The 115,343-nt window shown below is 62.8% G+C and carries 88 protein-coding genes, 5 pseudogenes and 2 riboswitches (1 of these 95 running past the window's edge); of the genes and pseudogenes, 45 read left to right on the top strand and 48 right to left on the bottom strand.

Annotation, left to right across the window (positions count from 1 at the left end; genetic code table 11):
* From AWB78_RS16130 to AWB78_RS16105, 6 genes and pseudogenes are all read right to left on the bottom strand, one after another.
* A pseudogene (locus AWB78_RS16130) lies at positions 1–30 on the bottom strand (AMP-binding enzyme); its annotated part reaches 363 nt to the left of the window's first position; the annotation flags it as partial.
* Positions 3–827, bottom strand: coding sequence for a TauD/TfdA dioxygenase family protein (locus AWB78_RS16125; protein WP_062605906.1), 825 nt, complete (start codon positions 825–827; stop codon positions 3–5). The pseudogene AWB78_RS16130 and the gene AWB78_RS16125, both read right to left, overlap by 28 nt.
* A 10-nt stretch (positions 828–837) precedes the next feature.
* Complete coding sequence (locus tag AWB78_RS16120; protein ID WP_062605905.1) at positions 838–1,818, bottom strand: quinone oxidoreductase family protein; 981 nt, start codon at positions 1,816–1,818, stop codon at positions 838–840.
* Positions 1,819–1,904: 86 nt separating this feature from the next.
* On the bottom strand, positions 1,905–3,899 hold the full coding sequence (locus AWB78_RS16115; protein WP_062605903.1) for an acetoacetate--CoA ligase: 1,995 nt from the start codon (positions 3,897–3,899) through the stop codon (positions 1,905–1,907).
* A gap of 65 nt (positions 3,900–3,964) precedes the next feature.
* Complete coding sequence (locus tag AWB78_RS16110) at positions 3,965–5,305, bottom strand: spinster family MFS transporter (RefSeq protein ID WP_062605901.1); 1,341 nt, start codon at positions 5,303–5,305, stop codon at positions 3,965–3,967.
* Between the two features lie 140 nt (positions 5,306–5,445).
* Positions 5,446–6,501 (bottom strand): beta-keto acid cleavage family enzyme, encoded by a 1,056-nt coding sequence (locus AWB78_RS16105; RefSeq protein WP_062605898.1) that lies wholly within the window; start codon positions 6,499–6,501, stop codon positions 5,446–5,448.
* 172 nt (positions 6,502–6,673) lie between these two features.
* Between AWB78_RS16105 and AWB78_RS16100 the strand changes: the two genes are divergently transcribed.
* Positions 6,674–7,702 (top strand): AraC family transcriptional regulator, encoded by a 1,029-nt coding sequence (locus tag AWB78_RS16100; RefSeq protein ID WP_062605897.1) that lies wholly within the window; start codon positions 6,674–6,676, stop codon positions 7,700–7,702.
* 553 nt (positions 7,703–8,255) lie between these two features.
* A complete protein-coding gene (gene murJ, locus AWB78_RS16095; RefSeq protein WP_062605895.1) occupies positions 8,256–9,656 on the top strand; it encodes a murein biosynthesis integral membrane protein MurJ in 1,401 nt (466 codons plus the stop codon).
* Positions 9,657–9,881: 225 nt separating this feature from the next.
* Here murJ and AWB78_RS16090 read toward each other — a convergent pair whose 3' ends face one another.
* Entirely contained in the window at positions 9,882–10,562 is a 681-nt protein-coding gene (locus tag AWB78_RS16090) for a TetR/AcrR family transcriptional regulator (protein WP_232477721.1), read from the bottom strand.
* A gap of 213 nt (positions 10,563–10,775) precedes the next feature.
* Here AWB78_RS16090 and AWB78_RS16085 point away from each other — a divergent pair, with 213 nt between their 5' ends.
* The 5 genes and pseudogenes from AWB78_RS16085 to AWB78_RS16065 all read left to right on the top strand — a co-directional run.
* Positions 10,776–11,624, top strand: coding sequence for a fumarylacetoacetate hydrolase family protein (locus AWB78_RS16085; RefSeq protein WP_062605892.1), 849 nt, complete (start codon positions 10,776–10,778; stop codon positions 11,622–11,624).
* A 58-nt stretch (positions 11,625–11,682) separates the two neighbouring features.
* Positions 11,683–12,621, top strand: coding sequence for a VOC family protein (locus AWB78_RS16080; RefSeq protein ID WP_062605987.1), 939 nt, complete (start codon positions 11,683–11,685; stop codon positions 12,619–12,621).
* An 89-nt stretch (positions 12,622–12,710) separates the two neighbouring features.
* A complete protein-coding gene (gene mhpA, locus AWB78_RS16075) occupies positions 12,711–14,327 on the top strand; it encodes a bifunctional 3-(3-hydroxy-phenyl)propionate/3-hydroxycinnamic acid hydroxylase MhpA (RefSeq protein ID WP_062605890.1) in 1,617 nt (538 codons plus the stop codon).
* A 31-nt stretch (positions 14,328–14,358) separates the two neighbouring features.
* Positions 14,359–15,459 carry a porin gene (locus tag AWB78_RS16070; RefSeq protein WP_062605888.1) on the top strand — a complete coding sequence of 367 codons (1,101 nt, stop codon included), beginning with the start codon at positions 14,359–14,361 and terminating at the stop codon, positions 15,457–15,459.
* 84 nt (positions 15,460–15,543) lie between these two features.
* Positions 15,544–16,425: pseudogene (locus AWB78_RS16065) on the top strand (MFS transporter); the annotation flags it as partial.
* Between the two features lie 237 nt (positions 16,426–16,662).
* On the opposite strand, the pseudogene AWB78_RS49715 reads toward AWB78_RS16065, so the two are convergent.
* The 13 genes and pseudogenes from AWB78_RS49715 to AWB78_RS16015 all read right to left on the bottom strand — a co-directional run.
* Positions 16,663–16,896: pseudogene (locus AWB78_RS49715) on the bottom strand (IS3 family transposase); the annotation flags it as partial.
* Positions 16,897–17,070: 174 nt separating this feature from the next.
* Entirely contained in the window at positions 17,071–18,126 is a 1,056-nt protein-coding gene (locus AWB78_RS16060) for an N-acetylneuraminate synthase family protein (RefSeq protein WP_062605886.1), read from the bottom strand.
* On the bottom strand, positions 18,113–19,828 hold the full coding sequence (locus AWB78_RS16055; RefSeq protein WP_082883321.1) for a cytidylyltransferase domain-containing protein: 1,716 nt from the start codon (positions 19,826–19,828) through the stop codon (positions 18,113–18,115). The genes AWB78_RS16060 and AWB78_RS16055 overlap by 14 nt, the downstream gene beginning before the upstream one ends.
* An 86-nt stretch (positions 19,829–19,914) precedes the next feature.
* Positions 19,915–20,292: a right-handed parallel beta-helix repeat-containing protein gene (locus AWB78_RS49710; RefSeq protein WP_374729473.1), complete on the bottom strand. Its 378-nt coding sequence runs from the start codon at positions 20,290–20,292 to the stop codon at positions 19,915–19,917.
* An 858-nt stretch (positions 20,293–21,150) separates the two neighbouring features.
* Positions 21,151–21,882, bottom strand: a complete 732-nt coding sequence (locus AWB78_RS16050; RefSeq protein ID WP_269768937.1) for a WecB/TagA/CpsF family glycosyltransferase — start codon at positions 21,880–21,882, stop codon at positions 21,151–21,153.
* Between the two features lie 7 nt (positions 21,883–21,889).
* A complete protein-coding gene (locus tag AWB78_RS16045; RefSeq protein ID WP_198399280.1) occupies positions 21,890–23,023 on the bottom strand; it encodes a hypothetical protein in 1,134 nt (377 codons plus the stop codon).
* Positions 23,024–23,042: 19 nt separating this feature from the next.
* Positions 23,043–24,032, bottom strand: coding sequence for a glycosyltransferase family 52 (locus AWB78_RS16040; RefSeq protein WP_062605878.1), 990 nt, complete (start codon positions 24,030–24,032; stop codon positions 23,043–23,045).
* Positions 24,033–24,128: 96 nt separating this feature from the next.
* Positions 24,129–25,349 (bottom strand): lipopolysaccharide biosynthesis protein, encoded by a 1,221-nt coding sequence (locus AWB78_RS16035; RefSeq protein WP_269768936.1) that lies wholly within the window; start codon positions 25,347–25,349, stop codon positions 24,129–24,131.
* Between the two features lie 32 nt (positions 25,350–25,381).
* Positions 25,382–27,646 carry a polysaccharide biosynthesis tyrosine autokinase gene (locus AWB78_RS16030; protein ID WP_232477719.1) on the bottom strand — a complete coding sequence of 755 codons (2,265 nt, stop codon included), beginning with the start codon at positions 27,644–27,646 and terminating at the stop codon, positions 25,382–25,384.
* 56 nt (positions 27,647–27,702) lie between these two features.
* Positions 27,703–28,140, bottom strand: coding sequence for a low molecular weight protein-tyrosine-phosphatase (locus tag AWB78_RS16025; protein WP_074173453.1), 438 nt, complete (start codon positions 28,138–28,140; stop codon positions 27,703–27,705).
* A complete protein-coding gene (locus tag AWB78_RS46525) occupies positions 28,137–28,430 on the bottom strand; it encodes a polysaccharide biosynthesis/export family protein (RefSeq protein WP_157697524.1) in 294 nt (97 codons plus the stop codon). The genes AWB78_RS16025 and AWB78_RS46525 overlap by 4 nt, the downstream gene beginning before the upstream one ends.
* Positions 28,427–29,479: a polysaccharide biosynthesis/export family protein gene (locus AWB78_RS16020; protein WP_232477717.1), complete on the bottom strand. Its 1,053-nt coding sequence runs from the start codon at positions 29,477–29,479 to the stop codon at positions 28,427–28,429. Before AWB78_RS16020 ends, AWB78_RS46525 begins: the two co-directional genes overlap by 4 nt.
* A 267-nt stretch (positions 29,480–29,746) precedes the next feature.
* On the bottom strand, positions 29,747–30,748 hold the full coding sequence (locus tag AWB78_RS16015) for a GlxA family transcriptional regulator (protein WP_062605874.1): 1,002 nt from the start codon (positions 30,746–30,748) through the stop codon (positions 29,747–29,749).
* Positions 30,749–31,178: 430 nt separating this feature from the next.
* Between AWB78_RS16015 and AWB78_RS16010 the strand changes: the two genes are divergently transcribed.
* Positions 31,179–32,594: an undecaprenyl-phosphate glucose phosphotransferase gene (locus AWB78_RS16010; RefSeq protein WP_062605871.1), complete on the top strand. Its 1,416-nt coding sequence runs from the start codon at positions 31,179–31,181 to the stop codon at positions 32,592–32,594.
* 243 nt (positions 32,595–32,837) lie between these two features.
* A complete protein-coding gene (locus AWB78_RS16005; RefSeq protein WP_062605869.1) occupies positions 32,838–33,023 on the top strand; it encodes a hypothetical protein in 186 nt (61 codons plus the stop codon).
* 36 nt (positions 33,024–33,059) lie between these two features.
* On the opposite strand, the gene AWB78_RS16000 is transcribed toward AWB78_RS16005, so the two are convergent.
* Positions 33,060–33,410, bottom strand: coding sequence for a hypothetical protein (locus AWB78_RS16000; RefSeq protein ID WP_062605867.1), 351 nt, complete (start codon positions 33,408–33,410; stop codon positions 33,060–33,062).
* 391 nt (positions 33,411–33,801) lie between these two features.
* Between AWB78_RS16000 and AWB78_RS46520 the strand changes: the two genes are divergently transcribed.
* From AWB78_RS46520 to AWB78_RS15950, 12 genes are all read left to right on the top strand, one after another.
* Positions 33,802–34,122 carry a hypothetical protein gene (locus AWB78_RS46520; protein WP_157697520.1) on the top strand — a complete coding sequence of 107 codons (321 nt, stop codon included), beginning with the start codon at positions 33,802–33,804 and terminating at the stop codon, positions 34,120–34,122.
* 2 nt (positions 34,123–34,124) lie between these two features.
* On the top strand, positions 34,125–34,295 hold the full coding sequence (locus AWB78_RS46515; RefSeq protein ID WP_157697518.1) for a hypothetical protein: 171 nt from the start codon (positions 34,125–34,127) through the stop codon (positions 34,293–34,295).
* A gap of 141 nt (positions 34,296–34,436) precedes the next feature.
* Entirely contained in the window at positions 34,437–36,698 is a 2,262-nt protein-coding gene (gene bcsB, locus AWB78_RS15995) for a cellulose biosynthesis cyclic di-GMP-binding regulatory protein BcsB (RefSeq protein ID WP_062605865.1), read from the top strand.
* Positions 36,699–36,757: 59 nt separating this feature from the next.
* The gene (bcsZ, locus tag AWB78_RS15990) at positions 36,758–37,957 is read left to right on the top strand and encodes a cellulose synthase complex periplasmic endoglucanase BcsZ (RefSeq protein WP_062605980.1); all 1,200 of its coding nucleotides are present in this window, start codon (positions 36,758–36,760) and stop codon (positions 37,955–37,957) included.
* Positions 37,957–42,006, top strand: a complete 4,050-nt coding sequence (locus AWB78_RS15985) for a cellulose synthase subunit BcsC-related outer membrane protein (RefSeq protein ID WP_074173460.1) — start codon at positions 37,957–37,959, stop codon at positions 42,004–42,006. Before bcsZ ends, AWB78_RS15985 begins: the two co-directional genes overlap by 1 nt.
* A gap of 73 nt (positions 42,007–42,079) precedes the next feature.
* Positions 42,080–43,969, top strand: coding sequence for a cellulose biosynthesis protein BcsE (gene bcsE, locus AWB78_RS15980; RefSeq protein WP_062605861.1), 1,890 nt, complete (start codon positions 42,080–42,082; stop codon positions 43,967–43,969).
* 3 nt (positions 43,970–43,972) lie between these two features.
* Positions 43,973–44,212 (top strand): hypothetical protein, encoded by a 240-nt coding sequence (locus AWB78_RS15975; RefSeq protein ID WP_062605859.1) that lies wholly within the window; start codon positions 43,973–43,975, stop codon positions 44,210–44,212.
* Complete coding sequence (gene bcsQ, locus AWB78_RS15970; protein ID WP_062605857.1) at positions 44,209–44,976, top strand: cellulose biosynthesis protein BcsQ; 768 nt, start codon at positions 44,209–44,211, stop codon at positions 44,974–44,976. The genes AWB78_RS15975 and bcsQ overlap by 4 nt, the downstream gene beginning before the upstream one ends.
* Complete coding sequence (bcsA, locus tag AWB78_RS15965; RefSeq protein ID WP_082883318.1) at positions 44,973–47,528, top strand: UDP-forming cellulose synthase catalytic subunit; 2,556 nt, start codon at positions 44,973–44,975, stop codon at positions 47,526–47,528. The genes bcsQ and bcsA overlap by 4 nt, the downstream gene beginning before the upstream one ends.
* 56 nt (positions 47,529–47,584) lie before the next feature.
* Positions 47,585–49,141, top strand: coding sequence for a cellulose biosynthesis protein BcsG (gene bcsG, locus AWB78_RS15960; RefSeq protein ID WP_062605855.1), 1,557 nt, complete (start codon positions 47,585–47,587; stop codon positions 49,139–49,141).
* Entirely contained in the window at positions 49,138–49,395 is a 258-nt protein-coding gene (locus AWB78_RS15955; RefSeq protein ID WP_063958976.1) for a hypothetical protein, read from the top strand. Before bcsG ends, AWB78_RS15955 begins: the two co-directional genes overlap by 4 nt.
* A 120-nt stretch (positions 49,396–49,515) precedes the next feature.
* Entirely contained in the window at positions 49,516–49,779 is a 264-nt protein-coding gene (locus AWB78_RS15950; protein ID WP_062605853.1) for a hypothetical protein, read from the top strand.
* Between the two features lie 41 nt (positions 49,780–49,820).
* Here AWB78_RS15950 and gcvA read toward each other — a convergent pair whose 3' ends face one another.
* Positions 49,821–50,708: a transcriptional regulator GcvA gene (gene gcvA / locus AWB78_RS15945; RefSeq protein WP_062605850.1), complete on the bottom strand. Its 888-nt coding sequence runs from the start codon at positions 50,706–50,708 to the stop codon at positions 49,821–49,823.
* A 143-nt stretch (positions 50,709–50,851) separates the two neighbouring features.
* On the opposite strand from gcvA, the gene AWB78_RS15940 reads away from it, so the two are divergent.
* From AWB78_RS15940 to AWB78_RS15910, 7 genes are read left to right on the top strand one after another with little or no spacing between them, the layout of a single operon-like run.
* Entirely contained in the window at positions 50,852–51,700 is an 849-nt protein-coding gene (locus AWB78_RS15940) for a transketolase (RefSeq protein WP_062605848.1), read from the top strand.
* Positions 51,697–52,680: a transketolase family protein gene (locus AWB78_RS15935; protein ID WP_062605845.1), complete on the top strand. Its 984-nt coding sequence runs from the start codon at positions 51,697–51,699 to the stop codon at positions 52,678–52,680. The genes AWB78_RS15940 and AWB78_RS15935 overlap by 4 nt, the downstream gene beginning before the upstream one ends.
* A gap of 36 nt (positions 52,681–52,716) precedes the next feature.
* Entirely contained in the window at positions 52,717–53,481 is a 765-nt protein-coding gene (locus AWB78_RS15930; protein WP_062605843.1) for an SDR family NAD(P)-dependent oxidoreductase, read from the top strand.
* A gap of 60 nt (positions 53,482–53,541) precedes the next feature.
* Positions 53,542–54,582, top strand: a complete 1,041-nt coding sequence (locus AWB78_RS15925) for a TRAP transporter substrate-binding protein (protein WP_062605841.1) — start codon at positions 53,542–53,544, stop codon at positions 54,580–54,582.
* Positions 54,583–54,587: 5 nt separating this feature from the next.
* Complete coding sequence (locus AWB78_RS15920) at positions 54,588–56,450, top strand: TRAP transporter large permease (protein ID WP_062605977.1); 1,863 nt, start codon at positions 54,588–54,590, stop codon at positions 56,448–56,450.
* A 54-nt stretch (positions 56,451–56,504) separates the two neighbouring features.
* Positions 56,505–58,484, top strand: coding sequence for a transketolase (gene tkt / locus AWB78_RS15915; RefSeq protein ID WP_062605840.1), 1,980 nt, complete (start codon positions 56,505–56,507; stop codon positions 58,482–58,484).
* Positions 58,485–58,504: 20 nt separating this feature from the next.
* A complete protein-coding gene (locus tag AWB78_RS15910) occupies positions 58,505–59,461 on the top strand; it encodes a D-2-hydroxyacid dehydrogenase (protein WP_062605838.1) in 957 nt (318 codons plus the stop codon).
* Here the strand turns inward: AWB78_RS15910 and AWB78_RS15905 are convergent.
* Positions 59,456–60,346 (bottom strand): LysR substrate-binding domain-containing protein, encoded by an 891-nt coding sequence (locus tag AWB78_RS15905; protein WP_062605836.1) that lies wholly within the window; start codon positions 60,344–60,346, stop codon positions 59,456–59,458. The genes AWB78_RS15910 and AWB78_RS15905 overlap by 6 nt on opposite strands.
* Before the next feature lie 180 nt (positions 60,347–60,526).
* On the opposite strand from AWB78_RS15905, the gene AWB78_RS15900 reads away from it, so the two are divergent.
* The 4 genes from AWB78_RS15900 (at position 60,527) to AWB78_RS15885 (ending at position 64,679) form a co-directional block, all read left to right on the top strand.
* Positions 60,527–61,411: a transketolase gene (locus AWB78_RS15900; protein WP_062605834.1), complete on the top strand. Its 885-nt coding sequence runs from the start codon at positions 60,527–60,529 to the stop codon at positions 61,409–61,411.
* On the top strand, positions 61,408–62,409 hold the full coding sequence (locus tag AWB78_RS15895) for a transketolase family protein (RefSeq protein WP_062605832.1): 1,002 nt from the start codon (positions 61,408–61,410) through the stop codon (positions 62,407–62,409). Before AWB78_RS15900 ends, AWB78_RS15895 begins: the two co-directional genes overlap by 4 nt.
* A 2-nt stretch (positions 62,410–62,411) precedes the next feature.
* Positions 62,412–63,263: an NAD(P)-dependent oxidoreductase gene (locus AWB78_RS15890; RefSeq protein WP_062605830.1), complete on the top strand. Its 852-nt coding sequence runs from the start codon at positions 62,412–62,414 to the stop codon at positions 63,261–63,263.
* A gap of 108 nt (positions 63,264–63,371) precedes the next feature.
* Entirely contained in the window at positions 63,372–64,679 is a 1,308-nt protein-coding gene (locus AWB78_RS15885) for an MFS transporter (protein ID WP_062605828.1), read from the top strand.
* Between the two features lie 62 nt (positions 64,680–64,741).
* On the opposite strand, the gene AWB78_RS15880 is transcribed toward AWB78_RS15885, so the two are convergent.
* The gene (locus AWB78_RS15880) at positions 64,742–65,497 is read right to left on the bottom strand and encodes a Fic family protein (RefSeq protein ID WP_062605826.1); all 756 of its coding nucleotides are present in this window, start codon (positions 65,495–65,497) and stop codon (positions 64,742–64,744) included.
* A 480-nt stretch (positions 65,498–65,977) separates the two neighbouring features.
* Here AWB78_RS15880 and AWB78_RS15875 point away from each other — a divergent pair, with 480 nt between their 5' ends.
* The 3 genes from AWB78_RS15875 to AWB78_RS15865 are packed head-to-tail and all read left to right on the top strand — an operon-like array spanning position 65,978 to position 73,669.
* Positions 65,978–68,773, top strand: a complete 2,796-nt coding sequence (locus tag AWB78_RS15875) for a PAS domain-containing protein (RefSeq protein WP_062605824.1) — start codon at positions 65,978–65,980, stop codon at positions 68,771–68,773.
* On the top strand, positions 68,770–70,437 hold the full coding sequence (locus tag AWB78_RS15870; RefSeq protein ID WP_062605822.1) for a CHAT domain-containing protein: 1,668 nt from the start codon (positions 68,770–68,772) through the stop codon (positions 70,435–70,437). The genes AWB78_RS15875 and AWB78_RS15870 overlap by 4 nt, the downstream gene beginning before the upstream one ends.
* Positions 70,438–70,468: 31 nt before the next feature.
* The gene (locus AWB78_RS15865) at positions 70,469–73,669 is read left to right on the top strand and encodes a CHAT domain-containing protein (RefSeq protein WP_062605820.1); all 3,201 of its coding nucleotides are present in this window, start codon (positions 70,469–70,471) and stop codon (positions 73,667–73,669) included.
* 51 nt (positions 73,670–73,720) lie between these two features.
* Here the strand turns inward: AWB78_RS15865 and AWB78_RS15860 are convergent, their stop codons facing one another.
* The 3 genes from AWB78_RS15860 to AWB78_RS15850 form a co-directional block, all read right to left on the bottom strand.
* Positions 73,721–75,223 (bottom strand): outer membrane protein assembly factor BamB family protein, encoded by a 1,503-nt coding sequence (locus AWB78_RS15860; RefSeq protein ID WP_374729472.1) that lies wholly within the window; start codon positions 75,221–75,223, stop codon positions 73,721–73,723.
* A 398-nt stretch (positions 75,224–75,621) separates the two neighbouring features.
* Positions 75,622–77,085 carry a DUF1214 domain-containing protein gene (locus AWB78_RS15855; RefSeq protein ID WP_198399279.1) on the bottom strand — a complete coding sequence of 488 codons (1,464 nt, stop codon included), beginning with the start codon at positions 77,083–77,085 and terminating at the stop codon, positions 75,622–75,624.
* Between the two features lie 596 nt (positions 77,086–77,681).
* Positions 77,682–78,170 carry an aminoacyl-tRNA deacylase gene (locus AWB78_RS15850; RefSeq protein ID WP_062605814.1) on the bottom strand — a complete coding sequence of 163 codons (489 nt, stop codon included), beginning with the start codon at positions 78,168–78,170 and terminating at the stop codon, positions 77,682–77,684.
* A 194-nt stretch (positions 78,171–78,364) separates the two neighbouring features.
* Between AWB78_RS15850 and fusA the strand changes: the two genes are divergently transcribed.
* Positions 78,365–80,416: an elongation factor G gene (gene fusA, locus AWB78_RS15845; protein WP_062605812.1), complete on the top strand. Its 2,052-nt coding sequence runs from the start codon at positions 78,365–78,367 to the stop codon at positions 80,414–80,416.
* A 52-nt stretch (positions 80,417–80,468) separates the two neighbouring features.
* Here fusA and AWB78_RS15840 read toward each other — a convergent pair whose 3' ends face one another.
* Positions 80,469–81,077: a dioxygenase family protein gene (locus AWB78_RS15840; RefSeq protein WP_062605810.1), complete on the bottom strand. Its 609-nt coding sequence runs from the start codon at positions 81,075–81,077 to the stop codon at positions 80,469–80,471.
* Positions 81,078–81,259: 182 nt separating this feature from the next.
* On the bottom strand, positions 81,260–81,550 hold the full coding sequence (locus AWB78_RS15835) for a porin (protein WP_332460104.1): 291 nt from the start codon (positions 81,548–81,550) through the stop codon (positions 81,260–81,262).
* On the opposite strand from AWB78_RS15835, the gene AWB78_RS48305 reads away from it, so the two are divergent.
* Positions 81,506–81,799, top strand: a complete 294-nt coding sequence (locus AWB78_RS48305; RefSeq protein ID WP_232477730.1) for a hypothetical protein — start codon at positions 81,506–81,508, stop codon at positions 81,797–81,799. The two genes, AWB78_RS15835 and AWB78_RS48305, sit on opposite strands and share 45 nt — an antisense overlap.
* A 363-nt stretch (positions 81,800–82,162) precedes the next feature.
* On the top strand, positions 82,163–84,895 hold the full coding sequence (locus AWB78_RS15830) for a winged helix-turn-helix domain-containing protein (RefSeq protein ID WP_198399278.1): 2,733 nt from the start codon (positions 82,163–82,165) through the stop codon (positions 84,893–84,895).
* A gap of 30 nt (positions 84,896–84,925) precedes the next feature.
* Here AWB78_RS15830 and phaZ read toward each other — a convergent pair whose 3' ends face one another.
* The 7 genes from phaZ to AWB78_RS15795 form a co-directional block, all read right to left on the bottom strand.
* Positions 84,926–85,729: a poly(3-hydroxyalkanoate) depolymerase gene (gene phaZ / locus AWB78_RS15825; protein ID WP_374729471.1), complete on the bottom strand. Its 804-nt coding sequence runs from the start codon at positions 85,727–85,729 to the stop codon at positions 84,926–84,928.
* Between the two features lie 58 nt (positions 85,730–85,787).
* Positions 85,788–86,189 carry a phasin family protein gene (locus tag AWB78_RS15820; RefSeq protein WP_062605802.1) on the bottom strand — a complete coding sequence of 134 codons (402 nt, stop codon included), beginning with the start codon at positions 86,187–86,189 and terminating at the stop codon, positions 85,788–85,790.
* 70 nt (positions 86,190–86,259) lie between these two features.
* Positions 86,260–87,966 carry an alpha/beta fold hydrolase gene (locus tag AWB78_RS15815; RefSeq protein WP_062605800.1) on the bottom strand — a complete coding sequence of 569 codons (1,707 nt, stop codon included), beginning with the start codon at positions 87,964–87,966 and terminating at the stop codon, positions 86,260–86,262.
* A 21-nt stretch (positions 87,967–87,987) separates the two neighbouring features.
* Positions 87,988–88,452 carry a MaoC family dehydratase gene (locus AWB78_RS15810; RefSeq protein WP_062605798.1) on the bottom strand — a complete coding sequence of 155 codons (465 nt, stop codon included), beginning with the start codon at positions 88,450–88,452 and terminating at the stop codon, positions 87,988–87,990.
* 21 nt (positions 88,453–88,473) lie between these two features.
* A complete protein-coding gene (locus AWB78_RS15805; protein WP_062605796.1) occupies positions 88,474–90,117 on the bottom strand; it encodes a fatty acid--CoA ligase in 1,644 nt (547 codons plus the stop codon).
* Positions 90,118–90,513: 396 nt separating this feature from the next.
* Positions 90,514–91,767 carry a D-amino acid dehydrogenase gene (locus AWB78_RS15800; RefSeq protein WP_062605794.1) on the bottom strand — a complete coding sequence of 418 codons (1,254 nt, stop codon included), beginning with the start codon at positions 91,765–91,767 and terminating at the stop codon, positions 90,514–90,516.
* 70 nt (positions 91,768–91,837) lie between these two features.
* A riboswitch (glycine riboswitch) is annotated at positions 91,838–91,939 on the bottom strand.
* 3 nt (positions 91,940–91,942) lie between these two features.
* Positions 91,943–92,036: riboswitch (glycine riboswitch) on the bottom strand.
* Between the two features lie 44 nt (positions 92,037–92,080).
* A complete protein-coding gene (locus AWB78_RS15795) occupies positions 92,081–93,028 on the bottom strand; it encodes a LysR family transcriptional regulator (protein ID WP_062605792.1) in 948 nt (315 codons plus the stop codon).
* A 151-nt stretch (positions 93,029–93,179) separates the two neighbouring features.
* Here AWB78_RS15795 and speB point away from each other — a divergent pair, with 151 nt between their 5' ends.
* From speB to betA, 4 genes are all read left to right on the top strand, one after another.
* Positions 93,180–94,154, top strand: coding sequence for an agmatinase (gene speB / locus AWB78_RS15790; RefSeq protein ID WP_062605975.1), 975 nt, complete (start codon positions 93,180–93,182; stop codon positions 94,152–94,154).
* An 82-nt stretch (positions 94,155–94,236) separates the two neighbouring features.
* Positions 94,237–95,745: an aldehyde dehydrogenase family protein gene (locus tag AWB78_RS15785; RefSeq protein ID WP_062605790.1), complete on the top strand. Its 1,509-nt coding sequence runs from the start codon at positions 94,237–94,239 to the stop codon at positions 95,743–95,745.
* 45 nt (positions 95,746–95,790) lie between these two features.
* Positions 95,791–97,320: a purine-cytosine permease family protein gene (locus AWB78_RS15780; RefSeq protein WP_062605783.1), complete on the top strand. Its 1,530-nt coding sequence runs from the start codon at positions 95,791–95,793 to the stop codon at positions 97,318–97,320.
* Positions 97,321–97,370: 50 nt separating this feature from the next.
* On the top strand, positions 97,371–99,062 hold the full coding sequence (gene betA, locus AWB78_RS15775) for a choline dehydrogenase (protein WP_062605781.1): 1,692 nt from the start codon (positions 97,371–97,373) through the stop codon (positions 99,060–99,062).
* 42 nt (positions 99,063–99,104) lie between these two features.
* Here betA and AWB78_RS15770 read toward each other — a convergent pair whose 3' ends face one another.
* The 5 genes and pseudogenes from AWB78_RS15770 to AWB78_RS15750 form a co-directional block, all read right to left on the bottom strand.
* Entirely contained in the window at positions 99,105–100,373 is a 1,269-nt protein-coding gene (locus tag AWB78_RS15770) for an NAD(P)/FAD-dependent oxidoreductase (RefSeq protein WP_062605779.1), read from the bottom strand.
* A 32-nt stretch (positions 100,374–100,405) separates the two neighbouring features.
* Positions 100,406–101,704: an NAD(P)/FAD-dependent oxidoreductase gene (locus AWB78_RS15765; RefSeq protein ID WP_062605777.1), complete on the bottom strand. Its 1,299-nt coding sequence runs from the start codon at positions 101,702–101,704 to the stop codon at positions 100,406–100,408.
* Positions 101,701–102,448 (bottom strand): annotated as a pseudogene (locus tag AWB78_RS15760) (amino acid ABC transporter ATP-binding protein). Before AWB78_RS15760 ends, AWB78_RS15765 begins: the two are co-directional and overlap by 4 nt.
* Positions 102,445–103,104: an amino acid ABC transporter permease gene (locus AWB78_RS15755; RefSeq protein WP_062605775.1), complete on the bottom strand. Its 660-nt coding sequence runs from the start codon at positions 103,102–103,104 to the stop codon at positions 102,445–102,447. The pseudogene AWB78_RS15760 and the gene AWB78_RS15755 overlap by 4 nt, the downstream one beginning before the upstream one ends.
* Positions 103,105–103,140: 36 nt before the next feature.
* Complete coding sequence (locus AWB78_RS15750) at positions 103,141–103,899, bottom strand: substrate-binding periplasmic protein (RefSeq protein ID WP_062605773.1); 759 nt, start codon at positions 103,897–103,899, stop codon at positions 103,141–103,143.
* A gap of 265 nt (positions 103,900–104,164) precedes the next feature.
* Here AWB78_RS15750 and AWB78_RS15745 point away from each other — a divergent pair, with 265 nt between their 5' ends.
* Positions 104,165–105,019 carry an IclR family transcriptional regulator gene (locus tag AWB78_RS15745; RefSeq protein ID WP_062605771.1) on the top strand — a complete coding sequence of 285 codons (855 nt, stop codon included), beginning with the start codon at positions 104,165–104,167 and terminating at the stop codon, positions 105,017–105,019.
* Between the two features lie 11 nt (positions 105,020–105,030).
* On the opposite strand, the gene AWB78_RS15740 is transcribed toward AWB78_RS15745, so the two are convergent.
* The 7 genes from AWB78_RS15740 to AWB78_RS15710 form a co-directional block, all read right to left on the bottom strand.
* A complete protein-coding gene (locus AWB78_RS15740; RefSeq protein WP_062605769.1) occupies positions 105,031–106,170 on the bottom strand; it encodes a patatin-like phospholipase family protein in 1,140 nt (379 codons plus the stop codon).
* Between the two features lie 105 nt (positions 106,171–106,275).
* On the bottom strand, positions 106,276–106,863 hold the full coding sequence (locus AWB78_RS15735; RefSeq protein ID WP_062605767.1) for a BPSL1445 family SYLF domain-containing lipoprotein: 588 nt from the start codon (positions 106,861–106,863) through the stop codon (positions 106,276–106,278).
* A 173-nt stretch (positions 106,864–107,036) separates the two neighbouring features.
* Positions 107,037–108,416: an MFS transporter gene (locus AWB78_RS15730; protein WP_062605765.1), complete on the bottom strand. Its 1,380-nt coding sequence runs from the start codon at positions 108,414–108,416 to the stop codon at positions 107,037–107,039.
* Positions 108,417–108,447: 31 nt separating this feature from the next.
* The gene (gene leuD, locus AWB78_RS15725; RefSeq protein ID WP_062605763.1) at positions 108,448–109,080 is read right to left on the bottom strand and encodes a 3-isopropylmalate dehydratase small subunit; all 633 of its coding nucleotides are present in this window, start codon (positions 109,078–109,080) and stop codon (positions 108,448–108,450) included.
* Positions 109,080–110,507, bottom strand: a complete 1,428-nt coding sequence (gene leuC / locus AWB78_RS15720) for a 3-isopropylmalate dehydratase large subunit (protein WP_062605761.1) — start codon at positions 110,505–110,507, stop codon at positions 109,080–109,082. Before leuC ends, leuD begins: the two co-directional genes overlap by 1 nt.
* A 100-nt stretch (positions 110,508–110,607) precedes the next feature.
* Entirely contained in the window at positions 110,608–111,996 is a 1,389-nt protein-coding gene (locus AWB78_RS15715; protein ID WP_062605759.1) for an MFS transporter, read from the bottom strand.
* A 241-nt stretch (positions 111,997–112,237) separates the two neighbouring features.
* Positions 112,238–113,329, bottom strand: coding sequence for a porin (locus AWB78_RS15710; protein WP_062605757.1), 1,092 nt, complete (start codon positions 113,327–113,329; stop codon positions 112,238–112,240).
* A gap of 297 nt (positions 113,330–113,626) precedes the next feature.
* Here AWB78_RS15710 and AWB78_RS15705 point away from each other — a divergent pair, with 297 nt between their 5' ends.
* Both AWB78_RS15705 and AWB78_RS15700 read left to right on the top strand, forming a co-directional pair.
* Positions 113,627–114,205 carry a UbiX family flavin prenyltransferase gene (locus AWB78_RS15705; RefSeq protein ID WP_062605755.1) on the top strand — a complete coding sequence of 193 codons (579 nt, stop codon included), beginning with the start codon at positions 113,627–113,629 and terminating at the stop codon, positions 114,203–114,205.
* A gap of 194 nt (positions 114,206–114,399) precedes the next feature.
* A pseudogene (locus AWB78_RS15700) lies at positions 114,400–115,185 on the top strand (FAD-dependent monooxygenase); the annotation flags it as partial.
* Positions 115,186–115,343 lie beyond the last annotated feature (158 nt).

The raw sequence follows: 115,343 nt of genomic DNA, 5'->3' as shown, positions 1-115,343 counted from the left end.
CGTCATGACCGCGATATCCTGCGATGGCAGGGCGGATAATCCATGACGGCGTAGTGCTGCGTCGCGCTGTTGTCCCAGATTGCGACGCTGTTGGGCTTCCAGCGCCAGCGCACCTGGTATTCCGGAATGGACGCCTGACTGATCAGGTAGCGCAGCAAGTCCGCGGCCCCCGGGTTCGCATCGGCGCCGTAGCGCACCCGCGCCGGGGTGTGGAAGTTGGTGAAGTGGGTCGTGAAGACGTTGACGTAGAGAACCTTTTCGCCGGTTTCGGGGTGCGCGCGAACGACCGGGTGTTCTGCGTCCGGGTATTGCGCCTTGAGTGCCAGCCGCCTGTCGATCGGCATGATCGCGCCGAACACCGCCTCGATGTTGTGACGCGCACGCAACTCGGCGATCTCCGCCTTGACATGTTCGGGCAGTTTTTCGTAGGCCAGCACCATGTTGGCCCACATGGTGTCTCCACCGACGGGCGGGCACTCGACGCAGCGCAGTACTGCGCCGAACGGCGGCGCCTCGCGCCAGGTCGCATCCGAATGCCAGGCGTTTTCATACCGGTCATTCGGCTGCTCGGGCGTGCGGTAGATCCGCACGAGACCGGGATGCTCGGGGTCGCTTCCTGCTACCGGATGGCCCTCGAGATCGCCGAAGCGCCGGGCGAACGCTACGTGCTCTGCGCGGCTGAATTCCTGGTCGCGCAGAAACAGAACGCGATGCTTCAGCAGCGCCGCGCGGATCTCGGCGAAAAGGCCTTCGTCGTGAAGGGCGTCTGCCAGCTTGACGCCGGTCAGTTCGGCGCCAAGGGCGTAAGTCAGTTGTTCTATACGCATCGTTTCTTCCTCAGATCACGAAGACCGACGAGCCGGTCGTCTTGCGCGACTCCAGATCACGATGAGCGTTCGCGGCCTCCTCCAGGGCGTAGCGCTGGTTGATCTCGATGCGGATGCGGCCCGATGCCACGTGGCCAAACAGCTCGCCGGCAAGGTCCGCCTTCTCGGCAGGATCGGCGATATAGTCAGCCAGCGCCGGACGGGTCAGGTACGGCGAGCCCTTGAAGGCAAGGATCTGCGGATTGAACGGCGGGATCGGGCCCGACGCGGTGCCGACGCAGACGACCAGGCCCCGGCGTTTGACCGAGTCGAGCGAGGCCTCGAAAGTGTCCTTGCCGACGCTGTCGATCACGACGTTGACGCCCACGCCATCGGTCAACTCACGCACCCGCGCGGCGACCTTCTCATGGCTGTAATTGATGATGTGGTCGCACCCATGGGCGCGGGCAACCTCGGCCTTGGCTTCACTGGAAACCGTGCCGATGACCGTCAGCCCGAGCAGCTTCGCCCACTGCGACACGATCAGCCCCACACCGCCGGCCGCCGCGTGCAGCAGGATGGTGTCGCCTTCCTTGAAGGCGTAAATGCGGCGCATCAGGTAAGCCGAGGTGAGGCCGCGCATCGTCATGGCTGCGGCCGTATCACAGGCAATGCCCTCGGGCAGCCGGATGAGCGGAGCCGCAGGAATGAGCCGCTCCGAGCAATACGCGCCGAGCGTGTTTGCCGCGCCGGTATAGGTCACGCGATCGCCGACCACCACATTGGTCACTCCCGGCCCCACCGCTTCCACCACGCCGGCGGCCTCCGTCCCGATGCCCGAGGGCAGCGGCGCCGGATACAGGCCCGTGCGAAAGTAGATGTCCGCAAAGTTGAGGCCGACCGCCTCTTGGCGCAACTTGATCTGACCCGGTCCGGGTTCGCCGACCGTCACGTCCTCATAGCGCAGGACCTCAGGACCACCGGTTTCATAAAAACGAACAGCTTTTGCCATGATTTGTCTCCTTGATTCATCGTCTGAGTAGGGGCGCCTCAGCTGTGTGCCGGATCGGCACCTCGTCGCGGGCGCGCAAATATTGATTACCGTGCCATCGCGGTGCGATCGGCGGCAAACTGGGCGAACCAATCCAGGCTTTCCGGATTCGCCATGGTGTCCGGACTGGCCACTTTCACCAGCGGCTGCCCGAGCAGCAGCTTCTTGATGGGCAGTTCCATCTTCTTGCCGGACAGGGTGCGCGGAATCGCCGACACCTGGAACACGTCGTTCGGCACGTGCCGAGCCGAGAGCGCGACCTTGATACGCTGGCGAATGCTCCCGGTGAGCGCGGGCGTCAGTTCGGCACCCGGACGCAACACCACGAACAGGGGCATGTAAGACTCTCGGCCGAGGTACTCGAGATCCACGACCATGCTGTCCAGCACCTCGGGCAACTCTTCCACGGCCCGGTACAACTCGCTGGTCCCCATGCGGATGCCGTGGCGATTGATCGTGGCGTCCGAACGGCCATAGATGATGGCGCCACCTCTCGAGGTGATGCGGACCCAGTCTCCATGGCGCCAGACTCCGGGATACATGTCGAAGTAGCTGTCGCGGTAGCGTGCGTTGCCCTTGTCGTTCCAGAAACAAAGCGGCATCGACGGCATGGGTGCCGTGCAGACCAGCTCACCGACCTCGTCGACCACTGCGTTGCCTGCGTCGTCGAAGGCCTCCACCCGCGCGCCCAGGCAGCGCGACTGCATTTCGCCAAGGAAGACGGGCAGCGTGGGCACGCCTGCGACAAAGCAACCGGCAAAGTCAGTGCCGCCGGAGAGTGCGTTGATCCAGATCGGGCCGACGCGATCGAGGATCCACCGGTAACCTTCCGGCGACAGCGGAGAACCGGTCGAGCCGATGGCGCGCAGTTGGGACAGATTGGCCACGTTGCGCGGCTCGATGGCGGACTTTTCACAAGCCTGGAAGTACGCCGCGCCCGCACCGAAGACATTCACCTCCGCCTCACCGATGAATCGCCACAGCGCATTCATGTCGGGATAGCCCGGATTGCCGTCGAACAGGCACACAGTCGCGCCTGCGAGCAATCCGCCGACCTGCAGGTTCCACATGATCCAGCCGGTACTGGCCTGCCAGAAAAAGCGGTCGCCGGCATGCAGATCCAGATGGAGCGTGGTGAGCTTGACGTGCTCGAGCACGATGCCGCCCTGCGAGTGAACGATGGGCTTCGGCAGGCCGGTCGTCCCTGAGGAGTAGACAATCCACAACGGATGGTCGAATGGCACGTGCTCGACGTTAAGCGGCAGCGCGTGCTTGGAAATCGCTTCGGCCCACGTCACCACGTTGGAAAGTCCGTGGTGATCGTCCTGGCCACGCAGCGTCGGAACGACGACGACATGCTCGACGCTCGTCAACTGCTCAAGCAGCGTGCGCAGTACCGGTCGACGATCGAATTCCCTGCCGCCATACCGATAGCCGTCGACGGCGATCAAGACCTTGGGCTCGATCTGGCGGAAGCGATCCAGCACCGCCAAGTCCCCCATATCGGGCGCACAAGCCGACCAGATGGCACCGATGCTGGCCACGGCGAGAAACGCAACGATCGCGTGCGGGGTATTGGACAGGTACGCGGCAACCCTGTCGCCCCGAACTACACCCATGCCGCGCAAGGAGGAAGCCAGGCCCGCAACCTGCCGTTCCAGTTCGGCCCAGCTGATTTCTCCCGCCTCTCCCGCCTCGTCGCGGTAGACAATTGCGGGCCGGCCCGCTGCGGCGTGTCGAAACACCTGTTCGACGTAATTCATCTGCACGCCCGGGAACCACGCAGCGCCCGGCATGGTGGCGTCAGCCAGTGCGACGCTTGGCTTCCGGATCGACGGGATGCCCGCCCAATCCCACAGCGCCAGCCAGAAGGCGTCGATCTCGTCGACGGACCACTGCCACAAGGCGTCGTAGTTTGCGAATGACAGGCCGCGCTCTGCTTCGAGCCACCGCATGAATTGCGTGACGCGGGCGTGGTCGATGACGTCTGCAGACGGCGACCAGGCAGGCGTCAGTGCATCAACGTTCAGGGTCGGACTCATGGAAATGCTCATTGCTTGGCTACCGATAAGGGTTTCTTTACAGTCAAGGAACATGGTTGCGCGGCTCAGGCCGATACCGTCATCGGGGACGTCGATGAGGTCGCGACATCCAGGCGGATATGCTCCACCTTCGCCAGTTCCGATTCGTAGGTACGCGTGGCCAGCAGGAAACACAGGGCAGCGAACAAACCGAAAGCGGGCATGACGGCGAGCGCCACCTGCAGGCCAAAGGCATCGGACAGCAGGCCACCTACAAAGGGACCGACAGCCAAGCCGAAGAGATTCTGGAACAGCGCCAGAATGGCGGCGCCAGTGGACCGGACACCCGGATGAATCACGTTGAGCACCACGGTGGCGGTGGGCGCCACCGTGCACATCATCAGGAAACCACCCAGGGCGATCAGCAGGAACTGCAGGTTCGCGGACATCGTGCAGCCAAAGGCCGTCACGAAGACCAGCAACGTGGCCGTGCACAGGATGGCCATCATCACCAGTTTGTTGCGCGGCCGGCGAACGGCGAGTCGGTCCGCTATCACGCCCCAGATGACCGAGCCCACCGCGCCGCACAGCACAATCACCGCGGCCAGCATGCCGGCGTGATCCGAGGCAGCGCCGTGATAACGGTGGAAATAGCTCGGAAGCCACGACCAGATCATCGACACGACGACGAGTTGAAGCGCGGCGCCTAAGCAGGTCCACCACACCGTGGGCGAACCGGCCAGTGTCGAGACGATTTGCCTCGCAAAGCTCCGCACGGAGTGCCGTGCGTGGCCAACGCGCGGGGCGAGTTCCACAGTCTTATAGTCCGGCACAAGCAGGTACAGGAAAGCCAGGAGCAGGCCCGGAACGCCGACGACACCGAATGCCGCCTTCCATCCCCAATGGGCCGCGACAACGCCACCCAGCATTACGCCAAGCACGGAACCGAGCGAGGCCGCCGCAAAAAAGGCGCCAAGCAGTGTGGTACGCAGTCGCTTCGGAAACAGGCTGGCAATCAGGGCGCCGCCCACCGAGCCATAGCCGGTCTCGCCAAGCCCGACGATGGCGCGCGCTGCGAAGAGCTGTCCGAAGTTGCGCGCGAACATGCAGGAGATCGTCGCCAGGCTCCAGACCGTCGCCATCACAAAGATGCTCTTGACCCGGCTGACGCGGTCAGCCATCAGCGCGACAGGAAGGCCGCCAGCCGCCACGACGATCGAGATGATCGACACAAGGCTGCCAAGCTGCATGTCCGACAGACCCCAGGCGGCCTTCAGGTGCGGAAACAAGGACACGATGACCTGACGGTCGATGTAATCGAACAACATAAGTGCGAAGGTCATCGCGAAGGCGAACCAGGCCTGACGCCGACTGACAAGATAGCCGTCGCGGTCGTCCGAGCGCGGCGCGGCGGAGTGTAAGTTCATGATTGATGTCTCCGAGGCGAGGCTCTTTCATGGAGAACCTCTTTCTGTCTGGCAGTCTCACAACGAAACCGGAAAAGTCGTTACTTCATAAGGATGGCGAAGCAACCAGGGCACTGGAGTCTCGACGTGCGATCGTTCTCTCAGGCAGCGCGCAGCGGAACGCCTCGGATGCCTGGCTGGCGGTTGGGCGCCATGCCGTTCGCGGTCAGCGTCTCGTCGATACTGTCGTACCAGGTACCGATGCGGTAGATTTCGCGGGCTTCCTTGCCGGTGGCGATGTCGCGGCCGAGCTCATGGGCAACGCGCACGCACTGCTTGATTTGCTGCACGGACGTCATGCGATTGCCGCGCTGATCGGTCAGCGTGTCCTCCGTCCCGACGCGAGGATGGAATCCCATTGCCATCGACATCATGTTAAGCGGCAGCACGTTATGCAGAAGAGACTCCGAAGTGACGCAGACGCCGTCGGCTGCACGCTGCAGGAGGTACATGAAATTGTAGGGATTGGGGCCGTCGGCGCCGCCGGCGATGCCGATCCAGGTCAGGTTGACCGGGCCTTTGTAGATGCCGCGGCGGATCATGCGTTCGATCGTGTCGTAGGAGTGAACGCCCGCGAGCTGGAAGTGCGGCTGGATACCGGCAGCCTGCAGGCGCCGCAAGTGCTCTTCAACCCAACCCGGGCCTGCCGGAACAGTCATCTCGCGATAGGCTTGCTGCAATGCCGGCTCGGCGAGCGAGGTTCCTGCCACGGCATCCGGCGTCATCAACTCCATGATGTTCATCTGCGTGGTATTGATCGCGATCGTCACCTGGTCCGGTTTCGGGTCCAGTTCCGCGAGCATGTGGCGGGTGTCGTCGGACAGCCACTTCGCGGCCTGGCCTTCGTCTTCCGGTGCGAAAGAAATCGAGCCGCCGACCTGGATGATCATGTCGGGCACTGCCTTGCGCACGCCGGCGATCAATTCGTTGAACTTGGACAGGCGCTTCGAGCCTTTGCCATCGAGTTCGCGCACGTGCAGGTGCAGCACCCTCGCCCCGGCTTCATAGCAGTCGACGGCCTTTTGAATCTGCTCGTCCATGGTGACTGCAATGTCTTCCGGGAAATCGGCAGGCATCCACTCCGGGGCGTAAGGGGCGACCGTGATGACAACCTTCTGCTGGTTTGCGGGGTGAAGCGAATCGTCGAGGAATTGCATGGAATGGGCTCCTTGGGTGTTGGGCACCGATGTCGGCTTGCCGTTGGGTGCATGGCTACACTGTAGGCCGCCCTTGCGATAGACTTTTTCGTTACGGCGCCAGTTATTTTCGTTTTGGCGCCAGTAGGGAAAATACCAACCACGCGCTCGAGTGCTTTAAAGTGCACGGCTGATGTGCCGAGGAGATCGCAAAGTGGCAGAGCCGATGGTCCGTGCCAGAGCGTTGAACGGCTACTTGCAGGTGGCCCGGCGACACGGTCTCGCGCCCCAGGAACTGCTGAAGCAGGTGGGGCTCGATGCCGCTGTCCTGCCCAATCTCGAGCATCGCATTCCAATCACAGCCGTTTGCCAGCTGCTGGAAAGTGCCGCGTCGAATGCGCAGTGCCCCACGTTCGGTTTGGAGATGGCCGACACCCGCCAGCCATTGGATTTCGGCATGCTCGAACTCATGCTCTCGCACAAACGCACCCTGCGGGAAGTACTGCTGGCGGCGGTTCAATATCGCCACCTGCTCAACGAAGCGCTGGCCATTTACGTGGAAGCGGGCGCAAGCACGGTCGTGATCCGCGAAGAGATCATCGCCGACCAAGGGATTCCGACGCGTCAGGCTACGGAACTTGCCATTGGGGTTCTGGCCCGCACCTGTGTCGCCCTCCTGGGAGAACACTGGCAACCACGAGGCGTCTACTTCGCCCATCCCGGGCCGGCCAGCGTGAATTATCACCGGCGTTTCTTCGGATGCCCCGTGGCGTTCGACAGCGACTTCAATGGCATTGCGTGCGCCGCCGAGGATCTCGACCGGCCAAATCCGAATGCCGACCCGGAACTCGTGAGGTATGCGGAAAGCCTGGCCAGCCCGCTGAACTTGTCAGAGGCGCATTCGATCGTCCTGGATGTCCGCAAGACCATCTACCTGCTGTTGCCCATTGAGCAAGCTGCCGTGGACCAGGTTGCAAGCCACCTTCATCTGAGCGTACGCACAATGCAACGCCAACTCGGAATGGCCGGTACCAACTTCTCGAATCTGGTCGACGAGGTTCGCCGCGAGCTCGCAGTTCGCTACCTGACCAATCGGCGTTTTCCAATCGGGCGCGTGGCGATGCTGCTTGGCTATCCCCGACAGTCAACCTTCACGCAATGGTTCACGGCGAGATTTGGCACATCACCTCGCGCATGGCGGAATCAGCAATTCAGGAAGTGACTGGTTTCCTGAACGTGCAGCCGCCTTGGCGCAGCGGAAGGCAACCGGAACGATGAGTTGGCACGATAGCCGGATCCTGTGACAAACACCGAGCGCGCTATCGCGCTCTCCGTGCTCTTCACTCGCGAGGTACAGGCGCGCACCCTGCTTCGATACTGACCTCTCTCCCGGCTCATAGCTCGCCACGCGTGGTTGCCGTGATACGCCAAGCGCGACGACTCGGCTCTGCGATGTTCCGGTCGTATCGGTCCGCTGCAGATGCCCATGGGCTGGCAAACGACCTGCAGAGTTACGCGAAGGTGAAAGCATCTCGAGTTTCGAGCGCGAGCCACGGACCCTGTCGTATCAAATGATGTAAGGGAGCGTAAGAATGCGTTACAACCCGCCGCACGGGCGTGTGATAAAAAGATTGACGCGGCGGTTGTCCTCGCCTTGGGGAAATGAAGCACTGGCAGACCATCCCGCTGGCTTCCGAGTCGTCCAACTATAACTAGACGCGCACGTACCGGCGTCGATTCTTTTCGACGAAAAGCTTCAGTGTCGGAGGCACATAATGCTGACCCCAGCGGTCGAATCGGTAAGACAGCGTTTTCGGGGCATTCATCAGGACCACAAACGGATTGCACGAAGCGCGGTCGTCCTCCTTTTCTTCGTCCTGATGGGAAAATGCATAGGCGCATCGAAGGAAATGGCGATCGCCTATCGATATGGGATCAGCGGAGTCGTCGACGCCTATCAGCTTGCGCTAACGCTCGTCACATGGCTTCCGACGATGATCACGAACCAGTTGAGCGTCCTGCTCGTTCCCGCGCTCGTCGCATTACGCAAGGACAAGTCGGCGCAGAATGGATTTCTAGGCGAACTCGAAGGCATGGGGCTCGTCGTCGGCCTTGCTTCGTGTCTGTTGCTTTTTCTCTTTTGGCCATATATGGCCGAGCTCGTCGCGAAGAATCTTGCGGGGTCGACCCGGGAAACGGTCCGGCAGATGATCATCGGGATGGCGCCTGCCGGCGTTCTGACCTTCACGATCTGCATCTCGTCGTCACGGTTGCAGGCTTCGGGGCGGCACATCAATACCCTGCTCGAATGCGTGCCGGCCATTGGCCTGCTGGTTTTCGTACTGGCTGCGCGCAACGATGAGTCGATCATGCCGCTCGTGCTGGGCACGTCGATCGGCTTCGTGATTCAGGGTTTGTGGCTGAGAGTGCTGGCGCGGCGCGCCGATGCATTGTCCGCCATTCCGCGCGTTTCGACGCGTGCGCATCAATGGCCGAACACTGTGCGGTCGATGGGCACGCTCATGATCGGTTCGGTCGCCGCGGGCTTGTGGCTCCCGGTGGATCAATACTTCATGGCGCAGCAGGGCGATGGCGCCATCGCCACGCTCGGTTACGCGAACCGCTTGCTCTCGTTGCTCCTCAGCATGGGCGCGCTCGCTATCGGCCGCGCGACACTGCCAATACTTTCGGAGATCCTTTTTCAAGGAGACCACGCCCGCGCGCGTAGCACCGCATTGAAATGGTCGGGCGTCATGCTGACGGTCGGAGTCGTCGGCGGCTGCATCGCGTACGCGCTCGCGCCATACGTCATCAAGCTGCTCTTTCAGAAGGGCGCTTTCACGGCGAAGGACACCATCGCCGTCACGAACCTGTTTCGCTTTGGGCTATTGCAGGTGCCGTTCTACTTCGGCATGTGCGTGCTGGTCCAGTTGTTCGCGAGCGAGAGGCGTTACCGGACGATATCCGTCATTTCCGTCCTGGGCTTCGTCGTCAAGATTGCCGGCAACGTTATACTGGCCCGCCTTTACGGTGCACAGGGAGTGCTCCTCGCCACAGGCGTCGGCGCCGCAAGTGTGCTTGCATGTTACGTCTTTGGGACGCGATACATTCCGCCGGTTGAGGATGCAAGCCGGCACCGAGCACGCCCGCGCAATGATGCACACCGCGACGAATAAAGGTTTGGTTGTTTAAAGTTTATCTGCTCGCTGCTGCCAGCTTTCGGCGACCCTCCGGCTTTTCACTCCGGACTTCTGCACTCGACCTTATTGGGACGTTGCAGCCATCGAATCGAACGACCGCCTTCCAGGGGCCTGTGCGGCCGTTCCTTGCGCCGCGACTTCCCACTGGGCTTCTTTTTCTCTTAAAGGACGCGACGCACGCTTTAGAACTCTTCGTGCGCCCTAACTCGTTGGGTCACGATGAAGATCGCCGCCTCCGTCCGCCAATGCATCAACCCGCTCAAAGATGGCGCCGCGAGGCGCCGGAGGATCAGCGATCGGCGCGTAGGCCAATTTTCGCGCTTCCTTCGCTCCGATTCCGAAGGCGCGCATGAGCGCGTACATGGACTGCTCGGCGTAGTCGACAGGCGCGTCGTCAGATAGCAGCGTGTCGATGCCGTACATGATCGAGCCAAGCGCAATATCGCGCGCGACGACCACGTCCGCGACGTCGAATCGACCCGCATCCAGAGCCATCTGCAGATCGCGGATGAGGTACTCGTCGAGCAAGCGGCCTCGCGAACCCCGTTTCGTGCCCACGCGCGTGATGAACGCGCCCCACAGCGGATAGCGTGCGGCCATGCCCATGTAGAGGCGCGAACCCACCACCACGCGCTGCGCCGGATCGTCGATGGCGCGCACCAGCGGGTCGATCACCGCGAGCACTTCGTCACTGCTTTCGCCTGCCACCGCCGACAGCAATTCCGCCGTCGTGCGGAAGTAGTTGTAGAACGTCCCGCGCGCGACGCCCGCCGCAGCGATGAAATCGTCGATCGTCGGCGCGTCCGCACCCTTCTCCGCAAAAACGCCCAGCGCGCTTTCGATCAGACGAATGCGTGTCTTCTCGCGCCGCAATGCGCCCACGCGGGTTCGATGATTCTCGATCGAATCTGTCGCTTCCATTGACTATCCCTTTGATCTGGCTTGATTTTAGCAGCGCATGCGGCCTGCGGGTTTGTCCTATGCCGATTCATATTGACGATATCGTCATTTTGCTTAGAATTGAAAATGACAAATTCGTCAATTCGAGAATCACACAACCCCGGGGCGGCTGCCTCGGGTGAACAGGAGACAAATATGCGGTTCATCAGTTTCGAAAAGAATGGCAAGGCAACCCTCGGCGTTCGCGATGGAGATCATGTGCGCGTGATCGGCGACGAGCCGCTGGAGTCGCTTCTCGCTCGCGGCGTCCGTCTCGATGAGTACGCGAAGACCCACGCGACGGAAGACAAAGTGCCGGCCGCCGGCCTGAAGTTTCTTCCGCCGCTGCAAAAGCCGCCGAAGATCGTGTGCGTGGGTCTGAACTACGCCGATCACACGAAGGAAAGCAAGTACGAACAACCCGATTACCCGACGCTTTTCCTGCGCGTCAACACCAGTCTCGTCGCGCACGAGCAGCCGATGATTCGCCCGGGCGTGACCGATTGCGAAGGGCTCGACTACGAAGGCGAGGTCGCGGTCGTGCTGGGCACGGGCGGCCGTCACATTGCGACGGAAGACGCGCTCTCGCACGTCGCAGGCTATGCGCTCTTCAACGACGGCTCCGTGCGCGAGTATCAGTTCAAGACGCCGCAGTGGACCGTCGGCAAGAACTTCGATGGCACGGGCGCGTTCGGTCCCGACCTCGTGACCGCCGACGAATTGCCCGCGGGCGCGAAAGGTCTGCTGCTGGAAACACGCGTGAACGGCGAAGTGGTTCAGTCGGCGAGCACCAGCGACATGGTCTTCGATGTCGCGACGCTCATCAGCGTGATCAGCGAGGCCATCACGCTCGAACCGGGCGACGTGATCGTATCCGGCACGCCATCGGGCATCGGCTGGGCCCGCACGCCGCGGCTTCTGATGAAAGCAGGCGACGTGTGCGAAGTGTCGGTCGAGAAGATCGGCACCCTGCGCAATGTCATCGCCGACGAAGCAGCGCACTGATTCCTTATCCGCGGAGCCGGTCGCAGAGCCGGCGTTCATCGAACATGGAGACACGGTCATGAGCGACCCTGCCGTAGCATCCGCATGCGCGAGTGTTCACTCGATCGATCACTTCGCGCTCAACGTTCCCTCGCTCGCCGACGCCGAGCGCTTCTTCAGCGCGTTCGGTCTCGATGTGGCGGCGAACACAGCCGAACTCGAATTGCGCGCAGCCGATGGCCATCGCTGGGCGCGCATCCTTCCCGCATCGGGAAAGTCACTCGCATATCTCAGTTTCAACTGCTTCGAAGAGGACTTCGCGGCGATCCGCAATCAGGTGGTGGCGGCAGGTGCGGACCTGGTTGCCTCACCCGATCGAGGCTTCTGGTTCCGCGATCCTGACGGCAATCTGATCCAGGTCAAGATCGGCCCGAAGACGACGCCATTCGACAAGACGCCGTGCGTCGTTGAATCGAGCAACGCGGATGAGCGCGGCGCGCACATGCGCTCGGAAGCGAAGACCGTGCGTCCGCGACGTCTTTCTCACGTGTTGCTGTTCTCGCCCGACGTCCTCGGTGCGCTCGACTTTTACGGCAAGGCGCTCGGCCTGCGTTTGTCGGACAAGTCGCTCGACATCATCGCGTTCACGCATGCGCCGCACGGCAGCGACCATCATTTGGTCGCGTTCGCCAAGAGCAGCGCGCGCGGCTGGCATCACGCGGCGTGGGACGTCGATAACGTGAATCTCGTGGGCCAGGGGGCGTCGCAGATGGCCGCCGCCGGTTTCACTAAGGGCTGGGGCACAGGCAGGCACGTGCTGGGCTCGAACTACTTCCACTACGTGCAAGACCCGTGGGGTTCGTTCTGCGAGTACTCCGCCGACATCGATTTCGTGTCCGCAGGCAAGACGTGGCCCGCCGGCGACTTCGCGCCGGAAGACTCGCTCTATCTGTGGGGCCCGTCGGTCCCCGACGACTTCATCCATAACACCGAAGCCGGCGTCGCTTTCAAAGACTGACCGCTTCATACCCTTTGCATCGATTCGATGACTGCCGGTTCATCCGGCGTCAGGGCACAACTCGCTCTTTTTTAAGCAGGTGAACTGAAATGACAGATCAAAACATTCTCGACGTCGCGATTGTCGGATACGGACCGGTCGGGCAATCTCTTTCGATATTGCTCGGAGAACGCGGCTATGACGTTGCGGTCTTCGATCGCTGGCCTTCGCTGTATCCGCTTCCGCGCGCCGTTTTTCACGACCACGAGATCCGCCGCATCTTTCATGCGATGGATATCGGAGAGGACGTCGAGCGCATCTCGCAGCCGTCGGCGAAATATCAGTGGTTCAACGCGGACTGGAAGACGCTCGTCGAGATCGACTGGTCGGCGGAATCGATCAGCGATGGCCCGGTGGGCTACCTCTTCAATCAGCCGTCGCTCGAAGCGCTGCTCGACAACAAGGCGAAGTCGCTGGCGAATGTCTCGGTACAACAAGGCTGGGAAGCCACCGCACTGCGACAGTTGTCCGACTGCTGCGAACTGACCCTGCGTCGCGGCGTCATGAACGGCGCGAACTGGGAGCCGACCGGCGAGACCCAGACCGTGCGCGCCCGCTACGTCGTCGGGGCCGACGGCGCGAACAGCTTCGTGCGCAAGTCGCAGCACATCGAGTTCGACGATCTCGGTTTCCAGGAAGACTGGCTCGTCATCGATCTGAAGCCCAACGACGGCGTGAAGCTCGACGTGCCCGACATCGGGCAGTGGTGCAACCCTGCCCGCCCGACGACGATGGTGCCGGGCGGCCCGGGCCTGCGTCGCTGGGAGTTCATGCGCCTGCCGCACGAGTCGATCGAAGACCTGCAAAAGCCGGAGAAAGTGTGGGAGCTGCTGTCGCCGTGGGTCACGCCGGAGAACGCGACGCTCGTGCGCCATGCCGTCTACAAGTTTCGTTCGCTGATCGCGAGAAACTGGCATAGCGGGCGCGTGGTGCTCGCGGGCGACGCGGCCCATCAGATGCCGCCGTTCATGGGCCAGGGCATGTGCTCCGGCATCCGGGACGCATGGAATCTCGCCTGGCGTTTCGATCTGATCCTCAAGGGCATTTCATCGGACCGTCTGCTCGAAAGCTATACGCCCGAGCGTCGCCCGCAAGTGCGTGCGGTGATCGACGCATCCATCGCGATGGGACAGGTCGTTTGCATCTCCGATAAGGAAGAGGCGGCTCGACGCGACGAAGCGTATCTCGCCGGCGAAGTGCCTGCGCTTGCGCCGTTCCCCGGCCTGACCGAAGGCATGATCTGCAATGACCCCGCGTTCGCCTGCGAGGGCGTCGCCGGACTGCTGAGCGTACACGGCCAGGTCAGGAACCTCGGCGAAGCATCCCGCTACGACGAGGCGATGCCCAACGGCTTTCACGTGATCGCACTCGATGCGCATCCGAACCAGTATCTCGACGAGCGGGACAAGGCGGCTCTCGCTGCCATCGGCGGGCATTCGATCGGCATCACGACCGACGCGGGCAAAGCCGTCAAGGATCGCGTGCTGCTCGACGTCAGCGGCAAGTATCAGCAGTTCTTCGATGAGCACGACGTCAAAGCCATCGTCGTGCGGCCCGACTTCTACATCTTCGGCGGAGTGACGACGCTTCAGGATCTGCCGTCGTTGCTGAGCGATCTCGTATCGCGGCTTGCGCTTGCCGAATCCATCGATGCGGCCGTTTCCTGAACTCGAACAATAAAAATCGCTGGAGGGAAACATGAGGAAGACACTTTTGGCGCTGGTCGCGGCATGCGCACTCGCCACGCACGCTCGAGCGCAAAGCAGCGTGACGCTGTTCGGCATTCTCGACGTCGGCGTGAGCTATGTGAGCAACGAAAACGGCAGTCACAACTTCAAAGCCGACGACTCGATCTGGACGCCAAGCATCTGGGGCATTCGTGGCGTCGAAGATCTGGGCGGAGGCTACAGGACCTTGTTCGAGCTTGCGTCGCAGTTCTCGGTGAACAGCGGCGCCGGAATCCCGGGACCCAACGCCGACTTCAACCGGCAGGCTTTCGTCGGCTTGTCGAAGGACGATGTCGGGCGCATTACGTTCGGCCAGCAATACAACCTGATGGCCGACTTCCTCTTCTTCCCGCCCGCGAAACTGGATGGCGCCTTCACCTATGGCGGCCTTTACAACATGCGACAGGGGCCGTTCGCCGCGCTCGGCATTCCGCAGAATCCGACCGGCTCGTTCGACTTCGATCAGACCGGCGGTACGTCGCGGGTGTCGAATTCGGTCAAGATCGTGTCGGCCACCCTCGCAGGTTTGAGACTCGGCGCGATGTACGGCTTCGGCAATACGCCAGGCTCGTTTTCCGCGAACAACACGATCGGTTTCGGCATGAACTATGCGATCGGCGGTTTCGGTATCGCGGCCGCTTACAACGAAACGAAGTACGCGGCGCTGAACGACGGTCACGACGGAATCCGCAATTTCGGAGGCGGAGTCAGTCAGACCATCGGCGGCGTGTTTCTCAACGCGCTATACACGAACACGCGCAATACGCTGACGGGCGGCGTCGTGCAGGCGGTTCAGGTCGGAGCGCTGTACACGTTCATGCCGGACATCAGGTTCGGCGCGAACTATCAGTACATGAAGGGCAACGCGCAGCTCAGTCATAACAGGGCGCAGCAGGTCACGGGCGCAGCGCAGTATCTTCTCTCCAAACGCACGACGCTCTACGCCGAAGCGGTCTGCCAGTGGACCGGTGGCGATGTCGAAGGCGGACACAACGCCTGGATCAACGGTACGGCTCAATCGAGCACGACGCATCAGGTCATCGGCCGCCTCGGCCTGCAGACCTCTTTCTGACACGTATTCCCTTCTCGAAGCGTGCGCGAATCCCTCGCGCACATTGGATCGTCGCGTTTAAAAGACGCCGCTTATCGATTGGAGATGGCAAACATGGAACACAACAACGGATTCAGATGGGATACGGCTTATGAGTGGAAAGCCGTGGCCTTGCTGTCCCTCGGCTTTGGACTGGTAGGCATCGATCGGTTCATGATCATGCCGCTCTTTCCCGTCATGATGGCGGAGCTGCACCTCGACTATCAGGACCTCGGGCACATTACCGGGGCGCTCGCCGTCGCATGGGGAATCTCCGCGATATTCATGGGCAACCTCTCCGACCGCATCGGTCACCGCAAGGTGATCATTCCAGCCATCGTCGTGTTCTCGCTGTTAGCGGGATTGAGTGGTCTTGCTACCGGCGTCGGCTCGCTGATCCTGATCCGCGCGGTAATGGGCTTTGCCGAAGGTGCGTACACGCCTGCGAGCATCATCGCGACCCTGGACGCATCCAGGCCGACGCGTCACGGGCGCAACATCGGCATTCAGCAGATGGCGCTGCCGCTTTTTGGCTTGGGCATCGCGCCGATTCTCGTGACGCAATTGCTCAAGGTGTTGCCGTGGCACTGGATTTTCGCGGTCGTGTCGATTCCGGGTTTATTGGTGGCTTATCTGATGTTCAGAGTGCTGCGTAATACTCGACCGACGGCTGCCGCATTGCACACGGCGACGGACGATCTTTACGCCCACAAGTGGACCGATGTCTTTCGCTACCGCAACATTCCGTTGAATATCGTCGGCATGCTGTGCTGGCTGACGTGCCTCGTCGTGCTGAGCGCACTGTTCCCGAGTTACCTGATCGATTATCTGCACCTGAGCATGCAGCAGATGGGCTACGTGCTTTCTGCGATCGGCTTCGGCGGCACAATCGGCACACTCGTGATGCCCGCTCTATCCGACCGACTTGGCAGAAAGCCGGTCATGATCTTCTCGGTGATCGGCGCGGCTGTCTTTCTGTTCCTCCTCATGCGAACCGGTGCGAATCCGACGACGCTCTTCATCTACTGATGATGGGCGCTGGCACTTCGGCCATTGCCGATGTTCGACGAGGCCCGCGTGCGTGTCAGCAATATGGCGCGTTGCCGACGGGTACCAACTCTGATTTGTGCCTGTTGGTAACGGCAGCGGCGTACGCTCGACAGCCGCAATACGCTTGCGTCGCCGCTTGCGCACGCTCAGTCCTGCCTTGCTGTACAGGCGCCAGATGCGCTTGTGGTTGGAGAAGCAACCATCCCGCTGAAACAGTACGTGAATCCGGCGATAGCCATAGCGGTGCTTCTGAGCAGCGGTGACCATCATGCGGCCAGTCAGTGCTTCGTCGTCAACTCGGCGGCGTGATTCGTCGTGGAACAGCGAGCGCGAAATCCCTACCAGCCCGCAGGCCCGGATAACACCCATGGCGCGTTCGGTCATCAATATTTCGACCGCTTCGCGCTTGGCCTGCGGGTTTGCTACTTTCGAGCCAGCAGGTCCTTCAGCGCAGCGTTGTCGAGCATCGATTCGGCCACAACAGGCGCTTGAGCTTGTTGTTCTCCTGCGCCAGTTCCTTCAGGCGTTGCGCTTCGGAGACTGTCACCCCGCCGAACGTTCCAGATTCCTCCACGCCAAGGGCCGATCTTCGGAAACGTCCTGGTTCAGTTTCGCACCGATCACGTCGTCCCAGAATATCGGACTGATGCCATGGGCGGGCCGCTTTACCGTTATGTCAGTCGCGCGAATGACATGGCCCGCCTTGAGGTCCTTATCCGCCACGATGCTCCGTCGGGCATGTTGCCGGGCCGCTCGCTGACTATCTAGCCCCGCTCCGACGGTGCCCTGGAGTGTTCTGAATAGCGACAGCCGATCCGTGAAACTGGCAAGATCCGATTTGTCCATTGCATGATAGTGGTCGTTGCCTTCCAGCGACTTATCGTACGTGAAGTGCTTTTCAAGGATCACCGCCCCTTGCAGCGCCGCAAGCTCCAATGCCGGCATGCTTGTCAATGGAGGCACATGGTCAGAATATCCCACCTCCGTGTCCGGGAATGCTCTCTTCAATGCGGCGATGTTCCAAAGCTGCGCGTCATTCGGCGGTGTTGGGTAATTCAAGACACAGTGCAGCAGAGCAATGTCAACCGCACCGGCCTGACGCAGGGTCGTCACAGCAAACTCAACTTCTGCAATTGTGGACGCTCCTGTGGACATAATGATCGGCTTTCCGGTCTCGGCAACTTTACGAAGCAGTGGTACGTTGGTGATATCCGCTGAAGCGATCTTAAATGCCGGGACAAGGGGGCACAATTCGTCGACGGCTTCGTCGTGAAACGGTGTTGACAGGAAGTGAATTCCCCGCCGTTCACAATAATCTGCAAGTTGCTTGTACTGCTGCGGTCCAAAGGAGTCGAATTTTTTAAAGAGCGCGAATTGGCTCGACGTAGGCTCCTTGCTCGTGTCCCAATATGCCGGGCTATAACGCGACGCAAGTCGTTCCGCCTTGTAGGTCTGAAATTTGGCGGCGTGCGCACCAGCCTCCGCGGCTTCGTCGATCATTCGCTCCGCCAAAGCCATCGAGTTGGCATGGTTCACACCGATCTCAGCGATGATGTACGGATCGAGATATTGGCCAATCTTGAAGTTATCGATTTGCATGCTGCTTCTCCAAAGTTTTTAGCAAAGCAAAAATTCTTGAGACTACCCGGTGCTTACCTTTCGTCAGGTCGACCGTCGTCATCTTGTCGACCATTACGCGGCGGATGTCGGCCGAGCCAATCAAGGATTCGATCGCCGCAGTGATCACGTCGTCCGTAACCTCCGAGTGGAGGCCGAGATTGACCACGCCATTGGCGTCCGAAGCGAACGTGTGCGTCGTCTCGCGTTCATTCTGACAAATCACCATTGTCGGCACGCCCACCGCCGACAACTCGAGGACGGTGCGACCACCGGATGTAAGAGCCAAGTCCGCTGCTAACATAAACTCGGAAATCTTGCGAGTACTGGTGAGCCATCTCACGTGCTTATGAAGCGACTCACGTTCAATCAAGCCGGAAAGGGCTTCTCCATGGCAGTAACCGGGCCCAGCGACAATGTCAACCTGGATATCTCTCTCTCTAACAAACGGAGCGCAAAGAGTCAGGAGCCGCGAGGTCAGGTCATTTTCGTCAACGCCCCCAAATGTTATGAGGATCCTTCTCACTTCATCGGATATTTTTTTCGACGGAAGGTGGATGAACTCATCGCGAAGGCAGAAATATTGCTCACCAATAAGGTGTTTTGGCGAAGCATCCTGATGGGGATACAACGCATTAACAACGACATCCGCGTGCAAAGCCCCTTCACCCAAGTCTTCGAAATTGACAACCGCCGCCCCCGCCTCCTTCAGCGCCTTTATGTACGCGGCTGAAGTATTCAGAATGTCGTTCACGACCAAATCCGGGCTCAGGTCAAGAACGGCTCTTTGCAGACCGCCATCAGCCGCAACGACGACTCTGTAGTTGCGCTCTCTTATGACCTCTGCGGCCAACTCATCTCGATTTTCGCAGACAAATACTATTTCATGGCCGACGAACTCGCTGGCGATCATAACTGCACGATAGGCATGACCAAGCCCGAGTTCTTTGCGTCCGACTATTGGAAAGACCACCGTTTTGCGCGCGAGAATGGCTTCGCAAATAAAGAAATCAAGATCCGAGTCGATATCAATGCTGCGCTCCGGCGGCAGTACCGCAAGTTCGACACGCTTTCCGATCCGGCTTCCAGACTTCAGTACGTTACGTCTGCAGGCGATGACAGCCCCGGTCTCCTTGTAGCTTTCAGGTAACTGCTGACGATTGACTCGTCGTTGATATTTTGGAATAGCGAACCCGGCGTCACGCGTCCAGCACAGATGTCGATCATCGACCACCGAAAGCACGCTATCTACGTCGCCCGACGCGTCAAATTTGCTGAGCGAGTTCCTAATATCGTCGGAATTGACCAACGGCGAGGTGGGCTGTACGGTCATAACGATGTCGAATCGCTTTTCCAGCATCCGTTCGACAACGTCCACAGCATGCTCAATGACGGGATCCAACGTTACAGAATCCTGCCCAAGCCCATGGGGGCGCATGATAACCCGCGCGCCGAATCGTTCAGCGATCAAGCCAATCTCTTCGTCGTCAGTGGTTACGACCACTTCTTCGAACGCTTCCGAATCAATACATGCCCGAATAGCGTAGTAAATCAACGGCATTCCGAAGAGCGGCCTAAGATTCTTACGAGGAACCCCCTTCGAGCCGCCACGCGCCGGAATTACCGCGATCGATGATGCACACTGCCTTACGCCGCGCCCCAGCGTCATTTCACACGTATTCATTCTGTCTATATCCAAAGTAGCCAATTATTATTTTTTTCGTTCCCTTTTTCAGCAGATCATCGTCGACTGACCCGCTCGTAAAAACATCAGTCGGTCCAACTCTGACTTCCTCGTCTGTTGCTCCTACTCACATATCTCTTCACGGAAGCGCCAGGCGATTTGCTGCCGCCGTCAGCTATTCTTATACCGAATCCCCCGTTATCTTCCGCTTCAAAACTCGTCACATCGACGTCCGCAGATTGAATGAGTAGGCCATCGGCGCTATTTGCAATCGAACGACCTGACAGCCGAGAGCGATCGCTTCTGAAAAAGTGTATGCCGGGCCCCTCGTTAGAACTCGCTTCCGAGTCCAAGATGACCGTTTCCGGTGAGGACGAGGCTACGAAGCCCCCGTTGCGATTCTTTCCCAAGCTAAGCCGAGCGAACACGTTACTTCGGTTCGCAAATCCGTCACCACCACTCATTCGGCAGCCAGAACCGATGTTTTCTTCCGCTCGAAGGTCTACGATTACGTTCGACGAGGCTCCATTTCCGAGATAGAGCCCGCCATATCCGTCATGGTGCGTTCCGTTTCCATTACACGTGATTGATCTTAGCGAATTGCACCGACCGCCATCGCCAGTTCGCGAGACAATTCCGTCGATCATAACTCCCGCTTCGTGGTTATCGTTGCACGTCGCCTTTGCGATAAGATTGTCCTGTCCACCATTGATCGTGATGCCAATTCGATTTCCGCAATACTGGCCCCCTTTGATAATCGTGCGAGTGCACGACCGTCCGAAGATGGAGATTCCCGCGCCATCAGGACCAACGGATCCGCTAACGTACCCTATCGAAACAGCGTTTCTCTGTGACGTGTTTTCTCCGGAGCACGAGATTTCGACGCCCTTGTTTCGCGTTGCCGATATAGAAACGCCCTCAATTTCGCAATCGCTGCTATTACGCACCGCAATTCCGGACTGTCGATCATTCATTCCGTCTCCAACGAGCCTCGTGAACCGAACTCGCGTACGAGTTACGCCTTCCAGTAACAAGGCGACGTCACGACAGCGGTTGTAAACGGTACCGAGGAAGATCAGTTCAATTCCGGACGGAAGAGCAAGCGATTCCCACAGGGTGACGTCATTTGAGACCGTTAAAGTCTTTTGACCCCGCGATACGGCGTTATGAAATGCCCGCTGCAGATCTGCAGCTTCTAACGGTCCTCTCGAGTCCAGAACCACATGATCCTGCATGCGAGACGCAGCTTTCGCCGTCTCGCAGAAGCTCAACCCTGTTAGGACCGATATGAACGCTTTATTGAAATTTCGCCGGTTCATGTGTCAAGAATTCTCTGACCTTCGACTAACTCGCAAGCCAGCAGCGTCCTTCATTAATATCAGCATTGCGATTGGATATAAAAGAAAATATCGTTTAAGAAGCCTAGGTTCATCGAAAATTCGAAACAGCCACCGCAAATTCCATCGATTGATCCAGGAGGGGTAGTATTCAAGGCCGCCCTTCGCAATTTGATGAATGAACCCTCCACACGAATATCCCTGCCCGTCCCAACCACGTCCCGCCAATGCCGCAAGAAATCGCTCCTGCTTTATGGCGCCCATACCGCAAATCACGATGTCCGCACGAGTCTTGATAATTGAATCAATAAGTGACTGCTCCTCTTCCTGGTTAAAGTAGCCGTGATGTGTGCCACAAAACTTAAGCTGCGGGAATCTTTCCAAAATGCTTTTTGTAGCCACATCGAGGTGATCTCGAGTCGTGCCCACGAGAAAGACACTTTTGCCCTTCCTTTCGGCGTGACGAAGCACGTCCCTTGCGATGGACGTCATATCGAAGCTCAATCTAGGCGTATTACATACCCCCATCCAGCGCAATATCACGCAAAGTGAGAAACCATCAACTCCGATTACGTCAAACTTCTCCAGAACCGACCCATGAGACCGTAGCAGAAAATAAGAATAGGGATTGAGGAAGGTACACAAACGCGCTGACAGAACGTCGCTTGGTCCCTCGGCAATCTTCCTACTATTTCTTCTAAGCGCGTTCAGGTGCACGGCAGCCTTATTTGGCTTCACATGCCCCCCGGTGTCTCATCGTCGAGCAGTTCAAGTATGCGGCGAAAAGCAGGATCATTCCCGGTACCTGAAACATGTTATGCATCGATAGAAGCGTTGAATTCAAAATAACGAATGGGCCAATAAGTAAGCTGTACCACCGGGTATGCATATCGCTTGGAGCATCGGAGCACCTGTGCGCCTTGTAGATGAGATAGACAAACAGCAGCAGGAAGAATATTGAATAGTCGTACCAGTAGCGAAGCAAGTCAAAATGCGTGATATAGCCGGTCAAACGCTCCGCCGCGCCCGCGCCAAATCCCCCCAAAAAAAAGTTGTTCCGCAATCCGAGGAGAATGGTCAAATACCATCCAGAACGAGTTTCGAGGGAACCGCCATCCGCTCCTTTCTGCGCAAATATCCGCGACGTGCTCGCATCGCCCGATCCGCTAGAATCGTATATATCTGCCGCAACCAGAGCTAACGCCGCTGCACCGAGGGCGAGAATGACGAAATATGCGGTACGGCCTCGCGAAACTGTTTGCCCCGACACCAAGAGCAACATCTCATAGACAGCAAGGGTCGCTAACGGGCTTCGAGTTCCGGATAAAACGATACAGCCGACAGAAAGAGCGCAAAAAAGGGCTGTCCAAAGATCACCAACTCTTGCATTCCGAACAATTAGATATGCAAGAAGCACGCTATTCGCAAAGATGGGTGGCGACGTGGAGAATCCCGGAAATCTTCCGTCGTATCCTTCGAGACCGCCGGCCACTCCTAGCACTGGGAAGACGAGCAAACTGAAAAGCGCCAGATACATGGCGAACGTGGTTCCGTCAATCTTCTGGCCCTTCAAGTCCTGGCGAAAAATCAAAAAAGAGAGCGCAAGTAGTGTTAAATAAATGAAATCCCGAAACATTTTCTGAGGTTCGTTGTCCGCGATTCCGGCCAGCACCATCATCAGAACCAAAGCGAATCCAATTACACCAAGCAGCCAAATCGGCGCACGTGCCCTGAAGGCGAAAATCGTAGCGACGATTGTGAAGACGACCATCGCAACCTGCGGATTAAACTCACCGGCAACCGTGAGTCCGCGAGACAGCGCAAGGAAGCCGTCGACATTGACGATGCTGGTCGTCACCCCAGCCAACAAAATGGCGTTAAGCGTCCGTCTTCTCATAGTCCGATAGAAGCTCTGATTCGGTCACAGTTCTTATTTTTCTTGCCTGCATAGCGATGCTCAAGGAGCTGGCTTGCTCGACGGCGTCGTTGGCGTTCAGATTGATAACGTCCACGCCCGGAACGAATGCGAGGTTGAGCAAGGCGCTGCTTTTGAAGCCGATTACCCGAACATTCGCATACTGCTCCAGCAATCCGAGAACGAATTCTTCCGCGACCAATGGTGTTGTTTCGGCAACGTCGCGTAGCGGAGCATAAAACGACAAGTTCGCGCTCCGCGGGTGAGGTAGAAAATGGTCCACGCCGTACTTACGGAAAACGGCTCGGTCGAGACGTTCGCCTTCCTCGCGACTCTTTAAAGCATCCTCTACCAGGGCGTGTCCTACATACACCGTCACCTTCCCCTCGCCCGGCTCCCTGGAGAATCGTTGATTGATGAGCAGAGGGATCCGCCTGGTTTGCCTCGCGAATTTCGAGTAGACGTTCGGCTCTTCATAGATGGAGAAGTGAACATCAATTTTCCGAATAACGTTGCGATAAAGATAACGTGGCGCCAGGGTCGAAAACAATGTTTTTCCGGCCGCGGATTCGCTCATATCGTAAAAATATCCGGAAGAGGCGATGTTTCCGCTGCCGTCGTCAAACGTCTTGAACTGTTTGATTCCGAATAGGTATGCCGCCCATCGTGAATGCGCATGCTTAATATTTCCGCAGAACAGCGTGCGGGGCTTCAGCGGCATCTGCCTAACGCGCCATCTCGCGATGACGAACGGATCGCGCCAGTCGTGAGGAAGTCGCAACAACTCACCGCCATAGGTGGCACTTTCCGCCAACCTACGGAAATAGAAATCGTGTCGATCGGAGTCATTGAAGCAGATGTATAGAAGATAGAATTCTCCAAGTTCTCCAAGCGCGACGAGCCGCTCCGCAATCAACACGTGCAGAGGCGTATAGCAGATCAAAAGATTCATATGAATACGTATTTTGGGAGACTAGTTCCGACCGTGTCCATGACTCAACACGCTTTCGACAGAGAACGTCGGCGGTTAATGGAGAGAGTTGAGCACCTAGGCTTCGGCTAGCCGAACGGCGCAAAGCCTTCGATACATAACGAACTTCCCAACGCAAACAAACGCAAACGCGCAGATTAATGCGACCGGAACCGCGAGCTCGTGCAACACGCTAGCGAATACGAAAAACGCCGCAAGAAACGTTGCGCCGCCCAGAAAGTTGACTGCGATGATGGCGGCGTCCTCTCTGTGAGCGTAGAGTCCGTAGTGCGGCACCATACTCAGGCAAAACAAGCATGACCCCGCCAGCGTCAAATAGAACATCTGCAAATGGGCCATATAGATCGGCTTTCCGATGAGCGCGAGCACTGGTTCAATCGCGATCGCGCAAAGAGTGGCAAGTCCTACCAGCCATCTGACAGTAGCGTCCCGAAACTGATTGAAAGCACGTGCCGTATCTTCTATGTCGCCTCTGCGCACTACTGCGATCAATCGCGGCGATAAGAAGGAAAACACGGCTGCATCGAGAAATCCCATTAGTGCGCCCGCGACTCCGACGTAGAACGTATATACCCCAAGCAATTCGTCGCCAGCGACGAAGCGCTCGAGATATCGATCAGCGGTGAAAAGTACGCGCAGCGCCAAGGTGGCCACGAGTAGCGGGAGCGCCACCTTCAAACCGCGCCTGATCCATGGCCAGTCCACACCCTTTCCGACGGACGGCCAGTCGAGGCGAGCCAGCGTGAACAACGCAATACCGACTGCCACCGCTGTTCCACAGGTCCACGAGGCAAATAACCAGCCTAGCGTACGCACCTCCGGGACGGCGATCATTGCGATCAGAAATACAATGCACCACGCGCCGCTTCGCACGAAGAGCACAACGCTCGCTAAGAGGGGGCGCGACATGGCGATCAGCAACCGATTGAACTCCTGACTAAGATGCTCCAGAATCAATAGCACGAGAAACCACCCAACGGCTGACCAAGGGATTGCCCCTGTTAACTCGATCACGAGGAGAATAGCCGGGAGCGTCATCGCATAACACACCAACAAGAATGCCGCTTGATCCTTCAACAGCCGTGGCCAACGCCCGCGTTCGCTGGCAATCAGCTCGCGAGTGCTATAGGTATAGAAATCGAGCCCAAGGACGAACATCGCATATCCGATCGTCGCGCATACGAGTCCGTACTCGCCCACGTCTTCGGGCTTCATAAATCGCGCGAGGAAGAACAGTAGAACAAAGCGACTGCTCAACGTTGCTCCCCTCAGCGACATGTTCACCAATCGCCCTAACATCCTTGCTTCCTTTAGTCGCCGTTTCTCGGCCCATATTTATAGGTGGTGTAGCGATACATCCCATATTTGTCGCCATAACCATAACGTCCGGTTCGGGAGCGCATACCATTCAAGATGGATCCTCTTACTTGCACACCGTTTTGAGCGAGCCGCTTTCTGCACTCGACGAGTTCGCCAACCCGTGTTTTCCCGGCGCGAGCGACCAGGAAGGTCGTTCCAACCACAGATGCGACGTTGATGGTGTCGGCCACAGCCAAAATAGGGGCCGAGTCGATCAGCACGATGTCATATTGCTTAGAGAACGTACCTAGCACGGTCTTCAGCCGTTCAGAAAGCAGCAGTTCCGCCGGATTCGGTGGAAACGTTCCTGTTGAAACAAAATCGAAGTCACCCGCCACCTCTTTTCTAATGACCTGCTGTGCTTCGAGCCTACCTGCAATGAGATCAGAGAAACCGGGGGCGCGAGAACCTCCGAAGTATTGATGAAGCCGGCCCGCTCGCAAATCGCAGTCGATCAGCAAGACGCGCTTTCCTCCTGATGCAAGTACCGCGGCGAGATTTGCCGAGATAAATGACTTTCCCACTCCCGGCGCCGAACCGGTCAACAAAACGAGATTATTGTTCGATTCAAGCATCGCGAATTGCAACGCGGTTCTGAAGCTTCGAAGACTCTCAATGGCGGGTTCTTCCGGGTTGGCAACGGCTTGGAGGAGCTTCGTTCCACCACGAGAGGGCTTCGACTGGTCCTCACCGTCCATGAACGGAACGACAGCATAAACAGGCAAGCCTGCGTGAGTTTCGATTTCATGCGCGTCGCTCACGCCGTCATACAACACACGACGAAGGAACGCGAGCGCAACAGCTACAAACAGTCCTGCGAAGATAGACGCCAGGATCACGATCGCCTTTTTGGGCTTAACCGGATCGTCAGGCACAACCGCGCTATCGAGCAGGCGAACGTTCCCCACCTTACCTGCCTTAAGCAACTCGAGTTGCTGTACGTTGCTCAGAAGGGCCGTATACAGATTCGTGTCAACTTGAACGTCTCGCGTCAACCGTACAATCTCTTGCTCTCGGTCCGGCAGCAGAGCGACTTTGTGCTTGAGTTTCGCGCTTTGTTCGTTGAGCGCGCCGATCTGTTCGTTGAGAGCTAGAACCTCGGGGTGTCGCTCCGAAAGGTTCGCGAGGAGTGCGATTCGACGTTGCGTCAGGTCCAGCATCTTGGTTTCGATGTCGGTGGACTGCTGGAGCATGATTCTCCCTTCCGCATCCAGATCGATTGATCCGGACCTGGTCCGCATTTCGTTGTAGCGCCGCTCTGCCGTCTCCAACTGCTTCCTAAATGTGGGAATCTGTCCGTTTAGGAAATCGAGCGACTTCTGAGCCTCGGCGGCCTTGCGCTCTACATTTTGTTTCAGATACAGGCGAGCGATCTCATTCATGGTCAGAGATACGCGTTCGGCGTCTGTGTCCTCCCACGTCGCGGAGATGACGTTGGAATCCTTTCCCTGTTCAACGACCTTCACGGCGTCCTGGAGATCTGAGATGGTCTTTAGACGAGCGTAACGCTTAAGCGAGAAGCGCGTACCCGCTGAGCCGTCGATCTTATCGACAAGGATCCGGACATCTCCACGAGGCATCGCGATCGTGCTTAACTTTCCAACCTCGGCTTCGATCGGTGAAGTCAGATCGCTTCCTTCCAAACGATAGCTGCCGTTCTGAAGCGCCACGACTGTGAATTTGTCGCCCTCGAAGTATTTTGGGACATCAAAGACTGCGACCGAAATCCGCTCCTTCCCCCACGCATATCCGCCACCGGGAAGCACATTCCACGCAGGCAACGCATCGGAATGACGAGCGATCCATCCACCAATTATTGGGAAGTACTGCGGCTTCGCCTCAACATAAAGAGCGAGATTGTCCGCAGCCTGACCGATGATCATGCGGGACTGAAGAATCTGGATTTCACCGACAGAGGTCGACTTAACGTTGAATAGCGAAGATACGTCGCCGAGCAAGCTCTTAGCGGATGAATCAACGTTGTCCTCGACTTGAACCAGAATTGATGCTTGGTACACCGGCGTCGCAAGGAATGCGTAGATGCAGGCAGAAACAAAGAAGGTCGCGACTACGCAGACGATCAATTTCTTACTCGCCATGACCGTGTCCAGGAAAGTCACGAGATCGATATCGTCGTCTTGCTCCTTAGCGGGCCTATTTGAACCATCCTGAACGTCCCTCATGTCGGGACGCTTGACGATGTTGCTGTTGTCCAATTTTTAAATTCTCTTTTCTAGGAAGCTGATTCATCCACCAGCCTCGAACGTTCCGATCAATTCAGTGCTTTTATGCGCGCGGACCATGCCTCGACCCCGCGCTCGATCAACTCAAGGCACGCCTCGAATCGAGTGCGGTCTTGACGATACGGATCAAAGATGTCAAGTCCGTCGAACTCCGCGAGCCGATAGACTTTCCCCCGCGTGAAGGGATAGCGTTGCTCAATTGAAGATTTCTGAGACTTATCCATTGCGAGTATCAGCTCACTATCCGCACAAAGTGCCTCAGTAAGCGGTTGTGCGCGGTGTGCCCAGATGTCGATCCCTCTTTCGGATAGCAAATCTTGAGCGAGACGATCCGCCTGATGCCCGATCAACGCACCGAGGCCAGCCGATTTCACTCTGAGTTGCGGAAGTCTGTCCTTCAAGAGACCGGCAGCCATCGGACTACGACATATGTTTCCAATGCACACGATCAGTACGCTAGTGATCACTTGGCCACCACCGCGCCAGTCAGTGCAGCATTAATCGCCGGAAGCAGAAGAGTCAACACTCGATTCACGCTAACCAGATCGGTCGCATCGACATATACAACGTCATCGGGGTGAAGCTTAAATCGGCCTGCTATCACCATGGCTACAGGAGAACGTGCATCAAGGTAAAGAATTTCGGGTTGTAAGTCCGTTGCGCCACGAACGACATATAACTGACGCGGATTGGATGTGGCTGCATTCAGGCTGCCAGCTTGCGATAGTGCGTCCGCCAGTGTGAGTACTCCAATCACTTCGTCACCACCGCGCCCGTAAGTGCTGCATTGATAGCCGGAAGCAAGAGCGTCAGCACGCGATTCACGCGAACGAGATCCGTCGCATCGACATAAACAACGTCATCGGGTTGCAGCTTGAATCTACCCGCCATCACCATGGCTACAGGCGAACGGGCATCGAGGTGAAAGACTTCCGGTTGCGCGCCCTTCGCGCCGCGAACGACGTACAACTGACGCGGATTGGACGTCGCCGCATTAAGGCTCCCGGCTTGCGAGAGTGCGTCTGCCAGCGTGAGAACTCCGTCCGGCTTGGGTATCGCCGTCGTCGGCTTGACTACCTCACCCATGACGTATGCGCCGCTTTCCTCTCGGGACATGACCCGGAGGACATCGCCGCTCCTGAGCATCAGACTCGCGGGATCTTCTCCATGCGCCAACAGCGCGGGAATGTCGACGGCATACGTCCGGCCGCCTCTTGCGAGCACCAGGCGCGCCTTGTCGGCATTCGGTGTGAAGCCTCCGGCACGCCCGATTGCTTCGATGAGGGTCATCGGCACGTCATTGAGTTGCTGCGTGCCGGGCGCATGAACCTCTCCGTCGACGAACACCCTTCGGGCACGAAACGACGCGATTCTTACCGTGACTTGCGGAGAGCGAAAGTATTCGGCGAGTGCGGCTCTGAGGCGCGTCTGGATCTCACCCGTACTCAGCCCCGAAACCTTTAGTCGCCCGACATAAGGAAACTGAATGTACCCGTCCTCATCCACCACCACGCCTTGTGGAGGATCTGCAGGACGCGGTGCCGCGGTCGGCTGCGATCCCTGCGCCGCAGCGAGTTCCGGATGGTCCCATACGATAACCTGAAGAACATCCGCAGGTCCGATCTTGTATGCGGTAACAGGTCCAGCCAAATCGACGGCTACCCGTTGAATGTCTGCTTCCGTGCGACTCGCTTGCAATGCCACAACTTTTGCATCTATTTCCGTGATAGGAACAGAAGCATCGTTAGCGCGTTGTGCGCTCGACAAGGATTCGCTCTCGTGTTTCATCGCGGACGGTATTTCCATGCCGGGCGCGACAGCGCAACCCGTCTCCAATACAACGATGGAGCACGCCAACGAAAGGGATAACGCACGCCTAAAGCGCGACATGCACACGCTGGAAATCTTTAAAACGTCGAACACAGGTCTTCTCTTTGTAGGCTCAAAGTGAGAACTCTTCCCAAGCGGCACGTTCCCACTCACTTAACTTGCGCGCGACTTGCTGAATAGGATTCCTATCTGCAATCGCCACGATATTTCAATTCAAAACGATAGAAACACGCACCGGTTGATTCAGCTTGTTCCCGACGTACGCCGACTCGCCAGCCGGTACTCCGTAGGGGACATAGCAAACCGCTGCCGAAAGATTTTGGCAAGTCGATCGCCGGCTCCAAAACCTGAACGTCGAGCAACTGTGCCCACCGGCAATTCCCTCCGCGTGAGCAAATGACAGGCTTTCTCGAGGCGCACCGTCGTTAAAAACTCAGACGGCGTCATCTGCATTTCCTCCTTGAAGCGACGGAGAAAATTGCGTTCACTCATCGCTGCGGTTCTAGCCAGTTCGGATACTGTGATGACCTTTTCGCAATCCTGGCGCATGCGTTGAACCGCATGACGAATGGCGTCGCTGACGGGTTCGAGCGCGGTCTCGTTCGACGCGCGCTCGGCAGGCTCCTCGGATCGAGCCATCAAACGATCAGCGACGCGGCGAGCGGTTTGATGGTTCGATGCCTGTACGAACGACAGTGCAACCGACAGAGGTTCGTCGATTGCTCTAAGGCGGGCTTGGACCGAAATGAATGCTGCTGATTCACGATCCTCAACGTCAGGATCAGGTCGGTGGATGTCGTCGGCTGGAATGCCAGCAGCGTTCAAGACCAGACGCCCTTCCCCACACGCATACAGCAGGCGCGTTTCACGCGAGAGATCCCTTACCCAGGACAGAGTGCTCTCATCTTGCGCCGCTACAGTCGCTCCGACGCCGCCGGCAATAAACAGCGCATCGAATCCAGATGCATAACGTGCATCGAAGCTATGCGTAGAGACGCGCACGCCCGATGTCGATGATACGGCGCCGCCATGAGTCGACAAGAGGCTGACGGTGAACATGCTGAAGTCATGTTCCGACGAAGAATGCAACCGGTTCGCCAGATTGAACACCTCTGCTATCCCACTGACATCGAGTAGAGAGAAGTGCTCGTACAGAGCTATCGCCACGCGCTGCTGCGTTTCTGGACGCTTTGCGACCTCACGCTTGAATTCAGATACCCCGCGCCCATCGGTAAAACCTTCCATGTTGGCCCACTGTCTTCGGCAGTTTTTGTTCGTGGCGAATCATAGTCTCAATCAGCCAGCTTGTCCGCCATTCGTCCGAATCCGACACAAGATCGTCGGAATCTACCAAGCCGAATGATCGTTCGTCGTCTTTTCGCAACGCTTATCAAACTGACAAACGTTTGGCAACTTGTGAGGGTCTATTTATTTCGATAAGTTCGTCGCCGAATTACTGACTGTTACAGCTAATCACTACGCGTTCAGACTCGATTCGTCTCGCACAGGCTGGACGCGTAGTTGTGTTTCCGAGCATTGCCATGACTAAAAGTACACAAGGCATGAAAGCAAGAGGGCAGTTCGTCGACACGCAGAAGTACTTAAACGCCAGAGAAGACAGCGACAGCGCCTCAGTGAATGAGCTCGAGGGTCTTTCAGTTGTGTCGCTACGTAAATGAATTCAATCAAGACGGCCGCTCCGCGTCAGGAGCCTTTCAGCCTGGCGGCGCTACTACTGCGCATCATCGACACGGGAATAGTGATCGCAGGCGCTGCACTCGCCTTCCGGATTCGGTTCGAAGAGGCGCAACTGCCTGAATTCGAATTGGCTCTGACTGTGTTTGTCGCAGCGGTTTCGCTTGCCCTCTTCCCTTCATTCGGTTGCTATCAATCGTGGCGAGGCCGGTCCAAACACCGCCTCTTCTCCCGCATTGCGTTAGCGTGGCTGGTCACGCAGATCGCGGGTGTCGTTCTGGTGTTCATGCTGCATCGAACCGGTTCGGTCTCGCGATTGTGGGCGATGTATTGGACGGGCATCACCGGAGGCGGGCTGATCTTCTTCCGGGTTGCAATGTATGCAGTTCTACGCCGGTTGAGGCGCGAGGGAATGAGCCTGCGTCAGGTCGCGATTGTGGGTGACGGTTTGCATTGCCAGCGCGTTCTCGCCACGATTGCAAGCTCGCCTGGGTCCGGATTTCGTACTGCCGCAGTCCTGGCACTAAAGTCAACGTTCAGACCCGGCACCGGCGACATCGAGGTCTTCATGGAATTCCAGGACTTCGTTCGACGAGTTCGAGCGCGCGGGATTCAAGAGCTTTGGCTCGCCTTGCCGCTGTCGGAAGAGAAGACCATCTTGCGATTCGTCAATGAGTTTCGACACGAGCTCGTCAATATTCGCCTGATTCCAGATGTCCAGAGCATGGCACTTTTCGATGGCGGATTGGTTGATCTGATCGGAACGCCGGCGATCAACCTCGCGGCTTCGCCATTGGCCCCGCACGCGCTATTGAAGAAAGAGATATTTGATAAGCTGTTTGCGTTTCTTCTCCTGATCTTCCTGTCACCTTTGCTTGCCTGCATTGCGATTGCAGTCAAGCTCTCGTCGCCGGGTCCCGTGCTTTTCACTCAAACCCGCAAGGGCGCTGACGGTCAGACCTTCAAGATCTATAAGTTCCGATCGATGCGAGTACATGGCAACGGTGCAGGAGGCGTGCGTCAAGCAGTGCGCGGTGATGCCCGTGTCACGCGCGTGGGGGCATTCCTCCGTCGAACGAGCCTGGACGAGTTACCTCAATTCATTAACGTTTTGCGTGGCGAGATGTCGGTGGTGGGTCCGCGTCCGCACGCCATTGAACACGACGATCTATATCGGGAGATCGTGAATAACTATATTCACCGCTATCGGATCAAACCCGGAATCACGGGATGGGCGCAGGTGAATGGGTTTCGAGGCGAGACCGACCGGGTCGAGAAGATGCAACGTCGGGTCGAGCACGATCTCTATTACATAATGAACTGGTCGTTCGCCCTTGATATGCGTATTGTTTTCTATACCGCCCTGCGCACGCTCGGGGATCAGAACGCCTATTAGCGACAATCGTCGGCCAAAACGCTGTGCGACTGGTCATACGCTTATAACGACTGCAGCAGTCGTGCGACATCCGCGCGCAGACCGAATCTTATCGCCGAATAAGATGGCCGAATGTTAGTCAGCAAACCTTTGCGGATGCGCTCTACTCTTTCCGGAGCTACGAGGTTGTCTGGCTGATTCCAGAGCTTACTTCTGGATGGAGATCGGGCGAAGGGCACGCAGGATGCGCCTGAATTCCGCGTCATGTTCAAGCTCCTGTCGCGCAATTCTTACGAGAATATCTTGGCGCTCAATCTGATTGGATCGGACGACGCATCGAAAAAAGGCGCCCTGATAAGCTTCTCCGCCGACTTCTGGTCCATAACGGCGGAATGCTTCGAATCATCGCGCCGCGACGGCGGCACGACAGGTCCAACGCCATGGCGATAGCCAATGCAGCGAACAGCCCGAGACAGGCATCGACGCCTATGAATTCAGGATCTTCAACAGATCTTCCAAGTTCGCGTCGGGACAACGCTTCGCCAGCAGGCTATAGAAAATCCTGTCGTACGCGGCACCATGTTGCGGATCGAACTCGTCATAGTGCCCAAACTGGGTCGTGACGGTCGCCTCAGCGGCAAGCTCCGCCGCGGCAAAGATGGCCCTGACACGATGCTTATCCATCGGCGCCTCGGCCGGGGCCTTGCGTGGGGCGACGACCCACGCACGGTTGCCCTCATTGCGATGGCCACGTCTTATCAAAAGCGAAAGACGGCTTATTGCGTGAAGGGCGATTCTTAGGGTCGCGCCGAGAAATTCGCTGCGGTTGGCTTGCATGCGCAAGGGCCGCGAAGCACCAGGCGAAGATTTGAAAAGTGTGCCGTCGCTCATTACATTGCTAGCATGAAGAACGCGGCCTAAGCGAATAAGACCGCCTAACGAGGGCGAAACGCCTTATAAAAAAACCCCACCGTGCGGTGGGGCGATATAGCGTACCTAGAGCCCTATCAGCAATCGGTCGTGCGCGCTTAGGCACGTCCGTACTGGGTAATCGACTTATTCTTCTTATTTGCCGAAAACCGCTCACACCTTAGCATACTGATCATCGTGATAAAGATGACCAGATTGTGATTCCAGGCGCGTGTAGCGCGACTGCAACGGTAATCGTTTGCGCGGAGTCGTCGCACTTTAGGGCTATAGACAAAGTCGGGCACAGCACCCCACGCGCATGGATCGCCGCGATGCTGAGGACGAGTTCGCCACCACGCGCTCGGGCGCTTCCAAGGCTCGTCGTGTTTCGAATTCATTGCGGGACACGCTTCAAGGCAATTCTGACGAGAATCAACTCAATCTTTCATGCCTCTCGGCCGCTCACTTTTTTAATCCACCAAGCATAAAGATCCGCCATCCCGTGCCGATATACCGTCTGATGCACTGGAAGATCAGGTCGTTTTCCGGGCAATTGCAGGCGGCGCGCACGCCAACCCTCGGCACGACGGTGCTCATCCATACGAGACGCGGACCCGATGCCACGCAAGCGGCCCGCTGACCATGCCCCAGGTGATAGCGCAAATCACGATGGCGATCGTCACTGCCGCGCTGCCTCTGACGTTCCAGCGAGCCGCGATTTCGTCCCGCGAATGGCGCAACGCGAAGAAGCCGCGCATCGGGCCGCTGCGTTTGCCGGTACGTGATTTCGCGGCAGAAAAGGACGGACGCTGAGTGAATGATGATTTGGCCATGTCGAGACGTGGCCTTTTACGAAGGATGCGCGGGGTTGATAGAAATGCTTGCTATTTATACGATGCTTGCGACCGTAGCGAGACACGGTACGCAGTCGCGATACTCAAACAAGACTCGTCGATGAATACGGTCCGCTCGCTCTGTCTCTCCCTGGCGACGGCTATCGGCGCACTGTACGCCGCCGCGTCGCCTGCCGCCGCCGCACCTTCGCAAGTGTCCGCTGCCATCGCCGCCAGCGATGCGCAATCGATCCGCGTGCCCTTCTCGGCGCTCGGCGCCTATGAGCCGCTACGGCTGCGCGGTCTCGAGGACGCGCGCTCGGTCGCGCTTGGGGTGCGGCTCGATCGCGTCGTGACCGGCGCGCGCCTGCGTCTGCGCTACACGTATTCGCCCGCGCTCGCATTCGCGCTCTCGCACATCAAGGTGTCGATCAACAACGAAGTGATCGCGACCGTGCCCTTCGACAAGGAACACGCCGGAACGATGGTCACGCAGGACATCCCCGTCGATCCGCATCTGTTCACCGACTACAACCAGTTCGGCCTGCGCTTCATCGGGCATTACACGCTGGAGCACTGCGAGGACCCCGCCAACAGCGCGCTGTGGGCCGACGTCAGCCCGACGAGCGAATTCATCCTCGACACCGCGCCGATCAGACTGCCGAACGATCTCGCCCTCCTTCCCGCACCCTTCTTCGATGCGCGCGACGTGAGCCGCCTCACGCTGCCGTTCGTGCTGCCCGCATCGCCCGACAGCGCGACCTTGAAGAGCGCGGGCGTGCTCGCCTCGTGGCTCGGCGCGCTCGCCGATTATCGTCAGGCGCGCTTCCCGGCACGCACGACGCTGCCGGCGAACGAACACGCGGCGGTCATCGGCACGCGCGCGCAGTTGCCTGCGGAATTGTCGGCGCGCGGTGCGCTGCCGGACATCGACGGCCCGACGATCTTCGTCACCGACAACCCCGCATCGACAGACCGCAAGCTGCTCGTCGTGACCGGACGCACCGCGGCCGAAGTGGACGACGCGGTGTTCGCGCTGGTGCTCGGCCGCGCGGCAATGTCGGGTGCGTCGGTCAAGGTCGCGCACGTGGACATCGGCAAGCCGCGCGAGCCCTACGACGCGCCGCGATGGCTGCCCACGGATCGCGCCGTCGCCTTCAAGGACCTCATCGGCGACCCGTCGCAACTGCAAGTCGCGGGGGGGACACCCGAGCCGATCCGCCTCAACCTGCGCGTGCCCGCCGACCTGTTCGCCTGGAACAGCGCAGGCGTGCCGCTCAATCTGAAGTACCGCTACACCGCGCCGACGGTGCAGAACAACTCCACGCTCGCCGTCGACATCAACGATCAGCTGGTGAAATCGTTCCGCCTGCCGGTCGCCCGAACCGACGACAGCCAGGGCCGGTTTCAGTTGCCGATCCTCTCCGGCCTGAACAGCGGCTCGGCCAGCGCGCTCGACATTCCGGCGTTCCGTGTGGGCAGCTCGAACCAGCTGCAATTGCGCTTCAATCTGGATTCGCAAAAGACCGGGCTGTGCGCGGGCGTGCAGAACAATCCGGCACGCGCGGCGGTGGACCCGGATTCGACCATCGACTTCTCCGGCTTCGTGCATTACGCGCAGATGCCGAACCTCGCCTTCTTCGCCAACAGCGGCTTCCCGTTCACGCGGGTCGCGGACCTGGCGCAAACGGCCGTCGTGATTCCGGATCGTCCGACCGATGCCGAGCTCGAGACGATGTTGACGATGCTGGGTCACATGGGCCAGTGGACGGGTTTCCCGGCACTGCGGGTGACGATCGCCCGTCCGGCCGACGTCCCCGGCCTCGCACAGAAGGACCTGCTCGTGATCGGCGGCACGTCGTCCTCGCCGGTGTTCGCGCGCTGGCGCGACGCGCTGCCGCTGTCGATCGGGAGCGTCGGCGAGGCGGCCTCGAAGGATGGCATCGCGCGGGCGTCGTTCTCGGTCGGCGAACGCTGGCGCGACGGCAAGCTCGTCACGCACGGCGGCGCATCGCTCGATCAGAGCGGACCGCTCGCCGCGCTCATGGGTTTCGAGGCGCCGGGCACGAAGGGACGCAGCGTCGTCGCGCTGGCGGCGACCGGCGATGGCCGCCTCGCCGATCTGCTCGACGTACTCGAAAGGTCCGACCGCGTTTCGCAGGTGCAAGGCGACGTGTCGCTCGTGCGGCGGGGTGTCGTCGATAGCATGCGCGTCGGCGATACCTATGTCATCGGCTATGTGCCGTGGTACGCGAAGCTGTGGAGCTTCGCGGTGCGGCACCCTGCCCTGCTCGGCGTAGCCGGTGTGCTGGCGGGTCTGCTGCTCGCGATCGCCGCGTTCACGGCGCTTCAGGAACTGGCCGCGCGCCGCAAGGGTATCTGAGCGATGGCGGGTCTTCTTCTCTGCCGCGTGGCGGGCACGGTCGCCGGAGCGTTTGAATGATGGCTCGGGTTTCTCCGCGCGCGCTCTGCGCAGCTTCGATCGGCTTTGTGTTGAGTGTCGCCGGTGCAAAAGCGTTCGCGGCAAGTGTCACGGACGACACGCCGCGCATTGGGTCGACGGCCGATCGTCCGCTCGTCTGCGCATCGTCCTGGATGCGTTGGGAAAACTTCAAGCGCGACTTCATCTCGAAGGACGGCCGCGTGATCGACGTCGGCTCAGCCGATGCGCGCACCGTCTCCGAAGGGCAGTCATACGCGCTCTTCTTCGCGCTGGTGGCGAACGAACGCGCAGTCTTCGACACGATCCTGCACTGGACCGAGGACAAGCTCGCGCAAGGCGATCTCACCTCGCACTTGCCCGCCTGGCTATGGGGCCGCGACGACGCCGGCCAGTTGCGCGTGCTCGATGCCAACCCCGCATCGGACGCGGACCTGTGGATTGCCTACGCGCTTCTCGAAGCAGGCCGCGTGTGGGGCGAGCGCAGCTACACGGCACGCGGCGCGATGCTCGCGACGCGCGTGCTCGACGATGAAGCGGCCACGCTGCCCGGCCTCGGCCTCACGCTGCTGCCGGGACCGACAGGCTTTCATCCTGCCGCCGACACGTGGCGCGTCAATCCGAGCTATGGGCCGCTGCAGGTGATACGCGGCATCGGCACACGCCTGCCTGGCGATGCGCGCTGGCCGCGTCTCGCCGCGACGAGCGTGCGCATGCTGATCGACACCGCGCCGCGCGGCTTCTCGCCCGACTGGGCCATGTATCGCGCGAATCAGGGCTTCGCGGGCGATCAGCAAACGCAGGCCGAGAGCGCCTACAACGCGATACGCGTGTATCTGTGGGCCGGGATGCTCGGCGAAGGCGACGCCGCGCGAACGGAACTGCTCGAACATTTCGCACCGTTCGCGGCCCATATCGAGCGGCACGGCGCGCCGCCCGAGCGCATCGATACGCAAACCGGCAAACCCGGCGAGAACGACGGCAACGCGGGCTTCTCCGCCGCCGCCGTGCCGTTTCTCGCCGCACGCGGCGAGCGCGCGCTCGCGGATGCGCAGGCGGCGCGCGCTGAGCGCGAATCGGCGCCCGGTTACTACACGAGCGTGTTGACGCTTTTCGGGCTCGGATGGCGCGAAGGCCGCTTTCGATTCGCGTCCGATGGCACGCTGAAGGCCGCCGCGCTCGAATGCGGAGCAGGTCGATGATGCGAGCGCCACGACTGAAGCGGAACGCGATCGGCGCGGCGTTCGCATCGACGAGCTTCGTCTGCGCGGCGCAATGGGCCGCGATGTCCGCGCACGCGATGCCGCCCGCCGTGGGCGCGTCGAATTCATCGCCTTCGCAAAAGGCAGGCGAATTTGCGCAGGCGGGCTTCGCTTCACGCCCATCGGCTCAGGCAACGCAAGCGCCCATGCCGCCCATGGCCGCGCGCCTTTACGACACCGCGCGTGTCTGGTCCAACAAGCATCGCGATGACCTCGCGCTTCAAGCCATCGACAAGGCGCTGTTGATCGCACCGGGCGATCCGCGTCTGCTCGCCCAGCTCGCGCTCGCGCAATTGCGCCTCGGCAAGACGCAGGCTGCCCAGGCGGCGCTCGCGCGCATGAAAGCAGGCGGCGCGGATGGCGCGCTCGTCCAGCAGATCGACGACGAATTTCGCGTCGCCGGCAGCGGACGTCAGGAGATGGCGACCATCCGCCTGCTGTCGCGCAGCGGCCAGACGCAAGAGGCCGCGCGCCGGCTCGTCGCGTTGTTGCCGCATGGCGCGCCGTCGGGGGCGCTGGGCGCCGAGTACTACCAGATCATCGCGGCGACGCCGGCGCGCCGCAAGGAAGCGCTCGACGCGCTGCATCGCCGTGTCGCCGCCGACCCGGCGGACGTGCACGCCGCGCTCACGCTCGCGCGCCTGCTCAACGCGGACAGCGCGACGCGCGCCGAAGCGAACCGCATCGCATGGAATCTCGCGACGCGCACGGACACCGACCGCAATGCCGCGCTCGACGCCTGGCGTCACGTGCTGGAGTCTGCGGGCGCGGACACCGCTTATCTGCCGGCGTTGCGCGCGTACCTCGTGCTCGTGCCCGATGACGCCGAATTCCGCGATCGCGCCGATCAGCTCGACGCGCGCATCGAGGCACAGCGCCGGCTCGAACGCGATCCCGACTACATTGCGCGGGAGCGTGGGCTGGCTGCGCTCGCGCGTGGCGATCTCGCCGCGGCGGCGCCGCTGCTCGCACGCGCCGCCGCCACGCGGCCGGACGATGCCGAAGCCGTCGGCGGCCTCGGCCTGCTGCGCATGCGCGAAGGCAGGCGCGATGAAGCACGTCCGCTGTTCGAGCGCGCCGCGGCGCTCGCGGCGGACAATCGCGCGAAGTGGCAGAGCCTCGCGCGCACCGCGCAACTCTGGGGCACGCTCGCCCGCGGCCGCGAGGCGGCCAACGCGGGCAAGCCGCGGGACGCCGAACGCCTCGCGCGCGAGGCGCTCTCGGTCGAGCCGGCCAGCGCCGACGCGAAGCTCCTGCTCGCCGATGCGCTGCTCGCGCAAGGCGACTGGCGCGCCGCCGAGCCGATCCTGCGCGCGCAGCTCGCCGGCCGCGAGCCGAGCATGTCCGCGCTGCGCAGCACGCGCACGCTGCTCGAACACACCGGACGCGCCGATCAGGTCGAAGCGCTCATCGATGCGCTGCAAAGCCGTTTCACCGCCGCCGACGATCGCCAGAGTCTCGCGCAAATGCGCGCCGAACTCGTCGCGAGCGAAGCGCAGCAGCTCGTCGCGCGCGGGCAGAACGGCCCGGCGGCGCAGAAGTACGAAGCGTCGCTGCGCATCGATCCGGACCAGCCGTGGACCCGCTTCGCACTCGCGCGCCTCTATCAGAATCTCGGCCTTCCGCAACTCGGCCGCGCGGTCATGGACGACGGCCTCGCGCGCGCACCGGGCGCGCAAATGGGCTATGCGAGCGCGCTCTACCGCAATTCGCTCGACGATCTCGCGGGCGCGCAAGCCGCGCTTGCTTCCGTGCCCGAGTCCGAGCGCAGCGACGCGATGCGCGCGCTCGCCCGCAACCTGGACGCGCAACAGGCGCTCGCCTCGGCGCGCGCCGCATTGGCAACCGGCGATGCCGCCGCCGCGCGGCAATCGCTCGAAACCGCGCAAAAGCTGGCGAAAGACGATCCCGACATGCTCGCGTCGATCGGCTCGCTGTACATCGATCAGGGAGAGACGCAACGCGGTCTCGCGCTGCTGGCGGACTGGATGGCCGCGCATCCGGAGCAGACCGATACGGATGTGCGGCTGCGCTACGGCGATCTGCTCGGCAGCGCACGACAGGACGACGCGCTCGCGGCCACGCACGCCAAACTTCGCCGCGATGGCGGGCTCACGCCGCGTCAATCGGAGCGTCTCGAGGATCAGGCGCTGCGCCTCGCGCTGCGTCAGGCCGACGAAGCGATCGACGCCGCGCGCTATGACCGCGCCCGCGCCTTGCTCGATACGGTGAGCGACGCCGGCCGCCGCGACAAGCGCTATGCGTTCGAACTGGCCGATCTTGCACGTGCTCAGGGCCGCTATCACGAAGCACGCGCCGTGCTTGCGCCTGTCCTCGCCCGCACGCCCGACGATCCCGAAACGCAGCTCGCGTTCGCACGCGTGCTCGGCGAAGGCGGCGCGCGCGAGGAAGCCCTTGCCATCGTGCATCGCGTAGCCGACGCCACGCCGCCCGACGACGTCGATACGCGCCTGTCCGTCGCGCGGCGGCTGACCGCGCTGCGCCGCCCGCAGGAGGCGAACGGCATCACGCAGGCGCTGCGCGTCGCCTATCCGGCGCGTGCGGACGTCACCGTGCAGGCGGGCCGCGTCGCCGAAGATCTCGGCCAGTACGACGCCGCCGCGTCGCTGTACCGGCTGTCCGTCGAACAGGAGCGCGCGGCGGGTCTCGCTTCGGCAAACGGCCAGAGCTTCAGCACGCCGGCCGGCGCAATCCGTACGACGCCCGGGCGCGCCGCGCTCGACGATCTCGAGCAGCGCCGCGATCCCGAAGTGGAGACGGCGTGGATCCCCGCGTACAAGTCGGGCGATGCGGGCGTGTCCGAATATCACGCCCAGCAGGTGCCGGTGTACGTGCAGATTCCGTATCGCTATGACGGGCATTTCTTCGCACACGTCGATGCGGTGCATCTCGACGCGGGCACACTCGACACGAGCTGGGTGCCCAATCCGGTGGACCCGCTGGTGCCGCCGAGCGTGCCGTACGCGGTGCAAACCTTCGGCACGACGTCAGGCTTTTACGACGGCAAGCCGGATTCCTACACGAAGCTGCTCAAATACCTGGATGGCTCGCCGGTCACCCAGGGCGATCTGCATCAGCACGCGAACGGCCTGGGCGGCGGCGTCGGCTACACATCGGACGCGTGGCGCGTCGATCTCGGCTCGACGCCCATCGGCTTTCCGGTGCATTACCTCGTCGGCGGGCTGCGCTATCGGTTCGACGCGGGACCGGCGAGCCTGTCCGTCTCGGCGTCGCGTCGCGCGGTCACGAGCAGCGAGCTGTCGTATGCGGGTCTCACCGATCCGCTCACGCACACCGTGTGGGGCGGCGTGCGCCGCGATGGCATCGACGTGCACGTAGGCGCGGACATCGGTCAGGTGAGCACCTTCGCGGATCTCGGCGTGGGCGAGCTGACCGGGCGCAACGTCGCGAGCAATCAGGAGTTCATCCTCAGGACCGGCTTCAACGTGCCGATATACAAGCAGGCGACGATGCGCGTGCTGACCGGTCTCGTCGGTAACGCCTGGCACTACACGGACAATCTGCGCTACTACACGTACGGGCAAGGCGGCTACTACAGCCCGCAGCGCTATCTCTCGCTCGGCGTGCCGGTGGAGTGGCTCGGGCGGCGCGGTGGCTTCACGTGGGACGTGACCGCGACGGTCGGCGTATCGAACTCTTACGAGAAGGACTCGCCGTATTTTCCGAACGGCCTGCCGTCGGTGGCGGGTCTTGCGCCGCTCGCGGATCAGTCGGGCAACGTCTTCAGCGGCAGCTCGACGCGCGGCGTCAGCTTCTCGTACGGATTCGCCGCCGTCGTGCAGTACCGCGTGAATCCGTATTTCGTCATGGGCGCGCGCCTGAACATCGACCATTCGCATGACTATGCGCCGAGTTCCGGGATGATCTACGCACGCATCGCGTTCTCCGCGCGCAAGGACGATTACCGCATCAGCCCGACGCCGGTGCGTCTCTATTCGAGTTATTGAACGGACGCCAGGACATGCTTCGGACAACGCCCGCGCGCGAGACGCGTCATCGATTGCAGGAACGGATTTCAGCGTGAGCAACGACTCCAACCGACCCGACGGCGCATCGCGCGCCTCGCCTTCACGATCCGCGCCGGATGTGCTGACCGCGCTATCGAGCTTCGTCCGCGCACGCACGGCGCGTGGCAGGCGCCCGACCGGCCGTCTCGCCGTCGACGCGCTGCCCGTCGATCTGGCGACGCTCATGCCGGGCGCACTCTACGCGGTGCACGTCGCGCCGCGCTCGCCCGAATGCGACGCGCTCATCTGGGCCAGTGCACGCGCGGCAAACACGCGTCATGTGACCGTGGTGCTTGCGCGCGAACGCGCGCAGGCCGCCGCGCGCCTGCGCGAACTGGGCTTCTCCGGCACGACCGCGGCTGGCTGGCCGCGCCGCCTGAACGTGCTCGCGATGACGGACGATGGAGCCGCCGACGACACGCAGCCGCTCGCGCTCGCGCGTCTCTTCGGCGGGCTGCGCGCGCTCAAGCGCTTCGGCTTTCGCTCGAATGCGCTCTATCTCGTCGAAGGCGCCGAGCGCTGGTTCACGTGGGGCGATCCGGCCGCGCTCGCGCGCGAGGGGCGGCTGCTCGCGAACTGGTGCGAAGCGCGCGGCATCACGATGGTGTTGCTGCTCGGCCCGCACGCCGGCGCGAGCGAGACCGGCATCGACGAATCCTTCGGCCTGGACGACGCGGTCGCGTCCGCCGGGCATGGCGAGCTCAATGGCGCGTGTTCCGGCGTCGCGCGCATCAGGCGCACGCACGGCGAACTGCTGTGGCAGGTGGACTTCTGGCGCACGGGCACGGCGCTCATGACCGGCGATGTGCGCCCGCTGCGCTTCACCGACGACGGCCGACTGACCGTCGCGCCGCACGAGCAACCGTCCGACACGCATCATGCGGTGCGTATCGCGTACGACGAGCAGCGCGTGGTCGTGAGCCGCGCGGTAGTCGGCGACGAGCCGTGGGTGCCGCGCGAGTGGGAAGTGCTCGACGATCGCGACGCGGTGGTCGCGGCATGCGAGGTCGCGCGCGGCGCAACCGTCGTGCTGGCGCATCGCGACGGCTCGCAACTGGAGGCGCTGTGCGCCGCCGTGCATCTGTTGAGACGCCGATGCGGCCGGGCGCTCAAGATCGCGGTGGTCGAACGCGGCGAGGTGCTGCGGCATCAGTACGAGCTGCTCATGTTGAGCCTCGGCGCCAACCTCGTGATCGGGCGCGACGTGCCGTTTTCGCGCATCGAATCGCTGCTGCAATCGCTGCAAGGCCAGCTCTATACGCGACCGCTGATGTCCGATTACCGGACCGCGCTCGCCGCATCGCTCGCGGAGGCCGCGACGGGTTATCTGAGCGTCGGCGCGTTCTGCGCCCATGCGAACGGCGCCTTCGCGCGCGGCGCGATGCTGCGCCTGCCGCATGTGCTCGTCAAGCTGACGTTGCCGCCTACGCTCGCGCACGTCGACGCGCTCGCCCAATGCCAGCCGCGCCGCGCGGGCGATGTCTTCACGGCTGATGCAGCGCATCTTTACGTGTTTCTGTTCGCCTGCCGTCTCGCCGATGCCGAGGCCGCGCTCGCACGCATCCTGAACGGCCCGGCGACGCACATTGCGACCGAGGTCGCGTACCTGGCGAACGAGGATATCGCGGCGGAGCTGAAGGCGCTGGAGGCGTCCAACCGGCGCTCGTCCGCAGCCGACTACAGCGATCTTTTCACGACGCGCGCGCCCGCCTCGCCGGAGCGGGCCACTGCGTCAGAAGCCGAGCCCGAACCCGAATCCGTGCGCCGCGCGCGCGGCGAGCTCCACGCGCTGGAGCAGGTTCTGCAGGCAGAGGCATCCAGGACCGCGCAAGGCGATGCCCCCTCGCCCGCCGCGCGCCGCGCCGTGCCCGCGCGCATGCCGCTCGCCGCTTCGAGGAGGTGAACCATGGACATTCTGCTGATTTCCGTTGTGCTCGGCGCGCTGGCCGGCGTGCCCGCGTGGATCGTCTGGCAGCGCGGCGGCGCGCGGCGCGGCATGGCCGCCGCACGCGACTTCGATGTGCGCGACGCAGTGCCGTGCCGCATCGAAGCCGTCGCGCTCAACACGCGGCTCGTGCCGGAAGCGGATGCGCCGCCCACGGCATCGGCCTCGACCGATTCCGCGAAAGCCGAGGGCCGCGCATGAAAACCATCGCAATCGTTTCGACGGCCGGCGGCGCGGGCCGCACGATGCTGGCCGCGTCGCTCGCGGTGCTGCTCGCGCGCCGCGGACGCGAAGTGGTCGCGCTCGACTTCGATCCACAGAACATCCTTGGCAGCTGGCTCGGTCTCGATACGCTCGCGAGCGATGGCATCGCGCAGGCACTGATCGACGTGTCGCACGTCTGGCATGCGCACACCTGGCGCAACGACGAAGGCGTTCTCTTCGTGCCGCATGGACAACTCACGCTTGCCGAGGCTGCCGCGTGCAGCGCGCGCCTCGCCGCGAACCCTCAATGGCTCGCAGGCGCGATCAGCGAGATCGGACTCGCGGACACGGGTGTCGTGCTGATCGACACACCGCGCTATCCGTCGCCGCAGGCCGATCACGCCGCGCGCGCGGCCGATCTCGTGCTGTGCGTGTGCCCGCCCGAGCCCGCCGCGTGTGCGACGTTCGTCGCGCACCTTCCCGCGCTGCGTGAGTCGTGCGCCGATGTGCGGCTCGTCGTCAACCGGCTGAATCCCGCGCGCGAGATGCAACGCGACGTGCTCGCGATGCTGCGCGTCGCGGCCGGCGGCACGCCCGTCGCCCAGCGCATCCATCTGGACGCGGCGATGCCGGAATCCCTGGCGCGCGGCGGCTGGCTGTTCGACGAAGCGCCGCACTCGCAGGCCTCGCACGACCTGCACGGGCTCGCGCAACACGTCGATGCGTGGCTGCCCGCGCACACCGCGAGAGCGCCGTCATGACGCAAGACAACCGCCGTGAGCCGCGCGCGGAACGCCCCCGATTGCGCGAGCGCGCCATCGGCTGGATCGCGCGCGGTTTCGGTCTGCCCGACGAGCGCTCGTCGCTCGACTGGTGCGTGCGGCTCTTTTTCAAGCCGCCGCGCGCGGGCCGGCGCGATATCGCCCGGGACCTGTTGCGCGCCTTCGTGCTGCGCTGGGCGGCCGAATGGGGTGTCATCGACGTGCACAGCCCGCTCGAATGGCTGCTGCGCGCTTTCGTGCAGCCGCCGCGAGCCGATGCGAACGCCAGAAACATCCCGGCGCGCGTGCACGCCGTATTGAACTTCGTCGAGCGCGTTCTTGCGCCGGCGGTCGTCACGATCCGCTGGTGCCGGCGGCGCGTCGCCGCTGCGCTCGACGCATTGCCCTGGACGCGCTGGGGCGACTCACTCGAAGTCGGCGTGCAGCGCATCGGCCGCGCACGTCTGCTGCTGCCGGTGCTCGTCGGCGTGGGCGCGCTGCTCTGGATGTTCGTCGGCACGTCGCCGCTCGCCGCCGGCGGCCAGTTCGTGTTCTTCGCCGTGCTGACGGTCTTCGCGCTCGCGATCCGCCGTCTGCCGGGCCGCATGCCGGTGCTGATGCTCGCCGCGCTCGCGCTGCTCGTGATGGCGCGCTACGTCTGGTGGCGCACGACGCAGACGCTCACCTTCCGCACGCCGGGCGAAGCCATCGTCGGCTATGCGCTGTTCGGCGCGGAGGCCTATACCTGGATGATCCTGCTGTTCGGCTTCGTGCAGACCGCGTGGCCGCTCGAGCGCGCGGTCTCGCGCCTGCCCGACGATCCCGCCGACTGGCCGAGCGTCGATGTCTACATTCCCACTTACAACGAGCCGCTCAGCGTCGTGAGGCCGACGCTCTTCGCCGCGCAGGGCATCGACTGGCCCGCGGACAAGTTGCGCGTCTATCTGCTCGACGACGGACATCGCCCGGAGTTCGAGGCGCTCGCGCGCGAGGCGGGCATCGGCTACATCACGCGCGACGACAACCAGCACGCGAAGGCGGGCAACATCAACCGCGCGCTCGCGAAGACTGAGGGCGAGTACATCGCCATCTTCGACTGCGATCACGTTCCGACGCGCTCCTTCCTGCAAGCGACGATGGGCACGTTCTTCGCCGATCCGAAATGCGCGATGGTGCAGACGCCGCATCACTTCTTCTCGCCCGATCCGTTCGAGCGCAATCTCGGCACGTTCCGCCGTGTGCCGAACGAAGGCAACCTGTTCTACGGGCTCGTGCAGGCCGGCAACGACCTGTGGAACGCGACGTTCTTCTGCGGCTCCTGCGCGGTCATCAAGCGTGCGCCGCTCGAAGAAGTCGGCGGCATTGCCGTGGAGACGGTGACCGAGGATGCCCACACGGCGCTGAAGCTGCACCGGCGCGGCTATACCACCGCCTATCTGCCGACGGTGCAGGCCGCGGGACTCGCCACCGAAAGCCTCGCGAGCCACATCAAGCAGCGCACGCGCTGGGCGCGCGGCATGGCGCAAATTTTCCGCATCGACAATCCGTTTCTCGGACGCGGCCTCGGCTTCTTTCAGCGCCTGTGCTATGGCAACGCGATGCTGCACTTCTTCTATGGCATTCCGCGCCTCGTGTTCCTGACGATGCCGATGTGGTACCTCTTCTTCGGGATGTACTTCATCAACGCCGCCGCGACGACCATCGCGAGCTTCGTGCTGCCGTATATCGTCATCGCCAACGTGGCGAACTCGCGCATGCAGGGCAAGTACCGCCATTCGTTCTGGGCGGAGGTGTACGAGTCGGTGCTCGCCTGGTATATCGCGCTCCCCACGACGATTGCGTTCTTCAGCCCGAAGCACGGCAAGTTCAACGTGACCGACAAGGGCGGACGCATCGAAGAAACCTATATCGACTGGGTGATGAGCAAGCCCTATCTCGTGTTGCTCGGCGTGAATGCGCTCGCGATGGCAGTCGGCCTCTACCGCCTCGCGGCCGACGCGGGCGAAGAAGGGCCGACCATCCTGATGAACGTGTTCTGGACCACCTACAACCTGGTCATGCTCGGCGCGGCGATGAGCGTCGCGCGCGAGGCAAGGCAGGTGCGGGTCACGCACCGCATCGCCATGCGCATGCCGGCGATGCTGGTGCTCCCCGACGGCAGCACGGCCGCATGCACCACCAGCGACTACTCGACGGGAGGCCTCGGCCTGATCGTGGATGCGGGCTTGTCGCTGGAGCCGGGCGACACGCTCGGCGTGGTCGTGAGCCGGGGCGAGCGGCAATTCCACTTTCCCGTGCGCGTGACGCGTCTCGCGGGCTCGCATCTGGGCGTGCGCTTCGATGCCTTGAGTCTCGATGACGAGCGCCGTCTCGTGCAATGCACGTTCGGGCGCGCCGACGCATGGCTCGACTGGGACGAGCGCACCGACGAAGACGCGCCGCTCAAAGGCCTGAAGGAAGTGCTGTCGATGGGCGTCGAAGGCTATGTGCGGCTGTTCGACGGCGTGCGCCGCGCGCTCGTCGCAAAACTCGCGCTGGACCGGACGCCATGAGCGATGTACCGCGTGCCGGACAACCCGATGCATAAAAGCGCTAAAGAGATTCGAAGATGACGTTCTGGAACCTGTATTTCATCATCAAGCTGGCTCTGTTTTCGACGGGTCATCTCACGCCTTTGTGGCTGGCCAACATCGGCTTCGCTGCCGCGCTCGCGGCGAGTTCGCCGCTGCGCTCGCGTGTCTGGCGTGCGATGCGGCTTCTGGCGGGTCTTGCCATCGGCTTGCCGCTCATGTACCGCGAGGCGAACGTGCCGCCGTTCGCGCGCATCGTCGAGGAGTTCGGCAACCTCAGGACCTTCAGCTTCGGTTACTGGCTGGAACTGCTGCCGCGCTTCCTTCCGCCGATGCTGGTCGTCATCGCGCTGGGCGGACTCGTGACGTATCTCATCGTCAACCGCTGGCTGCGCGTTGCGACCCTCGTGATGATCGCGCTCGTCGCGCTGCCCGTATGGCACGGCGCAAGCACCGTCCTCGCGGGCATGCATGCGAACCCGCAGGCCGCATCGACGGCTCCGGCGAGCGGACAAGCCGCGCCCCGCTCCGATTACGACGCCGCCCTCGCCGCGTTCCGTGCGGCCGAGTCGCAACGTCAGGTCGCGTTCGGCCATCTGGCCAGCGATTCGCAGGCCCAATTCGACGTGATCGTGCTGCATATCTGCTCGCTCTCGTGGGATGACCTCGATGTCGCGAAGGCGCGCAATCACCCGATGCTGTCGCACTTCGACTATCTCTTCGCGAACTTCAGCACGGCGGCCAGCTACAGCGGGCCGGCGGCGATCCGCGTGCTGCGCGCATCGTGCGGCCAGCAGGCGCACGCGGACCTGTACAAGGACTCACCCGCGCAGTGTCATCTGATGGCGGATCTCGCCCAGGCGGGCTACACGCCGCAGGTCACGTTCAACCATGACGGCCACTTCGACAACTTCACGCAGATCGTGAAGGACAATCTCGGGGTGCCCAACGTGCCGTTCATCCCGAACACGGCCGCGCCCGTCGCGATGCACGCGTTCGACGGCTCGGCGATCATGGACGACTACGGGACGCTTTCGAACTGGTATGCGCAGCGCGCGAAGGTGCCGGGACCGGTCGCGCTGTACTACAACACCATCAGTCTGCACGACGGCAATCGCCTGCCCGACAACAAGCTGTCGAGCATCGATTCATACCCGATCCGGGTGAACAAGCTGATGAGCGACTTCGACCGCTTCGCGGACCTGATCCGGCAATCGGGCCGGCGCGCGGTGATCGTGTTCGTGCCGGAGCATGGCGCGGCGTTGCGCGGCGATAACAATCAGGTTGCGGGCCTCCGCGAGATTCCGACGCCGAGCGTCATACATGGGCCGGTTGGCGTGCGCCTCGTGGGCTTCAATGGCGATCATGGACCGACGACGATCATCGACCGGCCGACGAGCTTTCTTGCGGTCGCACAACTCGTGTCGAACCTCGTATCGAACAGCCCGTTCAAGCCGGGCGTGACGCTCGCGCAGTATGCGGCCGACTTGCCCGAAACGCCGATGATCGGCGAGAACGAAGGGACGGTCACGATGAAAACGGCGACGGGTTATGTCGTGAAGACGCCGGATGGCGTATGGGTCGATCAGAAATGAGCAAGGAAACCGGCGCACAGGGCCGTTCGAAGCCGGCGCGTGGCCGGCATGACGTCGCCACGCTCGCTCAACGCGTGAGCGGACTGGACGCGGAGCGCTATTTCGATGCTCAGGCGCAGATCGAATATCGCGGCGCGCTTGACCGCTGGCCGGTTCTCGCGCGGTTGATGAACCTGGCGCAAGCGTCGCCGGAACAACACACGCCTGCGGTGGCCGAGACTGAAGACGAACGCGCGGATCGAATGCTTCGTTGATCGGCGCAATGGAACCGAACCCTCTCGCATATACTGTTTGAGTATTTCAGGGACTAAAGCGATCGTTCGTTTTTACGACCGTTTCCGACATGCAGTTCGCTCACCGCGCGAGGAGACCGCATGACAGCCCATGACTTCTCCCAGTTTTCCTGGGACGAACAGGAAGACGTCAAAGCCGTGCTTGCCAATCGGGGACTCGAACTGCGTGACTTCCAGATCACGGACGATGTCGACATTCCCGCGGGCAACAAAACCGGCGCTACGCGGCGAATCTCCGTCACGCGAATCGCCAACGGCAAGAAAGCGATCTACGACACGGATCACTTTGCCCCCTGGCTCACGGATTTCGCTGAAGCGCTCGAAGCAGGCGATTTCGACGACTGAGCGAAAACGCTTCACGCCGCCGTCATCGACGGCGCATTCGATCACTCCAGTTCCTCGAACAGCCAGTCCTGAAAGCTCTTCACCTTCGGCAAATCCACCGATGACTTGAGCAGGTTCAGCGTATAGCCGTTCACGCTCAGACCGTCGAAGCCGAAGGGCGCGATGAGCTTTCCCGCGTCGAGCTCGCGCTGCACAAGCAGCAGACTTTCCAGACACACGCCGACGCCATCGGCGGCCGCGCTGATCGCCATGAACGAGCGATCGAAGCGCGGCCCGCGCGAAATATCGAGCGGCGTCTTTCGATGCATGCGCATCCAGTCGCGCCATCCGACGAGGCAGTTCTCGCTGTGAATCAGCGTGTGATGCTTCAGATCCGCCACCGTGCGAATCGGGTACGCGCCTTCCATGAGTTTCGGCGAACACAGCGGCACGATGGTCTCGGACGGCAGATCGAGCACCAGCGTGCCCGCCGGCTGCAGCTTGCGCGCGCCGTAACGCAAGTCGACATCCACGGATGCGCGCGTCAGATCGACAGGATCGTTCGACGCATTCAGCCGCAAATCGATATCCGGATGCCGCGACGAAAAGCGCGCGAGCCGGGGCATGAGCCATTGCGTGGCGAAGCTCGGCGTCGAATGCACGGTGAGGATGTCGCTCTTCGCGACGCGCCCGATGTCGCGCGTCGCTTTCTCGATGCGCGCGAACGCCGCGCCGATCTCTTCGGCGTAATGCCGGCCGCTGTCCGTGAGGATCACCGCGCGATGCACGCGATGAAAGAGCCGCACGCTCAATTGCTCTTCCAATAGCTTGATCTGATGGCTGACCGCCGAAGGCGTCACGAACAATTCATCTGCTGCAAGTGCGAAAGAAGAGAGCCTTGCCGCAGCCTCGAATGCCTGTATGGACTTGAGCGTGACGCGATTGTGCATTGCAGTGATCGGATGAATTGAATTCAACGATAGGCCACTTTAATTCGTTTGAGCGCGACTGTCCAAATCAATACGCTTATACGTACTCGCTGGTCACTCGATTCAAGGGAATACCCGGAGTCGAACAGGCCGCCAATAAAACGATGGAGACAGCACGCGTGAACAACGACATCGCGCAACTCGCGGAACATGCGTATCGCATTCGCCGCAACGCGCTTCTCATGGGCGAAGTGCAAGGCCAGGGCTATATCGGCCAGGCGCTCGACATCGCCGATGTACTGGCCGTCGCGTATTTCGGCGCGATGAATCATCGTCCGGACGATCCCGCATGGGAAGCGCGCGACCGCTTTCTGCTGTCCAACGGGCATTACGCGATTGCGCTCTATGCCGCGCTGTTCGAAGCGGGCGTGCTGCCCGAAGACGAACTCGACACCTACGGCAGCGACGATAGCCGTCTGCCGATGTCCGGCATGGCGAGCTACACGCCCGGCATGGAAATGTCCGGCGGCTCGCTCGGGCAAGGCCTGACGATCGCCGTCGGACGATGCCTGGGCCTGAAGCGCAAAGGCTCGGCGTCCTTCGTCTATACGCTCTTCTCCGATGGCGAGCTCGATGAAGGCGCGATCTGGGAAGGCCTGATGTCCGCCGCGCACTGGAAGCTCGACAATCTCATCGCCATCGTCGATGTGAACAATCAGCAGGCCGATGGCCCATCGACGCAGATCATGGCGTTCGAGCCGCTCGTCGAGAAGCTCGAAGCATTCGGCTGGTACACGCAGCGCATCGACGGCAACGACATCCGCGCCGTGAAGCAGGCCTTCGACAACGCGCGCAATTTGAAGGACGCGAAGCCGCGCATCATCGTGTGCGACACGAAGATGGGCTGCGGCGTGCCGTTCCTCGAAGAGCGGGAAAAGAATCACTTCATTCGCGTCGATCCGCACGAATGGAAGCTCGCGCTCGACGCACTCGAACAAGGACGCCAGGCATGAGCACGCGACTGAAAACCTCCGCGATGATCGCGTCGATCGCGGGCGAAGGACAAGTCACGCGATCCGCGCCTTTCGGCCACGCACTCGTCGAACTCGCGCGCACGAATGCGAACATCGTCGGCATGACCGCCGACCTCGGCAAATATACGGACCTGCACGTCTTCGCGCAGGAATTTCCCGAGCGCTATTACCAGATGGGCATGGCCGAGCAATTGCTGATGGGCGCGGCGGCCGGCATGGCGCACGAAGGCGCGCAGCCGTTCGTCACGACGTACGCCGTATTCGCTACGCGACGCGCCTACGACTTCATCCATCAGACGATCGCTGAAGACAATCTCGACGTGAAGATCGTCGCCGCGTTGCCGGGACTCACGACAGGCTACGGTCCGAGCCATCAGGCCGCCGAAGACCTCGCGCTGATGCGCGCGATGCCCAACATGACGGTCATCGATCCATGCGATGCGCTCGACATCGAGCAGATGGTGCCGGCCATCGCCGCGCACAAAGGCCCCGTGTACGCGCGCCTCTTGCGCGGCAACGTGCCCGCCGTGCTCGACGAATACGGCTATCGGTTCGAACTCGGCAAGGCCAAGCTTTTGCGCGGCGGCAACGACGTGCTGCTGATCTCGACCGGCATCATGACCATGCGCTCGCTCGAGACGGCGAAGGCCTTGCAGCAGGACAACGTCGACGTCGCCGTGCTCCATGTGCCGACGATCAAGCCGCTCGACACCGCGACCCTCCTGCGCGAAGCGAAGCGCACGGGCCGCATGGTCGTCGTCGCGGAAAACCATACGCTGATCGGCGGACTCGGCGAAGCCGTCGCGCGCACGCTGCTCGGCGCGGGCGTCACCCCCGCCTTCCGCCAGATCGCCCTGCCCGATGCGTTTCTCGACGCGGGCGCATTACCGACGCTGCACGATCGCTACGGCATTTCCACCGAAGCGATGTGCAACACCATCAAAGGCTGGCTCGGCTAAGCCTTCATCCACCACGAACATTTGGAGAATCAAATCATGTCAGAGTCGCGTCTTCTCGAAGGCAAGGTCGCCGTCATCTCGGGAGCGGCATCGCCGCGCGGGATCGGCATGGCGACGGCACGCATGTTCGCGAAGCACGGCGCGAAAGTCGCCATTCTCGATCTCGATGAAGCCGCCGCGCGCGACGCGGCCGGCAGCATCGGCCCGGAGCATCGCGGCTATGTGTGCGACGTGACGGACCGCGCCGCGTGCAACGCCGCCGTGGATCGCATCGTCACGGACTTCGGCGCCATCGACATTCTCATCAACAACGCGGGCATCACGCAGGCTGCGAAGCTGCTCGACATCGATCCGCAAAGCTGGGACCGCATTCTCGACGTGAACCTGCGCGGCGTGCTGTATCTGTCGCAAGCGGTGGTGCCGGTGATGAAGCGCAACGGCGGCGGTTCGATCGGCTGCATGTCGTCGGTATCGGCGCAACGCGGCGGCGGCATTCTCGGCGGCCCGCACTATTCCGCCGCCAAGGCGGGCGTGCTCGGTCTCGCCAAGGCGATGGCGCGCGAGTTCGGCGTCGACGGCATCCGCGTGAATTGCGTGACGCCGGGCCTCATTCAAACCGATATCAACGCGGGCAAGATCAGCGACGAAAAGCGCGTCGAGATTCTCGCGGGCATTCCGCTGAATCGTCTCGGCGTGCCCGATGACGTCGCGGGCGCATTTCTGTTTCTCTCGTCGCCGATTTCCTCGTACATTACCGGCGCCGTCATCGACGTGAACGGAGGCATGCTGATTCACGGCTGAAGCACGCGGTTTCGAATAACAACACTTATATCGACATCATCAGGTTTGGAGGAGCACACCATGACCACTCGCACGAAAGACAGCGGCATCGACCGGCGCACGTTCCTGAAGGCGGGCGCGAGCATCGCCGCGGCTGCGCCGCTCTTTGCCATCACGACGCGCCGCGCATCGGCGGCGGAGTTCTCGTACAAGCTCGCGACGGGTCAGGACCCGACGCATCCCGTGAACATTCGCGGGCAGCAGGCGTGCGACAAGATTCGCGAAGCCACGGGCGGCCGGCTCGACATCAAGCTCTTCCCCGCCAATCAGCTCGGTTCCGATACGGACCTGCTCTCTCAAGTGCGCAGCGGCGGCGTCGAGTTCTTCAACCTGGCATCGTCGATTCTCGCGACACTGACGCCCGCCGCAGGCATCGTCAACACGGGCTTCGCGTTCCCCGACTACGACGCCGTGTGGAAAGCGATGGACGGCGATCTCGGCGGCTATGTCCGCCAGCAGATCGAGAAGTCGGGGATCATCGCCGTGTCGAAGCCGTGGGACAACGGCTTCCGGCAAGTGAGCTCGTCGACGCGCGTGGTGAAGACGCCCGCCGATCTTAAGGGCTTCAAGATTCGCGTACCGCAGGCGCCGATGCTCACGTCGCTGTTCAAGTCGCTCGATGCCGGTCCCGCGCCCATCAACTTCAACGAACTGTATTCCGCGTTGCAGACGGGCGTCGTCGAAGGTCAGGAAAACCCGCTGCCGATCATCGCCACGGCGAAGCTCTACGAAGTGCAGAAGTCCATCAGCCTCACGTCGCACGTGTGGGATGCGTACTGGATTCTCGGCAATCGCCGCGCGTGGGAGAAGCTGCCCGCCGACATGCGCGCGATCGTCACGCGCGAATTCGAAGCAGCCGGCATGAACCAGCGCGCGGACATCGCGAAGCTCAATTCGAGCCTGCGCAACGATCTGAAGGCGAAGGGCATCAACATCGTCGAGGTGGATCGTGAAGCGTTCCGCGGTGCGTTGAAGAAAACGAGCTTCTATAGCGACTGGAAATCGAAGTACGGCGAGCAAGGCTGGGGCGTGCTCGAAAAATACACCGGCAAACTGGTATGACGACCATGCAGACGGTTCCTCTTCCGCATTCGGCGCCGCATCGCGGTATCGCCGCGAAACTCGATTCCGTGCTCGGCCATATCGTCGAGATTCCGGCCGCGTTGCTGGTCGTGGCCGAGATCGTCGTGTTGCTGGCGGGCGTGACGAGCCGCTATGCGCTGCACACGCCGCTGGTCTGGTCCGACGAGCTCGCGTCGATCCTGTTCCTCTGGCTCGCGATGCTCGGCGCGGTCGTCGCGTTGCGCCGCGGCGAGCACATGCGAATGACGGCGCTCGTCGGCATGGCGTCGCCGGGCGTGCGCGCGTTTCTCGATGTCGTCGCGATCGCCGCGCCGCTCGCGTTCCTGGCGATGGTGATCGGCCCCGCTCTCGACTTCGCCCAGGACGAAGCGTTCATCACGACGCCCGCGCTCGACATCCCCAACTCGTGGCGCGCGGCTGCGTTGCCGATCGGCTCGGGCCTGATGCTGCTCGTCGCGTGCCTGCGGCTCGCACGCGTCGGCGACTGGAAGCTCGTGCTCGGCGCGCTGGCCGTGGTCGCGGCCGTCGCAGGCGCGTTCTATGCGGCGAGCCCCCTGCTGAAGGATCTCGGCAATCTGAACCTGCTGATCTTCTTCGTCGGGCTCGTCGCGTTGTGCGTGCTGTCGGGCGTGCCCATCGCGTTTTCGTTCGGCCTCGCGACCTTCGGCTATCTCGCGCTGACGACGAGCACGCCGCTCGTCGTCGTGGTCGGGCGCATGGACGAAGGCATGTCGCATCTGATTCTCCTGTCCGTACCGCTCTTCGTGTTCCTCGGGCAGCTGATCGAGATGACCGGCATGGCCGCCGCGATGATCGCGTTCCTCGCGAGCCTGCTCGGGCACGTGCGCGGCGGCTTGTCGTACGTGCTCGTCGGTGCGATGTATCTCGTCTCCGGGATCTCCGGTTCGAAAGCCGCCGACATGGCCGCCGTCGCGCCCGTGCTGTTTCCCGAGATGAAAGCGCGCGGCGCGAAACCCGGCGATCTCGTCGCGCTGCTCGCGGCGACCGGCGCGCAGACCGAAACCATTCCGCCTAGTCTCGTGCTCATCACGCTCGGCTCGGTGACGGGCGTGTCGATCTCCGCGCTGTTCACGGGCGGCATGCTGCCGGGCATCGTGCTCGCGATCACGTTGTGCGCGGTCGTGTGGTGGCGTTATCGCGTGGACGATCTGTCGAACGTGAAGCGTGCGTCGCGCGGCGAGATTCTGCGCAAGCTCGCCATCGCCCTGCCCGCGCTCGCGTTGCCGTTCGTGATTCGCGCGGCGGTGGTCGAAGGCATCGCGACGGCGACGGAAGTGTCGACCATCGGCATCGCGTATGCGGTTCTGGCGGGATTGCTGATCTATCGCCGCTTCGAATGGGCGCGTCTCAAGCCGATGCTGATCGATACCGCCGCGCTGTCCGGCGCGATCCTGCTCATCATCGGCGCGGCGACGAGCATGGCGTGGGCGCTCACGCAATCGGGCTTCTCGGGCCAGCTCGCCCGCGCCATGGCCGCGCTGCCCGGCGGCGCGTGGATGTTCATGGCGGCCTCGATCCTCGTGTTCATCGTGCTCGGCAGCGTGCTCGAAGGCATTCCCGCGATCGTGCTGTTCGGCCCGCTGATGTTCCCGATCGCGCGGCAAATGGGCATCCACGACGTGCATTACGCGATGGTCGTGATCCTGTCGATGGGCGTCGGCCTGTTCGCGCCGCCCTTCGGCGTCGGCTACTACTCGGCGTGCGCGGTGAGCCGCATTCATCCCGACGAAGGCATGAAGCCGATCATCGGTTATATCGCGGCGTTGATCGCCGGCCTGATTCTCGTCGCCGCCATTCCGTGGATTTCCACGGGCTTCCTCAAGTAATTCCCCATCGAACCTCGTTGATGCCGCTCCTTCATGGAGCGGCAAGGAGAAGTCATGTCTTCCATCGACACGCCAGCGCTGTCGAACGCCATCCGCTTTCTCGCCATCGATGCGATCGTGCGCGCCGGCGAAGGTCATCAGGGCGTGCCGCTCGGCATGGCCGAAATCGCCACGGCGCTGTTCACGCGGCACATGAAGTTCAATCCCGCCGATCCGCAGTGGCCGGATCGCGACCGCTTCGTGCTGTCGAACGGCCATGGCTCGATGCTGCTCTATGCGGTGCTGCATCTCACGGGCTATGCGAACTTCGGCATCGATCAGATCAGGTCGTTCCGCGAGATGGGCTCGCATTGCGAAGGCCATCCCGAGTTCGATACGGCGTCCGGCATCGAAGTGACGACCGGCCCGCTCGGGCAAGGCATCGCGAACGCGTTCGGCATGGCGGTCGCGGAGGCGTATCTGAACGCGAAGTTCGGCGATGACATCGTCGATCACTACACATATGCGTTCGTCGGCGACGGCTGTCTGCAGGAAGGCGTGGGACAGGAAATGATCTCGCTCGCCGGGCATCTGAAGCTCGGCAAGCTCATTCTGTGCTGGGACGATAACCGCATCACCGATGACGGCAGCACGTCGCTTTCCATCAGCGAGGACGTGAGCGAGCGCTTTCGCGTGGCGGGCTGGCATGTGATCGAAGTCGACGGACACGATCTCGAAGCGGTTTCGCGCGCACTGGCCGAAGCGAAGCAGGATGCGCGTCCGTCGATGCTCGCGTGCCGCACGGTGATCGCGCGCGGCATCGCGCGTCTGCAAGGTCAGCGCGGCGGGCACAGCGGGCGTCTCTTCGACAAGGACGCCGATGCCGCGCGCAACGAACTGAACTGGCCGCACGCGCCGTTCGAGATTCCCGCCGATGTGCTGAACACCTGGCGCGATGCGGGCCGCCGCAGCGACAGCGAATATCGCGCATGGCGCGAGCGCGTGGCGTCGTTGCCATCGGAAGCGCGCGCGGAGTTCGAACGCATCATCGCGGGCGAATTGCCGGATGGCTGGAAAGACACGCTCGACACGTACAAGCGCGATGCGCAGAAGCGCGACGAAGCGCCCGGCGGCATCATGATCTCCGCCGAGATCAACGATCTGCTCGCGAACGTGCTGCCCGAACGCATGGTCGGCTGCGCGGATCTCGAAGCGCCGACGAGCCACAAGCGCAACCTTCATGCGTTCAACGCGGAAGACCGCAGCGGCGCCTACGTGCATTGCGGCGTGCGCGAGCACGTCATGGGCGCGATGGCCAACGGCATGGCCGCGCACGGCGGCATCGTTCCGCTCGCCGTCACCTACCTCGCCTTCTCCGACTACGAGCGCCCCGCGATGCGCATGGCCGCGCTGATGGGCCTGCCGGTGAAGTTCGTCTTCAGTCACGACTCGATCGGCGTCGGCAAGAACGGGCCGACGCATCAGCCGGTGGAAATCCTCGCGTCCTTGCGCGCAATGCCGAACATGCGCGTGTTCCGTCCCGCCGATGCCGTCGAAGCCGCCGAATGCTGGATGCTCGCATACGATCACAAGACCGGCCCGAGCACGATGGTCTTCGCGCGCCAGGCGCTGCCGCTCGTGCGCCGCGCGCATGACGAGTCGAACCGGTCGGCGCGCGGCGGCTATGTGCTCGCCGAGGCCGTTGGCGGCAGGCGCCGCGTCACGCTCATCGCCACGGGTTCGGAAGTGACCGTCGCGCTCGCGGCGCGCGAGCAGTTGCAGGCGGCGGGCATCGCGACGGCGGTCGTGTCGATGCCCTGTTGCGAACTCTTCGACGAGCAGGACGCCGGCTATCGGCTGAGCGTGCTCGGCGCCGATACCGTGCGCGTCGCGGTGGAGGCGGCCGTGCGCTTCGGATGGGATCGCTATCTCGGCGATCGCCGCGGGTTCGTCGGCATGAAGGGCTTCGGCGCCTCGGGGCCGGCGGAGACGCTTTACGAGCACTTCGGCATCACGGCCGCACATGTCGTCGCGGAAGTGAAGCGGCATTTTTGAACCTTCATCACAGGAACACCATGCAGAAGATCGTCTTTCTCGACCGTGAAACGCTCGCGCCGCAGATCACGCTGAAGCGTCCCGCGTTCGAACACGAACTCGTCGAATACGGCCGCACCGCGCCCGAGCAGGTCGCCGCGCGGTTGCAGGGCGCGAGCATCGTCATCACGAACAAGGTCGCGATTACCGCCGACATCATCGAACAGGTGCCGACGCTCAGGCTCGTCGCGGTCGCCGCCACGGGCACCGATGTCGTCGACAAGGCGGCGTGCGCGAAGCGCGGCATCGTCGTGTCGAATATTCGCGGCTATGCGGTGAACACCGTGCCGGAGCATACGTTCGCATTGATGCTCGCGTTGCGCCGCAATCTGATCGCCTATCGCGACGATGTGCTGAACGGCGAATGGCAGAAGTCGGGGCAGTTCTGCTTCTTCAATCACGCGATCCGCGATCTGGGCGGCGCGACGCTCGGCATCATCGGCGAAGGCGTGCTCGGCCAGCGCGTCGCCGAGATCGCGAAGGCTTTCGGCATGAAGCCGGTTTTCGCGGCGCATAAAGGACGCGACGGACTCGGGCCGCTCTACACGCCGTGGGACGAAGTGCTCGCGACGAGCGATGTCATCACGATCCACAGCCCGCTCACGCCGCAGACGCGCGGCATGCTGTCGAGCGCCGAATTCCGCGCGATGAAGAAGAAGCCGCTCATCATCAACACGGCGCGCGGCGGTCTCGTCGATGAAGCCGCGCTCGTCGAGGCGCTCGACGAAGGGTTGATCAGCGGCATCGGCTTCGACGTGCTCACGACCGAACCGCCCGCAGCCGATAACGCGCTCATGCGCATCGCGAACCGCCCGAACGTGATCGTGACGCCGCATGTCGCGTGGGCCTCCGACGAAGCGCAGCAGTCGCTCGCCGATCAGCTGATGGACAACGTCGCGGCGTTCGTCGCGGGCACGCCGGTCAACGTGGTGTCATGACCGGTCGACGATGCCGAGCGCATTCAGGAGCCACGCCTTGAATGTCTCGAACGCCTCGTGCGGATGCGCCCTGCGCGGATGCACGAGGTAATGCCCCACGTATTCCACTTCGCGCGTCGTCCCGGCGAGCGGACGCACGAGCGCGCCGCGCTGCAGCTCGCGCTCGGACAGCAGCGTCGATTCGAGCACGACGCCCAGGCCATCGACGGCGGCGGCGATCGCCATCGAACTGCGGTCGAAGCGCAGGCCGTAATGTGTCGGCGGCGGAAGCCCGTTGGCTTCGAACCAGCCTTTCCATTGATACATCTGCACCTCGCACTGGATCAGCGGGACGTGATACAGATCCTCCGGCTTGCGGATGCGCTCCGCGAGCGCGGGCGGGCACAAGGGCGCCAGGCCCTCGAGCGCGAGCGGAATCTTTTCGTGCGGTGAAGGCTTCGGCTCGCCATAGACGATGTCGAGATCGAAATCGTCGTCGAAACGCGCGTAATCGGTGCTCGCGGAAAAGCGCAAGTCGATGTTCGGATGATCGCGCACGAAACCCGCGAGCCGCGGCAGCAGCCATTGCGTCGCGAAGCTCGGCGCGGTGTGCAGCCGCAGCGGCGTGCGCTCGTCGTTCGCGAGCAGCGCGAAACCGCGCTGCATCTCGTCCATGCCGCGCTGAATGTGCTCCATGAGCATCGCGCCTTCGCGCGTCAGGCGCACTTCCCGCGTGCTGCGCTGAAAGAGCCGATGCCCGAGCAGGTCTTCCAGTTTGCGCACCGAATGACTGACCGCGCTCGGCGACAGATTCAGCTCGCGCGCGGCATCGGCGAAAGAAAGCGTGCGGCCGGCAGCCTCGAAAACCCGAATATACGAAAGCGGAACCTTGCGAAAGACGTTCATGCGCTGGATTCGTGAATGAGGTTCATCAGTTGGTGCAATCTTTTCTTTTGTCAGCCCCAGTTGTCAAGGCTACATTAGCCTCACCTCGTTCCCACACCGTCCGATTGCTGAACAGGAGACAACTGCAGCGATCGGAGGTTGTCGAGGATTCTTCTCCCGTCCGCAGGAACAGCCATGACAATGATTACCGAGGCCGAGCCGCAAGCCGGCTCGCGCTCAGCGCAACTCGCCAAACTCGCCGACCACGCTTATTGCATTCGCCGCTTCGCGCTGCGCATGGGCGAAGTTCAGGGCCAGGGCTATATCGGCCAGGCGCTCGGACTCGCCGATGCCCTTGCCGTCGCCTGGTGCCACGCGATGACCCTCCGCCCCGAAGAGCCCGAATGGGAAGGCCGCGACCGCTTTCTGCTCTCGCACGGCCACTACGCGATCGCGCTTTACGCCGCGCTGATCGAAGCGGGCGTGATTCCCGAAGAGGAGCTGGAAACCTACGGCTCCGACGATTCCCGCCTGCCGATGTCCGGCATGGCCACCTATACGCCCGGCATGGAAATCTCGGGCGGCTCGCTCGGGCAAGGCCTGACGATCGCCGTCGGCATGGCGCTCGGCTTGCGTCTGAAGGGCAATCCGGCATTCGTCTACAACTCGATGTCCGACGGCGAGCTCGATGAAGGCGCGACGTGGGAAGCCGCGTTGTCCGCCGCGCATCACGGCCTCGGCAATCTCATCACGATGGTCGATATCAATCGCCAGCAGGCGGACGGCCCGTCGCACGACGTGCTCGCCTTCGAGCCGCTCGCCGACAAGTTCGCGTCGTTCGGCTGGCACGTCGAGCGCGTGAACGGCAACGACATGCCCGCGCTCGTCGCTGCGTTCGACCGGTGCCGGTCGCTTACGGACGCGAAGCCGCGCGTCATCCTGCTCGATACGTTGATGGGCAAAGGCGTGCCGTTTCTGGAGACGCGCGAGAAGAATCACTTCATCCGGGTCGATCCGGAAGAATGGCAGCAGGCGATCGCCGTGCTCGATCAACACCACGCAGCAGCACAAGGAGACAAGGCATGAGCGCCGTCGCCGAAAAGAAACCCCGCCTGACGACGTCCGCGATGATCGCGTCGATCGCATCGGAAGGCCAGAAGACGCGCCCCGCGCCGTTCGGCCATGCGCTCGTCGCCGAAGCCGAAAAGCGCCGCAACATCGTCGGCATGACGGCCGATCTGTCGAAGTACACCGACCTGCATATCTTCAATCAGGCATTCCCCGAGCGTCATTTTCAGATGGGCATGGCCGAGCAATTGCTGATGGGCGCGGCCGGCGGCATGGCGAAAGAAGGCTTCATTCCGTTCGCGACGACCTACGCCGTGTTCGCGACGCGCCGCGCGTATGACTTCATCCATCAGGTGATCGCGGAAGAGAATCTCAACGTGAAGATCTGCGCGGCGCTGCCGGGTCTCACGACCGGCTACGGCCCGAGCCATCAGGCGACCGAAGACCTCGCGCTGATGCGCGCCATTCCCGGCATGACCGTGATCGATCCGTGCGATGCGCTCGACACGGAACAGGCCGTCGCCGCGATCGCCGCGCATGATGGCCCGGTCTATATGCGCCTTCTGCGCGGCAAGGTGCCCGCCGTGCTCGACGACTACGACTACACGTTCGAACTCGGCAAAGCCAAGATGTTGCGCGATGGCGCGGACGTGCTCATCATCTCGTCCGGCATCATGACGATGCGCGCACTCGAAGCCGCGCAAGCGCTGGATGACGGCTCCGCGAGCGTCGGCGTGCTGCACGTGCCGACCATCAAGCCGCTGGACGAAGCGACCATCATCGAGCAATGCAGGAAGCCGGGGCGCCTCGTGATCGTCGCGGAGAACCATAGCGTGATCGGCGGTCTCGGCGATGCGGTGACGAGCGCGCTCGTGCGTCATCGCGTGATGCCGGCGTTCCGTCACGTCGCCCTGCCCGATCAGTTCCTCGACGCGGGCGCGCTGCCGACCCTGCACGACCGCTATGGCATCTCGACGGCATCCATCGTGGAAAACATCAAACACTGGCTCAAGTAATCATGAACGTGACTTTCATTGGCATCGGCGCGATCGGTCTGCCGATGGCGCTGCAAATCAAGGGCGCAGGCCATGACGTGACCGGCGTCGACCTGTCGCCCCGCGCGCTCGCGATGGCGCAGGAAAGCGGTCTTGCCGCCGTCGATAGCTTCGCGGCCGCGCCCGCGCCGCAAGTCGTCGTCGCGATGGTGGCGACGCCGCAGCAGCTCGCGTCGCTCGTGGACAGCGTCGGCACGAAGCTCGACGGGCAGACGTGGGTCGTCATGTCGACGGTCGGCCCGGATGCGGTGCGTGAGCAGGGCGAACGCCTCAGGGCGGCCGGCGCGCGCGTCGTCGATGCGCCCGTGACCGGCGGCACCGCGCGTGCGAAGACGGGGCAACTGGTGATCTTCGCATCGGGCGACGCGAAGGACATCGGCGCCGTGCGCCCCGTGCTCGACGCGATGGGCAGCGTGCGCATCACCGGCCCCAAGCTCGGCGACGGTCAGGCGATCAAGGTCGTGAACCAGCATCTGTGCTCGGTGCATATCGTGGCGGCGGCGGAAGCGCTGAATCTGGCGCGCTCGCTCGGCCTCGATCCGGCAGCCGTGCTCGAACTCGTCGAGAAAGGCGCGGCGGGCTCGTGGATGCTGTCGGACCGCGGCCCGCGCATGCTGCAAGGCACGGACGTGAATGTGACGAGCTCGATCAACATCTTCGTGAAGGACAGCGATCTCGTCGCCGATGCCGCGAAAGCCGCCGGCGCCGATGTGCCGCTGCTGTCGATCGCCAACGCGCGCTATCGCGAAGCCGCCGATGCGGGTCTGGGATTGCGCGACGACAGCCGCGTGATCGAAACGTGGGCGCAGTCCTGATATCAGGACGCCACTTGTCGCGTTGAAAGCGCTCGACGAAAGCGCAACGCACGTCTGGCCGCTTCTCCTTCGGAAAGCGGTCCGTTGATGTATCGGAGACACCACAACATGAGCAGCAAGAACGAAGACCGCGCGGTCAAGGTCGCCGTCGCGTCGATGATCGGCTCGGCGGTCGAGAGCTACGACTTCTTCATCTACGGCACGGCCGCCGCCGCATGGTTCGGCAAGATCTTCTTTCATACGAGCGAGCCGATCGTCGGCATTCTGGCGTCGTTCGCGACGCTCGCCATCGGCTTTCTGATGCGTCCGTTCGGCGGCTATCTCGCCGGACATTACGGCGATCGCCTCGGCCGCAAGGCCGTGCTGTTCTGGTCGCTCGTCGCGATGGGCGGTGCGACCGTGCTGATCGGCTTCCTGCCGACTTACGCGCAGGCCGGCGTGCTCGCCCCGATCCTGCTGATCCTCTTGCGCATGGTGCAGGGCATCGGCTTCGGCGCGGAATGGGGCGGCGCGGTGCTCATGGCGTGCGAGCACGCGCCGGAAAAGCGGCGCGGCTTCTTCGGCGCGGTGCCGCAACTCGGCATTCCGCTCGGCCTGTTGCTCGCGAACGGCGCGTTCCTGCTGTCGGGCGCGCTCTTCGAAGGCGACTGGATCTGGCGCATGCCGTTCCTCATGTCCTTCGTGATGGTCGCGATCGGCATCTTCATCCGGATGAGCGTGTCGGAATCGCCGGAATTCGAAGCCGTCAAGGCCGAGAACAAGGTGATGAAGCAACCCGCGCTCGAAGTCATCAAGAGCGACTGGCGCAGCATTCTGAAGATCGTCGGCCTGCGCATGGCGGAAACGGGCGGCTATTACATCACGACGAGTTTCATGCTGTCGTATGTGGCGCTCGCGCATGTGTCAACGACGCGCCATATCCTGTGGGGCACGCTGATCGGCTCCGCGCTCGGCCTCGTCAGCCATCTGATCTACGGCGCGTTGAGCGACAGGATCGGCCGCCGTCCGGTGTTCATGATGGGCGCGTTGTTCACCATCGCCTTCGGCGTGCCGATGTTCATGCTCATCAACACCGGCGCGCTCATCATGGTGATCGTCGCGGTCGCGCTGTCCCTGCTCTTCAGTCACGATCCGATTTTCGCGGTCGAGGCGAGCTGGTTCTCGGAGCAGTTCCCGGCCAACGTGCGCTCGTCGGGCATTTCGCTCGGCTATAACGGGGCGTCGGTGATCGCGGGCCTTCTGCCGATCATCGCCACCGGCATGTACGGCGCGTTCGGCTGGATCGGACCGGCGCTGATGTTCTCCGCACTCGGCGTGGTTTCGGCATGCTGTGCGCTCGCGATGAAGGAAACCGCGCCGGCCGTGCTGGAAAAGCGCAACCCGCAGCAAAGCGCGGAACGCCGCCTCGCCGCGTAATGCGTTGCTGGCGCGCGGCGCAATGAGGAAACGGGGGCGGCTGCGTTGCGCCCTCGTTTCAGCTATTTACGGATGTCGAGCGCATCGAAGTAGATGCCGAACGACCGCCGGACCGATTCGGCGATCAGCCGCGCGATGCCCGTGTAGTCGTTGCTCACACAGGCGTCGTCCAGCGAATCGCAATACGCTGCGCGATCCTCGTTGCGGATAACGGCCGGCGGATAACCCGACTTCATCAGCTCGACATTCAGGAGCAGCCGCGCTGTCCTGCCGTTGCCATCCACGAAAGGATGGATCCTGACGAAGCGCGTATGAAGTTCCGCTGCGCGCGCGACGGGATGCATGTTTCCTGCCCTCGCATGCCATTCGGCGAGCACCGCCAGTTCGGCCGGCAGATTCAGGAAGTCCGGCGGCGTCGTGCGCGCGCCGACGATCGCCACATTCACATGCCGATAGCGGCAGGCTTCCTCGCCGACGCCGCCCTTCAGCACGACGTTGTGGATGTTGCGGATCAGCCATCCCGACACGGGTTCGTTCTTCGCGACGATCTCTTCGAGATAACGCATCGCGTCTCGATGGCCCATGATCTCGCAGTGCCGCGGCAGCGGCTTGCCGTCCATCGTCATGTTGTCGAGCACGACGCCGGTCTCGCTCTGCGATAGCGTGTGTTGCCCGGTTTCATTCGCATCGCGCGTCCATTCAAGCCTCAGCTTTTCGTGCAGCAAGGCCAGGGCCGGAGGCGAAAGCGGCCGCACCGCGTCCAGTTTCGCCTTGTCGGCATCGATCGCTTCGAGCATCCGTTGCAAAGACGAGTCCATCGTTCCTATCCCATATCGCCTTCCAAAGATACGCTCGCAAGGCGAGTCGGTCAGCGAACTCGAATTCCGATTCGAAACGCTTTTATTGCAGGGTTCGATTAATTAGCTGGGCACACCGAATCGCTCGACATCCCTACCCGAAGCGGCATGGTCCGATCGTCAAAGCACTGTCTCCATCCGACATTTCGGTTTCCCGGCAGCGCAAGCTCTTCCTCTCGGCGCGGTTTGTCCGATTAGTACAGGAGTTTGTCCCTGTCACCTGCCGCTGCTTGGCACTAAATTCATTTAGCAGGCAGCGTTCCCGGAGAGCGAAGGCACCGGGACTCGCACGAAAGTCGGGATCACCAATAAATAGAAAACCGACGACCCGACCTGCGCCGTTGATCGATCCGGCCGAAAGACGCGCTCAAGCGGAAACGTCTGCGCGCCCTCCCGCTCGTTTTCTTGCCGGCCAGGCTTTCGCACCCCCTTGGAGGGCCTATGAGCAGCCAACCCAGCACCATCGCCGTCGCCGTCGCCAACGACGATCCGCCCGCCGGGCCCATGCTCCGATCGCTCATGGCGTCGGAGAGCCCGTGCGTGATCGTCGATCATGCGGACACGATCTGTCAGGCGAACGCGGCGTTCGAGCAACTGCTGCCTGCATCGGCGGGCAAGTCGCTCCTCGAGTTGTTCCGTTTCGACACGCCGCCGGACGCCGATTCCTTCGGTCCGGCCGAAGGCCTGTACTACGGACGCGACGGTGCGCTGGTCCCCGCCTGGCTGCACACGATCCACGCGTCGCCGGACACCGGCGAGCGGCTCCTGCTCGTCGCGGACGGCGCGCCGCTGCGTCGCGCGGAAATGCAGCGGATGAACGACGCGCCGCTCGCCGTCATGCGCGTGTGCGCCGACGGCGTCGTGCGCTACGCCAATCAGGCGACGTATCAGGCGTTGTCGCTCGTGCCGGAGCGGGTCATCGGCCGCACGCTCTTTTCGCTGTTCGACCGCTCGCGCGAGGACGACCCGCGCACGGCCGAGCCCGAACCGGGCGAGCGCTGCCTGAAGTCGGTCTTCGACGAATGCCTGCACACGCGCAAGACAGTCAAGCTCGATATTTCGGTAGCCGAATACACGCAAGGCGAACGCGAGTCCGCGCCGATGCAGCTCTCGCCCGATCTCGCGCCCGGCGGCGGCGTGCTCGGCGTGATCGCGGTCATCGAGATGACGCTGGTCGACCGGGTGCGCGAACAGATCGCGCGCATCGCACGCGATCCGTCCTACACGACGTGGCAGTCGCGACTCGAGCGCGTGCTCGAAGAGATCAAGCGGCTGATTCCCTTCGATCACGCGAACTTCGGCATGTACGCCGGCGACGTGAGCTTCTTCCGTGCGTTCCTGCTGTATCCCCGCGACCATCTGCGATGGACCGAGCGATGGCTGCCGCTGCCCGAAGGGATCAAGGGGTGGCTCGAGCGCGGGCTCGGATCGGTTCCGGATGTCCGGCAGTTCATCGATGCCTTTCCCGAGCTGCGCGAGAGTCAGGTCGTGAGAATGTACGAGGACCGCGGCATGCGCTCGTCCGCCACGCTCGTCGCGAAGAATCAGAGAGGCCCGACGTCCGCACTCTCGCTTTGCTCGAAGCAGGTCGGCGCGTTCAGCGAACAGCACGTCGAACTGATGCGCAATCTCGATCTGGAGCCGCTTCTGATCCGCATCGAGGACCAGATCAGGTGCCAGCGCACCACGCTCGGCGATGAACTGAGAAAGCAGCTTGCCGATGCGCCATCGCTCGCGACCGAGGCATGCGAGATCGTCGACGCGCTCGCGACGAGCTTTCGCTGGGACTATGTGTCGCTGTACCGGCTGGACTGGCAGGCCAGGCTGTTCCGGCTCTTTCATCAGAACGCGTGCCCGGAGGCGTTCTGCATCCGCCCCGACTACACGCAGAGTTTCGATATCGGCATGCTCGGCGCGAGCCTCGCGCAGGAAAAGACGCTGATCATCAACGAGGTCGGCAAGCCCGGCGTCGAGCAATACGACTACCGCGCGGTCGGCCGTGATGTCGTCGGTTCGGCGATGACGATCCCGCTCAGGCTCCATGACCGCATTCGCTGGATGCTGCATATCGAAAGCGAGCAGGCGCATGTATTCCACGGTCCTGACAAGAGAGCGATCGAGCAGATCGTCGGCACCCTGCAGGAAGCGCTCAAAGCGCGCGTGACGTCCGAAGTCAGTCGTGAGCTGTCCCGCGAAACGAGGCAAGGCATGGTGGTGGTCGGCATGGACGGCGCGATCCTCTCGATGAACGAAGCGGCGCAGCGCCTGCTCGCCGTGAAGAACGGGAAGTGGAGCCACAGTTTCCTGAAAGACTACGCCTGGAAGGGCGATCCGCTCGGTGCGGAAGTATTCGACGGACAGGGATCGACCGTCCTTCGCCGCGTCGTGCTGCTGAGCGAGAACGACCGCACCCGCACCGTGCTCGCGACGCGGCGCGTTCTGGAAGGCAGCTTCGACACCGCGATCTGGTTTCTCATCAACGTCCAGGGGCGGACCTGGGAAGTGGACATGCGCTTCCTGCGCGAGACCGTCGCCGATGTGGCCCAGCAGACGCGCGCGCCGCTCGCGCTGGCGAGCAATCTCGTGCGGCAGTTGCCGAAGCTGTGCGCCGATGTGAAACCCTCGGGCAGACATTCGCCGCAAAAACTGTCCGAACGGCTGCTCGCTGAAATCGGCAAGGCCGACATCACGTTCGAACGGCTCGCGCAGGGCATCGATATCCGCCGCTATCCGAAGCGCACGGACAAGCCCGTCGAACTCGCCCGCTGCGTCGCCCGGGTCATCGAGGCGCTGCCCGAGCGTGAACAGAAGGTCATCGCCTGGCAGACCGGCTCGCCCGCCGGCCAGGTGAGCGGAGATCCGGAGCGGCTCGAGTTCGTGTTCCGCTCCCTGCTCGCGCATCTGGTCCGGGTGCGCTCGGACGACGGCCGGGTCGCGATCGCCCTCGCCTACGAAAACGGCACCGCGTGCCTCGACTTCGCGCTGACCGGCGTCGCGGACACGGGCGACACTCCCAAAGCCGACGGCAGGGTAAAGCCGAGGCGCGACATGATGTGGCGCGCGTTCCGCCAGGCGCGCGAGGATTCCAGCCTCGCGCTAGAAGCGATCCAGCGCGTGATCGAGGAGCACGGCGGCAGCCTCGTCATCGAAGAGACGCCCGACGCGGACGAGGCCGTCGCGCCGCCGTGGCTCGGATTTCACATCCGCCTGCCCGAACTGAGCGGAGAGCGGTCATGAGCGATATCGCCAGTGGCAAACCGATGGTCGCGACGAAGCGCATCGCGCTCATCGCCGACGACGCGACGACCGAGCTGATCGAGGACGCGCTCTCCGCCATCGACGACACCGCAGCGCGCTTTCCCGCCGCCGGCGCCTTCGCCGGCATGGAGGTGCTGAAGTACGCGTCGACCGACCGCGCCGGCAAGAAGCTCTTCGGCGACGAAGAGGCGTGCGCCTCGCTCGGCCTCGTGGTGCTCGACGGCATGGTGCGCAAGGAGAGCAGCGGCGGCGCGCCCGGCGACGGCTCCGCCGCCGTGAGCCTGCTCGACTGGCTGACGGACCGCTTGCCGGCCGTGCCCGTCGTCGTGCTGATGTCGTCGGCCGTGGAAGGGCTCGATACGCGCCTGCTCAAGCGCCGCAATATCGCGTCGCTGAACATCCGCGAAGACGATCTCAACGCGGCATTCGCGAGGACGCTCGACCGGCTGATGAACGACACGAAGCCTTCCAAACGACGCGTGACGGTCGAGGTCGGCGAGTACGAGGCGCACTACTACCTCGACGACGACACCGACGTGAGCGCCAAACGCTCCTACCCTTACCGCAACAGGTCGGAGCTGCAGTTTCTGCTGGACCGGACCAACAGCTATTCGCCGATGTCCGGCGGCCTGCCGTTGCCGGACTGGCAGGAATACTTCGGGCAGCTCGGCGAGGAGATCTTCGATTCGTTCATCCAGGGGACGATCGGTCCATACATCGTCAGGCACTTCCAGGACAACGACGATGACAACACGCCGCCTGAACCGGTCGAGCTGCGCATCGATATCGAAGTGGGCAACGACGAGACAGCGCGTCTGTTCGGCCTGCCCTTCGAACTCGCCAAACCGCCCGAATATCTCGACAGATTTCTCTGCACGCGCGTGCCGATGGCGCGCCGTATCCGCTTCCCGCGACGTGCGCCGTTGAGCCTGCGCACGCCGGCGAACGCGAATCGAACGGCGGTGCCGGAGAAGCAGGCGTTGCGCATGTTGTTCATCAACGCGAGCTTCAAGGGCGACGCGGTCGTGCTGCACGAAGTCACCGGCGCGCCCACGCCGCTCAAACAACTGACCGAGCTGCTCAACACACCGGACGAACTCGACGTGGTGGAATCGTTCGCCTCGAACGACGAGGACTATGCCCTCCAGGAGGTGAAGGTGATGGCACCGCTGCCACTCGAGACCGCGAGGCGGTTCGTCAAGCGAATCGAGCGCCTTCTCGAAGTGCAGAAGTTCGACATCCTTCACTTCTCCGGACACTCGTGCAGCTTGCCGGATAACGGCGGCACGTTTCTCATCTTTCCGGACCGGTCGCGCGGCGGCGTCGGCATGGGCGTGTCGATGCGTGTGATCGGCCAGTGGGTGGCGTCCGCGGATATCCGCATGGTGGTGCTGTCGTCGTGCAGCGGCTCATCGCTGCGCAGCGCCATCGAGGTGATGAAGACGCGCGCCGAGTCCGTGATCGGCTTTCGCTGGGATGTGAACGATCACGCGTGCGTCGATTATTTCGACAACTTCTACCGGCTGTATCTGAAGGACCGCAAGTCGATCGCCGAAGCCTATTGCGGCGCGTGCCGCCAGGTCGGGCTGTCGAACCGCGGCTTGCCGATCTGGGTGTCCGCGGTCGCGGTCGTCAAGAATTGAATCGGATATCCAACGATTCGAGGAGCGCTCCATGCCCATTCGCCAGGTTCCCGACACCGATCTTCACTACCATCTCGTCCTGTTCGATGAAAACGCGCAGGAGCGCGCGGAGCCCGATGGCGCGCTCGCGAGCGCGGCCATCCTGTCCTTGCTGAACGATCCCGCGCGCCCGATCACGGACGTGCTGATCGCCGCGCACGGCTGGAAAGGCGACGTGCCCGCCGCCATCGAGCAATACGACCGATGGATCGCCGCGACGGCGCGCGCGAGCGGCGATCTCGAACGGATACGCCGCGACACGCCCGATTTCGCGCCGCTCGTCGTCGGCCTGCATTGGCCGAGCCTGCCGTGGGGCGTCGAAAGCGTGCCCGACGCAGCGGGCGCGGACGCGTCGAAAGTGCTGTCCGCGACGCCTTCCCCGGCGGCACGGACGGTCGACGCGATCAGCGCGTCCATCGCGAACACGCCGGCGGCGCGGGACGCCATCGCGACGGTGCTGAAAGAAGCCGCGAGGGCAACGTCCGACCGCCTCACGCCCGCGATGCACGACGCCTACATGACGCTCTTCGACGAAGCCGGCCTGCGCGCCGACGGCATCGGCGGCCGGCCTGGCTTCGATCAGGAGCGCTTCGATCCGCAGGCGATCGTCGCCGCGACGCGCAAGAGCGGCGCGGCCACGACCGGCGGCGGCACGCCTTCGCGCACGCTCGGCTTCGGCGACGCAGTGAAGGACGCGATGCTTTCGCCGCTTCGCCAGCTCTCCTTCTGGGCGATGAAAGACCGCGCGCGCCGCTTCGGTGAAACCGCCGCGCACGATCTGCTCGCAAAGGTCCAGGGCACATCGTCCGACGTCCGCGTGCATTTGATGGGTCACAGTTTCGGCTGCATCGTGATGTCGGCGATGGTCGCGGGCCCGCAGAACGGCAAGCCGCTCGCACGTGCCGTCGATTCGCTCTTTCTCGTGCAGGGCGCGCTGTCGCTGTGGTCGTACGGCAACGAGATTCCCTACGCGATCGGCTCCAGCGGCTATTTCCATCGCATCGTCGCGGACGGCCTGGTGCGCGGTCCGCTCATCACGACGCGCTCCGTGCACGACACGGCAGTCGGGCGCTTTTATCCGCTCGGCGCGCGCATCAAGGGCCAGCGTCTGCTCGGCGCGACATTTCCCGAGTACGGCGGCATCGGCGCGTTCGGCGTGCAGGGCGTCGCGGGCGAGAGACAGGCAACCGACATGCGCATGACGGCGGGCGATCTCGCATTCGAATGCGCCGAGGCGCGCATCTATAACCTCGATGCGAGCGACGTCATCCGCAACGGCGACGGCCCTTCGGGCGCGCACAGCGACATCGCGCATCCGGAAGTGGCGCACGCTTTCTGGGCGGGCGTCTCGGGCGGCATCGGCATCGCGAAGCGGCATCGCGCGAATCTGGCGGCGCGCCCTGCGGCGGATCACGTCGCGCCCGCAGCGAAGACGATCACGCGCGGCGCGATGCTCGGCGGCAAGGACGCGCCATCGGCCGGATCGAGCCGATCTTCCGCATTGGACAAGCAACTGCGAAAGATGCTGGGCACCAAAGGCGCCGGCGCGCCGCCGGTCGCCCCGGCAACTCCGAAGCGCTGGATCAACGCGAGCTTCGAAGGTCACGACCCGGCGGCGCCGCTTCTTCCCGGCAACTGGTATCAACTGGCGTTCGACGTGGATGTCGAGGTGCGCTTCGACGGCATCGGCTCGGCGGAATTCAACGAGGGCGCGGTCGCGGACGCCGGCACGGGCGACGTGACCCTCACCGTGCAGATCGATACCGACGACTTCGACCTGTCCGGCCGCGTCAGCCAGATGCGCGTGCCGCTATCGGGCAAAGGCCATACGCGGGCGCGCTTCGACATGTCCCCGCTGAAGAACGGCCCGGCGAGCATCAAGGCGACGATTCTGCGCGACGGCAATTTCGTCCAGCAGATGGAACTGAGCTTCGAGATCGGCGCGGCGCTCGAATCTCGCGCGAAGGTCGCGACGCGCGGACGGCCGCTGTCGTCCTCGACGATGCTGCGACCGCGCGACATCGGCCTGTCGATCGAGCCGCGCGGCGATGGCTACGACTGCATCGTCTGGGGCCCGGTGTCCGCCCGCGCGCGCCTGCCCGTGACATCCGACTATCTCGACAGCGCGATCGACGCCATGCGGCAGGCGCTGATGAGCGTCGTCGAGCAAACCGAAAACGACGATCCGGTCTTTCAGACGCGCATCGGGATTCCGCCGGAGCAGTCGGCGCGCGCGTTGCGCACGCTGGCGAGCGCGGGCGCGAATCTCTTCATCCAGCTTTTCGAAGGCGCGGGCGCGGGTGCGGATTCGCTTGCCGTCGGTCAATATCTGCGCAGGCTGGTCGAGGACGAAACCGAATGCCTGAAGATTCAGATTCTGGCGGAGCGGCTGCCCATTCCATGGGGCCTGCTCTATCTCGGCGACGCATCCGAAGACGCCCCGCTCGACTGGAACAGGTTTCTCGGCATGCGCCATATCGTCGAGCAGATTCCGCTGCAGCCGCAGCTCAACGTGTGGCATCACGGCATCGTCAGCAACGCGCCCTCGCTCGCGATCAGCGTCAATCTCAACCGTTCCATCGACGATGCCTTCCCCGACGAGGGTTTCGTCAGGCAGCAGGAAGCGTTCTGGCAGAGCCTCGATCTCGGCGTGACGACGCGTTCGAGCCGCGCGGACGTGCTTCGGGCGCTCAACAGCACGGCGACGCTCGACCAGATCCTCTACTTCTACTGCCACGCGGTATCGGCGGGCCTCGGCGATCCGGGCGGAATGGACGCCTCGTGTCTCGAACTCAGCGACGCCGCCATCACGCTGAAAGACCTGCGGCTCAACGCCCCGTCCAAGGTTCAGCTGCCCGGCAAGCCGCTGGTGTTCATCAACGCGTGTCAGTCGTCGAAACTGTCGCCGATGTTCTATGACGGCTTCGTGCCGTACTTCATGAGCAAGGGCGCGCGCGGCGTGATAGGCACCGAATGCGATACCCCCGCCTATTTCGCAATGGACTGGGCGCAGCGCTTCTTCGAACGCTTTCTCGCGGGACAGCCGCTCGGCGAGGCGTTTCTCGAACTCCGGCAGCACTACCTGACGACGCACGGCAATCCGCTCGGCCTGCTGTATGCCGTGCATTGCGATGCCGATACGGTCATCGATCCGCCTCGCGTGATGGCCGATTCGGTGAAGAGCGCTGCATAGCGCGTGGCGCGGGAACGCTTCCCGCGCCACCCATTCCCTGCCCGAACGCCTTCAGCCGCCGAGCAAACCGAACACCGCGACGCCCGTCTTCGTGCCCACGAAGACCTTGCCGTTCGCGATCGTCGGCGAGACGAACTTGTTGCCCGGGCCGAACTGATCGCGCGAGCCCGCCGAATTGCTGCTGTAGAGCTCGAAGAGATCGCTGGCGTTGTAAGCGTGCAGCACGGCGGGCGTCACGTTCTCCACGCCCCACACGATGCCGTTCGTGTCGCCGTTCGCGGAGATGACGGGCGCGATGCCCGGGAAATTCCAGTTCCACGGCGGACTCCAGCTCGTAACCGACGCCGTGGTCGCCAGCCTGCCGTTCACGACGGGCAGCGCCTTGATGTGATCGCCCGCCGGGCCGACATACACCGTGTTCTTGTAGTACGCGGGCGCGGTGAACATCGGGCCGGTGATCGTCGAGAAAAGCTCCTGATAGATGTGATCGCCGTTCGAATCGAACTTGCCCATGTTGTCGCGATCGACGACATAGAGCGCGCGCGTCTTGCCGCCGCCTACCGCGAGGTGCCTCACATTGCCGTTGATGTCGGTGACATCGGGGAGCACGAGCACGCCGCCCGAGCCGAGATCGAGGTCCTGATTCGACTCCATGACCGTGTTCGACGGCTGGAAGTAATCGGTGACCTGGAGCGCGGGCCCCGGCGTAACCTTGAGGAAGCCGTTGCCGAAGTTGTTGTGGATGGGCATGTCCTGCGCGTTGATGGTCGGATCGAAGGTGCCGTTGCCGTCGAGGAAATAGATCGACGTGCCATCCGATGCGAGGCCCGCGCCGCTCATCCAGATGCCGCCCATCTCGCCGTTCGGCGTGATGTTGAGCACGCTCGTCTGCTTGAGCGTATCCGCGCTGTAGCCGATCACCCAGCCGGTGTAAGGCAGCATGTCGCAGTGCGAGCTCCATGACGTATAGACGACGCCGTTCAGCAGCAGCAGCGATGCGCGCTCGATGTACTGGCCCGGCGTGAACGGCACGACGCCATTGACGCTGCCCGATCCGGTGCCGGGATACGAAGCGGTGATTTCGGTCGGGCCGTTGAAGCGCTCGGCGCCTGTCGCGATGTCGAGCGCGTGAATGCGCTGGTGATAAGCACCGCCGCTGTCTTTCGACATCGCGACGACATAGATTGCGCCACGCGCGCGATCGATGACGGGCGTCGACGTGATGCCGATGGTCGGCGTGGTCTGATTGCAGCCATGATCGTCGCTGGGCGTTTCGCCCGGCAACACCGCGGACACTTTCCAGAGCACGGCGCCCGTGTCGGCGTCGAACGCGTAGACGCTCGCATTCTCGGTTGCGATATAGAGCACGTTGTGCGATGTCCCCCCGATCGGCACGTTGGCGAGATAGAGCGGTTGCGCGTCGATGGCGCCATCCACGGGATAAAAGCCGAGCTTGCCGAAGGTGACGGGGTTGACATTGGCCGGCGTGAGCGAGAGTTCGGTCAGTTGCTGCGCCGTGCGGCCAATGTCGTTGTGATACGTGGTGACGTCCATTGCGGACGAGCTTGCACTCGATCCTGCGCTCGCACCACTCGCCGACGACGAAGGACTCGACGCCGAAGCCGCGTCCTTGCCCGTCGCGCCTGTACCCGAATCCGAACCTCCTCCGCTGCATGCACCGATTATTGCTGCGACACCGACCGCAATCACGCCAACCGATAAATGCCCTTTCATTTTTCATCTCCGTTTTTTCGGGGAGGGGCCCGGCTCGTGCGTCTGATTATTGTCGGCGCAAGCTCAACGAAGAAAAATTCGTCGGATGATCGCTAGCATATGTCGGATTGGTAGGCAGCTTTTATGCTTTGGTGTGAGGATTGAATTTGGCGCGACATCACGGCCCCGGTTCGTTGGGACATGTTGACGAGACCGTTAGTCGCGTTCGGATCGTAGCGCTAGTTGGCGGGCGGCCGGTCGGAGATTTCGATCGCGGGCGGCACGTACGTACCATTCGCGACGCTGCCTTCGGGACCATAGACGCGCAGCATGATGTTGAAAGGCCGGTTGAGCACCGGCAGCCAGTTGGCCGCGGGAACGCCCGGCGGCTGCGTCGCCGAGAGGTAGACCGAGAGCGATCCATCGTGATTCTTCTTGAGGCCGGGCGTATAGCTCGCGACCACGTACTTGTCGATCCGGTTGGGAATCAGCTCGATGGCCTGCGGCGTGTAGGCCGTGATCGACCAGAAGCGCTTCGCCTCAGGAATCTGCCCCGGCGCGAACGTCAGGACGTAGACCTGCCGGTTGCTGCCGTTGAGCGAAACGCCGTCGCGATCCTGGAACACGTGGTAGTACGCGGCCGCCGAAATATCGTTGCCGTACTGGATGAACTCGGTGATCGAAGCCCGTTCGACCACCTGATCGCCCCAGGTGCCGATGTTCCTGAAGTGGACCCAGTTGGTCGGACCCGTGTGCGTCAGATAGCGCTCGAGAATCAGTCGATGCGCCGCGCGCGTGGCCGCCGCAAACTCCTGCTTCCTTGCCTCATCGAAATCGCCGTTGTTGAAGAGCGCGTCGAACTTCTTCGACAGTGCTGCCTCGTCGGCCGGCAGAGGCGGCGTGTTGGTCGACTGCACGGCCAGCTGGAGCTGCTTCAGGAACTCGATGGGATCGCGCGTGGCGAGTGTATCGGCGATGGTCTTATAAGGCGTGGCGAAAGCGATCTCCGGAAGAATCAGCGGCGCGCCGCCGGTAACGTCGTGCGGCGCTCCGTTCGGGCAAGGGTGATTGAGGTAGTCGCACAGAGGTTGCAGCGAAAGCGATGTGCGGAACATCTCGGCCTGCGAGGTCTGGTTCTCGCCGGTGGGCGAGTACTTGTCGACCCGGATGATGAAGCTCGACGTGTTGTACGGAATGTGGATCGGCGTCGCGTTGGAGGGCAGCGCCCCGTTGAAGTCCGGGCCCACGAGTGCAAAGGTCCCGTTCGCCTGTTCCGGAATGCCCGACTGGAACACGTTGCCGAACGGATCGAGCGTGAGCAGCGAGAAGGTGGTGTTGGTCGGCGGAAACGTGACGATCACGGGTTGGTCCGCCAGTTGAAGAAATGTGCTGGCATAGAGCGTATCGTCGTTGATTGCCACGACGCTCTGGTAGATCGGAGATATCCGGTCAGGACCGATCAGACGATTGCGCGTCAGTCCCACCTGCGATTGGTTGTAGGTGAACCAGAGCGGATAGAAATTCACGACGTATTTCGCCGTGGTCGCGAAAATGTCGGACTGATGCATAGGCCGGTCCTCGTCTTCGGCATGCGCGTTCGCGGCAAGCCCGGCGGCAATGCCAAGCGGCACAAGCAGAAACAGATGCCACTGCAGGAGAAACCGGCGAAGCACGAGCAGGCTTCGATAGGTTAGGCGCTTCATGATGGCGACCTCCGGAAAGGCGTCGTTGATGGTGGCGGAAGCGTCGAGCGTCCGCTCAAGACCGCGCATGGTTGAGCATCGGGTGATTGCCGATCGCCGCTTTGATAACTGATGGCCGATGTTTTCTTATCAGCTTTCTTATCGCAACGTAGGACTACGAATTGTAAACGTCGGAGTTATAGCCGTTGTTTTACGACATTTATACGATCAATCTTGCCTGGACAGTATTCGATTACGTATGTGTCAAGCAAAACTAAGCATAGGCGAAACTCAAGGTGATGAACGGGATAATTAATGTCGTTCCACGCTACGTCTCGCATAGCGACGGCTGAATCGCTCGTCTAAATAAGATTCACCCTCAGAAAAGCACTGCGCATCGGCGATGCGATAGCCACCCTCTCATCGGCTTTCGACGATAGGACACTCGTTATCCGAAGCATCGGCGACCGTGATCGCGGCCCGCGCAGAGGTCTGCGATGAATGATGGGGATCAGCGTTGAAGCGATTCGCCGAAACGCCATGGCGGTGCGCAGCGAATCGAAATGCGCAGCGCGCTTTTTGCCGCGCTGCGCGAAGCCACCATCAGGCGAGCGCCGTCACATCGACCTGCTGCTCTGCATGCGCCGGGCGAAGCGTGCGCGCTCGGCCTGGTCCATCAGATTCAGGAATTGATCCGTGCCCATGTGAATCAGTTCTTCATGATCGCCAGCCTCGAAATAAATATCGGGCTGATGGGTGAGGCTCTCATCGAGATAAGTTTGCATGCCATAGGCGGTACATACGGGCGGCAGCGCACCCGCGTCGCAATCCTTGAACAACTCCCGCAGATCGGCCTCTTTGGCCAGCATGAGATGACGTCCGGTCTGTGCCCATAGCTCGGACAAGCGCACGGCATAGGTCGATGGCAGCACAGCCGCCACATAGCCGTGCTCGTCTTCGAAAAGCACTGTTTTGGCGAGTCGATCGCCGGGAATATGCGCCGCCGCCGCCGATTCGCCGCTGGAATGGCTGTACGGATGATGCACGATTTCATACTGCGAGCCCTTGCTGCGCAGGCAGTCCTGGAGCGTGGATGACATTGACATGATGCGCCTCCATTTGGAGGGAAGAAAAGGAGATTACTTCGCAACATATCTCAAGAATAGGTCGCTTTCGCTCGCGTGCAAAAAACCCGCTGACGACAAACGCGGGCGCGGCGGCGAAAGAAACGGCGGCGTGTGGCACGTGCGTCGGTTTTCGCCAATAATGGCCCCACATCCACTCCTGGACGAGGGCGAGCATGCATTACGGCCCCGATTCCATACGTACCGTCGCGCTGGTAGGACATGCGGGATGCGGCAAGACGTCTCTCGTCGAAGCCCTGTTGCACGGCGGCGGCGCGCTCCACGCGCCCGGCAGCGTCGAGCGCGGCACCACGGTCTCCGATTTCGACCCGCTCGAACGCAAATATCATCATTCGCTGAACTCCGCCGTCGCCCACCTGCACTACCGGGACACACGTATTTTTCTGCTGGATACGCCCGGCTATCCGGATTTTTTCGGGCTGTCGATCAGCGCGCTGCCCGCTGTCGAAACCGCTGCGATCGTCATCGACGCGCAGGCCGGCATCGAAATGGCCACCCGGCGAATGATGACGTGGGCGGAAGAACGCAAGCTATGCCGCATGATCATCGTGAACGGTATCGACGGTGAAAAGGTCGACCTTCCAGCGCTGCTGACGCAGATTCAGGAGACCTTCGGCACGAAATGCCTGCCTGTCAATCTGCCGGCTCAGAACGGCCGTCGAGTGGTGGACTGCTTTTTCAATCCCGCTGGCGAGGCCGACTTCCTCTCCGTTGCTGCCGCGCACAATGCGTTGGTCGATCAGGTGGTCGAAATCGACCCCGCGCTGATGGAGATTTACCTGGAGCAAGGCGAGGCCATTACGCCCGAGCAGTTGCACGAGCCCCTGGAGCGGGCGCTGCGCGAAGGTCATCTGGTGCCGGTCTGCTTCACGTCGGCGGCCAACGGCGCGGGCATCGCGGAATTGCTCGACGTGTTCGTCCGTCTCCTGCCGAATCCGACGGAAGGCAATCCGCCGCTTTTCTACCGCGATGCAGGCGGCCGCAAGGAAGTGGTGCGCGCCGAACCGGTTCCCGACAAGCATGTACTGGCGCACGTCTTCAAGATCGTGATGGACCCTTACATCGGCAAGCTCGCCATGTTTCGCATCCATCAGGGCACGATCAGACGCGATAGCCAGCTTTATATCGGCGAAGGGCGTCAGCCGTTCAAGGTCGCCCATTTGATGATGCTGCAGGGCAAGGACCATGTGGACGTCCCGCAAGCGGGTCCAGGCGATATCTGCGCCACGGCCAAGGTCGATGAAATCGGCTTCGATGCCGTCCTGCATGACGCCCCCGAGGACGGCGACATCCATCTGACTCCGCTCGACTTCCCCACGCCCATCTATGGTCTCGCGATCGAGCCTGCGCGCCGCGGCAACGAGCAGCGCCTGTGGGAGATTCTGCAGAAGCTGAGCGCCGAAGATCCGTGCCTGCGCATCGAACATCCGGTCGGCACGAACGAAACGGTCGTGCGAGGTCTGGGAGAACTGCATCTGCGCATGATGCTGGAGCGATTGTCCGAGCAGTACAAGCTCGACGTCGTGACGCGGCCACCGAAGATCGCCTATCGGGAAACGATCGGCGCCAAGGCCGAGGGGCATCATCGCCACAAGAAGCAAACCGGCGGCGCCGGGCAATTCGGCGAAGTGATGCTGCGCGTCGAGCCATTGCCGCGAGGCGCGGGTTTCGAGTTCGTCGATGCCGTCAAGGGCGGCGCCATTCCCGGTCAGTTCATGCCCGCGGTGGAAAAAGGCATCCTCCAGGTCATCGAGAGCGGGCCGCTTGCCGGCTTCCCCATGCAGGACGTCCGCGTCACCGTCTTCGACGGCAAGAGCCATTCGGTCGACTCCAAGGAAGTGGCATTCGTCTCCGCCGGGCGCAAGGCGTTCATCGATGCGGTGCTGAAAGCGCGGCCCGTGTTGCTCGAGCCCATCGTGGATATCGAGGTGATCACGCCAGAGGGCGCGATGGGCGAGATCATCGGCGACCTTTCCGCCAAGCACGGACAGGTCCATGGCACGCGCACGGCCGCCGGCAATACCGTGGTCGTCAACGGGCAGGTGCCATTGTCCGAGCTCAACGACTATCAGTCGCGTCTGAACGCCATCGCGGGCGGACATGGCATCTACAACATTCAGTTGAGTCACTATGATCCGGTGCCCGCCGCTCAGCAGGAGCGGATGGCTTCGCAGCACAAAAGGCAGTCGGACGGTGCGGCGTCTTGAATGGATGCAAGCGATGTAATCAGGATCGCCGATCAAATAGATCGCGCGCCTTTCAGCCGAGTACGAAATCGAAGCGCGCCGCTTTTTGATCGCCGTTGCCGTCGATCGTCATCAGCAGCCGCCGATCGAACAGCGAATCGCGAGCATTGCGCTGCTCGCCGGGAAAATACAGTTGCGTGGTGAGGATCGGCCCGTTGGGCGGCTGCAACGTGACGTGGAAGTGTCGCGTGCGTCCGGGATACAGACCCGGCACGATGGTCTCGAGGCGGTAGCGCCCCTCGCTGTCGGCGAATTGATGGCCGCGCAGCCGGAATCCGTCGATGTCGTATTCCCCGGCGTCATCGGCGTGCCAGAAATCGAGCAAGGCGCCGGACACCAGTCTGCATCGCGACGACCACACTCTTCCGCTCAGGACGATCTTCGTTCCGTCGATGCCCGGCTCCAGCAGCGACGCCCGTTGCGGCGAATTCGGCAGGAAGAACGGCCCCGCCGTCTGCCGCGCGGTCGGTTCGTGTCCGTCGGTGCATCCGGGTGTCGCTGAAGCGCTCGCGGCTCTTCCGTCCTTTGTATTTCCGAATGCCAGCAGCAGTAACGTCGACGGCACGGCACACGATCTGCGAAGAAAATCGCGCCGTCCCAGGCTTGCTTTTCGTGTCTGCATCGTCGATGCTCCTTGCTTCCCGCCCGGTCGGCACGCTGCGCTGGCTGCGGGACCAGTGAACGCCATGTGCGTTCATGGTAAGCCGATATTCAGGCTCGGGCGAGCCGCAAGGACAAACGGAGGGCTCAATGTTTTCGTTGCGGACTTCTCCGCGATTCCTGACACGGCTGAACAAGCCGGCACTAGAACAAGTGCCGCAGCCCCGCGCTCACGCCGAGTTGCGTCGTGCCGAAGGCCGAGCTTATCCCGTTGACGCCCTGCAACTGCGCGCCCACCAGCCCGCCGCGATACTGCGAGTAATCGACTTCCAGATAGGTATCCGTGCGCTTCGACCAGTTGTAATCCGCAAGCAACTGGAACTGCGTCGCGTTGCCATCGCCGAGCTGGGTTTTGCCGGTCTGGATCGTGCGCCACACGTTCGCGGAAAGATGCGTCGCAAAGCCGATCTGTTGCGTGACACCGCCGAAGAACATCTGCCGCGCGCTGAACGTGTTGATTTTCAGCGCCGTCAACGCGGGCGGCGAAAACGGGCCGTTCGGAAAATTGCCGACGAATCCGGCATCCTGACGATTGACGACCGCGCCGCCGATGTGACGGCATGCAACGATGTCGTCGAAATGACGCCGGCCAGCAGGGCCGCCCTATGGCTGCTTCTCTTCTCTGGCCGACTGCCGCGCTTCGCAACGACGCTTCCGGCCAATCTCCTTACCTTCATCATGTGAAGACCTTTTTTTCGTATTTATATTGCAGTACCAATGATTAGCTAAGCATCGACTCGACTGTTCGATGCAATCGGGGCGCCGGACGATTTCTATTCCCGGCGCCGTGATAGCTCTAACTCGGTACACAGCTCAAAGCTGTTCGATCGGGATATCTTTCGCGCAGTACACGTCTCCTTCATGGGGATGGATGGCGTATCATCGAACGAGCCGTGCAACGCCCAGGCGCGTGGCCCGATGGCCGCCATGCAATTCATGGTGACTCAGCGTGACCGTCCGCAATATCCCCCGTATAGGGGAGCGCGATTCGCACGGGCAGCGGATCGCAGCCAGGGTCGATCCGAGTGCCATTAACCGCTGATCAACGTGACCGATTCCAAAGCGCCAGCCAGGCCATCCCTGCTTCTCGCGACGAAGCTCCTTCCGCCGCGCCTCGCCGCCGGGCTGATCGATCGCCCGCGGCTCGTCGGGCTGGCTGAGCTTGCCGAAAACAAGCGGCTCACCGTCATCAAGGCGCCGGCGGGCTTCGGCAAGACGTCGCTCGCGCTCGCGTGGCTCGAACATCTGCGAGGACGCGGCGCGCTCGCGCCCTGGCTCTCGCTCGATCCCGACGACGACGAACCCGCGCGCTTCCTGCACCATCTCGCGCAGGCGTTGCGGCAGGCTTGCGGCAACGTCGGCGCTTCGGTGATCGGGCTGACCGCGGAGGTCTCGCTCGTTCCCGCGCAGTCCATCGTCGCGACGCTCATCAACGAGCTGGTCGAAGTCGAGGACGAGGTCTTTCTCTTTCTCGACGACTATCACCTCATCGGCCTTCCGGCCATTCACGAGCTCGTCGCGTTCTTCATCGAGCGCATGCCGCCGCATGTGCATCTCGTGATCTGCACGCGCGCCGATGCGACGCTGCCGCTCGCGCGCCTGCGGGCACGGAACGAGCTGCTGGAAATCGACGCATCGGCGCTGCGCTTCGACTTCGAGGAAACGCGCTGCTTCATCGAGCGCGAGTGTCCGGGCGGGCTCGAAACCGCCGCCGTCAAGTCGCTGTTCGCCCGCACCGAGGGCTGGGCCGCTGCGCTGCGCATTTCGGCCTCGGTGCTGGCACGCGAAGACCGCGACCACGGCGCGGAAGCGAGCGTGCCATCCGGCGCGGCGCGGCCGTTCGCCGCCTATCTCGAGGAAATCCTGACGCATCTGCCCGCGGAGATCGTCGGATTCATGTTGCGCACGGCGATACTCGAACGCCTCAGCGCGCCGCTCTGCGAGGCTGTGACGGGCGCCGGCGACGGCCAGCGCATGCTGGAGACGATCGCCGCGCGCCAGCTTCTGCTGGAGCCGATGGATATCGAAGGGCAATGGTTCCGCTATCACCATCTGATGCGCGACTACCTGTGCAGGCGGCTCGAAACGCAGTGTCGCGATGAAGTGCCGGACCTGCACCGCCGCGCGTGCCGATGGTACGCGCAACAGGATCAATGGACGGATGCGGTCCGGCACGCGATCGCCGCCGGCGCGATGGACGACGCCCTCTCGCTGATGGGCCGCTGCGCGATGGCGCTCGTCATGAAGGGCGATCTGCTCACGCTGCTGGGATGGCAGCGTCACTTCCCGGCGCATCTGATGCGCGAGCAAGTGCAGGTGAGACTGGCGATCGCATGGGGCATGGCGCTGGCGCTGCGCTTTTACGATGCGCTCGACATGGTCGATGCGCTCGAACACGACGCCCCCGGCCACGCGGACGCCGAGGCCGAACGCATCCGCTGGGAATGCGCGGCGATCCGCGCGGTCGTGTGCGCCGTGCAGGACGATCCGCAGCGCGCGCTCGCGATGGCGCAGACCTGTCTCGCGCGGCCATCGTCCGATGCGTGGACCACCAATGTCCTCTCCAATGTCGTGCGCCTCGGGCACTGGAAGGCGGGCCGTCTCGAAGCGCTCTACGCGACGCCCTGGATTCCCGATTCGATCGAGGACGACAAGCGCAACGTGTTCTCGTCGGTGTATCGGCTGTGCCTGCTCGGGCACGCGGAAATGCAGCAAATGCATTTCGATCTCGCCGAGCAGTATTTCACCAAGTCGATGTCGCTGGCCGAACGCTACCTCGGCCCGCAGTCCATCTCCGCCGCGTTGTGTGCGCCGATGGTCGCGCAGATCCGCTACGAGCAGGGCCGTTTCGACGATGCGGAAGCCATCCTCATCGACATGATGCCGGTCATCGATCTGGCGGTCATACTCGATAGCGCGTTGATCGCGTATCGCGTGCTCATTCGCATCGCCGTCGCGCGCGGGAACGCCGCGCACGCGTATGCACTGCTCGAGCACGCTCAGGCGCTCGCTCACCGGCGCGGCTGGCCGCGCATGATCGCGGGGGCGCTCGTCGAACGCACGCGGCTGCATATCCGGGAAGGAAGGTTGACGGAAGCATCGGCGTGCGCCTCCCAACTCGATGATCTCGCCGCCCGCGATACGCAATTCTCGCCGCCCGTCTCGGCGGAAATCGAAAACTACCGCGCGCTCGCCAAGGCGTGTGTCGCGATGGCGCGCGACCGTAACGACGAAGCGATCGAATGGCTGAGCGCCGCGCGCGACCGCGCCGAGCAGCGGCATAACGACTACCTTTCCCTGCGCTTGCGCACCGTGCTCGCGCTGGCGTGCGCGGGAGCGGGCAGAACCCGCGATGCCGTCGATGCCTTCAAGGAAGTCCTGAAGATCGCCGCGACCACGGGCATCTATCAGTCCATCCTCGATCAGGGACCGTCAATCGGGCCGCTGTTGCAGTCCATTCGCGACGACATGCGCGCCACGGCCCAGACGCGCGATCTGGTGAATTACATCGACCGGCTGCTCGATGGCTGGCGCGCGCTTTATCAGGCCGACAGCAAACCGCCGCGCGAAGCCGAACGCGAACCGTTGAGCGCGCGGGAACGCGGCATCGTCGAGTTGATCGCGCAAGGGCTGTCGAACAAGGAGATCGCGCGCGATCTCGGCATCGCGCCGGAAACGGTGAAATCGCACGTGAAGAGCATCTTCGTGAAGCTGTCGGTCGACAAGCGCGCGCATGCCGTCGCGCGCGCGCAGGCGCTCGGGCTCGTGCGGTCTGGCTAGCGTCACACGCAGCGCGTCACTCGACGGACCTCAATCCCCTTCCCGACGAAGAAACGCGCGCACGACGGGCGCGACTTCCTGCGCGCGCGTGATGAGAAACAGATGACCGTCGTCGATGACATGGAGCGACGCATCGCGGATGCGCGCCGCGAGTATCCTCGCATTCGACAGCGGCACGATGGGATCATCGCTGCCGTGCATGACGAGCGTCGGCTGACGCAATGTGCAGAGCCAGTGCAGACTGGTCCAGCCCCACGCGGCCATCAGCTGATACAGATAACCGCGCCCGCGCGGCGGCTGGATATGACGGCTGTGCGCTTCGAGCAATGCCGGATCGCGGCGATACGCGCCGCCATAAATATCGGGGCCGACGCGTTGCAGATAAGCCGGATCGGTATAACGGCGCGGACCGATCAGCTTCGTCAGCACCGACAGTCTGGCGGGCACCATGAGAACACCCGGCGACGTCGCCGCGAGGATCAGTCTGCGGCAGCGCTCGGGATTCTGCCGCGCGAACTGCTGCGCGAGCGCGCCGCCCCACGACACCCCGAGCACGTCGACGGGTCCGTCATGCCCGAGCCGCCGCAGCAGCTTGTCGGCGAGAACGGAGAGCGTCGAGAACCGATAGGGCGCGAGCGGCGCGGGCGACCCGCCGACACCGGGGATATCGAAGATGATCACGCCCACGTCCTGCAGCGCATCCACGAACGGCTCGACGAGTTCCAGATTCGCGCCGATGCCGTTGAAGATGAGAAGCGGCGGAGAAGCATCGCTGCCGTGCCGCACGCCGACGCGCACGATCTGTCCGTCCACGTCGATGAGTTGTGTTTGCATGCTGCTTATCGTTTCGTTCATCCACCCCTCTCCTCGCGACACGCCGGGTCGCCGTGCGTTACTTTTTGGGCTGCAGAAGCGCCTTCCACTCCTCGACGTTTTCCGCGACGCGCTTCGAGATCACGGCGATGCTGTCACCGTGCGCGCGATAAGCCGTATCGACGAGTTCGCGAACATCCGACAGCGCCGTGCGCGCATTTGCTTGAACCTTGGATTCCTCCTGGTCCTTCTGTCGCGCGATCATCGATTGGACGCGCGTGATTCGCGCGTTGACGATCTCCGCCTGCTTCTGGCCGAGCGACTGAAGACCCGCCAGCGCAGTCGTGTTGGCGGCCGCGAGCGCCTCGATATCCTTGCGGCGCGATTCGAGCATCGCGTTCACGTCGATGCGAGGCAGCCTGAGCTGCGTGACGAAACCGAGGTAATCGGCGATGAGGCTCTTCGGACGAGTCGTTTCCATGAGCGTTGCTCCTTTGAAAAAAAATCGGATCGATTGAATGTCGGCCGCGACACGGCCTGTCGCTCGTGCATCAGGCTTCCAGCACGTAGGTCCCGGGCGCCGCCGCCAGCGACGGATACCGCCGGTTGCCGGGCTTCGACGGCGCGGCACGCCGTTCGCCCGAACGCGCGGCCAGCCAGTCGCGCCAGTTGCTCCACCACGAATCGTTCTCGGCTTGCGCGCGGGTGAGCCAGGCGTCCGCATTCGCGGGCAGCTCGGGATTGAGATAGAACTTCGCCTTCGGATTGCCCAGCGGATTGATGAGGCTCTGAATGTGGCCGCTCGAACTCAGCACGAAACGCGTGTCGCCGCCGAAGAGCCGGGCCGAATCGTAGACGCCCTTCCACGGCGTGATGTGATCGGTGATGCCGGCCACGACGTACTTGTCGCAGGTCACTTCCGTGAGGTCGACAGGCGTGCCCAGCACGCTCAAAGCGCCCGGCTTCGAAAACAGGTTGTCGGTGAAGATGTCGAGCAGTTGGCCATGCAGCTTCGCGGGCAGGCGCGTGGTGTCGTTGTTCCAGTACAGAATGTCGAACGCAGGCGGCGTCTTGCCCAGCAGATAGTTGTTGACCCAGTAGTTCCAGACCAGATCGTTGGGCCGCATCCACGCGAACACGCGGCCCATTTCCTCGCCGGCGAGCACGCCCCGCACCATGCTGCCCTGCTTGGCCGCCGCCACGGCTTCGGGCGTCGCGAACAGGCCGAGCTGCGAATCCGCCGTGCTGTCGAGCACAGCGACCATCAGCGTGGCCGCGTTGACCGACTTCACGCCCCGGCTTGCCAGATGTCCGAGCAAGGCCGAAATGGTCATCGCACCGGAGCACGCGCCATGCAGATTGATATCGTCGCTCCCCGTGATGGCGCGCACCGCCTCGATCGCTTCGAGCAATGCGCCGACGTAGGTATCGAGATCCCAGTGAGATTGCGCGACCGTGGGATTGCGCCAGCTCACCACGAACACCTGGAACTCGCTCTTCAGCAGATGATCGACGATGCTCTTGCCTTCCGACAGATCGAACACATAGAACTTGTTGATCTGAGGCGGCACGATCAGTTGCGGACGGCTATAGACGTGTCCGGTCGTCGGCGCGTACTGGATCAGCTCCAGCACTTCGTTGCGAAACACCACGGCGCCGCGCGACGTGCCGAGATTCTTTCCGACCTCGAACGCGGTCTTGTCGACCTGAGCCGGCATGCCCTGATTCGTCAGCATGTCGGTCACGATGTTCTTCATGCCGCCGATCAGACTCGCGCCGCCCGAATCGACGACTTTCTTGAGCGCCGCCGGATTGCCGAGCAGCGTGTTGGTCGGCGAAAGCGCGTCCGTGAACAGCGACATCACGAACTGGGCGCGCTCCTTGTTCTTCGGGTCCAGCGCGCAACGGTCGACGAACCCGGATAGCGCGTCGCGCCATGCGAGATAGCCTTGCAGCGTCATGCGGTAAAGCGAATTCTCGCGCCACGCCGCATCGCCGAAACGCTTGTCGCCCTGCGGCGGATTGCATTCCGCGCTTCCGCCCAGCGCGGCGATGAGATCCCGGACCAGCTTCGCTTCCTGCTCCACGACGAGCGCCGGTTGCCGCAACGCCTGCGCGCCGATCTGCTGCGCCGTCGCGAGCACGTCGCACGGACGCAGTCCCACGAATGGGTTCGGGCCCAACATGCCTTCCGCGGCGGAAGCCGCGACGTCGTCGGGCTGTGCGCCTCGCGACAGGTTTTCAGTGCTTGCCGCCATCTTCCCGTTCCTCACATCCGTTCATGCGACCAGCATGGCAAGCGTTTCGGCGATCAGCGCCGGCTTGTCCTCGCCCTCGATCTGCAACTCGTTCATCGTCCTGACGATGACCCGGCCGCCGCCCTTTCTCTCCGCCGCCAGCAGCGTCACGCGGTTGCGCACGCGCGCACCGGCTTTCACGGGCGTCATGAAGCGCACCTTGTCGAGCCCATAGTTGAGCCCGGCGGATGCATCGCCCGGGATGACGCCGATCTCGATCGCGAGCGAAGCCAGCAGCGAAAGCGTCAGATAGCCATGCGCGATGGTTCCGCCGAAGGGGCTTTCGCGCCTGACACGCTCGACGTCGACGTGAATCCATTGCGTATCACCCGTGCATTGCGCGAAGGCGTCGATGCGCGCCTGATCGACGACGACCCAGTCCGACACCCCCAGTTCGCAGCCGACGAAGCTTTCGATCGTCGCGATGCTGTATTCCTCGATGCTCATCGTGTCGTCTCCTCGTGATGGTCAGGCGAACTGCGCGCGCAGCCACTTCTTGTTCATCTTGCCGACGCTCGTTTTCTCGAGCGCATCGACGAACTTGACGATCTGCGGCACGGCGTACTTCGAGATCCGGCCGGACTCGCTGAACGTGAGCACGTGGCGCTTGATGTCGTCCTCGTCGATACCGGCGTCGGCCTTGAGCACGACGAGCGCGACCGGCCGCTCGCCCCACTTCTCGTCGCTGATGCCGATGACGGCGACTTCGGCCACGCCCGGATGCATCGAAATGAGGCTTTCGATTTCGAGCGACGACACCCATTCGCCGCCGGACTTGATCACGTCCTTGATGCGATCGGTGATCTGGAGATTGCCCGTCGAATCGATATTGGCGATGTCCTGGGTGTGCAGATAGCCGCCGCTCCACAGGTCGGCGGAGGCTTCTGCGTTGTTCCAGTAGCCCTGCGTGAGCCAGGGCGCGCGCGCAACGACTTCTCCGTATGCCTTGCCGTCGCGGGCGACGTCCTTCATCTCAGCGTCGACGATGCGCAGATCGACGAGCGGAATCGGCAGGCCGGTTTTGCAGCGCAGGCGCACCTGCTCGTCCGTATCGAGCGCTTCGGAACCGGGCTTCAGTTGCGCGAGGCTCAGCACCGGACAGGTCTCCGACATGCCGTAGCCTGTGAAGACATCGATGCCGCGATCGAGCGCGGCGCGCGCGAGGCCGTGCGTCAGCGCCCCGCCTCCGATGACGACCTTCCATTTGCTGAAGTCGACGCTCTTCGATTCCTCGCAGCTCAGCAGCATGTGCAGGATCGTGCCGACGCAATGCGAGAACGTCACGCGTTCGTCGCGCAGCAGCCGCACCAGACGATCGGGCGCGTAACGGCCCGGATAGACCTGTTTCACGCCCATCGCCGTGGCGATGTAGGGCATGCCCCATGCATGCACATGGAACATCGGCGTGAGGGGCATATAGACATCGCCGCGATGGAAGCGCTGTCCCGATTCGGGGCTCGACAGGGCCGCCATCAGCGTGATCGTGTGCAGAACGAGCTGGCGATGCGAGAAATAGACGCCCTTGGGCAGGCCCGTCGTGCCCGTGGTGTAGAACGTGGTCGCGCGGGTGTTTTCGTCGAAGTCCGGAAAATCGTAATGATCCGGATTCGCGGCGAGCATCGCTTCGTATTCGGTGGCGAAGGGAATCGAGTGCGCGCAGACTGCGCTGCCTGCTTCATCGATCCAGACGAAGGTTCGCACCGTTTCGAGCTGATCCCGAATGGCCTCGACGACCGGCAGAAAATCGGTGTGGACGAACAGTATCTCCGCGCCGGCGTGATTGATCGTGTAAGCGATCTCATCGTGCGACAGACGCACGTTGACCGTCTGCAGGACGGCGCCCATCATCGGAACCGCGAAATAGCATTCGAGGTAGCGGTGACTGTCCCAGTCCATCACCGCGACGGTGCTGCCGTGCTGCGCGCCGAGCCCCGCGAGGCCGTTGGCGAGTCGTGCGATGCGCTCGCGCAGCGTGGCGTAAGTCATCCGCATCTGTCCCCGGTACACGATCTCCTGATCGAGCGCCTGAGTGAATGGCGTGTGCAGCAGTTGCTTGATGAGCAATGGATAAGCGTAGGCCGAAGGCTCGGCGGCCTTCACATCGTCCCGCATGGGAATCTCCTTTAATCCTGATATGGACCGAGGGAGGGACGTGGATCAGTATTTTTGTTCGTGTGATGCCCTCCCGGTATGCGAATGTTCGGGGCGAACGCGCGCGTGGACTATCCCCTGAATGGGGGAGCGGGGGAGCGGCGATGATGGGTTATGCCCGCGACCTTGAAGGGCGAGCGCTTGCGGATACGGTGGCGAAACGAGGTTCGATATGGAAGTGTGCCGTTTCGTTGGTAATGAAGACATCGAGGGCGGCGAGGAACTGATCGATTCGCTCATCGACTTGGCTTCTTAGTAACCGTCGCTCGAATCGAAGGCTGAATTTCCAGCACCGCCATTGCCGCCGCTGCGGCGATTGCGCGCGGCCCGCTTGCACGAGACCGCGCGTGCTTCACCTCATGCGGCGCGAGCCAACCCCACCGCGCACGGCGCCGAGTCCAGCAAAATGGCATCCGCGATCGACTCCGCGGTCGCCGCCGACAACGTCCATCCGAGATGCCCGTGTCCCGTGTTGTAGTAGACGCCGGCCCGCTTGCCCTGCCCGACGCGAGGCAGCATGCTCGGCAACATCGGACGCAGGCCGGCCCACGGAATCACGCGCGCCGTCGACATCTCCGGAAACAGTTCACGCGTCCACGCGACGAGCGGCGCGATGCGATCGGCCCTGATATCGCGATTGAACCCGTTGATCTCCGCTGTCCCGGCGACGCGAAACCGGTCTGCCCCGAGACGGCTCGTCACGATCTTCGCCTTGTCGTCGAGCAGGCTCACCCACGGGGCCGCCTGCCGGCTCTTCTCGTCATCGAGGCATACGGTGATCGAATAGCCCTTCACCGGATACACGTTCACATGGTCGCCAAGCATCCGCGCGAACTCGCGGCTTCTCACGCCCGCACACACCACGATGCGATCGAACGCGCTCGCGAGCGCACCGTCGGCATTGTTCGTGCGGATGTCGAAGCGTCCGTCGCAAGTCTGATCGATCGATGCGATCTCCGTGTCGTAGCAGAACTCGACGCCATGCTTCACGCACGCTTGCGCAAGCCCGCGCGTGAACTTGTGGATGTCGCCGGTCGCATCCGATGGCGTGAAGAAGCCGCCGTAAAACTCGCCGCGCAACGCCGGCTCGATCCGGCCGATCTCGCCCGCTTCGACCGCATGCCGGTCGAGTCCGCCTTCGCGCAGAAGCTCGTTGACCTTCGCGGCCGAATCGTAATCCTTGCGGCTTCGATAGACATGCAGAATGCCGCGGCGCTCCAGATCGAAGTCGATGTGCTCGCGCTCGGCGATCGCGTACAGATGGTTGCGCGCCGCAAGTGCCAGGCGCACGGTCTCGATGGTGTTCGCGCGGTAGTTCCCGATGTGACGCAGGAACTCGCCCATCCACGAATACTTGTGCCATGAAGGCGACGGATTCAGGAGCAAGGGCGCATCGCGCGTGAGCATCCAGCGCAGTCCCTTCACGACGGTGGCCGTGTGATTCCAGACTTCGGCGTTGCTGACGGATAGCTGGCCGCCGTTGGCGAAGGACGTTTCCATCGCCGCATAGCGATGGCGTTCGAAAACGGTGACGTCGAAGCCGCGGCGCGCGAGGGCGTAAGCGGTCGTGACGCCGGTGATGCCGGCGCCGATGATGGCGATTCTTGACATGACATGGTCCAGATTGTGTTGAGCATGTGCCGGTTCGACGCGATGTGCGTCATGTCCGGCTCCCTGCCCCATCTGTCCATGTACCTGAGAGTTTCGATCCTGCCCGGCCGCCCTTGTGTGGCGTCCTGGCGGGAAATCCCCTTCGGTGGGCGCAGCGCGCCTCTCTCCAGATCGTTCCTGCGGCGCGGTCCTTGGGCCTGAGAGTTTCCGGGGCGGTTGCTCCGTCGGCGCCGTCATCGTTCGATGACAGTCTCTCCCGCGCTGCATTCGAGAACATCCGCAAGATAACGTCACGAATTACCGCGCGCAAGTGCTATTTGCGAGAAGTCCGCGCGTCAGCCTCGGGCAAACCCGGCCGCAGCGCCTCGTGGCTCGCCTGCAGATCGGCCATGAAAACCTTCAGGATCGATGGCATGGCCGCGCCGCGCCGCGTGATCGCGCAGAACGGCCAGATGCCGCCATAGCGCTCCGCGCAGATCCGCCGCATGTCGCCGCTTTCGACCCAGCGAAGCGCGTAGTGATTGGGCAGAAATCCCACATACGTGCCCGACAGGATCAGGATGGCCTGCGCCTCGACATTGTCGACGGTGGCCGCCGCCCTGCTCGCGCTCAGCATGCGCAGATCGTGCTGCTGGAAATAGCCCCGCGCGACGATCCGGCTCTCGGCGATCATTTCCGAGGACACGTCGGCATCGAACGCGCGCGCATAGAGCGGATTGCCCTTGCCGCAATAAAGGCCGTCCGGTTCGACGTAAAGCTCGTCGTAGCTCAGGCCCGGCACGTGAATCGGAAAATGGCCGATGGCCACATGGAGCCGGCCGTCGAGCACGCGCTCTTCCAGCTCGGCGGGCGAGCCGACATAGACGTCCACATGCACATCGTGCCCTCGCGACACGAACTTCTGCAGCGCATTCGGCAGCGGCGATGTCTTGTCGGAGACCGTGTTGTCGATGGTCCCGAGGTAGAGCTTTCCCGAAATGTGCTTCTTGAGCGCGTCGGTATCCATGCAGAACGCCTCGACGGCAATCTGCAGCCGCTGCGCCGCTTCGTAGGTCGCGATGCCGTGCTCGGTCAGCCGGAACCCGCTCCGGCCGCGTTCGCACAGCTTCAGCCCGAGACGGGTCTCGAGCGTGGTCATCTGCTCGCTGATCGTCGACTGGCTGACGTTCAGGCTCGCCTGCGCGGCGGAAAAGCCGCCGCATCGCACCACGGCCATGAAAACCCGCAACAGCTTGAGGTCCACGTCCTGCAACTGGGTCATCGGGTTCGCGCCTCCGTGCGCCGTTGCTTCGGAAATTCCGATATGAACATCCGATACTCGTGATTTTCATGCCCGCCGCTCCTGTCCATAGTCTCTCAAAACAACGCGCAGGCTCAACCTGCGGTCCACTCAGACAGAACAGGAGATGCAGATGCAGGGCAACAGCTATGAATCCGGGCGACTCAACCTGCCGTTCGTCGGCCATTGCACGTTCGCGAAGTCGCCGGTGTGCCTCGACTGGAACCGGATCGACGCCGATGTGGCGATCCTCGGCGCGCCGAACGACATGGGCACGCAATGGCGCTCCGGCGCGCGCTTCGGGCCGCGCAGCATTCGCGAGGCGTCGACGCTGTTTTCGTTCGGCCACGCGGGCGCCTACGACCACGAAGACGACGTGCTGTATCTGAGCCGCGATCAGTTGCGCATGGTCGACGTCGGCGACGCCGACATCGTGCACACCGACATGGCGAGCAGCAACGCCAACATCGAGCTTGCGGTGCGCAAGATTCTCGCGTGCGGCGCGATGCCCATCACACTCGGCGGCGACCATTCGATTCACGCGCCGGTGATCAAGGCCTTCGAAGGAAAAGGACCGATCCACATCATCCACTTCGACGCGCATCTGGACTTCGTGGACGAACGTCACGGCGTGCGCTACGGGCACGGCAATCCGCTGCGGCGCGCATCCGAGATGGCGCATATCGTCGGCATGACGCAGCTCGGCATTCGCAACGTGTCGTCGTCGAATCGCGAGGACTATGACGCGGCGCGCCGTGCCGGCTCGGAGATCCTGTCCGTGCGCGACGTGCGCCGGCTCGGAACCGAAGGCGTTCTCGCGCGGATTCCCGAAGGCGCGGCCTACTATATAACCATCGACATCGACGGCTTCGACCCCTCCATCGCGCCCGGCACGGGCACGCCGAGCCACGGCGGCTTCCAGTACTACGAGGTGCTCGAGATCATCCAGGCGCTCGCCCGTCGCAGCCGCGGAAACATCGTAGGAATGGACCTCGTCGAAGTCGCGCCCGCCTACGACCCCGCCGGCGTCACGCCGATTCTCGCCGCTCAGCTGCTGATGAACTCCATCGGCTTCATCTTTCACGAGCGCAGCAAGGCCAAACGCTAAAAAGCGCGCCTGCACCCGGACGGTTCACATCGACATTCACGGGGCTCGACATCACGAAGCCCCGGACAATCAGGAGACGACGTTGGATACCATTGTTCGCGATTACCTCGAGCGATTCGGCATTCAGGAGGCCACCGCGCGCTTTTTGAAGAAGCCGCAGAAAATGTTCATCGGCGGCGAGTGGGTGACGGGCAGCGCGGGAGAGACACTCGACGTGATCGAGCCGTCGACCACCGGCGTCATCACGCAGCTTCCGCTCGCCACCGCCGACGATCTCGACCGTGCGGTTCGCGCGGCACGCAAGCAGTTCGACGGCGGCCCGTGGCGCAAGCTCAAGCCGCTGGAACGGGAGCGCATGCTGCATCGGCTCGCGGATCTGATCGAAGCCAACGCGACCGAGCTCGCGGAAATCGAATCGATCGACATGGGCAAGTCCGCCGCGCAGGCGCGCGATGTCGACGTGCAGGGCACCATCGACACGTTCCGCTACTTCGCCGGCTGGGCGTCGAAGCTGCACGGTCGTACCGTCGAGCCTTCGCTGCCGGGCGATTACGTGGCCTATACGCGCAAGGAGCCGGTCGGCGTGGTCGGCATCATCGTGCCGTGGAATTTCCCGCTGCAGACGATGGCGTGGAAGCTCGCGGCCGCGCTCGCCGTGGGCTGCACGGCGGTCATCAAGCCGGCCGAGCTCACGTCGCTGTCGACGCTGCGCTTCGCCGAGCTCGTGCAGGAGGCCGGCATTCCGGAAGGTGTCGTCAATGTCGTGACGGGGCGCGGCGCGGTGATCGGCGCGGCGCTCGCGCGTCATCCCGGCATCGACAAGCTCACCTTCACCGGCTCGACCGATGTGGGCCGCAACGTGGGACAGGCGGCCGTGCACGATATCCGCCGCGTGACGCTGGAACTCGGCGGCAAGTCGCCGGTGCTCGTGCTCGACGATGCGGACATCGACGCCGCTGCGCGCGCCGTCGCGAACGGCATGTTCTTCAACTCCGGCCAGGTGTGCGACGCCGGCACGCGCGTGTATGCGCAGCGCAAGATCCACGATCGCTTTCTCGCCGCGCTCATCGACTACACGCGCACGCTGAAGATCGCACCGGGCCTCGATCCCGACTGTTTCATCGGCCCGCTGGTCTCGGCGCTGCAGAAGGAACGCGTGAGCGCGTATATCGACGCGGGACGGCGCGAAGGCGCGGAGCTCGTCTACGGCGGACGCAGGCGCGCGGAAGCCGGTTACTTCGTCGAGCCCGCGATCTTCGCGCATTGCCGCAACTCGATGAAGATCGTCCGCGAAGAGATCTTCGGACCCGTGCTGGTGACATCGCCCTTCGATGACATCAACGAAGCCGTGCAGCTCGCGAACGACTCGCCCTACGGTCTCGCCGCGGCCATCTACTCGAACGACGTGAATCGCATTCACTCGCTGGTGCCGCAACTGCGCGCGGGCAGCGTCTACGTGAACGCGCACAGCACGATCGACCCGGCGATGCCGTTCGGCGGATTCAAGGAATCGGGCTTCGGCAAGGACCTCGGGATGGAGCAGCTCGACCACCTGACGGAGACGAAGGCCGTCTGGATCACGCTGCACTGAGCGCTTCCTTCTCTTACGGCATCAGCTTACTGATCGAGGTACGCGATGAAATCATATGAAAGCGCCGCGCACGCGAGCGCGAATTCGGCGGCGACGAGCGAGCACGGGGCGATAGAAGGTCATTCGATCGACTTCATTCCCGAGCACGAGCGAACGGACCGGCTGTCCCGCCAGGGACCTTTCTGGTTCCTCGGCAACTTCACCTTCTTCACGATGACGATCGGCTTCGTCGGACCGAGCGTCGGTCTCACGTCGTGGTGGACGACGGTCGCCGGCACGCTCGGCATCATGTTCGGGACGCTGTTCATGGCGTTTCACGGCTCGCAGGGTCCGCATCTCGGCTTGCCGCAGATGATCCAGTCGCGCGCGCAGTTCGGCTATCGCGGCGTGATTCTGGTCCTGTTCGCGACCTTGTTCGTCTTCGCGGGCTTCAACATCGTCAATCTCGTGTTGATGATGCAGGGCCTCAAGACGCTGTTCGGCTGGGACCCGTTCAGGATCGCGCTCGCAGTCACCGTGCCCGCGTCGATTCTCGCCGTGCTCGGCCACGACTGGATGCACCGCAGCTTCAAGTGGGCGCTTTATCTGTCGCTGCCGCTGTATGGCCTCGTTACGCTCGCGGTCCTGATGCACTGGGTTCATGACGTTCCGGCGCCGGCGTTGGCAGCGGGTGCGAGCGCCCCGGCGCCGCTCGGCTTCAACTGGACGGGATTCATCGCCCAGTTCGCGGCGGCCGCCAGCTACAACATCGCCTATGCGCCCTATGTCTCCGACTACTCGCGCTATCTGCCGAAGAACACCTCGGGCAGCAAGCTGATCGCGGCGGTGTTCGTGGGTGCGTCGCTGTCGGGCGCGTGGATGATCGCCGTCGGCGGCTGGCTCGCGGATCACCTGCATGCGAGCGATGTGCTCGTCGCGCTCAATCAGGTCGGCAGCGATCTCGTACCGGGACTCGGCAGCGTGGTCGTCGGCGTCACGATTCTCGCGTTCCTGCCCGTCATCGCGATGAACATCTACAGCGCGAAGCTGACCGCCATCACCGGCGTCGATTCGTTCAGGAAAATCCGGCCGACGGCCAGGACGCGCATCGTCGCGGTGCTCTTCGTCGTGTGCCTGCAACTGGGCGTGGCGTTGAGCATCTACACGTCGGGCAAGGGATTGTCGGTGCTGAACATCTATCTCGTCGTGATGCTGTACTTCCTCGTGCCGTGGACGGCGGTCAATCTCACCGACTACTTCTTCGTCCGCAAGGGCCGCTATGCGATCCCGCACTTCTTCATGCCGCACGACAGCGTGTACGGCGCGTGGGGCGGGCGCGGCCTGATTTCCTATGCGATCGGCTTCGCGGCGATGATCCCCTTCTTCTGCATCTTCGATGGTCAGGACGCGGTCTATGTCGGTCCGCTCGCACGGGCGATCGGCAGCGTCGATCTCGCATGGCTGGTCGGGCTGCTCGTGTCGGGCATCGCGTACTTCGTGCTCGCCCGCTCGCTCGACATGCGCAAGGAAGAGGCGGTCATCGATCACATCGAAAGGACGTTGCCCCAGTACACGACCGGCGACAAGCGCTTCTGAGCCCGCCGCGTCATCCACGAATGCGAAACAGCAAGAGATCAGGAAACGATATGTCCACCGATCAATACGATTACATCATCGTCGGCGCAGGCTCGGCCGGATGCGTGCTGGCCAACCGCCTCACCGAAAACCCGTCAGTGCGCGTGCTGGTGCTGGAGTACGGCGGCAGCGATCGCAGCATCATCATTCAGATGCCGAGCGCCTTCTCGATGCCGATGAACACGAAGAAGTACAACTGGAAGTACGAGACCGCGCCGGAACCGCATCTCGACGGACGCCAGCTGCATTGTCCGCGCGGCAAGGTGCTGGGCGGGTCGTCGTCGATCAATGGCCTCGTCTATATTCGCGGCCACGCCTACGACTTCGACGAATGGGAATCGCTCGGCGCGCGCGGCTGGGGCTACGCGAACTGCCTGCCGTATTTCCGGCGCGCGGAGAGCTACAAGTTCGGCGGCGATGAGTATCGCGGCGGGAGCGGACCCTTGTCGACGAACAACGGCAACAACATGCGCAACCCGCTTTACGGCGCATGGGTCGAAGCGGGCGCGCAGGCGGGCTACATCAAGACGGACGATTGCAACGGCCACATGCAGGAAGGCTTCGGCGCGATGCACATGACCGTCAAGGACGGCGTGCGCTGGTCCACCGCCAATGCCTATCTGCGACCGGCGATGAACCGGCCCAACCTGCATGTCGTGACCAATGCGATGACACGCCGGGTGCTGATAGAAGGCAAGCGCGCGGTCGGCGTCGTCTACGATCAGGGCGGCGTGACCCATACCGCGCGCTGCCGCGCCGAAGTGCTGATCTCGTCGGGGCCGATCGGCTCGCCGCATCTGCTGCAGCGCTCGGGCATCGGACCGGCGGACGTGTTGCGCCGCGCGGGTGTCGAAGTGCTGCACGACCTGCCGGGTGTCGGAGAAAGCCTGCAGGATCACGCCGAGATCTACATCCAGTACGCGTGCAAGCAGCCGGTCACGCTCAACAGCAAGATGGACCCGTTCAGCAAGTTCATGATCGGACTGCGCTGGCTGCTGTTCAAGGATGGGCTCGGCGCCAGCAATCATTTCGAAGCGGGCGGCTTCATTCGCTCGGAAGCGGGCCTGCGCTGGCCGGACATCCAGTTCCATTTCCTGCCGGCGGCGATGCGTTATGACGGCGACAAGCCGCTCAAGGGACATGGCTTCATGGTGCTCACCGGACCCAACAAGCCGAAGAGCCGGGGCTACGTGCGCCTGAACGCCGCCGATCCTTACGTGCACCCCGAGATCCGCTTCAACTATCTGGAACGCGAGGAAGACCGCGAGGGATTCCGGCGCTGCGTGCGTCTCACGCGGGAAATCATCGAGCAGCCGGCGATGGACCCGTTTCGCGATGTCGAGCTTGCACCGGGGCCGGACGTCCAGACGGACGATGAGATCGACGCCTTCGTCCGGGCGAATCTGGAAAGCACGATGCACCCGTGCGGTTCGTGCCGGATGGGGGAAGACGCGATGGCGGTGGTGGACTCCGAACTGCGCGTGCGCGGCATGCAGGGGCTCCGCGTAATCGACTCGTCCGTGTTCCCGACCGAGCCGAACGGCAACCTGAACGCGCCGACGATCATGCTGGCCGAACGCGCCGCCGACCTGGTCAAAGGCATCCCGACGCTCGACCCTTCGCACGCGGAAGTGGGACTTGCGGACGGCTGGGAAACACGGCAGCGCACCAGTGAGCCGAAACGCAAGCTGCATCACGTGTGAACGGTCAGAACGGGCGCCGGTCGAACCGGCGCCCGTCGCGTCTCATGCGTACCGGGCGAGACGGAATGGCTCGAGATCGACTGGCGGTGTGTCGCCGCGGATCAGCGCCGCAACGCACTCGCCGACCGCCGGCCCGATGCCGAAACCGTGCCCCGAAAAGCCCGAGGCCAGATAAAGCCCCGGCACGTCGTGAAGCGGCCCGATGACCGGCATCGCATCGGGCGTCACATCGATGTAGCCGCCCCACGACTGCGCGATGCGCGCGCCGTTGAACACCGGAAAGCTGTCCCGCAGGCGCGTCCACGCCTGATCGATGCCCTTCGCGTACGGAAGCGGATCGAGCATCCGGCAGCGCTCGAACGGCGATTCGCGATCGGACGGAAAGCGCCGCGGAATCTTCCATTCCTCGACGAAGCGCTGATTCAGGCGCACGCGCACGATCGACCGGTTCGCGATCCACGGACGAAGGAACTTGTTCATCAACCGGAAGCTGTCCGGAACGAGTTCGCCGAGCGACGCGGAAAACTGCGACACCGTATAGCCGCCGTCCGCGCGCTTGCGGCACGTGAAGTCCTTGGCGTTGATCGACACCGACATGCCCGCGTCGAACGGCGCCGTGCGCAGCACCGAGCCGCGCACCTTCAGTTGCGGAAACTCGACGCCGAAGTTGCCGCAAAACAGACGCGACCACGCGCCCGCCGCGACCAGCACGTTCTGCGCACGCACGCGGCCGGTCTCCGTGACGACCGCGCTCACGCGTCCCGCGCTGCTTTCGATGCCGCGCACCGCGCAATTTTCGACGATCGTCGCGCCTGCCTGACGCGCGAGCGCGGCGATGCCGGCTGTCGCCTGCGTCGGTTCCGCGACGCCGCAGCTTGCGCTGTGCATCGCGCCTGTCCACGCGCGCGCGCTTTGCGGCAACAACTGCTGCGCCGCGCGCTTCGTCAGGAATTCGGCCTTCGCGCCGCAGGTCTTCGCGCTTTCGAACCAGCGCGCGTGATCGCTCGCATCGCGCTCGTTCTCCTGCAGATACAGCAAGCCGTTCTGACGATAACCGACATCGACCTGCTCCTGAATCTCGCGCCACCGGCGATTGGCGAGCAGCGCGAGCGGCACTTCGGGCATGTCGCGCGACAGTGTGCGCACCCATCCCCAATTGCGCGACGATTGCTCGCACGCAAGCGTGCCCTTCTCGAAGAGCGCCGTGCGCACGCCCGCTTTCGCGAGCCAGTAAGCCGTGCTGACGCCGATGATTCCGCCGCCGACGATGGCCACATCCACCGGATCGAGCGCCTCTGCCATTGTGTTCATATCCTGTTTTCGAGTGCGATGGACGCCGCGCTTCACGCGGGATGACCGAGCGCATCGCGCAGCCGGTACCAGCTGATCGCGAGCGCTGCGCCGAGCTGGCGCGCGGGATAAAACGGAATGCGGCTGACCGGCGTCACCGGAAAATCGAGCTCGGCAGCGGGCACGCCGTTGATCGCGTCCGACAACACGCGGCCGAGCGCGGTCGCCATCGCGACGCCGCGTCCGCAATAACCGTAGGCCGTCCAGATCCCCGGTGCGAGCTCGTGCACGCGGGGCAGATCATCGACGGTCATGCCGACGCGGCACGCCCAGCGATGCGCCCAGCGCACGCCTTCGAGCTGCGGAAAGCGCGCGATGGCGGCGGCGCGAAGCTGCTGCTCCGTCGCGGGATCGATGTGATCCGCCGCGCGCCCGCGTCCGCCGATCACGAAGCGCCCTTCCGGGTCGATGCGGCAGTAGTACGTGATCTTGCGCGTCTCGGAGATGCCCGCGCGGCGCGGCATCAGCGCCTGTTGCAGCGGCGCGGGCAACGGCTCGGTCGCGATCTGCGCGCTCGCGACGGTCACATACGATTGCGCCACCGATGGCCACAACTGCCCGGTATAAGCGTCCGTCGCGATGACGACCCGCGTCGCGCGCACCGTATGGCTGCCAACGTCGAGCGTGATGCCGCCGCCGCGAGTCTCGCGGATGCCATCGACCGGCGCATGCTCGTAGAACGCCACGCCGCGCCGGGACGCCGCGCGTGCAAGTCCACGCGCGTACGCGAGCGGATGCACCGCGCCCGCGCGCCGCTCGACGAGACCGGCGGGCCAGAAGCGCGAGCCGGTTGCATCGAACATGGCGTCGGCGCAAAGGTATTCGACATCGCCGCCGTGCGCGTTGATCTCGCGCGCGCGCCGCTCGAGATAGCCGACCGACGCCTGCGAGAACGCGCCCTGAATCCAGCCGGTGCGCGTCGCGGCGCAATCGATCTTCAATGCGGACACGAGATCGAACAGATAATCGGCGTTGCCGTAGGCGAAGCGCGTCATCCGCCCGGCGACATCGCGGCCGAAGCGATCGATGAGCGCGGTCGGCGTCGGCTTGAAGCCCGGCACGACTTGTCCGCCGTTGCGCCCCGATGCGCGATGCCCGACTTCGAACGCTTCGAACAGCGCAACCTGCCGTCCGGAATCCGCGAGATGGTACGCCGCCGATAAACCCGTGAAGCCGCCGCCGATCACGGCGACATCGACTTCGATATCTTCGCCGAGCGTCTTTGCGGGATTGCGCGCCGCCGCCGTGCTCGACCACAGCGTGCTGGCCGGTTCGAATGCATCGCGCTTCATGATGTCAGCGACTCCGCGTGCGTGACGCGCTTGAGGAAGTCGCGCACGCGCTCGTTCTTCGGCTGCGTGAGCACGTCGCGCGACGGCCCTTGTTCGGCGATACGTCCGCCATCGAGGAACAACGTCCGATCCGACACGCTGCGTGCGAAGTCCATTTCGTGCGTGACGACGACCATCGTCATGCCTTTGTCCGCGAGCGCGCGCATCACCGAAAGCACTTCGCCGACGAGCTCGGGATCGAGCGCGGACGTGGGTTCATCGAAGAGAATCGCTTCGGGCTCCATGGCAAGCGCCCGCGCAATCGCAACGCGCTGCTGCTGCCCGCCCGACAACTGCCGCGGATAATGCTGCGTCTTTTCCGCGAGGCCGACCGACGCAAGCAGGTCTTTCGCACGCGCCGTGGCTTGCGCGACGCTCTCCCCCTTCACGTGAACGGGACCTTCCATCACGTTTTCGAGCGCCGTGCGATGCGGGAACAGATTGAAGCGCTGAAACACCATCGAGACGCGCTGACGGATCGCGTTGATCTGACGGCTTTTCGCATCGATCGACGGGCACGCCATCGATCGTGATGCGGCCGCCGTCGTGTTGCTCCAGTCCGTTGATGCAGCGCAGAAGCGTCGACTTGCCCGAGCCCGACGGCCCGATCAGACACACGACTTCGCCCTTCCTGATTTCCGCGTTGATGTCCTGCAGGACGACATGCGCGCCGTATGATTTACGGAGATTCTCGATCTTGATCATTTGCCTTTCCCGAAGCGCCGTTCCAGCCGGCCGATGCCATACATCATCGGCAAGCTCATCACGAGGTAGATCAGCGCGACGAGCGTGAAAATCGTGGCGCTCTTGAACGTCGCGGATGCGATCAGCTTGCTTTGCATCGACAATTCGACGACCGTGATGACCGCGGTCTGCGACGAGTCCTTCAGCATCATCACGACGTTGTTGCCATATGGCGGCAACGCGATGCGAAACGCCTGCGGCAACACCACGCGGCGCATCAGCTTGAGCCGCGACATGCCGATGGATTGCGCCGCTTCGTACTGCCCGGAATCCACGGCGTCGATGCCCGCGCGAAACACCTCCGCCATATACGACGAATACGCGATGCCGAGGCCCAGCGCGCCCGCCTGGAACGCCGTGAGACCCACGCCGATCTCCGGCATGACGAAATACATGTAGAACAAGATGACAATGATCGGCACGCCGCGCAGCAGGTTCGTCAACACGCGGCTCGCATGCGCGAGCGCGGCGACGCCGCTCACGCGCAACAGTGCCCAGAAGAGGCCGAGCAGCGTGGCGATCACGAGCGCGGCGGCGGTAATGGCGATGGTCGTCAGCACGCCCTGCATGAGCACGGGCGCGAATTCGATCGCATCGCTCGCGAATGATTCGAACATCGGCGTATCCTGCGTTGCGCAATCAGTCGTTGCGGGTTAGTGAGTGACGTTCCACTTCTTCAGGATCGCGTCGATGGTGCCGTCGGCCTTCAGCCTGGTGATGGCGGCGTCGAGCTGCGTGCGATGCGCGTCGTCGCCCTTGCGCACGGCCAGCGCGATGTTCGTGGGCAGCGACGGCTTGTAGCTGTCGACATAGCGCACGCCGCTCACGCCTTGTGACCGCACCTGATACGCGATGACGGGACCGTCGCCGATGGCCGCATCGAGACGATGCAGCTTCACGTCGCGCACGAGATCGGCCATGGTGTCGTACATCTTCACTTCCTTGACGCCGGGCGTGGCCTTCAGCGGATCGACATACAACGTGCCGATCTGCACGCCGACGGTCTTGCCTTTCAGCTCGGACAAATTCGTGTAGCTGGTCTTGTCGTCATCGGGCACGATCAGCCCTTCGCCATATTCGACGACGATCTGCGTGAAATCGACGACTTGCGCACGCTGCGGCGTCTTCGCGAATGCCGACGAAATCAGATCGATCTTGTCCGTCTGCAGCGACGGCACCAGCGACGCGAACGGAATCGGCGCGACGTTCGTCTTGTAGCCCGCTTCCTTGCCGACGGCGTCGGCGATGTCGATCATCGCGCCGCGCAGCGTGTTGGTCTTCGGATCGAGGAAGTTGAACGGCACGGCCGTGGGCGTGGCCCCGACGCGCAACGGCGCGGGCTCCGCGTGCGCCACCGACAACGAGGCGGCGCACAACACGCCCGCCATCAACACATTCAGTTTTTTCAACATGGAATCCCCTTTTGGATGATTGGCGACGTGGCCCGATTTGCCTCGTCTTGTATCGCTAAACGATATGTGTGTATCGCACATGTATTCGTTATAACTGTCCATTTTTGTGCCGTCAACAAGCTGATGGCTTGACGTATGTCTCTTATATTTAGGGGTTTTCCCCGAATGAAGTGCTGCTTCGCTGATCTGGAGGGCCGGCGGCGTCGATTTTGCGGGGATATTGTGATTCAATACGTAGGGATTGCTTTTCAATGCCTCTTTGCCCATGACGAACCCGATTCAAGGCCAGGAACCGGCCCTTTCATCGCCCGAGGAATCGACGCTTTACGTGCAGTCGCTCGCAACGGGCATCAACGTGCTCAATGTGTTCGGTCCGGATAATCGCGCGCTGAACCTGCCGGAGATCGCGGCGCTCGCGGGCATTTCGAAGAGCGCGACGCAACGCTTCGCGTTCACGCTCGAAGCGCTCGGCTTGCTTGTCAAAGATCCGGTGACGAAGCGCTATTCGCTGTCGTCGCGCACGCTGGAACTCGGCTGCCGGTATCTCGAATCGCATTCACTGTTGAGCCGCGCGAATCCGTTCCTGCTTGAACTCAACCGCAATTCGGGGGAAACGGTGAACTTCGCGGAGCCGGCGGGCACGGACATGATTTACATCGGCCGCTTTCCCAGTCTGATGCGGCTGCTCGTGCACATGCCGGTCGGGCGTCGGATTCCGATCTACTGTTCGTCGGCGGGACGCGCGTATCTGTCCGCACTCGACGAAGATCAGGCGCGCGAACAGTTGCTTGCGTGCGAGCGCGTCAAGTACACGCCGAACACGATCACGGACATCGATGTCCTGATGGACGAGTTGCGGCAGTCGCGCGAGCGCGGCTTCGCGTATTGCAACGAGGAGTACTTTCGCGGCGATCTCGCACTCGCGGTGCCGATCTTCGATTCGGGACATCGCGTTGCCGCCGCATTGCAGATGTCCGTGCTCGCCGGCAAGTGGACGCTCAAGCGCGCGGTGGCGCGTCTCATCCCGATGATGCAGGAAACCGCGCAGCTCATATCGACGGCCGCGCCGACGCCTCAAGCCCTGGCGCCGTTCACGAATATCCCGACGCGCAAGGTTTGAGACGAGACGACTCAGGTTCGGCCTTCAGGGACCACGTCGTCGTCCGCGCTGGAAACCGCCAGACCTTCGATGGGGTCCAGTGGCGTATCCCACGGGTGCGCAGCAATTGCCCGCATCGCGGCTTCATAGCCGGCGCGCTGACGCGCCGCGGTGCCGGCTGGCGTGAAGTCGATATCTTTCAACGGGTCGTCGCCATCCAGACGAGGCGCGGGGAGCTTGATCAGGCGCATCGTGGTCTGGCATCCCCATGCCGCGAGCTCCTGAACCTCGGATGTGCCGCGTTCGGCTTCCGGAAGGCGCTTGACGAGTTCGCGGACGACATGGCGAAGGCGATGTATCTGTTGCTGCCGCGCGATATGGCTATCGGTGCGGCTGGCGTACTGAATGTCCTTTTGCCGCTCCCAGATCTGCCACAGGTTTTCCGGTTCAGTGCCGGCCGGATTCCACAAGTGCACGGAGAAGATGACCGAGCTCTTGCGTGGCTTGTCATCCAGCACGACCTCGATCGGCGTGTTGGAATAGATGCCGCCGTCCCAGTACGGCTCGCCATCGATCCGTACCGCGGGAAACGCCGGTGGAAGCGCGCCCGAACTCATGATGTGCTCGACGCGCAACCGTTCGTCACGCGAATCGAAGTAGCGCATCGCGCCGGTGCGAGCGTTCACCGCGCCAACGGTCAGACGCGGACACACCTTATTCAATAGATCGAAGTCGACAAACGACAGCAGCGTATTGCGCAATGGCTCGATGAGATAGTACGACGCCCGATCCACGCCCAGCGGGGCGAGCGGTCCGAGCCAGCTCGCCGGATTCGGCTGGAAGAATCCCGCAATGCCGCCACCGAACGTCATCCACCTTGCGAACGCTTTGTCCAGACCCGGCAACGCAGGGAGCATAGTGAGCCGGGCGCGGTCACTGACCAGATTCCAGAACTCCGCCATGCGTTGAAACCGGCGCTCGGGCGGATTACCGGCGATCAACGCCGCGTTGATCGCGCCGATGGAGGTGCCGATCACCCAATCCACCTGGATACCCAATTCGTGTATCGCCTGGTAGACACCCAGCTGATAGGCACCCAGCGCGCCGCCGCCCTGGAAAACGAGGACCACTTGCCCCGGCAACGCGATGCCCTGCGGACGGTTCATTGTCATCGATCGCCTCCCTCAGGATTGTGCCGGGGCAACTCGGCGAGGAGCGTGTGCGAAGGCCATCGCGATGTGGTCGACCGGGACGTATTCGCCGCTGATCGACCGCCGTCAGACCTTCAGCCGGGAAACCTTCGTACCCGCAAGCGACACGTCACCCATCAGACCGGCATTCGTCAGCACGATCGCTTTGACGGGCGCGGTGGCTGTCGTCGTATCGATCTCTCCGTTCGCGCCGACCTTCAGCAGCGCGACGGACCCCTCGCCACCGACCGACCAGCCCTTGGCGTTGCGGAAGCTGCCGAGCGCTTCCTGCGTCAAGAACACATAGATCATAGCCTTCGATTGCGCACCCGCCTGCAACCCGAACGACCCCGACACCGTGCTGTAGTAGCCCACCGATTTTCCGCCTACCTGCAAGGCACCTTCCCCGTATTCGCCGCCGGCGACGAAGCCGACCTTGATCACGGACGGGAATACGAGCACGCCATTCGCCTTGGCGACGAGTTCACTCGAACCCTTGACCGTCTTGTATAGCCGCGACAGCGTTGCGCGAACCTTGGCATCGATTTCCTGACGCTTCGCGGTATTGGACTCGGCGGCAGCGGCATCGCGCATCGTCATCTGGAGCGCTGAAAGGCTGACGCCGCCGCCGGCGATCACCGCAGTACTCTTCTGTAGAAAGTCTCTTCTGCGCATGGTTGCTCCCATCGTGGTTGACAGTCGAACCCGAGTTGCTGCAATGATTGAAGGACGTGTTTCATCGACACGTGTCTGGACCAATCGATGATTTCAATATCATCATCAGGCGGTGTCCGCAATGTGCGCGACAGGGGCGAGAGCAGGCAGGATAAATCCGCGCACCGCGCGAGCTATTGCGCGAGATCAATTCCTGATTCTTCATGCAGCCCTTCAGCACGGCGCTCGTATCGCGTCACTCCGCCCAGCCACGCCGACAGCAGCACGATCAGCACGAATACGGCGGCGAGATTGAAGAACAGGTCGGCCACCGGCAGATGCATCGATAGCAGCACGCCGCCGAGCATCGAACCCGCGACCGAGCCGAGCTTGCCGATGCCGATCGCCGAGCCGACGCCCGTCGAGCGCAGCGTCGTCGGATACACCATGCCCGACACGGCGTACAGCGCGAACTGGCTGCCGATCACGCATACGCCGCTCGCGAACACGGCCGCGAAGAGCCAGGCGGTCGGCATCGGCATGCCGAGCGACGCGGCGATCGGGCAGCCGGTCACGGCAAGCAGCAGAATCACGCGCACGCCGTAACGATCCACGCAGCGGCTCAACGCAAGGGCGCCGACCGTGCCGCCGACCGGAAACATCATCGCCGCCTGAGCCGCCCGGGCGGGCGCGAGCGTGCTCATGCTGAACAGGATCGGCAGCCAGTTCTGCAGGAAGTGGAGCGCCAGCGAGTTGAGGATGAAGATCGCCCACAGGAGCGGCGTCACCCTGGCGAGACCGTTCTGGAACAACGCGGTCGGCCGCACGGGCACACGTGTTTCGTCATCGACGACATAACGCACGTCTTCGCCCTGGGTCTCGGCGCCGAGATGACCGGCAATGCGTCGAATGCCGACGACGTCGCGGCCTTTCATGATGAGAAAGCGGATCGATTCGGGCAGCAGCACGAACGACGCGAGCGCCACGACGATCGCCGCCACGCCGCCCAGCGTGAACAGCACCGGCCAGCCGAAGCGCGGCAGCAGCCACGAGGCGACCGCTCCGCCACCGCCCGCGCCGATGGAGAAGCCCGAAAACATCAGCGTGATCCACGTCGCGCGTCGCGCCTTCGGGGCGTACTCCGAAACGAGCGCGACCGTGTTCGGCACCACCCCGCCCATGCCTATGCCCGCGAGAAAGCGCAGCAGCGTGAGCTGCTCCAGCGAGTCCGCATAGCCGCACATGAACGTCAGGATGCCGAACCAGAGCGAGCCGTAAATGATGGTGAGCCGCCGCCCGAAGCGGTCGCCGCTGAAGCCGAGCAACAGCGAGCCCACGAGCACGCCGAACAGTCCCACGCCGAACACGCGCCCGAAGCCGGCCGCGTTCGTGTGCCAGGCCTGGATCAACGCGGGCGCCGCAAAGGCCGCCGCGACCTGATCGTAGCCATCGATCAACACGATCAGAAAGCACCATACGATCAGACGGAGCGCGAAGCCGCCGAGCTTCTGTCGCTCGATCAGCGACGAAACGTTGACGGTGGTTTCCGGTGCAGCAACGGTGCTGAGGCTCATCTTGTCTCCTCGGTTCTTTTCGTTCTTTTATTTACAGCCACGGCGAGCGCGCGAGATGCGCCGCTTCAAAAGCGCGGATGGCGTCGGCATGGCCGAGCGTCGCGCCGGTCTCGTCGAGTCCTTCGAGCAGCAGCTTCTTGGCCGCCGGGGCAATCTCGAACGTCCAGCGCTCATCGTTCGGCGCGCACACCGTTTGCGTAATCAGATCGACGCGCAGGCGATAACCGGGCGATCCTTTCACCGCCTCCATCAGACGCGCGATCGTCGCAGTGTCGAGCTGGATCGGCAGCAGTCCGTTCTTGCAGCAGTTGTTGAAGAAGATGTCCGCGAAGCTTTGCGCAATCAGCACGCGAAAGCCGAATTGATGAAGCGCCCACGGCGCGTGCTCGCGTGAGCTTCCGCAGCCGAAATTGCGCCGCGCAAGGAGCACCGACGCGCCGTCGTAGCGCGGCTGATTCAGCACGAAGTCCGGTTCCGGCGTGCGTTCGTGGGCCGGCTTGCCGAAATAGCCGGCATCCTTATAACGCCACTCGTCGAAGAGATACGGACCGAAGCCGGTTCGCGCGATCGACTTCATGAACTGCTTGGGCATGATCGCGTCCGTATCGATGTTGTCGCGATCGAGCGGAACGACGAGCCCCGTGTGGCTGACGAGCGGCTCCATCAGCGATCTCCTTGAAGGCCGGTCACGCGGCGAACATCGACGAAGCGGCCCGCGAGCGCGGCCGCCGCCGCCATCGCGGGACTCACGAGGTGCGAGCGGCCGCCCGCGCCCTGCCTGCCCTCGAAATTGCGGTTCGAGGTGGACGCGACGCGCTCGCCGGCCGCGAGCCGGTCCGCGTTCATCGCGAGGCACATCGAGCAGCCGGGCTCGCGCCATTCGAATCCGGCGGCGATGAAGATCTCGTGCAGCCCTTGCGCCTCCGCATCGCGCTTCACCTGCTGCGAGCCCGCGACGGCGAGCGCGAGACGCACGTTCGGCGCGATCCGCCCTCCCTTGACGCGCAGCACACGCGCGGCAGCCTGAAGATCTTCGAGGCGCCCGTTGGTGCACGAGCCGATGAACACCTTGTCGATGGCGATCGCATTCATCGGCGTGCCCGCTTTCAGGCCCATGTAATCGAGCGAGCGCGCCCACGCGGCGCGCTGGCCGGCGTCGGCGGCGTCGGCGGGATCGGGTACGCGGCCGTCGATGCCCGCGACCATCTCCGGCGACGTGCCCCATGTGACCTGCGGGACGAGCGCGGACACATCGAGCACATGTTCGGCGTCGAAGCGCGCATCGTCGTCCGAACGCAGGGAGCGCCATGCGCGCGCCGCGTGCTCCCACGCCTCGCCTCGCGGCGCATTCGGGCGCGTGCTGCAATAGTCGAGCGTGGTGTCGTCGACCGCGATCAGCCCGGCGCGCGCACCTGCTTCGATCGACATGTTGCAAAGGGTCATGCGCCCTTCCATCGACAGCGCGCGCACCACGGGCCCCGCGAATTCGATGGCATGCCCCGTTGCGCCCGCCGTGCCGAGCGCGCCGATCACCGCGAGCGCGACGTCCTTCGCCGAGCAACCCTCGGGCACTTCGCCCTCGATGGTCACGCGCATCGTCCGGCTGCGCCGCGTGATGAGCGTTTGCGTGGCCAGCACATGCTCGATCTCCGACGTGCCGATGCCGAACGCAAGCGCGCCGAGCGCCCCGTGCGTGCTCGTGTGCGAATCGCCGCAGACGATCGTCATGCCGGGCAGCGTGTTGCCGAGCTCGGGCGCCACGACGTGAACGATGCCCTGATGCACGTCGTCCATGCCGTGATGCGCGATGTCGTTGCGCTCGCAGTTCTCCTGCAACGCTTCGACCTGAACCCGCGAAACCGGGTCCGCGATGCCGAGACCGCGATCCGTGGTCGGCACGTTGTGATCCGCCACCGCGAGATTGGACTGCGCGCGCCACACGGGCCGCGACGCCTGCCGCAGCGATTCGAACGCCTGCGGGCTCGTCACTTCGTTGAGCAGATGGCGGTCGATGTAAAGCAACGCGGTGCCGTCCGCATCGACACGAACCGTGTGCGCGTCGAAGATCTTGTCGTACAGGGTTTGACTCATCTATATTTCGGTATCCGAATGAACTCGCGGACAGTTTCATCGACGCGGAATGCGGCGCCGTGCCCCGCACATTAGCGTGGCGGCACGGCGCGCTGTGGGATTACGAGTCGTGCAACAGCGAACGCTGGGGCGGTTCGAACGCTGCTTCAGCGGCCGGCTGCTCGCCGAAGCGTGCGCGGTAGAGCAGCGCGAGGATCGTCGAGAACACGGCGGCAATGAGGAACAGCAGCGACGCCGCATAGAATAGCTGCGTGATCGGCAGGTGCATCGAGAGCAGCAGACCGCCGATAACAGGCCCGGACACCGAGCCTATCTTGCCCACCGAGATCGCACTGCCGACGCCGGCCGAGCGGAACGACGTGGGATAGATCATGCCGGCCACCGCATACAAGCCGTACTGCGCGCCCACCACGCAGAAGCCCGTGGCGAACACGGCGAGCATGAGCCAGCCCTGCGAGGAGCCGTGACCGAGCGCCGCAACGACCGGCAGACCGATGACGGGCAGCGAGATGATCGCCGCGACACCGTGACGATCGACGAAGCGGCACAGCACCAGACCGCCGATCACGCCGCCGACGGAGAACATCATCGTGATGAGACCCGCGCCGCGCGGATCGATGCCCATGCCTTCCATCAGGATCGGCAGCCAGTTCTGCAGGAAGTAGAGCGCCATCGAGTTCGCGATGAACACGATCCACAGCAGCGGCGTGATGGCGGCGAGGCCATCGGAGAAGATCAGCTTCAGCACGAAGCGCTGCTGCTTCTCGCGGGCTTCGCCGGCCACGAACGCAGCGTCGGCGGGAATGTTCAGATCGGGACGCAGGCGCGCGACGAGCTTGCGCAGCATCTGCGGATCGCGCTGCCGGAGCACGAGCAGCTTCGCCGATTCGGGCAGCGTGAAGATCAGCAACAGCGCGACGAGCAGCGAGCCCACGCCGCCGACCGCGAACATCACGGGCCAGCCGAAGCGATGAATCAGCGCGGACGACACGAGACCGCCCGAACCCGCGCCGATCGAAAAGCCCGAGAACATCAGCGTGACCCATGTGGCGCGCAGGCGCTTCGGCGCATATTCCGCGACCAGCGCGACCGAATTCGGCACCACGCCGCCCATGCCGATGCCGGCCAGAAAGCGCAGCAGCATCAACTCCTGCAGCGACGTCACCCACACCGAAGCGTAAGTCAGCGCGCCGAAGAAAAGACTGCCGATGATGATCGCCTTCTTGCGGCCGAGCCGGTCGCCGAGATAACCGAAGATGAAGGAGCCGATGAGCGTACCGAACAGGCCCGCGCCGAACACGGGGCCGAATCCGCCGCGCGAGACGTGCCAGTCCTTGATGATGGCGGGCGCCGCGAACGACACTGCCGTCTGATCATAGCCATCCATCAGCATGATCAGGAAACACCAGAACAGCAGACCGGCGGCGAAGCGCCCCGTCTTCTGCTCTTCTATCAGTGTTGCGATATTGAAAGTCCGGTCTGCTTGCATGTATGTCCCGTTTGCCTCGTGCGGACGGACGCGCCGGTCGGCGCATCCGTCCGCAATGCTGCTGAATATCTCTCATGGCGACGCCATGGCCGGAGCCACAATATAAGAGGCGGCCCCGCGCGGCTCAATCAAAAAGTAACGATGAAGCGATCGAAAAAAGTGAAGAGTCCGCGTTTCCGCTTGCTCCCCAATTTGCTCCCCGTCTGCACACGTCTCACCGCACGATGACACCTCCGCTTCGTCAGAACATATGGTTGAGGCCGATGCGCGCGACCGTCTGGCTGCCGGTCGACGACGGCTGGTAGCCGAACTGCGCGGCGCGCGCGCCGGGCCCCGACGCGTGTTGCAGGCCCACGCCCGCATAGACCTGCGTGCGCTTCGACAGGTAATCGGTCAGGAACAGGTTGTACTGGTTGATCGTGAGTCCCTGGAACAGCGAGTGATCCACCGACAGCCCGAGGATGAAAAAGCCCAGGCCGCCGACCAGCTCCGTGTTCACGCCCGCCTGATAGTTGTTCAGCTTCGCCGAGCCCTGGGCGTTCTTCAGGTCGACGCCGGAATACGTGACGTGCGGCGTAAAGATGCCGATCTTCACCGAGGCCCCGGCGGCGAGCGTGCTGTAACGGCTCGCGTTGAACATCGTGCCCTGCCTCAACGGCTGACCCAGCAGCGAGTTCAGGCTGAAGGTGCCGAAGATGTCGGCCGTGCGGTTATGCGACATCGTGTACGCGATGCCGAAATTCACGGTGCCGCTCGAATACTGCGCGCCGACGCTGTACTGGCGCCCCGCGCTGAAATCGCCGGCCTGGTTGCCGAACGCGTTCATCGCGCCCAGCTGGAAGCCGTGGAAATTGATCGACTCGTACTTCACGGCGTTGTTGAGCGCGTGCGTGTTGGCGAGGCCGTCGAGATTGCCCGGCGTGTAGAACGACGAGATGCCCGGCACCGAGTTGTTGAGTCGCCCGACATACTGATAGATATAGTCGTTGATGTTCCCGAAGCTCAGCGAGCCGAAGCGATCGTTCTCGAGTCCCACGTAAGCGTTGCGGTTGAAGAAGCTGGTCGGATTGATCTGCGCGCCGGTGTTGGTCAGAAGGCCCGATTCGAGCCGCGCGAACGCCGAATTGCCGCCACCCAGATCTTCCTTGATCAACAGTCCCCAGCGGTCGGGCTGACGCTTGCCTGAGGACTCCTGGTACAGGTGTTTGCCCTGAGAGTTCGATACGAAATCGACGCCCACGTCGATGCTCCCGTACAGCGTCACAGACGACTGCGCCCACGCGGGGCCAGCCAGGATCGCGGCGCAGCCGCCGACCAGCAGACAAGTTCTCAACCGAAGTCTCCAATGTTTTATCGTTGGCCGGCTGCTCTCCGGCGCCGGCTTCTTGCATCCCGCGGTGGTGCGGGCCGTCGTTCGACAGCCGCTTTGCTCGATGCGGAACCGAGTGTAACCACATCAATTCGGGTTTTGAATCACGAGTTATTTATCAATCAATAGAACATCTCGAATATTCAGTCAGGGTATTCACTTAATCATTCCAAAAGCGCTCATAAGTTATCCGACGGAATGAATCGTCGTGCTAACATCCGCGACGTTTTGATTCAATCACCGTTGAAACGGAGAGCACAGATGCATTTCAGCGCAGTACCGCCCCGGCGCATGATCGTGGGCATCAGCGGCGCGTCGGGCGTCGTCTACGGTGTCCGGCTGCTGCAATTGCTCAGGCAGCTCGACATCGAATCGCATCTGGTGATGAGCCGCTCCGCGCAGGTCACGCTCGCGCACGAGTCGCCGTACAGCGTCGCCGATGTTCGCGCGCTCGCCACGGTCACGTATCCGAACACGGACATCGGCGCGGCCATTTCGAGCGGGTCGTTTCCCGTGATGGGGATGATCGTCGCGCCGTGCTCGATCCGCACGCTCTCGGAAATCGCCACGGGCGTGACGAGCGGGCTGCTCTCGCGCGCGGCCGATGTCACGCTCAAGGAGCGCCGCCGGCTCGTGCTGATGGTTCGGGAAACGCCGCTGCATCTGGGCCACTTGCGCAGCATGACGAGCGTGACCGAAGCCGGAGCAATCGTGTATCCGCCGGTGCCCGCATTCTACGCGAACCCCGAATCGCTCGACGAAATGGTCGATCACACGATCGGGCGCGTGCTCGATCTCTTCAACATCGAGACCTCGGTGGTGCATCGCTGGGGCATGTGAGATTCATGCGCCGGCTGTCACGCATTATCAATTTTCAGTGATAACTCATTCGAATACTTTTGCTTCTTTAGCGACTGACGTTCATTTAAAGTGGTTCCGTTTTAAAACGAAACCCCATTTAAAAGATTTATCGATCGAATGATAAATCTTCTCGATAAGAGACAGCGTTAATACGAAAGAGGTCGAAAGGTCGAATGAAGATCGTCATTGCAGGGGCCGGTATCGGCGGCTTGACGGCGGGAGCCGCTTTGTTGAGAAAAGGCTTCGACGTCACCATCCTTGAACAGGCCAGGACGCTCGGCGAGATCGGCGCCGGCGTGCAGTTGAGCCCGAACGCCACGCGCGTGCTTTATCGGATCGGCGTCGGCGAGCGCCTCGAAGGCCTCGCGTGCGAGCCGCCCGGCAAGCGCGTGCGCCTCTGGAACACGGGGCAGACCTGGCCGCTCTTCGATCTCGGCGCCGCATCGCGCGACGTGTATGGCTTTCCCTACCTGACCGTGCATCGCGCGGACCTGCATGAAGCGCTCGTCGACGCGGTGCGCGCATGCAACCCCGACGCGATCAGGCTCGATCACAAGGTCGAGTCGATCGTGCAGAAAGACGGCCGGGTCGAAGTGCAGACCGTTTCGGGCGCCACGTTCGAAGCGGATCTGCTGATCGGCGCGGACGGTGTGCATTCGCGCGTGCGCCGCGCGCTCTTCGGCGCGGACGAGCCCGTCTACTCGGGCGTGATGGCCTGGCGCGGCGTGATCGACGCCTCGAAGCTGCCCGAACATCTGCGCACGCCCTACGGCACCAACTGGGTCGGACCCGGCGCGCACGTGATCCACTATCCGCTGCGCGGCCACAAGCTCGTCAACTTCGTCGGCGCCGTGGAACGCGATGGCTGGCAGGTCGAGTCGTGGTCGGAGCGCGGCACCATCGACGAATGTCTCGCCGATTTCGACGGCTGGCACGAAGACGTCCGCACGCTGATCTCTTGAGTTCGACAGTTAAACGCGCAACTATTTGATTTTATTGATGTCGATTTTAAAAAATGCCACTACAACAGCGCGAGCTGGTGCGGGGCGGCCGGTTTTTTCACGTTCAGGGCATTGAGCACCTCGGATTGTTCGGCGCTGATGGTCGAGACACCCGT

It is taken from the genome of Caballeronia calidae, from assembly GCF_900044055.2.
In the GTDB taxonomy this organism is placed as follows: domain Bacteria; phylum Pseudomonadota; class Gammaproteobacteria; order Burkholderiales; family Burkholderiaceae; genus Caballeronia; species Caballeronia calidae.
Note: the sequence above shows the minus strand (reverse complement) of the source record. Positions and strands in the feature narration are given on the sequence as shown.

What these genes read in the sequence shown, in the direction of transcription:
- AWB78_RS16125 (WP_062605906.1), bottom strand. Translation starts at nt 827, where the DNA reads ATGCGTATAGAACAACTGACTTACGCCCTTGGCGCCGAACTGACCGGC.
- AWB78_RS16120 (WP_062605905.1), bottom strand. Translation starts at nt 1,818, where the DNA reads ATGGCAAAAGCTGTTCGTTTTTATGAAACCGGTGGTCCTGAGGTCCTG.
- AWB78_RS16115 (WP_062605903.1), bottom strand. Translation starts at nt 3,899, where the DNA reads ATGAGTCCGACCCTGAACGTTGATGCACTGACGCCTGCCTGGTCGCCG.
- AWB78_RS16110 (WP_062605901.1), bottom strand. Translation starts at nt 5,305, where the DNA reads ATGAACTTACACTCCGCCGCGCCGCGCTCGGACGACCGCGACGGCTAT.
- AWB78_RS16105 (WP_062605898.1), bottom strand. Translation starts at nt 6,501, where the DNA reads ATGCAATTCCTCGACGATTCGCTTCACCCCGCAAACCAGCAGAAGGTT.
- AWB78_RS16100 (WP_062605897.1), top strand. Translation starts at nt 6,674, where the DNA reads ATGTGCCGAGGAGATCGCAAAGTGGCAGAGCCGATGGTCCGTGCCAGA.
- murJ (WP_062605895.1), top strand. Translation starts at nt 8,256, where the DNA reads ATGCTGACCCCAGCGGTCGAATCGGTAAGACAGCGTTTTCGGGGCATT.
- AWB78_RS16085 (WP_062605892.1), top strand. Translation starts at nt 10,776, where the DNA reads ATGCGGTTCATCAGTTTCGAAAAGAATGGCAAGGCAACCCTCGGCGTT.
- AWB78_RS16080 (WP_062605987.1), top strand. Translation starts at nt 11,683, where the DNA reads ATGAGCGACCCTGCCGTAGCATCCGCATGCGCGAGTGTTCACTCGATC.
- mhpA (WP_062605890.1), top strand. Translation starts at nt 12,711, where the DNA reads ATGACAGATCAAAACATTCTCGACGTCGCGATTGTCGGATACGGACCG.
- AWB78_RS16070 (WP_062605888.1), top strand. Translation starts at nt 14,359, where the DNA reads ATGAGGAAGACACTTTTGGCGCTGGTCGCGGCATGCGCACTCGCCACG.
- AWB78_RS16060 (WP_062605886.1), bottom strand. Translation starts at nt 18,126, where the DNA reads ATGCAAATCGATAACTTCAAGATTGGCCAATATCTCGATCCGTACATC.
- AWB78_RS16055 (WP_082883321.1), bottom strand. Translation starts at nt 19,828, where the DNA reads ATGAATACGTGTGAAATGACGCTGGGGCGCGGCGTAAGGCAGTGTGCA.
- AWB78_RS49710 (WP_374729473.1), bottom strand. Translation starts at nt 20,292, where the DNA reads ATGAGTGGTGGTGACGGATTTGCGAACCGAAGTAACGTGTTCGCTCGG.
- AWB78_RS16040 (WP_062605878.1), bottom strand. Translation starts at nt 24,032, where the DNA reads ATGAATCTTTTGATCTGCTATACGCCTCTGCACGTGTTGATTGCGGAG.
- AWB78_RS16035 (WP_269768936.1), bottom strand. Translation starts at nt 25,349, where the DNA reads ATGTCGCTGAGGGGAGCAACGTTGAGCAGTCGCTTTGTTCTACTGTTC.
- AWB78_RS16020 (WP_232477717.1), bottom strand. Translation starts at nt 29,479, where the DNA reads ATGGAAATACCGTCCGCGATGAAACACGAGAGCGAATCCTTGTCGAGC.
- AWB78_RS16015 (WP_062605874.1), bottom strand. Translation starts at nt 30,748, where the DNA reads ATGGAAGGTTTTACCGATGGGCGCGGGGTATCTGAATTCAAGCGTGAG.
- AWB78_RS16010 (WP_062605871.1), top strand. Translation starts at nt 31,179, where the DNA reads ATGAATTCAATCAAGACGGCCGCTCCGCGTCAGGAGCCTTTCAGCCTG.
- AWB78_RS16005 (WP_062605869.1), top strand. Translation starts at nt 32,838, where the DNA reads ATGTTCAAGCTCCTGTCGCGCAATTCTTACGAGAATATCTTGGCGCTC.
- AWB78_RS16000 (WP_062605867.1), bottom strand. Translation starts at nt 33,410, where the DNA reads ATGCAAGCCAACCGCAGCGAATTTCTCGGCGCGACCCTAAGAATCGCC.
- AWB78_RS46520 (WP_157697520.1), top strand. Translation starts at nt 33,802, where the DNA reads ATGGATCGCCGCGATGCTGAGGACGAGTTCGCCACCACGCGCTCGGGC.
- AWB78_RS46515 (WP_157697518.1), top strand. Translation starts at nt 34,125, where the DNA reads ATGCCCCAGGTGATAGCGCAAATCACGATGGCGATCGTCACTGCCGCG.
- bcsB (WP_062605865.1), top strand. Translation starts at nt 34,437, where the DNA reads ATGAATACGGTCCGCTCGCTCTGTCTCTCCCTGGCGACGGCTATCGGC.
- bcsZ (WP_062605980.1), top strand. Translation starts at nt 36,758, where the DNA reads ATGGCTCGGGTTTCTCCGCGCGCGCTCTGCGCAGCTTCGATCGGCTTT.
- AWB78_RS15985 (WP_074173460.1), top strand. Translation starts at nt 37,957, where the DNA reads ATGCGAGCGCCACGACTGAAGCGGAACGCGATCGGCGCGGCGTTCGCA.
- AWB78_RS15975 (WP_062605859.1), top strand. Translation starts at nt 43,973, where the DNA reads ATGGACATTCTGCTGATTTCCGTTGTGCTCGGCGCGCTGGCCGGCGTG.
- bcsQ (WP_062605857.1), top strand. Translation starts at nt 44,209, where the DNA reads ATGAAAACCATCGCAATCGTTTCGACGGCCGGCGGCGCGGGCCGCACG.
- bcsA (WP_082883318.1), top strand. Translation starts at nt 44,973, where the DNA reads ATGACGCAAGACAACCGCCGTGAGCCGCGCGCGGAACGCCCCCGATTG.
- bcsG (WP_062605855.1), top strand. Translation starts at nt 47,585, where the DNA reads ATGACGTTCTGGAACCTGTATTTCATCATCAAGCTGGCTCTGTTTTCG.
- AWB78_RS15955 (WP_063958976.1), top strand. Translation starts at nt 49,138, where the DNA reads ATGAGCAAGGAAACCGGCGCACAGGGCCGTTCGAAGCCGGCGCGTGGC.
- AWB78_RS15950 (WP_062605853.1), top strand. Translation starts at nt 49,516, where the DNA reads ATGACAGCCCATGACTTCTCCCAGTTTTCCTGGGACGAACAGGAAGAC.
- gcvA (WP_062605850.1), bottom strand. Translation starts at nt 50,708, where the DNA reads ATGCACAATCGCGTCACGCTCAAGTCCATACAGGCATTCGAGGCTGCG.
- AWB78_RS15940 (WP_062605848.1), top strand. Translation starts at nt 50,852, where the DNA reads ATGGAGACAGCACGCGTGAACAACGACATCGCGCAACTCGCGGAACAT.
- AWB78_RS15935 (WP_062605845.1), top strand. Translation starts at nt 51,697, where the DNA reads ATGAGCACGCGACTGAAAACCTCCGCGATGATCGCGTCGATCGCGGGC.
- AWB78_RS15930 (WP_062605843.1), top strand. Translation starts at nt 52,717, where the DNA reads ATGTCAGAGTCGCGTCTTCTCGAAGGCAAGGTCGCCGTCATCTCGGGA.
- AWB78_RS15925 (WP_062605841.1), top strand. Translation starts at nt 53,542, where the DNA reads ATGACCACTCGCACGAAAGACAGCGGCATCGACCGGCGCACGTTCCTG.
- AWB78_RS15920 (WP_062605977.1), top strand. Translation starts at nt 54,588, where the DNA reads ATGCAGACGGTTCCTCTTCCGCATTCGGCGCCGCATCGCGGTATCGCC.
- tkt (WP_062605840.1), top strand. Translation starts at nt 56,505, where the DNA reads ATGTCTTCCATCGACACGCCAGCGCTGTCGAACGCCATCCGCTTTCTC.
- AWB78_RS15910 (WP_062605838.1), top strand. Translation starts at nt 58,505, where the DNA reads ATGCAGAAGATCGTCTTTCTCGACCGTGAAACGCTCGCGCCGCAGATC.
- AWB78_RS15905 (WP_062605836.1), bottom strand. Translation starts at nt 60,346, where the DNA reads ATGAACGTCTTTCGCAAGGTTCCGCTTTCGTATATTCGGGTTTTCGAG.
- AWB78_RS15900 (WP_062605834.1), top strand. Translation starts at nt 60,527, where the DNA reads ATGATTACCGAGGCCGAGCCGCAAGCCGGCTCGCGCTCAGCGCAACTC.
- AWB78_RS15895 (WP_062605832.1), top strand. Translation starts at nt 61,408, where the DNA reads ATGAGCGCCGTCGCCGAAAAGAAACCCCGCCTGACGACGTCCGCGATG.
- AWB78_RS15890 (WP_062605830.1), top strand. Translation starts at nt 62,412, where the DNA reads ATGAACGTGACTTTCATTGGCATCGGCGCGATCGGTCTGCCGATGGCG.
- AWB78_RS15885 (WP_062605828.1), top strand. Translation starts at nt 63,372, where the DNA reads ATGAGCAGCAAGAACGAAGACCGCGCGGTCAAGGTCGCCGTCGCGTCG.
- AWB78_RS15880 (WP_062605826.1), bottom strand. Translation starts at nt 65,497, where the DNA reads ATGGACTCGTCTTTGCAACGGATGCTCGAAGCGATCGATGCCGACAAG.
- AWB78_RS15875 (WP_062605824.1), top strand. Translation starts at nt 65,978, where the DNA reads ATGAGCAGCCAACCCAGCACCATCGCCGTCGCCGTCGCCAACGACGAT.
- AWB78_RS15870 (WP_062605822.1), top strand. Translation starts at nt 68,770, where the DNA reads ATGAGCGATATCGCCAGTGGCAAACCGATGGTCGCGACGAAGCGCATC.
- AWB78_RS15865 (WP_062605820.1), top strand. Translation starts at nt 70,469, where the DNA reads ATGCCCATTCGCCAGGTTCCCGACACCGATCTTCACTACCATCTCGTC.
- AWB78_RS15860 (WP_374729472.1), bottom strand. Translation starts at nt 75,223, where the DNA reads ATGGACGTCACCACGTATCACAACGACATTGGCCGCACGGCGCAGCAA.
- AWB78_RS15855 (WP_198399279.1), bottom strand. Translation starts at nt 77,085, where the DNA reads ATGAAGCGCCTAACCTATCGAAGCCTGCTCGTGCTTCGCCGGTTTCTC.
- AWB78_RS15850 (WP_062605814.1), bottom strand. Translation starts at nt 78,170, where the DNA reads ATGTCAATGTCATCCACGCTCCAGGACTGCCTGCGCAGCAAGGGCTCG.
- fusA (WP_062605812.1), top strand. Translation starts at nt 78,365, where the DNA reads ATGCATTACGGCCCCGATTCCATACGTACCGTCGCGCTGGTAGGACAT.
- AWB78_RS15840 (WP_062605810.1), bottom strand. Translation starts at nt 81,077, where the DNA reads ATGCAGACACGAAAAGCAAGCCTGGGACGGCGCGATTTTCTTCGCAGA.
- AWB78_RS48305 (WP_232477730.1), top strand. Translation starts at nt 81,506, where the DNA reads ATGCGTCGCAAAGCCGATCTGTTGCGTGACACCGCCGAAGAACATCTG.
- AWB78_RS15835 (WP_332460104.1), bottom strand. Translation starts at nt 81,550, where the DNA reads ATGTTCTTCGGCGGTGTCACGCAACAGATCGGCTTTGCGACGCATCTT.
- phaZ (WP_374729471.1), bottom strand. Translation starts at nt 85,729, where the DNA reads ATGCAAACACAACTCATCGACGTGGACGGACAGATCGTGCGCGTCGGC.
- AWB78_RS15820 (WP_062605802.1), bottom strand. Translation starts at nt 86,189, where the DNA reads ATGGAAACGACTCGTCCGAAGAGCCTCATCGCCGATTACCTCGGTTTC.
- AWB78_RS15815 (WP_062605800.1), bottom strand. Translation starts at nt 87,966, where the DNA reads ATGGCGGCAAGCACTGAAAACCTGTCGCGAGGCGCACAGCCCGACGAC.
- AWB78_RS15810 (WP_062605798.1), bottom strand. Translation starts at nt 88,452, where the DNA reads ATGAGCATCGAGGAATACAGCATCGCGACGATCGAAAGCTTCGTCGGC.
- AWB78_RS15805 (WP_062605796.1), bottom strand. Translation starts at nt 90,117, where the DNA reads ATGCGGGACGATGTGAAGGCCGCCGAGCCTTCGGCCTACGCTTATCCA.
- AWB78_RS15800 (WP_062605794.1), bottom strand. Translation starts at nt 91,767, where the DNA reads ATGTCAAGAATCGCCATCATCGGCGCCGGCATCACCGGCGTCACGACC.
- AWB78_RS15795 (WP_062605792.1), bottom strand. Translation starts at nt 93,028, where the DNA reads ATGACCCAGTTGCAGGACGTGGACCTCAAGCTGTTGCGGGTTTTCATG.
- speB (WP_062605975.1), top strand. Translation starts at nt 93,180, where the DNA reads ATGCAGGGCAACAGCTATGAATCCGGGCGACTCAACCTGCCGTTCGTC.
- AWB78_RS15780 (WP_062605783.1), top strand. Translation starts at nt 95,791, where the DNA reads ATGAAATCATATGAAAGCGCCGCGCACGCGAGCGCGAATTCGGCGGCG.
- betA (WP_062605781.1), top strand. Translation starts at nt 97,371, where the DNA reads ATGTCCACCGATCAATACGATTACATCATCGTCGGCGCAGGCTCGGCC.
- AWB78_RS15770 (WP_062605779.1), bottom strand. Translation starts at nt 100,373, where the DNA reads ATGAACACAATGGCAGAGGCGCTCGATCCGGTGGATGTGGCCATCGTC.
- AWB78_RS15765 (WP_062605777.1), bottom strand. Translation starts at nt 101,704, where the DNA reads ATGAAGCGCGATGCATTCGAACCGGCCAGCACGCTGTGGTCGAGCACG.
- AWB78_RS15755 (WP_062605775.1), bottom strand. Translation starts at nt 103,104, where the DNA reads ATGTTCGAATCATTCGCGAGCGATGCGATCGAATTCGCGCCCGTGCTC.
- AWB78_RS15750 (WP_062605773.1), bottom strand. Translation starts at nt 103,899, where the DNA reads ATGTTGAAAAAACTGAATGTGTTGATGGCGGGCGTGTTGTGCGCCGCC.
- AWB78_RS15745 (WP_062605771.1), top strand. Translation starts at nt 104,165, where the DNA reads ATGACGAACCCGATTCAAGGCCAGGAACCGGCCCTTTCATCGCCCGAG.
- AWB78_RS15740 (WP_062605769.1), bottom strand. Translation starts at nt 106,170, where the DNA reads ATGACAATGAACCGTCCGCAGGGCATCGCGTTGCCGGGGCAAGTGGTC.
- AWB78_RS15735 (WP_062605767.1), bottom strand. Translation starts at nt 106,863, where the DNA reads ATGCGCAGAAGAGACTTTCTACAGAAGAGTACTGCGGTGATCGCCGGC.
- AWB78_RS15730 (WP_062605765.1), bottom strand. Translation starts at nt 108,416, where the DNA reads ATGAGCCTCAGCACCGTTGCTGCACCGGAAACCACCGTCAACGTTTCG.
- leuD (WP_062605763.1), bottom strand. Translation starts at nt 109,080, where the DNA reads ATGGAGCCGCTCGTCAGCCACACGGGGCTCGTCGTTCCGCTCGATCGC.
- leuC (WP_062605761.1), bottom strand. Translation starts at nt 110,507, where the DNA reads ATGAGTCAAACCCTGTACGACAAGATCTTCGACGCGCACACGGTTCGT.
- AWB78_RS15715 (WP_062605759.1), bottom strand. Translation starts at nt 111,996, where the DNA reads ATGCAAGCAGACCGGACTTTCAATATCGCAACACTGATAGAAGAGCAG.
- AWB78_RS15705 (WP_062605755.1), top strand. Translation starts at nt 113,627, where the DNA reads ATGCATTTCAGCGCAGTACCGCCCCGGCGCATGATCGTGGGCATCAGC.